Raw genomic sequence first — 110,868 nt, 5'->3', positions numbered from 1 at the left:
AGGCCGTTGGGCCAGCGACCGCTTCTCGTCAAGGGCCGGTGACATCTTGTGGATCAGCGGCGTGCTGCGACGCAGGAACTGGAGATAGGATCCGAAGCCGGCGAGGTAGGCCTTCGGAATCTCGTTCGCCAGCATCGAGGCATTGACCTCTGCGATGTCAGGCGCAGGCGTGGTTTCGATCCAGTCGATCATCTCCGGAATCTGCGCAAGCCATGCTGCACGGCCTTCGGCCACGGATTGGCGGCCGTTCATGCCGAGTTCGTAGGCGAGTTCGGGGCTCACATGGGGAGAGCCATCGATTCCCAATGTATAGAGAATACCGCTCTGCCAGTTCGCGATGTATTCGTTATGGGTGCTTGCATCGTGCGCGATCACCATCATTCCCGATGCCATGGCCTCGAGGAAGCCCATGCCGATACCTTCGCTGAGCCTTGGCGCGAAATAGACATTGGACTGGGACATGATGTCGTCCAGTTCAGAAACGTTCTCGAACCATTGCGATGTGGTGATCTCGGTGTTGCCGAACTGGGCCGGCAGCGCCGTCTCGGTCGTCCACGGGATATCCGGTGCCTGATGGATGTGCAGCTTGTCCAGCTGGCTGCCGATAACCCTGGCAATCATCTGCGTGTTGATCGGACTGTCGGGACGCCGTTCCCAGAAGAAGCCGTTGAGGCTGTTCATGCGCCGCACGGGGTTGGGCGAGACCTTCGGGAAATACTTTACCAGCAGCGAGGTGCCGCCGGCCCGCTGGATCTTCACATGCAGATGGCGCGAGAAGGCGACGAAACGCGCCTGGTTCGCCATCTGCCAATGCCCCTCGGGCATGTGTTCGGAACCGTCGAACATGGGGATGACAACGGTGGGCAACCCCTTGGCAAGGAAGATGGGAGCCAGGAAATCGAGCTGGTAAACGACCGCTATGTCGTAGTCGGCGGCCGAAACGTCAAAGTTGGTTTCGTGCAGCTTGTCTGGATCGACGTAGACGAGCGTGACGTCGAACGCCTTCTCGAGGATATCGAGCATGAACCGGTTCGACCGCGTCCTGAGATGGAATGCGTGTCCGATGTAAAGGATTCGACGTTTCATCACCCGCGCTCCGACCGGAACCAGTTTTCATAGGAGCAACGCACGTCCAGATAGAACCGCGCTCTCGCCTGTCGAATTCGCTCGGCCATTTCTTCGCGGCCGCCGTTCGCCAGCCGCCGGATCGCGGCCGGCATCTGGGAGGGCTCATCAACCAGATCGCCGAGGCCGTAGTACTCGACCTGTCGTGCAAAGGCCGTGCCTCTGAGGGTGATGCAAAGTCGGCCGACGCTGGCCGCTTCCATCATCACCGCAGACCCCCGAAGCCGGTACACGTCCCTCGCATAGGGCAAGAGCACGATGTCGCTGTCCCGGTAGAGATCATGCATCTTCTCGGACGTGATGACCGGGTCGAGCAGGGTCACGCCTCTCAGGGCGTACAGTTGGGACGTGTAGGAATCCCATTGCTCGTGCCCCTTGAGGGGCAGGGTCTGGGTCACGAACTTCAGGCCCAACTTCTTGGGCGGGTTCGCCAAGCTTTCACGCGCGATTCCGAAGAGATCAAGGAACCCCTTGTCGAGCCGTGCGGACCCGGCACAGAGGACGGTGAAGTCGTCACCATCCGGTAGCGGAACCTGTTCGGACGTCTCGGGATAGGGCGTTACAAAGGTCGTGAGGCCGGTCAGACCGCTGATCAGATCGGCATACTCCGGCGTCTCCGCCGAAAGGCGGATGTCCAGCCCCCCCTCCGAAGCCGCCCGGACCCGCTTGAAGAACTGCGCTGTACCGTCATCGTAGTACGGCGACGAGCCTTCGAGGACGCCGATCAGGCGAATGTAGACCGTGGGCCTCTCAGTCTGCGGGGCATCCGCCAGCGCATTCAGGAACCCGATCACGCCATAGAAGTCGGCACCCGGAAAGAAGATGACGTCGTCGCTTGTGATCTTGTAGTCCGCCAGCGTTCCCGCCGCGTCGTAAGTCGCCACGCGCTCGAAGGGATCGGCATAGTCGTCGTCAAAGGCCGGATGCTGGTTCACAATCTGGTTAGACTGCGCCGGCGACATGATCGGAATGTATCGATTGTACAGGAAGGTGAACCTGCGATCGAAGCCGAACTCGGCCGCGACCTCTTTCGGCAATCCGGTTGATGCCAGGCAATGAACGGCGTCGAAATCGCCGCCCAGATCCTTGCGGAAGTGATTCAGCGCCGGGACCGTGTGTCCATACGGCAGAACGCAGGTCGGATCGCAGATCAGCAGGGTTCGCCCCAACCCACCGGCCTTCTTCTTTTTCGTGCTCATGAGTTTACCGCACGCGCTCCAGTGGGTTCAAAGGTCGAAATACCGTCATTGATGGCGCGAACCTCACCGCGGGCCCCCTCGGCCAGGAAGGTTTGGTAGGCGAGACGCAGACCGTCCTCGAGACCATGCTTTCCCGACCATCCCATGTCGTGAAGCCTGGTGGAGTCCATCAGCTTGCGCGGCGTCCCATCCGGCTTGGACGCATCGAACACCAGATCCCCTTCGAACCCGACCACCTTGGCAGTCAGATGCGCCAGGTCCCGGATCGAAATCTCGTCACCGGACCCCACATTCACATGAGGCGCGTCGGAATAGGTCTTGGTCAGGAAAATGCAGGCGTCGGCGAGATCGTCGACGTACATGAATTCGCGCAACGGCGTGCCCGAACCCCACACCTCTACAGAAGGCGAGGACGCCAGCTTGGCCTCATGCATCTTTCGTATAAGGGCCGGCATGACGTGGCTGGAGTTCAGATCGTAGTTGTCTCCGGGTCCGAACAGGTTCGTCGGCATCGCCGAGATGAAATCCGCCCCGTACTGCTTGCGATAGGCCTGGCAGAGCTTGATGCCGGCAATCTTGGCGATCGCATACCATTCGTTGGTCGGCTCCAGCGGCCCGGTCAGAAGCGAGTCCTCGTGGATCGGCTGGGGAGCCAGGCGCGGATAGATGCAGGAGGACCCAAGATACAGCAGCTTCTCGACCCCGCCCCGATAGGAGGCGTGGATCACGTTCGCCGAGATCATCAGATTCTGGTACAGAAAGACGGCTGGCAGACTGTCATTCGCCATGATGCCGCCGACCTTGGCGGCAGCCACGATTGACACATCGGGCTTGTTGGTCTGAACCCAGGCATCAACGGCGGCGGAGTCGGTGAGGTCGAGGTCGTTCCGACCCGCCGTGAGGATCTCGCAATTTTCCTCTTGCAAGCGGCGGACAATGGCCGAGCCGACCATACCCCGGTGGCCCGAGACCCAGACGCGTTTCCCACTCAAAGACACCGTCATCACTGCACTCCCTCAGGGAAATTCGTTCCCGGCGTCCCGGTCGTAGAAAACTTCGGATGGCAGCCAAGCCCCCGATGCTGCGTCGCAATATATGCCACAATCAGGCATCTAGCTCCAGCAGGAGCGAACAATGTTTTCGACATCATGTCGCGACCCTGACCGGCGAACGTCCGCTCATGATGTCTGTTGCCGCCAATAATCGAGGATGCCCTTGATCGTCTCGTCGGTCAGACCTCCGGGCGACCAGCCGGTTGCCTTGCATAGAGACTTGATCGACCCCGCGGCACAAGGGGTCTCCACGGAACGAAGGCGATCATGGGAGACCACGACCTCGGGCCGGGCGGTGCTGCCGGCGATGAGCTTGTCGAGCAGATCGCGGACCGTCCGAACCTCGCCGGAGCAGACGTTGAATGTGTTCACCGCGGGCAGGGTCGCCCGCGCCTCTATCACCGCCAGAATAGCCGCGACGGCATCGCGTACGTCGCCGAAATCCCGTTTTGCCGTGAGATCCCCGACTTCGATCCGACCCACCCCGCCTTGACGCTCAATCCTGGCCAATTGCGCGGCGAACGACGCCGCGACGAACTGTTCTCCCTGGCCAGGGCCGACATGATTGAAGAAGCGCAGGATGATGAGCTGGGCATCGACACCCAATGTGTCACGCAGGACGAACTCGGCAGCCAGTTTGCTTCTGGCATAGGGGGTCATGGGCCGCGGACATGAATCCTCGTCCATGGGCAGTTGGGACTGGAACGAGTCGCCATAGACCTCGGCGCTGGATGCAAAGATGAAACATGCGTCCGGCTTCACCGCGCGCACGGCGGCCGCCAGTCGTCGGGTGCCGCCGACGTTGACCTCCCAGACGTCCGAACCGACTTCCAGAGACTTGCCGACGCTCGCCTGGGCCGCGAGATGGATCACTACATCCGGCCTGGATTGGTCGACAAGGCGGTCGATAGACGCGCCTTCGGCCATGTCGGCCTGGAGATGATGCGCATCGACATGATTTCGAGGCCCCTTGCGGCAACTCGAAAACACGACGAAGTCCGGAAACCGGCTCCTCAGTGCTCTGACCAGGTGAGCGCCGATAAAGCCATCAGCGCCCGTGACGAGGATGGAGGGATGCCGGATTTCCGAATTCACTAGGCCCGCCTGGCGCTATGCCGCTCCAGATCCGCCTCGACCATTTCCGCGATCAGTTGTTCGAACGTCACTTCCGGCGTCCAGCCCAGTTTGGCCTTGGCCTTGGCCGGGTCGCCCAGCAGAACATCGACTTCGGCAGGACGCAGGAATGCGGCGTCAAGCTTGACGTAGTCCTCGTAGTTGAGGCCCACCTGTTCGAAGGCGACGCGGCAAAGATCCCGCACCGACACGGTGCGTCCCGTCGCAACGACGTAATCATCGCCGCTTTCCTGCTGCAACATCAGCCACATCGCGCGAACGTAGTCGCGGGCGTGACCCCAGTCACGCGTCGCATCCAGATTGCCCATCGGCAACTCGGACGCCAGGCCCAGCTTGATGCGCGCCGCAGCGTCAGTGACCTTGCGCGTCACGAACTCAAGACCGCGCAGCGGCGATTCATGGTTGAACAGGATGCCACTGCTGGTGTGCATACCGAAGCTTTCGCGATAGTTCACCGTCATCCAGTGACCGAAAAGCTTGGCGACCGCGTAGGGGCTGCGAGGATAGAACGGCGTCGCCTCGCTCTGCTGCGGCTCCTGGATCAGGCCATACATCTCCGAAGAAGACGCCTGATAGAAGCGCGCTTCAGGAGCTTCCAGACGGACAGCCTCCAGAATGTTGTTAACGCCGATGGCAGTGACCTGACTGGTCAGCAGAGGCTGTTGCCAGGACGCCTTCACGAAGGACTGCGCCGCGAGGTTATAGACCTCGTCCGGCTTGATCTCCCGGATGATGCGGGACATCGCGGACACGTCGAGAATGTTGCCGTCCTCGTAGGTCACGTCATTCTGGATGCCGAGCCACTCAAGCCTCCGCAGATGGGCTTCTGCGTGGCTGCTGCGCCGGATCAGGCCGTGGACCTTATACCCCTTGTCGAGAAGGAGCTGCGACAGATAGGCGCCATCCTGGCCGGTGACGCCAGTAATCAAAGCGGTTTTCAATTCATGTCCTTCGCGTCGTTCGCGGTTTCGCTACCATCGGTCCTTTGAGGCCGCAACCGTCAAGTCGGGACCACCCTCCAGAAACACGATCTGGGTAGCCCCTCAGAGGGGCTAGGGCCTAGCACCTCGTGTCGCGTTTGCCACATCACATCGTACGGAACGCGGCAAGGCCGGAGAACCGATCCCTGGAATCACCGATGGTCGGGCGACGGATTGCGGCTCAACGATCAAGGCTTTAGTCGATAGGGCATGACCGCTGTCGCGGACCAAAGGGTTATCGATGAACGTCTACATCCATGGCAACTGCCAGGCCCTGGCCCTGGTCGAACTGATGCGGGAAGTCGCAAGCGAGACCCTGCAGATCGACGGACGCGCCTGCTACCAGACCGATCTGGACCAGGGGCTTCAGGACCACATCGCCGCCGTCCGCAGCGCGGATATCGTCGTCCACCAGCCGATTTCGGACGGCTATCGGGGTGTTCAGGAGCTTTCGCTCAGCTGGGCACGCGAGAACACCCGACCCGACGCAATACTCGTGGAGTTTCCGGTCATCCACCACAGCGGGCAGATGCCGCAGATATTCACCCTGGGAGAGTTTACGGGCGACCGGATGGAATATCACGACGCGCACGCGATCGATTATTTTCTGCGTCGACTGCCCGCCGAGGCATTTGTCGCCGATATGCTGAGCGCCGACTTTCTGCCCTTCGATTTTGCCCGATCCGAGGCCTTCGGTGCCACGCTCGACCTCATGCGTCGTGAGAGTATCAGTTCATCGGGCATTACCAGCGCAGATCTGATCGTGCCCCGTTTCCACCGCGAACAGCCCATGTTCACGGTCAACCACCCTGCCCGCAATGTTCTGGCGGAGGTCGCGAACAGGATCCTGGCCCATGCGCAACGGCCGGAACGGATCGCGATCGAAGGGCGCGAACCCCTGGATGCAATCATCCTCACGCCCTACCCTTCGGTCGCCACCGCGCTCGAATACTCCGGATCAGGCCTTCCCCTGGGCCAGGTGCGCTATGCGGGAGAGTGGGCCGACGCCGTTTCCTACTACGGGGCCGTATTCGAGACCTACCAGGATATCGGCTACGAGCGGGTCAAGGCGGCGGCGGCCGGTAGCCGAGGAATTTCCGAGTACCTGGATCGCTTCGCCAGAGCCAAGGGCACGGTCCACGACACGGACGGTGTCCTGGTCAGGCAGGCCTACAGTCTGTTTCTCTCACGCCACCCCAACAACGACGAACTGCGGGATGCGCGCACTTTCGTCGATGAACGCGGTCTTGCAGATTTTCTCGCGACCTTCCCCGCCTCGGAAGAGTTCGTGGACGCGGGGGGCTTTGACGGCCTGGGAAGACGCTACCAGGCGAATGGCGGCAGATTCGGGCCCGGATGAGACTGAACGCGTCCTACTGACCCTACGCCCCCATGTCAGCCTCAGACCTCGGCTATGACATTGAGCAGATAATTTCCGTAGGCAGAGCTTCCGTGTTCGCGCGCCAACCGACCCAGCGCATCGGCATCAATATAGCCCATCTGATAGGCGACCTCTTCGGGGCAGGCGATCCTGTAACCCTGGCGTCGTTCGACGGTTCGCACGAATTCGGACGCTTCCAGAAGACCGTCCGGCGTGCCTGCGTCCAGCCAGGCATACCCCCGCCCTATTCGTTTCAAGTTCAGCCGTCCGCGCTCCAGGTAAGCGCGGTTGATGTCGGTGACCTCCAGCTCGCCACGGTCCGACCGCTGAAGCCCTCGCACGATATCAACGACTTCGGCGTCGTAGACGTAAAGACCCGTCACCGCCCAGTTCGAGCGTGGGTTTGTCGGCTTTTCCTCGATCGACAGGATGTTCTTGTCGCTGTCGAACTCGACCACGCCGTAATCCTCGGGGCGATTGACGTGGTGGGCGAAGATCGTCGCCCCACGGTTCAGGCTGACCGCGTCGGCGAAAACGCTCCCGAGCCTGTCCCCATAGAAAATGTTGTCGCCCAGTATCAGAGCCGACGTCTCGTCACGAACGAACGCTTCGCCGATCCGATACGCTTCGGCGATCCCGCCTGCCCCGTCCTGAACAGCATAGCTGAACGCACAACCCCAGAGGGATCCGTCTCCCAGAAGCGCCTGATAGTCCGCCGTGTCACGGCTGTTGCAGATGATCAGGATCTCGCGCACGCCGCACAGCATCAGCGTGGTCAGCGGATAGTAGATCATCGGCTTGTCATAGACGGGCAGGAGGTGCTTGGAGACGACCTTCGTCATCGGGGCCAGCCGACTTCCGGTGCCCCCCGCCATCAACAGGCCCTTCACGGATTTCGCCCCACGCTGTCGAGCCCGAGCCGGCGGGTCCGCTGGGCCGCGTCACCCGTCAGATCGCCTTGCTCCAGAAACCAGGCCACGGTTCGTTCCAGTCCCTGGTCGAAGTCCACACTCGGCTCGAAGCCTATCTCCCGGCAGGTTTGTGTGAAATCGACAGCATAGCGGCGATCATGACCCGGCCGGTCCTGGGTCAGCGCGATCAGTCGGGCATGGGGAGCGCCCTGCGGTCTCAGTCGATCCAGAACGGCGCAGATCGTGGTCACCACCTGCAGATTGGTCCGCTCCGCTCCGCCTCCGAACATATAGGTAGCCTGCGACCTTCCCCTTTCGATCACGGCCAGCAGACCCGCCGCGTGATCCTCGACCGCAAGCCAGTCCCTGATGTTGCCGCCATCGCCGTAGACGGGCAGGCTCAAACCCGCGATCGCACGCCGGGTCGTCAAGGGAATGAGTTTCTCGGGATACTGGCGGGGCCCGTAATTGTTCGAGCAATGAGTGACGATGACCGGCAGGCCGTAGGTGTGCCCCCACGCCCGCACCAGGTGATCAGAGGCGGCCTTGCTCGCCGAATAGGGAGAGTGTGGATCGTAGCGGCTGATGGCGTCAAATCGGCCGGTCTCACCAAGACTGCCGAACACTTCGTCAGTGGAGACCTGAATGAACCGGAAAGCGTCCCGTCGAGCCTTCGTCAGCCGTGACCACCACATTCGAGTCTCTTCCAGCAGCCCGAAACCGCCGAGGATGTTGGTCGCGACAAACGGACCCGGCTCATCGATCGAGCGATCGACATGGGTTTCGGCGGCAAGGTTGATCACCACATCCGGCTCGAACTCGGCCAGCAGTCTCGCGACAAGCTCACGATCGCCGATATCCCCCTTGACCTTGGCCAGACGGTCGTTCCGCTCCATGCCGTGCAGGTTTCGCCAGGTCCCGGCATAGGTCAGGGCGTCGACCACCAGGACCTCGTGGTCCGTGTGCTGCATCAGCCGATCAACGAGAGCGCTTCCAACGAAGCCCGCACCGCCCGTCACGATAATGTTCATCCGGCCCCCGCCATTTTGCGACACCGGCGATCACTCCTCGAACTCGGTGGAGAGGGCAATCAGTTTCTCGCTGCGGATTCGTTATCCCCGCCACGCCCCGTGAAACCCGGCCGGCAGTGCCACATCCGCCGCCCATGTGACGAGCGGCCCGTCGGATACATTCCCTGCGTCGAACGCATGCAACTGGGTCACCCCTGCCCGCAGGTCGATCGAGGGGACGATCAGCCACGCGTCGCGTTCGCGCGTCCCGCCAGGCTTGGGCACGAACACCGCCTCCTCGACCACGTGGCCGGTGCCGAAGTGGAAGGCGTCGGCACGCCCTCTCGACCAGTCCTGGACCGCCAGCCCCGTCGGCAGGGGACGCCCCGTCGTCTCTCCGGCCGTATGGACCGTCAGGCTGCGCCGCAGGCCCGCGAATCGGGGATTGGCTTGCGGGAATTCGCCCGTCAGCCCGCTCGAGACCATCTCGGCCCGGCCGTCGGCGTGCAGGGTAATCAGGGCCAGCTTGGTCGGCTCGCCGGGCACCCGGCCGCGCCCCTCGACCAGAACCCGGGCCCCCTCGACCGCGAACTCGATGTCCTTGCCCGCCGCGACATCGAACCGGATCGTGCCGTCGCTGTCGGCCCAGGCGTCGCCGAGGTGGAAGAAGGAGAAGGTCGGCAGTTCATAGACACGGCCGCGCGTCAGGTCCGCCTTGTCCAGCACGACCACCTGCGTCCCCATATCGGCCCGCCAGCCGAACTGGGTCGTGAACGGCATCCCGTTGCGCTCATGGACCCAGGGCTGGAGCACGAAGATCAGGTGCCGGTCGGTCGCCGTGAAATCATGGAAATAGCTGGCGCGCGGCAGGGTCACGACCTGGGCCTCGATCAGGCCGCCCGCGCCGTTCAGATGCCAGACGATGACCTGGGCCCCGTTCGCCCCCACGTTCCAGATCGTGCCGTCGGGATCGAAGCGGGGATGGGCCTGGAACGGCATCCCCTTCAGATCGGGCTTGAGGGTGACGTAGTGTTCCGTGGCCAGGGTTTCTGCGTCCATCTGCAGTGGCGACCCGCCCTCCCACAGGGCCCAGACCTTGTCGCCGGCCACCATGACGGCGGTGTTGGCGCAGTTGGCGTCGTCGACGGAATCGATCCGGGCACCGGGGCGGCCGGGGGTGCCGAAGCCGGGGGTGACCACGGCATCGAGCTCGGTCTCGGTGCGACGCTTGTTGGTGTCGGCGAAGCGTGCCTGGAGGGTGACCTGGCCGCCGGCGATATCGAAGGACCGCAACAGACCGTCGCCATCGAACCAGTGGGTGGCCGATCCGCCTGCACGACGAAACTTGCCGGGGCCGTTGCGGAACAGCGTCCCCTCCAGCCCGGCCGGGGCACGTCCCCGGATACGGCGCATCGTCTGGGGCGCAACGTCCGCTTCGAGGTCCCGCGTCGCCAGGGCCCAGTCGGCGGCCCCCGCATCGTTGGCGACGTTCAGGGCGGCCGCCGCGCGCGCCATTTCGGGCGTGACAACGGCGGCGGAGAGGGCGGCTGCGCCCATCAGGATGTTGCGGCGGGTCGGGGTCATGGAGGGAATCCAAATCTTGAGGGTGTATCTCCCTCCCCCGCGGGAGAGGGTGGTCGAAGCGCAGCGAAGACCGGGTGGGAAGGGCAAGGCGACGCGGCGCTGATCTGCCTTGCCGCCCCCACCCGGCGGCTGCGCCGCCTGCCCTCCCCCGCAGGGGGAGGGAGAAGTCCGTGCTATCAGCGCAGGTTGATCGTCTGGGTCACCGGACCCGAGGCGGCAAAGCGGGCGGCGCTCCACGGGGCCGGGCCCATGTTGCCGCGGGCGTTGTTCGAGAAGGCAAAGGGTTCGGTCGGCATGCCGAACGGGTTGGTGTTCATTTTCCCGTCGCCATCGACGTCGTGAAAGCTCTTGGCCGCATAGTCGCCGGCGGGCAGGTCGGCGAAGGTCGCGCTGTGCTGGCCGGCCCCAACATCGACCATGGCCTGGGCCACCGGCGCTCCACCCGAGAAGGCGGCTTCGGAGTCATACAGCACCACCATCACCTTGCCGGTCGTGGCGGCGGTGTCGAAGTCCAGGGTGATGGTGGTGGGGGCGGACGTCTCTGCAAGAGCGGGGGCCGAAACCAGCAGGGCGGCGACGAGGGCGGCGGAAGCGAAACGGATCATGACGGGCATCCTTGTAAGGAGAGGGGTGAAGAGCGGTATGGAGGAACCCGACCACCGGGCTCCGATGTCCCGACCATCACCCCGGCCCCGACGCGCCGCCACCGGACTTGCGGCGATGACCGGCCCGGCTTCGTGAACGGCGGCGCCTGTGCGTTGGCGAAACGCCGATGAACACCTCCGATCGCGAACGGCGCGCCGTTGGACAGGCTGCGACGACCCTGCCCCCTCCCGCAGCACGCATCGGCGCCCTATCTGATCGTCATGACCGATCTGTCTCCCCGCGAAATCGTCTCCGAACTCGACCGCTTCATCGTCGGCCAGCACGACGCCAAGCGCGCCGTCGCCGTGGCCCTGCGCAACCGCTGGCGTCGCAAGCGCGTGCCCGCCGACCTGCGCGACGAGGTGACGCCCAAGAACATCCTGATGATCGGCCCCACCGGCGTCGGCAAGACCGAGATCGCCCGGCGTCTGGCCCGCCTGGCCGGTTCGCCCTTCCTCAAGGTCGAGGCCACCAAATTCACCGAGGTCGGCTATGTCGGCCGCGATGTGGATCAGATCATGCGCGACCTGGTCGAGGCCGCCCTGATCATGGTCCGCGACCTGAAGCGAACCGGCGTCCGCGCCAAGGCCGAGGCCGCCGCCGAAGAACGCATCCTCGACGCCCTGGTCGGTCCCGGCTCAGGCCCCGCCACCCGCGACAGCTTCCGAAAGAAGCTCCGCTCCGGCGAGATGGACGACAAGGAGATCGACATCGATCTCGCAGACACCTCATCTCCGCTCGGCGGTCTCGACATGGGTTCGGGCGGCGGCAATGTCGGCCTGATCAATCTGTCGGAGATGCTGGGCAAGATGGGCGGCGGGCGGACCCGCTCGGTCAAGACCACGGTCAAGGACGCCGTCGCCCCCCTGATCACCGAGGAGAGCGACAAGCTGCTGGATCAGGACAGCCTGACCCGCGAGGCCGTCACCTTGGCCGAACAGGAAGGCATCGTCTTCCTGGACGAGATCGACAAGGTCGCGGGTCGCCAGGATCGCGGGGGTGCCGACGTGTCGCGCGAAGGGGTCCAGCGCGACCTGCTGCCCCTGATCGAGGGCACGACCGTCTCGACGAAGTATGGACCGGTGATGACCGACCACGTCCTGTTCATCGCCTCGGGCGCCTTCCACGTCGCCAAGCCCAGCGACCTGTTGCCCGAGCTTCAGGGTCGGCTGCCGATTCGCGTCGAGCTCAAGGCCCTGACCCGCGACGACTTCGTGCGCATCCTCACCGAGCCCGAGGCCAATCTGATCCGCCAGAACCAGGCCCTGCTGTTGACCGAAGAGGTGACCCTGATCTTCACCCCCGACGCCGTCGAGGCCATGGCCGACGCCGCCGTCGCCGCCAACGGTGCGGTCGAGAACATCGGCGCGCGCCGCCTGGTCACCGTGATCGAGAAGGTGCTGGAGGAGACCTCGTTCAAGGCCTCGGACCTGTCGGGCCAGACCCTGACCTTCGACGGCGATCAGGTCCGCGAAAAGGTCGGCGACCTGGCCCGCAACGCCGACTTGAGCCGTTTCATCCTGTAGGGAACGACTTCGGCCGGTTCCAGGGTCACCGTCTCGGGCGTCCAGGGTTTCAGGCGGCCGGCCATGGCGGCCGCAACGACCTGATCGGCGAACAGGTCGGGGTCCGTCCGGCTCATGCCGTGAAACGCATGCCAAGGGTAGGTCCACCAGAGCGAGGCCCTCAGACGCGCGATCACGTCCGGTGCGAACCGCTTGCGGATCGGCTTGGCGGGAACGCCTCCGACAATGGTCCAGGGTTCGACATCGGTCGTCACGACCGCACCCGTGGCGATGATCGCGCCGTTTCCGATCGTGACGCCGAGGGCAATCGCGACCTGGTCACCAATCCAGACGTCATGACCGATGACGGGATAGGCCTGCCCCTGCCGTGATGCGTACGGCAGGGGACTGAACCGCGACCCGGCCTCCTCGGAGACCGCGTCCAGGGCGTCGCGCAACGGCGGCGTGAACGGGGTGTCGCTGGGCCTGAAAAAGGCGACTGAGGTCGAGGCCCATTCGGCCGGGTGGGCAAAATCGATGAACCTGAGACCTCGGCCGATCGAGCAATAGCGTCCGACGTTGAGGCCTGCGGGCAGCGGCGAGTGCGAATAGGATGCGGCACCCATGGTGCAAAGGCCTCCCGGCACGGCCCATCGGCTGGGCGCATAAGGGCCACCGTAGAATGCGCTGGGTCCTTCGATTCTGATCGATCCGGGGACCTGGATCGTCTCGTGATCCGACAGCCATCCCCGCCCCTCGGCGACCTCGCGTCGATCATAGGAGAACAGGATGCGCGCGCGCCGGAAGCGTTCGATCAGCGCCTCGTCCACCGGAATGTCTATGGCCGTGCTCATGCGAGCACCAATCGATCGACGTGCAGGGATGTCGCAACCGCGTCCGGCGCAGAGCCGCGCTGCCCTGCGAACAGGGTGATGGTCGTCTTGGGGAGCATGGAGTTGTCCAGGGCTTGCCTGGCCGTCCCGGAAACCGTCGATCGCGTGGAGCCTAGCGGGCTTCCAGACGGATGCGCCGGTCCGCCCAGACCTCGAAGGCCCCGACGAGGAACAGCAGGCTGATGAGAATATAGAGACCGTTCCGCAGCGCGATCCCCGACCACACGAAGGCGTTGTCGGACATCAGCGGCATGGCGTGCGTGGCCACGATGACGAACTGGGCGCTGGCCACGAAGACCAGCCACCATCGGTCGGCCCGCTCGGCCAGCCACCAGACGATCACGAACAGCGCCAGGTTCAGAACACTCGTGCCGGTCCGCCAGGAGCCGACCGTGAGAGCCCCGGCCAGGGGTTCCACCACGATCGCCAGAGCGAAGGCCGCGACCGCGATCCTGTCCGCCCACCGTCCGCGCCACAGGAGCAACGCGAAAGCGAACAGATTAAACGCATAGATGGCGGTCGCGAGCACAGGCTACTCTGCGGCGACGCGGGCCGGCGTCGGCAGAAGTTCCGCCTTGGGCCAGGGCGTCTCCGGGCCGTTCTCCGGCGGCTTCTCCTCGATCCCCAGGGTCGGGCTGACGCCCAGGGAATCGGCGCGACGCTGCATTCGCATATGCATGGCGACGACACTGCCGCGCAGGGAAGTCGCATCGGGAATGACCTTGGCCAGGTCGTCGAACATGGCCTGGCCGAAGGTCGCCGAAATACCGGCGGCCATGCGGCCCGACGACAGGGTCTGGCCGATGGCATGGGCCCGCATCAGGGCCTCGTCGACGTGGCGCTCGAGTGCGTTGAGGTCCGCCGCGATGGCGTTGGCGGCCGAGACGGCGGCCTGGGGGTTCTTCAGGATGACGGCGGATGGAGTCACGGAGGTCGGCCTTTCGAGGGAGGATCGGATCAGCCGAGGAAGTCGTTGATGCCCGCCATGATCTGACCCGTGATCGCAAGGACGATCACGATGGCCACCGCGCCGCCCAGGATCAGGACGATGCGGGGGTGACGCCGCGGCGGTGTCCGCCACGCCCCCAGTCCGCGATAGGCCCGCATCAGCGGCCCCTCCACGGACCTCAGATCACCAGCATCGATCAGAACCGCCCCGGTGTCCGTCCGTGATGCGGCCCGTCCGGTGAGGTGGTCTATGAGCAATGGATGCTCTGAGTAATCGCTACTCAGACGTCGTGCCGCCAGTTTGCGGTCCGAGACGCCGAGCTTGCGATAGGCGCGGTGCAGATTGTTGCCGACGGTCCGCGGCGCGATCCCCAGCGCGACCGCGACCTCCTTGTCGCTGAGACCGTCGCCGGCCAGCAGGACGCACCTCAGTTCCTGCGATGTCAGTCTGTCCGGCATGGCCCCTCGCCTCTGTCGCGCGACGATGATGCGTGATCGCCCGCAGGTCCAGTCCCGCAGGCCGGCTCAAGTCTTCGCGGACGGGCCACCCTGTCTTAACCGCCGGGCGTAGAAGAACTGCGCCATCTCGAATTCGTCCATCGTGTCGATGTCGATACCCTCCACCGTGTCGGTGATCAGGAACCCCGGCTTCTCGCCGATCAGATAGCGATTGCGCAGGATATCCGCCTTGCGCGCCAGAGAGATGGCGGTGTTGTGGATGTGCAGCGGCTTCAGATTCTGGCTGTAGGGATGCCACACACCCCACTGATAGTTGATGGGCTGAAACTCTGAGCTCAGGAAGAACCGTTGGTCGCGTGTCACCGAGATCACGCTGTCGATATCTCCCTGGCCCAGCATGTCGATCGCCTCGTCGTAGCGGGTGAACAGCGGACTCGTGATCGGGCACCAGGCGATGAAGGTTTCGGGCGACACCGGTATGTCTTGAAGGATGCCGTCGATGACGTCCCCCCACGGGGTCTCGAACCGTGTCAGGTGAGGGTCCCGCTCGACAAACCGGGCCCCTGCCGCCTCGGCAATTCGCCGGGCCTCCGGGGAGTCGCTCGACACATAGACCTCGCTGATGTGAGCTGCGGACAGCAACTGCTCGATCTTGATATCGAGCAGCGACCGTCCCCCGTGGAACTCCCGCAAATTCTTTCGCGGCACGCGGGTCGACACCGCCTTGGCTGCAACGACCGCGACGACCGTGGGGGCACTCTTCAACGTCATGGTCTTGCGGTCCCGCTTCAGAAATCAGGCGGCGCGATGTCGTGGGCCCTCAGCCACACCGCCGTCTTCTCAAGATCGTCGAGGGTATGGACATCCAGGCAGCCCGAGGTCTCGTACGGCGCGATGCGTCGTCCCATACAGGGCCAAGGAGCCTGACCCTCGGGGTCGAACACGGCGGATCGCCCTCTCAGAACCCAGAAGGAATGGTCGAAGAAAAGGCATTTGGGCAGGTCTTGCCGGTTCGCCGAAACGAATGTCGCGGCCGGGATGAACGGCGCCAGGGTGCCGTCTGCGTTCACGGCCTTGCCCCGCATCGGGTGGTACTCAGCCATCTCATGGCTGGGAATCACGGCGCTGAGGTCGCTACGAGCGATCAGGATATCGATACAGGCGTCGATCTGATCCTGATGGATCGTGCCGACATTGGCGTGCTGGACCACCAGGATATCGACCGGTCCGTCGGCCTCCATGATGGGCATCGCATGTCGCACCGCGTCCGAACTCTGCGCCGTATCTGACGCGAGTTCAGGGGGGCGAACGATCGGCGCGTAGCCGGCTTCTCCGGCGACGTCGAGGATTCGAGGGCAGTCGCTGCTGACATAGAAGCGAGACACATACCGGCTGCGCCTCGCCGCCGACGCCGTCCATTTCAGCAGCGGCACGCCAAGTACCGGCAGGATATTCTTGTCGGGCAAGGAGCTGCCGCCCCGCCCGATCATCAGAGCGGCGACGTTCATGGCCAGTATTTGTGATGTTCGCTGGGCATGATCGCCTTCCTGTCCTGTCCCACGATCCGTTCGGCCTGACGAACATGATCGACGTAGTCCTTGAAGTCCGGTGTGGTCAGGTCGACCGCCACGGCATCGAAATGGGCCCAGTCGGTGTTGCCCAGCTTGACGTGTTTCTCGACCATTCGCGCACCCGCCGCGACGGCCAGCGCCGAGGCCATCCAGCCGAAGTCGTGGCTGGAATAGCCGGGGACGATGCGGGAATCGGTCCGGGACAGTTCGTGATAGTGGCGCACGACCCCGATATTGCAGTCTTCGGCCCGGGTCGGATAGGCCGAGTTGGCCTGCATCAGCACCAGCCGCTCGCACCGGGTGAAGGTCTTCAGCACCCAGTCCTCATAGGCCTGATCGGTCATGCCGGTCGACAGCACGATCGTCCCCTCGTACGAGCCCGCCACCGCCGCCAGGAAATCCCGGTGTTCGGAGATGGTGGACGGCAGCTTGACCATCGCCGGCTCCAGCGCCGCGACCAGGTCGAACGACGGCCTGTCCAACACCGAGGCGAACCACCCCAGGCCCAGCTCCGCGCACATCGCCGCCACGAATCCGAAATCGTCCGGCGTCAGCTCCAGCTGCCGCCGATAGTCACCGAACGTCTTGCCGAACGGTGACGCATAGGGCGCCGCCAGTTGCTCGGCGCTGTAGAAGCTGTCGACGTCACGCTTCTGAAGCTTCACATAGTCCGCGCCCGCCGCCCGCGCCGCCCGGATCATCCGCTCGAGCCTCAGCCGATCGCCGAAATGGTTGGTCGTCAGTTCGGCCACCACAGCGACGCCGGACCCTGCAGGCCGGTCCTGATCGGCACCGCCGCCGAAGGCATGATTCAGCTCGGTCTGCGACAGGGCGCTGAAGCTCTTGGCCCCCACGTGCCGGACATCGAGCTCGGAGCCCTTCAGCACATAGAGGGCGTTCAGGAAGAAATACTCCTGCATCCCGAACACCAGCCGACGCTCCTCGTCGAGCGCGTGCGAGAAGTCCGCACCCACGCGCTCCGAATAGGCGTGGCCGCCGTCGTACTGGAAATCCAGACCGACCATATAGACCGTCTGGGGCCGACCCCGTTGCGCCGCGACCCGCCGCGCGATCTGCAGGGCGGTGATGAACAGAATGTCCTCGATCTGCAGCTGTCCGGCCTGGAACCGCTGCATCATCAGGTCGCTGGATTCCTGGCTCAGCGGCGCATGATCCAGCCGGATGACCGTGCGGTTCGGTGCCGTCATCGGGGTCGAGGTCACATAGGCCCGCGACTTGAATCCATTGTCGGCCACGCTCTCGGCGACCCAGCCGTCATGGAAGACACTGATATCGACCGGCGCGATCCGCTCTGCGTCGTTCAGGCCGATGACCAGGGCGCCGGAGAATATCCGGGGATCGATCTGATCGACCGACGGTCCCTTACCCAGGATGAAGATCGTATCGGTGGCGTATGTCGAAGCGATGTCGGCGATCAGGCTCGAGATAGGATCCGTCATAGGGTCGTCCCTCCACCGTCACGTCGCATCCATGCTCTCTGGCCAGCATCAGCCCGGCCATCAGGTCCCAGCTCTTGGCACCCTTGGGGTTGGCGAACCGCGCCAGCGACCCGCGCACCACATTATACAGATTGTAGACCGCGCACCCCAGGATTCGCGCCTCCCCCGCCCCGACCAGCTGTTGCGCCAGTTCCGGCGTGATCGAGGACGAGAAGCCAGTGATCCGCGACACGTGCCGCTCGATCGGTTCCCCGGTCATCATCCGCTCCCCCAGTTCGGGTAACAGCAACAGGCTCCCTTGGTGGCCCCCGTCGCGCCACAGCGACAGGGACACGCCCCATTCCTTGAGGCCTGAACAGAAATTCTCCGTGCCGTCGATCGGATCGAGCACAGCGGTCCAGGACGCCGCCCCGGTGCCGCCCGCAGGATCATAGCTCTCCTCGCCGACCAGATTGACCGACCCCAGCCGCCCCTCCAGCAGGGCGTGGACTTCACGCTCCAGCCGCACGTCGGCCTCGGTGACCGGACTGCCGTCCGGCTTCCACGTCACCGTCCGGCGCTGGGCCAGGATGGCGGGCAGGTCCGCCATCACGTGAGCGCAGACGGCCTCCAGCACGGGCCGGACGTCGCTCATCCGATCAGGCCGGCTTGCAGCAACGCCAGCCCGACCGCCCCGACCGCGATCCGCCACCAGGCGAACGGCGCGAACCCGTGTTTGGTCACGAAATCCAGCATGGTTTTCACGATGATCAGTCCACTGACGAAGGACACCACGAACCCGATGGCGATCAGGGTCAGGACGTCGCCGGTCAGCATCTCGCGGCTCTCCCAGAAATCGAGCCCGAACGCCCCGACCATGGTCGGGATGGCCAGGAAGAACGAGAACTCGGCCGCCGCCCGCTTGTCCACGCCCAGCAACAGGCCGCCGACGATGGTGGCCCCGCTGCGCGACACGCCCGGGATGATCGACAGACACTGGAACAGGCCGACGCCCAGCGCCGTCTTCGCCGAAAACTTCATGGCGTCATGCTCGCGCGGCTGCGGTGCCCAGCGCTCCAGGGCGATCAGGGCGATGCCGCCCAGGATCAGGCTGACGCAGACCACGGTGGGATTAAACAGCACCGTCTTGATGAAATCATGGAACAGCAGGCCGATCAGGGCCGACGGGAAGAAGGCCAGCAAGACCGAGATCGCGAACCGCCGCGCCGCCGGATCCTTGCCCGGCAGGCCGATCAGCACCTTCCACAGCCGCCCGAAATACAGGGCCACCACCGCCAGGATCGCGCCCAGCTGGATCATGACGATGAAGGTGTCCCAGGGCTCGTTCTCCAGCCCCATCAGGCTCTTGGCCAGCAACAGATGGCCCGTCGAGGACACCGGAATGAATTCCGTCAGCCCCTCGACCAGACCCAGGATGATCGCCGCCAGCCAGTCCGCCATGAACCCCTCAGATATGCCGGGGTCGCCTCACTGCGCCGTCGGTCTGGGGCCCACATAGCGCAGGCTAGCCTGAATAGGCGAGCCGTCGATGACCTGATCCAGTGCATGACCGAGCAAGCCGACCAGCCGCCCGATCAGCATCAGGTCCGCCGCCGCATCGCGGGGCAGGTCCAGTCGTCGCGCCAGCAGGGCCAGGGCCAGGTTCAGAGTCGGCGTACGACCGGACGCCGCCTCGCCTTCCCGCGCCACCGCCGCCAGATCGGCGGGCAGGGCCGAGGCCGCCAGCAGCGCCGGCCCGCGCGGATCGCCGTCTGGCCACAGCGGGTCGGAGAACCCGGGGAGTGTCCCCTCGGCCGCTCGACGCTTCGACACCCCGGCCGGATCGCGCCGGGCCTCGTGGACGTGGGCGATGGCGGCGATCAGATCAGCCTGTTCGGTCGACCCCGCCGTCGCCACCAGACCCGCCAGCGCCGCCCCCGCCAGGGACGCCCCACCCGCCGCGGACACCCGCGTGGCCACGGCCGAAGGACAGGACCCGATATCGGCGGCCAACACCACGGCCCGGCAGATCAGCGGACTGTCCCGCTCCAGCAGCTTCCAGCCTCGCCCGAGCTGCTGGTGAAAATACAGGCGCGGCCCCGGTCCGGCGACGGCGTCCATGACTTCGTTCAGCACCGAGGCCGCCTCGACTTTCAGCGACGTCGCATCGCGTCCGGCCGACGACCGGTCCTCATGCGCCCGTCGCCCCAGGGCTCCGAACAGGCGGGTGCGGGCGTTGACGCCTCCGGCCCCGTCCAGACGCGGCCCCAGTCCCGCAAACGGATTTTCGCTCCGGGCATCCCACAGCAGGCGGGCGACATCCTCGATCGTTTCGGTCTGGGCCAGGTCGACCGCATCCCGGCCCCGGTACAACAGCCGACCGCCCGCAATCACGCTGACGGACGAGGCGATCGTGACCACGCCACGCACGGCCGGTGTGGTCAGCAGTTGAAGGTCGGCGGGCATCCCGGCATCGGCTTCGGACCTCCGCGAGGTCAGCCGACCGATATCGTCGACGGCATAAAGGCTGCGGCGCGGATTGGCGGGATCGGGCCGGGCGGCGATCCGCCCACGGCTGACATAGGCGTACAGCGTCTGGGTCTTGATCCCCAGTCGCTCCAGGGCTTCGCCCCGTCCTATCCAGCGTGCGGCCGTATCCATGCCGATGCCTGCCCAACCTTCCTCATCATCGCGTCGTGGTAAGAGACGCTACAACCTTGCGGCGCTTTGGTGACCACCGTTTTAGGGGTTAAGCTTGACCATAAGCCTGTGACCGCCGCGCTTGGCAAGGCCCCGGCTTTCGGCGACAAGGCCGGGGATGACATCCCCCGCCGAAACGCCGCCTGACGCCGCCGCAAAGCCCGCGCTGACCGGACCCGACGCGGCGGCGATCACGCGTCGGATCACCCGCCTGTCGGTCGGGGTCGCCGTCGTCCTGATCGCGCTCAAGGCCTTTGCGCTGGGCGCGTCCGGTTCCGTCTCGGTGCTGGCGTCCCTGACCGATTCAGCGCTTGATCTGGCCGCGTCCCTGGCCACCTTCTTCGCCGTGCGCTGGGCCGCCGCGCCCGCCGACGCCGAGCATCGCCATGGCCACGGCAAGGGCGAGTCCATGGCCGGTCTGGTCCAGGCGGGACTGATCCTCGCCTCGGCCGTCTTCGTGGGCTGGGAGGCCATCCACCGGATGTTCGACCCCCGCCCCGTCGCCGCCGGCGGCTGGGCCGTCGGTGTCATCGTCCTGTCCATGATCCTGACGGCCGGTCTGGTCTGGTTCCAGACGCGCGCCCTGAAACAGGTCAAGTCCCTGGCCGTCGCCGGTGACCGCGCCCACTATGCCGCCGATCTGGCCGCCGCCGCCGTCGTCCTGATCGGGGTGATCTCGGGTTCCTGGCTGCGCGCGCCGGGTCTCGACGCCGCCGCCGGCCTGGTCGTCGCGGTCTGGCTGGCCTGGGGTGCGGTCGCCCTGCTGAAGACGGCTTCCGACGAACTGCTGGACCGGTCCGCCTCCAACGACGAGATTGCCGCCATCTCCCAGGCTGTCCTGTCGGATACCCGCATCCGGGGCTTGCACCGCCTGCGCACCCGCACATCGGGCGGGGCTGTGATGGTCCAGATGCACGTCGATCTGGACGGCGCATTGACCCTGACCCAGGCCCACCAGATCATCGACGACGCCGAAAACCGCATCCGTCAGGCCCTGCCCGGTGCCGACGTCCTGATCCATGCCGACCCGTCCGGCACGCCCCACGAACCGCCCTGGCCCGCCTCAGGCCCCTGGGGCTGAACCGAACGCAGTAAACGGCGATTTAACGGACAGGGGTTCAGAACCCCTCCATGTCGGCCCGCGTCCTCGTCCATTTCCCGTTCGACCCCGGCTCGCGCACCGTTCGCCTGGCGCTGGGCGAGGCGAAGATCGCTTTCGAGGAGACGGTCGTCCGCCCGTGGGAGCCCGACTGCCCGCTGGCCGACCTCAATCCGTCCGGGATGCCGCCGGTGCTTCAGGTCGCCGACAGCCGCCCTCTGACCCTGTGCGAGCCCGCCGCCATCCTGGGCTGGATCGAGGATCAGCAGAAGACGCCGCTGCTCCTGGCCTCGGATCCCGCCGAACGGGCCGAGGCGCGCCGCCTGACCGCCTGGTTCGACCGCCGCTTCACCGACGAGGTCAACGCCGTCCTGCTGCACGAGCGGATGGAAAAGCCCCTGCTCCGCCTCGGCCCGCCCGAGGCCCGCGCCCTGCGCGACGGCCGCGCCGCCCTGCGTGAGCACCTCGCCATGCTCGAAGAGCTCGCCGCCGCCCGCGACTGGCTGGCGGGGCGTCGCCTGTCCCAGGCCGACCTGGTCGCCGCCGCCCACCTGTCGGTGCTCGACTATTTCGGCGAACTGCCGTGGAAGGCCCAGCCGGCGCTCAAGCTCTGGTACATGAAGATCAAGTCGCGGCCCTGTTTCCGCCCCCTGCTGACCGACCGCTTCCAAGGCCTCGCCGCCGCCGCCCACTATGCGGACCTGGATTTCTAGCCGCAGACGAAAAAGCCCCGCCGCTCTCGCGACGGGGCTCGTGTCCTTCGACCCGCTGGGGTCCTAAAGGCGGCAGCGCGCCACCACATTGCGACGCACGACATAGGTGTCCGTACGCGGATTATAGCTGCGATAGCGCTGCGAACAGGCGCGAACGTGGCGGTACCAGTCGTTGGTCCGGGTCCAGCCACGCGGCGGACCGGCCGGCCTTGCGCCCCACCGGTCATCCCAGCGGCCATAGCGATCATTGTCATTGCGGCTGTCGTTGCCGCGTCCGTTGTTCCAGTCGTTGTCGTTCCGGCCGCGATTGTCCCGGTCCTGCGTATAGGGTCGTTCCTGCGGCGCGACGGCGGCGGCGACAGGCAGGGCGCTGAGGGTCATCAGACCGGCGGCGGCGGCGATCAATAGGGTACGCATGGAAATGCCTTCCTTCGATTAGCCCCCGCTGCCGCTTCAACGCCACCTCGCCCGCGACGTTGCATCCCGACACGGATTTCAGCCTCGCGTCTCCCACGCCATCCAGAGCGCCACCGCTACGATTCCCAGCGCCGACCCGGCCCGCAGCCACGGTCCCTTGGCGTCGGTCAGCAGACGCGCACCCGCCCCCGCCGCGCCCAGCACGATCAGGCCGTGGACCATCAAGGCGACTCCCAGATGCAGCGTCCCCAGCGTCAGCGCCTGGACCAGCGCCCCTGCATGATCGGGCCGGATGAAGGTCGGCAGCAGGGCCACATAGAAGACCGCCGCCTTGGGGTTCAGCAGATTGCCCGCCAGCCCCCTGACGAAGGCCTGCCCCAGGTCGCGCCCCGGGACGTCCTCCGACACCGCCTCGCCCGCCCCCGGAGATTTCCACGCATCCCACGCCAGCCAGAACAGGAAGGCCACCCCCGCCCAGCGGATCGTCTGGTACAGCCACGGCCAGGTCAGCAGCACCTGGGTCAGCCCGAACGCCGAGGCCAGCATCCACACCGCCAGACCCAGGGTCACCCCACCCACCGCCGCCGCCCCGGCCATCCGCCCGCGCGTCAGCGACACCATGGCCAGCCAGCCCATATTGGGCCCCGGCGTCAGTTCGATCAGGGCGACGGCGATCAGGAACGGCAGGATGACGCCGGGATCGACCGGCCAGGCGGAATGGGGCATCGGACCTTTCGGGACAGTGCCCTACCCTAGTCCCCGCACCATCTGACGCCACCCCTTGTGTGGCCCCATCGCCACACCCACCTTTGCCCCAGATCAAGGCGTCGCTTCTTGCAAGGGCGCTGACTGTCATCCGCCTTGTCAGGGGAAACGACCCAGAATGAACCTCGACCTCTATTCCGACCGCGCCAAACAGGCCGTCCAGTCGGCGCAATCGCTGGCGCTCGCCCGCCGTCACCAGCAGTTCGCGCCCGAACACCTGCTGAAGGTGTTGCTGGAGGAACGCGACGGCCTGGCCCGGAACCTGATCACCACCGCCGGCGGCGACCCCGCCAAGGCCGAGACCGCGACCGAGACGGCCCTGCAAAAGCGCGCCCAGGTCAGCGGCGGCAACGGCCAGCTCTATCTGGACGGCGACACCGCCCGCGTCTTCGCCGCCGCCGAGGCCGCGTCCAAGACCGCCGGCGATGCCTTCGTCACGACCGAACGGCTCCTCTCGGCCATTGCCCGCGAAGGCGGCGTCGCCAAAGAAATCCTGAAATCCGTCGGCGCCACCCCCGAGAAACTCGACGCCGCCATCGCGGATGTCCGCAAGGGCAAGACCGCCGACTCCGCCGGTGCCGAGGATGCCTATGACGCCCTCAAACGCTATGCTCGCGACCTGACCCAGGCGGCGCGGGATCAGAAGATCGACCCCGTCATCGGTCGCGACGAAGAGATCCGCCGCACCATCCAGGTCCTGGCCCGGCGCACCAAGAACAACCCCGTCCTGATCGGCGAACCCGGCGTCGGCAAGACCGCCATCGTCGAGGGCCTGGCCCTGCGCATCGTCAACGGCGACGTGCCTGAGTCCTTGAAGGACAAGGTCGTCATGGGCCTCGACATGGGCTCCCTGATCGCCGGTGCAAAATACCGCGGCGAGTTCGAGGAACGGCTCAAGGCCGTGCTGAACGAGGTCACCGCCGCCGAAGGCCAGATCATCCTCTTCATCGACGAGATGCACACCCTGGTCGGCGCAGGCAAAGGCGACGGCGCCATGGACGCGTCCAACCTGCTCAAACCCGCCCTGGCACGCGGCGAGCTCCACTGCGTCGGCGCCACGACCCTCGATGAGTACCGCAAATACATCGAGAAGGACCCGGCTCTCGCCCGCCGCTTCCAGTCGGTCTTCATCGACGAACCCTCGGTCGAGGACACGGTGTCGATCCTCCGTGGTCTGAAGGAGAAGTACGAGGTCCACCACGGCGTACGGATCAGCGACAGCGCCATCGTCGCCGCCGCCACCCTGTCCAACCGCTACATCACCGACCGCTTCCTGCCCGACAAGGCCATCGACCTGATCGACGAGGCCGGGTCGCGGGTCCGCATGGCCGTCGATTCCAAGCCGGAATCGCTGGACGAGATCGACCGCCGTCTGGTCCAGCTCAAGATCGAACGCGAGGCCCTGAAGAAGGAGACCGACGCGGCCTCCAGACAACGCCTCGAAAAGCTCGAGGACGAAATCAGCGATCTCGAAGTCGAGTCTGAAGACCTGACCCGGCGCTGGAAGGCCGAGAAGGACAAGGTGGGCCAGGGCGCCCAGCTGCGCGAAACGCTGGATCGCCTGCGCGCCGACCTGGCGCTCGCCCAGCGCAACGGCGACCTCGGCCGCGCGTCCGAGATCGCCTATGGCCAGATCCCGCAGATCGAGAAACAGCTCGCCGAGGCCGAGGCCAACGAAAATCCCGAAGGCGGCCCCCTGACCCCCGAGGTCGTCGATGCGGCCCAGATCGCCGCCGTCGTCTCCCGCTGGACCGGCATCCCGGTCGACAAGATGCTGGAGGGCGAGCGCGAGAAACTGCTGTCGATGGAGGACGCCCTGCGCGGCCGCGTCGTCGGCCAGGACGAGGCCCTCGAAGCCGTTGCCGATGCGGTCCGGAGAGCCCGCGCCGGCCTGAACGACCCCAACCGCCCGCTCGGCTCCTTCCTGTTCCTGGGTCCCACCGGCGTCGGCAAGACCGAACTGACCAAGGCGCTCGCCGCCTTCCTGTTCGACGACGACAGCGCCATCACCCGCATCGACATGAGCGAATATATGGAGAAGCACAGCGTCTCCCGCCTCATCGGCGCCCCTCCCGGCTATGTCGGCTATGACGAGGGCGGTGCCCTGACCGAGGCCGTGCGCCGCCGCCCCTATCAGGTCGTCCTGTTCGACGAGGTCGAAAAGGCCCACCCCGACGTCTTCAACGTCCTGCTGCAGGTGCTCGACGACGGCCGCCTGACCGACGGCCAGGGCCGCACGATCGACTTCAAGAACACCCTGCTGATCATGACCTCCAACCTCGGCTCCGACGCCCTCGCCAACCAGGGCGAAGGCGACGACGTCGAGGCGGTGCGCCCCTATGTCATGGAGGCCGTCCGCGCCCACTTCCGCCCCGAGTTCCTCAACCGCATCGACGAGATCATCCTCTTCCGCCGCCTCGGCCGCGACCAGATGGCCGGCATCGTCCGCATCCAGCTGGCGCGTCTGGAAAAGCTGATGGCCGACCGCAGACTGACCCTGTCCATCGACGACGGTGCGTTGGCCTGGCTGGCCGACAAGGGCTACGACCCCGCCTACGGCGCGAGGCCGCTCAAGCGCGTGATCCAGAAGGACCTAGTCGACCCGATGGCGAAGAAACTGCTGGCCGGCGAGCTGGCGGACGGCAGCGTGATCGCCGTGTCAGCGGGCGCGGACGGGCTGGAGATCGGGAAGGCGCGGGTGCATTAGGCGGCCCTAGAACAGCTCACCTTGGCTTGCTTCATCTACCCGAATGACACCGACCAGCAGCCATTGAGAGCTTCTTCTTGAGTGGGTCCCCAGTGCAAACCGCATTCCTTTTTGAGGGTACTCAACCTCGAACGTCTCTCTCAGAGATTCTAGAGCTCCCTGCCCGCCCTTAAAATCTCTGCGGACAGAGAATGCAGTTGACGTCTCCCAATCGTCGCAGATGTTGGAGCGACTTTTCCCCGCCGCGTCTTTCCACCGGAATGTGAATTCGAACGGACAAGGCTCAAGTGGCTTGGGTGCGTCGTGAAGGAAAGAAAGCTGACCAGCGAGCGCCGCGTGCTTGATACGCTCTACAGCGACCTCTTCGTCGGATTTTCTGCGCCACGAGAATCGTACATTGTCAGGGCGCAGCAAGGTCAGTGTTTCGCCCAAGGAGACGGCTTCGTCGGTACTCTCTCGCGTCATTCGTCGGGCAAAACCAAACCGCTCGCCAACTTTCATGCTTTTGGAAACGGAGATGGTCTCATGCACCACCTTCTGGCTCTCCGAGCGTTTGTCGTTCGAAGGCGTCGTGAAGCTATACGAAACCCAATCCCAACGAGAAAATTTCTGCCCCTTCTCTAGGGTTCGAAAAGCCACAGGGTACAATCGCCGCCATTTCATGTCGTGTCCGACACCGGCGCAACACACCGTCTCAAAGTAGTTGCTGCTTTTATGCGGGAGCGCCTTCACGAGCATCACGCACTCGTCCGTCGAGCTTTCGAACCGCGACATTGGCCTGCACTCCTAAGTGGCGCACTTTCGACCCAACAACCGATTCGAGACAATCCGCAACGATCTTGCGATGGCACTCGCGGTGATCGCGCTCGTAGCAAAGCAGACAGACGCTCATCTGTTCGCTCAGCGTGGCAATCTGATCGAGCGCTTCAGAGGCTTCGACGGTCTTGAGGACCGACGCATAGATCTGCCTGAACCGCGCAAAATCTCCAGAACGGGCCGCATCGCGACCTTCCTTTGGATCACCCAGCTCTTTGAGGTGAAGATATCCGATGCCTGCCGCGTCAAGGGAATCACGGAGAGCAGTTTTCGAGAAACCTGGCCGTCTCGATTGTGCCCGATCTCGAATATCGATGACCATCCGAACATCGACGAGTTGCAGCGTACGGACAAAATCGTCAGGCCTCGCCCCCTCATAGCCGATTGTCGAAATCATCAGACGCGCCTCCGTTAACCTTATCTGCCTAACCAGTGATTGAGACTTTCTGAAGAATCGATTTGCCCAACGCTTCTCCCCTTGCGGGTGGAGGACGAGCGCATCGCGATCCGACGACCGGTGGCAGCCGAAGCTGACGGATGCCTTGGAGAACGACAACCCTCCCTTTCGTCATTCCGGGCGCAGCGCAGCGGAGACCCGGAACCGGGCGGCGCGCGGGAGCGCGAACCTGTCACACACACAGCGCGCTGAACCATTTCGCCTGCGCTACGCTTCGGCGCCGCCTTGTTCCGGGTCTGCGGCGCAAGCGCGCCTTCGCCCGGAATCACGAAAGGGGAGGATTAGCATAGGTTGTGCGGATGCCGACCCATCGCACCTTTATCGCGACCTACATCATGGCCAACGGCCGCAACGGCGCGACCTATGTCGGGATGACCTCAAACCTGACGGCGCGGGTCTGGAAGCACAAGAACGGTGCCTTCGACGGCCATTCGAGAATCAAGGGCTGCACCCAACTGGTCTGGTTCGAGCGACAGGCCCTGGTCACCGAGGCGATCGTTCGCGAGAAGCGGATCAAGGGCTGGAAGCGCGACTGGAAGCTGAAGCTGATCGAGGATGCGAACCCCGACTGGCTGGACCTCGCGGCGGACTGGTATCCGGTCAACGATCCGGACTGGGTTCCACCCGCCGAGGACGACTGACCCTATCCCCCCAGCACCGGCATCACCTCCACCCCGTCGCAGACGAAGATCGACATGTGCGGGTGGCCGTCGAACAGCCGCACCGCCGCCTCGTGCGTCTCCGCGCGTACCACAATATAGACGGTCAGCAGGTTGACGACGTCGGTGACCTCGCCCGCATCGGTGATCCGTTTCGTCGGCCCCAGCGGGCCGCCCTGCCAGACGATGACGTCGCGGTGCGCCTCGTCCCAGGCGGCGATGGCGGCGATACCCGCCGTCTGCCGCGCCGTCTTCTCGGCCTCGGTAAGCCCGTACCATTCTCGCCACCGGGGCCCGGTCTTGTCCGAGGTGAAGACCGCCAGATAGTGATCCCGGGTGCTCATGCACTCCCTCCGCGTTTGCACCGACGATACCTCTGCCCATCGAACGAACAAAGGCCCCCGCGTCTCCACGGGGGCCTCCGGTCACGTCGCCGCCGGGCATCCTCGGCCTTAGGGGTTGATGACGACCTTGATGCAGCCGTCGTTCTTTTCCTGGAACATCTTGTAGGCGTCCGGGCCGTCTTCCAGCTTGATCTTGTGGGTGATCAGGAAGCTGGGGTCGATCTCGCCCTCCTCGATCCGCCGCATAAGGGGTTCGAGGTATTTCTGCACATGGGTCTGGCCGGTCCTGAGGGTCAGGCCCTTGCCGACGAAGGCCCCCATCATGGTCGGGACGGCACCGACGAAGACGCCGGGAAGGCTGATCGTGCCGCCGGGACGGCAGGCGATGATGGCCTCGTTCAGGGCATAGGGACGTTCCATCTTGCCGGCGACCGCCTCCTGGACCTTTTCCATCAGGCTGCCCGAGCCGTGGCTTTCCAGGCCGACCGCCTCGATCACCGCGTCGGGGCCGACGCCGTAGGTCATGGTCTTGATCCGCTCCTGCAGATCGCCTTCGGAAAAGTCGATGGTCTCGGCCCCCGCATCCCGCGCCATCTGCAGGCGCTCCGGCACCTGGTCGATGGCGATGACCCGCTCGGCGCCCATCATGAAGGCGGATCGGATGGCGAACTGGCCGACAGGGCCGCAGCCGAACACCAGCACGGTCTGGCCGGGCTGGATGTTGGCGTTCTCGGCGGCCATCCAGCCGGTCGGGAAGATGTCGGACAGGAATAGGACCTGATCGTCGCTCAGCCCTTCGGGCACCTTGATCGGCCCCACGTCGGCATAGGGAACGCGCAGGTATTCGGCCTGGCCGCCGGGAAAGCCGCCGTACATATGGGTGTATCCGAACAGGCCGGCGGTCGGATAGCCGATCTGCTTGGCCTGTTCCGCCCCGTTCGGATTGGAGCGTTCGCACACGGAATACAGACCACGCCGGCAATAGTCGCACTCGCCGCAGCTGATGGTGAATGGCACCACGACGCGGTCGCCGACCTTGAGCTTGTGGTTGTCCTTGCCGACGGCGACGACCTCGCCCATCGTCTCGTGGCCCATCACGTCGCCGGGCTTCATGCCCGGCACGAAGCCGCCGTACAGGTGCAGATCAGACCCGCAGATGGCGCAGGAGGTCACCCTGATGATCGCGTCGTGGCCGTCCTGGATCTCGGGATCCGGAACGGTTTCGCAACGCATGTCGCCCTTGCCGTGCCAGCACAACGCCTTCATGTCGATCTCCTCAGAATGAGGAGGGGAAAGGCGCGGGGAGTCCGGCGGTTCCTGTGTCGGCTTTGGGACAGACCCGCCCGGCGACAGGCCTCGGCGTCAGTCCTCGGCGACGACCTTGGGCTTGCGGGGCGCGCGCTTCTTCGGCGTCGGAGCTTCGTCGTCGGAAGCCACGGCCGCTTCGGCGGTCTCGACCGGCGCAGCGGCCGGAGCCGGGGCCGACGACCGGGTCAGGAAGCCGGGCAGGGTCGAGGGCGCATCGTCGCCGTCATTCTCGCGCGGCATCCGCGTCCGGCGCGGACGCTCGGCGCGGGCCGGACGTGCATCGTCGGCGGCGGGTTCATAGGGTGTGCCGGCCAGGGCTTCGGCCGGAGATTCGGCCACGATCGGCGCGGGCGTTTCGGCCGGGGTCGATCCGGCGTCGCGGTCACGATCACGGTCGCGCCCGCCTTCGCGGCTGTCGTCATAGGGGGCGTTGCCGGGAGCCTCGCCGACGCCACCTTCGGCCTCGAAGCGGCGGTTGCGTTCCTCACGGCGACGCTCCCAGCGTTCGCGGCGGGTCTCGCGGCGGGGACCCTGGCCAGTCTGGCCCTCTTCGCCGCCATCGCCCTCGGCGCGCGGCTGCTGGTCACGGTCGCGGTTGGAGTCGCGGTCACGGTTCTGGTCGCGGTCGCGATTCTGGTCGCGATCCCGGTTCTGGTCGCGGTCACGCCATTCGCGTTGCTGGCCACCTTCGTTGCGGGCCTGCTGGCCTTCGCCGTCGGTGCGGTCGTTGTTCTGATAGCCGCCCTGCTGCCCACCCTGGCCCTGTTGACTGTTTTGGGCGCGGTCGGCGGCCTGTTGCGCGGCGAGGAAGGCGGCGGCTTGGGCCCCGGACTCGTCCTCAAAATCGATGTCGTAACCCTGGTTCGACAGTTCGCGCGCGGCGATCTCCGACACCGGCCGCTGCGGCTGAAGCGCCCTCAGGACGCGGAAATAGTGCTCGGCATGCTGCAGATAGTTCTCGGCCAGGACCCGGTCGCCGCCCGCTGTCGCGTCGCGACCCAGCTGGAGATAGCGCTCATAGACCGTCTGGGCATTGCCCCGGACCTTGATGTTCTCGGGCCCTTGCGAGTCCCAGGACCGGTTCGGATTGGCGTTGTTGGCGTTGGACGGGCCATTGCCGCCGGGCTTCCTGTTGCGTCCGCGCTGACGCTTCATGCCCTTGAAATCTCTCATGAGACGATACCGTGCTTTCGAGGGAACGACCGGATCGCGTCTGCGTCCTGGTCCGTTCGTTTCGTCGTTCCGTCTCGTTCGGGGCCCATCCCCGCTGACGATGTGATCGGAAATCCGTCGCCGCCCCGTGGTCCGCCGGGCGACCGGCCCGACCATCACAGCCCTCGGCGCGCGTGACTGGAACCGGCGGTCGGTTCGAGGCGTGCGGTTTGGGTGGGAGACGACGCAAGACTTAGCGTGGCCCGGGCTGATTTCCAAGGGGTAATCGTGAGGGGCCGCGAGGGCATGGTCTCCTCCCCGTTCGCCGCCTGGCGAATGGGGAGGTGTCGCGGCGCGTCTTCAGCGCCGTGACGGAGGGGGCGACACGCTATCGACGGTGAGTCATTCAACAGCCCCAACTCTGGAGACCGAGTCGCCCCCTCCGTCTCGTCGGCCAAGCGGCCTCCGATCCACCTCCCCATCGCTGCGCGACGGGGAGGAGACTACATCTTCGGTATCGGATTCGTCCTCGGGTCCGGCCCGTTCGTCACCACCCGGTGCCGGTCGCCCAGATCCTTGACGACGATCACCCCCTCGAACCCGGCCGCCTCGAACAGGGCCTTGACCTGCGGGCCCTGATCGAAGCCGATCTCGACGGCAAAGGTCCCACCGGGCTTCAAGATACGCATGATCTCGGGGGCGAGGTCGCGGTAAGCCTGCAACCCGTCCGGCCCGCCGTCCAGGGCCAGGATCGGATCGTGCTCGCGCACCTCGGGGTCCAGGCCGGCGATGTCGTCGGTCGGGATATAGGGCGGGTTGGACGCCACGAAGTCGAAGCTGTGATCCCCGAATCCCGCCGCCCATTCGGTCCTCAGGAAGGCGGCGCGACCGTCGAGATCGAGATTGGCCGCATTCTCCTTCGCCACCGCCAGGGCCTCGGACGAGATGTCGGTGCCGACGCCGGACGCCGCCGGACGCTCCGCCAGCACGGCCAGCAGGATAGCCCCCGACCCGGTCCCCAGGTCGATCATGCTGAAGGCCTCATGCGGTGCAAACGCCAGCATGGCGATGTCGAGGATGGTCTCGGTGTCCGGTCGGGGGCTGAGCACGTCGGGGGTGACGTTCAGCATGATCTTCCAGAACCCCTTGCGGCCCAGGATGCGCGACACCGGCTCCCGCCTCAGCCGCCGCTCGACATAGCCGTCCATCACCTCCGCCTGTTCGGCCGTCACGGCGCGATAGGGATCGGTCAGGATGTCCATCCGGCTGGCCCCGGTCGCGGCCTCCAGCAACAGGCGGGCGTCGATGGAGGGGCTGTCGATACGGCCGGCCTTCAACCGGGCCTGCGCCGACTTCCATGCGGAAACGAGGGTGATCTGTTCGCTCATGCCGGGCTGATTACCGGATCACCGACCGCGATGCGACCACCCGTTTCGATCGAACAATACAGGCCCGTCAGCACATGGCCGTAGAGGTCATGCAGGCTCTTGACCACCGCCATGTCCCGCATCCCCGTCGCCGGATCGACCTCGGTGGCGGCACAGCGCACGATCGGCTTGTCGCCACGCAGGGTCACCGCACCGAGGCCCAGCACCGGCCCCGCCGCTTCGGCGTCCGGCCGTCCCCAACCGTTCTCGGCCCACGGCTGCCAGCCCTCGACCCAGACATTGGCCCGGAACCGCAAGGGGTCCACCGGCCGCCCCAGCCGTTGTTCCAGATCGCGGACACTGGCCAGGTTCAGCACCGACACCCGGCCCCGCATCGAATCCATGAACCGATGGCGCGGCCCGGCCTCGATCAGCCTGAGCGGCCCCGTCGCCTCGTCGCCCAGAAACGCCGCCAGCCTCTCGCAGAACTCGGCGCGGTCGCCGGCATCGTCCATCCGCACGGCCAGGGGCTCGCAATCCATCTCCGCGTGCAGCACATTCGCCGCCTCATCCCACCGCGTTCGCACCCGCGCCAGGATCGCCTGGCGCATCAGCACCGTGAACTTCTGCTTGGGCAGATGCGCAGGGACCGCCGGATCGAACCCCGACACCCCGTTCTCCACCGCCCAGATCCGGTCGCCCGGAAACCAGCCGTCGGCCTCCAGCACGGCGGCCTCCAGCGGCTCAGGCGTGAACCCCTTGACCGGGTGGCGATACAGGGCGGCGATGCGGGCGGTCATGGGGCGCACCTGACGACGGGTGGCGGAATGTTGGTGTCCTTCAGAATGTCCAGGTCCGGTTCCGCACCCAACAGCGGTTCCGCTTGACGGGTGTAGCCCGCATCCTGAAGTTTCTGACCGATCACTCGGCCAAGCCAGGGGCTTCCGGCTCGACCGGGACCGGACTGGAGACTGACCAGGGCCGCGCAGGCCAGATCAGGCCGCCGGTTCGCGATCAGCATGTCGATCCACTGATCTTGCAGACTTTCGGCCTCCCAAGGTTCCAGAAGCCGACCAGACGGTGACGCCAAGAGGGCCTCGTATCGCCGCGAGACGACCGCGAGCTTCTCCGCATTGCCCCTGATGCGAGACGGTAGCTCTTCGATCCTGCTCAAAGTTCCTCGCGATGACCGGGTCTCGTCATGATGCAAACCCAGGATTCGCATCCGGATACCATAGGCCTCCCGTGTCATTTGCTCTGCCTCAGGCGTGACGTCATCGCCCAGAACCTCGAATTCGACCGTCGCGTAGTCGGCGAGCGCCATCGCGAGCTGGCGGCTATTCGGCGTGAAGGCACTTCTGGCTTCGGTCGCCGCGCGCTTCAGATAGGGCAGGCTCGCAGCCTTCTCGTCCCGCGCGAATATTGCCATTCCATACGCGGTGAGCAGCCGGGTGCGCTCAGTGTGATCCTGCCCCACGGTTCCGAGAAGTGTTTCAAAACGCCTGTCTCCTTCAATCCGTCCCTGGCGCGCCCATGCGGAGACCGGTTTGGCGACCGCTCGATCAAAAGCCTCTTCCGACCAGGCTCCGGTCGTAGGATCTTGCAGGTCGAGTCCGGAAGGTGAGGTTCGGGGAACAGGGATCGCGGACATCATGAGGGCTGAAGCGATGATGATCGAGCGAAACACCGGGTCCTCCCCGTCACGTGCTGGAACGACAGCCAAGCTCGACCGTTAGCCGGGCATGATCAGACTTACGCCGCCGACCAGGAACCGCAAGGCATCGGTTGGCGTCACCACCCTCTGGCGCTTCGTCGGTGCCGCGGTCGCAGGGCTCGCCGCCGGGGCCGGGGCGGCGCATCTGCTGTATGCCAAGGGGCACAAGTTCGGGATCGAGCTCAGACCCCGACGCCCCGAAGCCCTGACACCGCCTGCGCCGACGCCCGAGGATCACGACCGCCGAGATCCGGGTCGAGGACGTCTGGCGGCGCGGCCGGAGCACATCCCGCACAAGGGCTGGGTCGATATCGGCTGGCGGGTCGGGGGGGCTTATTTCGGGGATCGGGTCGGGTTCGTGGCGGGGGGCGTGACCTTCTTCATGGTGCTGAGCCTGTTCCCGACCCTGGCGGCCTTCGTCACCCTGTATGGCTTGTTCGCCGATCCGGCCGACGCCTGGAGCCGGCTGCAATTCCTCTATTCGGTCCTGCCCGCCAATGTCGCCGGATTCCTGGGTGGGGAGATGCAGCGGCTGGCGTCCAACACCTCGTCCCAGCTGACCTTCACCCTGATCTGGACCTTCGGCCTGTCGCTGTGGACGGCCAACGGCGGGATCAAGACGCTCTTCTATGGGCTGAACGTCGCCTATCACGAGGTCGAGAAACGCAACATCGTCCGCTACAACCTGATCTGTCTGGCCTTCACCCTGACGGGTCTTGCGTCCGTGCTGCTGACCGCCGCCCTGGTCGTCGGGGTCCCCGTCGTCCTGTCGGTGTTCGGCCTGGAGGATGAGTTCGCCCATCTGGCCTGGCTGCGCTGGCCGGTGCTGTTCCTGGTCTATGTCACGGCCCTGACCGTCATCTATCGCTTCGGGCCCTGTCGCCAGAAGGCCCGGTGGCGCTGGCTGACGCCGGGGGCCCTGTTTGCAGCGGTCCTGAGCCTCAGCGTCTCCTTCCTGTTCAGCTGGTACCTGACCACCTTTGTCAGGACCGATTCCTACGGGCCCCTGGCGGCCTTCATGGGCTTTCTGCTGTGGATCTGGATCACGGTGCAGATCATCCTGATGGGGGCCGAGGTCAATGCCGAGATCGAGCATCAGACGGCCGTCGACACCACCACCGGCGCACCCAAACCCCTGGGCGAACGCGGTGCCCTGGTGGCCGACAGCGTCGGGGCCCGTCGCGGCAACCCGGCGGCCCTGGCCTTCACCCTGAAGCACACCGAGGCCGTCGCCGATCGCCTGACCAAGCGAAAGGTCAAGGCGTCAGGCGGCAAGACCACGACCTGACCTCCGGGGCCACTCAGAAGAACAGCGGGTCGCTGCGCTTCTCCGGCGGGGCATCCGGCTCCGGCCGCTGGTCCGGCGGGTCGATGCGGCGCGACGGCGGTGTGACCTCCAGCCTCGGCTGCGGCGCGGTCGGGTCGTCGAACACCCCGGCATTGGGATCGGCGGCCTCGCCGGTCGCGTAAGGGTCCTCGATATTGCCCATCAGGTCGCCGACCGGATCGGGCGCGATCCAGCCCTCGGGCATGGCCGGTCCGTTGGGGATGGCCGGGGCGTTCAGTCGCGGCAGGGCGGCCGTCATGAAGCCCTTCCAGATCGCGGCCGGGGCCCCGCCGCCGGTCACGCCGCGCATGGGGGTAGCGTCGTCCTTGCCGACCCAGACCGCCGCCACGAAGCCGCCGGTATAGCCGACGAACCAGGCGTCCTTGTAGTCCGAGGTGGTGCCCGTCTTGCCCGCCAGATCGCGCCCGGGAATGGCGGCCGAGGCCCCCGTCCCGCCCGCGATCACCCCGCGCAGCATCTGATTCATATAATACAGCGCCGGATTGTTGATCGCCTGGGCCCCAATGCCCTCGCGCGCCGAGCGGTTGTAGATCACCCGTCCAGAAGGCGTCCGGATGCGGTTGATGCCGTAGGCCTCGACCCGCCGCCCGCCGTTGGCGAAGGCGTCATAGGCCGTCGCCATCTCGATCGGCGACACGTCGGTGGTCCCCAGCGCCATGGCAGGCTCAAGCCCGATCCGTGAGGTGATCCCGAGCCGACGCGCTGCCCGGCTGACCGCGTCGCGCCCGATCTGGTCGGCGACATAGGCCGCCACCGTATTGGTCGAGTTCTGCAGCGCCGCGCCCAGGGTCGTCGGCCCACCGAAGTTTCCGGAATAGTTGCGGGGCGACCAGGTGCCGATCTGGATCGGCTCATCGACCACCGGCGTCTGGGGCGTATAGCCGGCCTCGACCGCCGCCAGATAGACGAAGGGCTTCCACGACGACCCCGCCTGACGCCGCGCATCGACGGCCCGGTTGAACTGGCTGTCGGCATAGGATTTGCCGCCGATCATGGCCCGCACCCGGCCGTCGCCGTCCAGCGCCACCAGGGCCGCCTGCTGCACGCCCTTGCCCGCATCCCGCTCCAGGATGCGGTTCACGGCCCGCTCCGCCGCCGTCTGGATAGTCAGGTCGAGCGTCGTCTCCACGACCATGTCCTCGGTCGGTTCGCCGACCAGGCCGCGGATTTCCTTGTCCAGCCAGTCGATGAAATACTGGGCGTGCTGGGTGGCCAGCGTCCGCGACACCCGCACCGGTTCCAGCACCGCCTGCTCGCGCTGGGCGGCGGTGATGACGCCGGTTTCCTGCATCTGGTTCAGCACCACGGTGGCCCGGGTCGCCGCCCGTTCACTCTCGGACACCGGCGAGTAGCGTGACGGAGCCTTGAGCAGCCCCGCCAGCAGCGCCGCCTCACCGACCGCCAGGTTTTTGGCCGGCTTGTCGAAATACCGCTGCGACGCCGCCTCGATCCCGTAAGCCCCGGCACCGAAATAGACGCGGTTCAGATAGAGGGCCAGGATCTCCTTCTTGGAGAACTTCATCTCCAGCCAGACGGCCAGCATCAGCTCCTGCACCTTGCGCCGCATGTTCTGGTCGGGCGTCAGGAACAGGTTCTTGGCCAGCTGCTGGGTCAGGGTCGAGCCGCCCTGGACGATCCGCCCGGCCCGCATGTTGGACACCATGGCCCGGCTCATGCCGATAGGATCGAACCCCGGATGCCACCAGAACCGCCGGTCCTCGATGGCGATAAAGGCGGCCGGCACATAGTCGGGCAGGCTCTCCAGATCGGCCGGCGGTGCCTGCTGCGTCCCCCGTGTCGCGATGAGGGCGCCGTTGCGATCCAGATAGGTGATCGAAGGCTGGCGATCGACGTTGTACAGGCTGGAGGTGTCAGGCAGTCCCCGCGCGAACACGGCAAAGAACACCACCAGGAAGATCACCCCCCAGACGGCCAGCACCGATCCCCAGTAGACGACCTGCTGCAGCCGGGTGCGCGCGGGCTTGGGTCCGCCCCCGCCGCCATTCGCAGTCTTGTTTCCGAACCCCGGACCGGCCATCGACATCCTCAGAAACCCCGGCCGTCATAGCCGTTCGCGCGTCTCACCAAAACGCCCATTGTGGTGAACGCCGCGTGAAGACCTCACGCCAGCGTGATGACCCAATCGGCCCAAACCATGGCGCGCGGGTTACCGATCGGTCAGCCGCGCGGCTTGCCGTCGTCATGGCTCACCGGACAGACTCGCCTGGACCCCGTCTGACGGAACGGCGACAGCCGCAGCTTGGACTCGTGATCCGCCGCGCCCGGCTGCCCCGCGGGATGCAGGCCGCGATAGTAGAGCTTCTGCCACTGGTCGGCGGGGGCCGAGGGTTTGGCCTTCTTGACCCATTCCTGAAAGGCCCGACGTGCGGCGCTCCAGGCGTCGAAGGTCCTGAGCAGTTCGGGCTCGTCCTCCATCGGACGCAGTTCGGGCTTGAGCCGATCGACCACCCCGCGCGGGGTCGGGAAGAAGAAGCAGAAGGGCTCGTTCTCCTCGAACCGGATCCACACGTCGGGCCGGGTGAAGCGCCAGTTCATGGTGAAGGTATAGGGCGACCAGTCGGTCTCGATCACACCACCGAGCGGCGCGATGCCATCCTTGATGGCGTTGGGCGGCCCCCCGACCCACAGGTTCCAGCCTTCGGACGTGCGCATGATCCCGTCGACGTGGAAGGTGATGGTCCCGCTGCCGAACAGGGAATGGGGTGCCGACTTGGGGTCCGCCCCCTTGTCGAGCACGATCTCGACCGAACTGGCGTCCACCCCGCCATGCCAGCGCGCGGAGAATCCGCAGGGGCTCAGCACCTCCCAGCCATGCGCATTGGCGATGGCCAGCGGCAGGCAGCGATAGGCAAAGCTTTCGGGTGTGTCATTCATCCAGTCGCGACGCGCCGACGCCGGGGCGATGCGCGGGGCCCAGCCCTGGCGGACATAGCAGATCAGATCGGTCTCGGCGGCCCGGACGGGGGTGCCCCGGGGACGCTCGGGCGCCGATCCCTTCAGCCGCTTCCTCATACCGCGCCCTCACTCGCTACCGACGCGGCCTTATGCCATGGGCCCAAGACACTCGTAAGAGCGACGCGGCGCAGGTCTATACCGAAGGGGCGTCAGTCCTCGTTCCACGGCGGCGGCAGCTGACCCGACTTGAACAGGATCGTCGGGTTCTCGTCATAGTCGCCCATCTCGGTGTCGGCCGAGGCCGAGAACGCCACGACCCCCAGCCGCAAGGGGGCCAGCCGCTCGGCCTTGCGCCGCGCCTCTTCCGCCGTCTTGCAACCCATCTGCTGCTCGGCCTTCAGGCCCTTGCCGCGGCCCTGAACATAGGCTTGGACGATGTGCACGGTTTCGATGGCCATGCGGGCTTGGAGGCGTATCCGGCGGCGGGGTCAAGGGCGAACGCCGCATTCACCTGCGCCCCTCGCAATCGGCGCAATCGTCACCATATGTAGCCCCGGCCGCCGAGAGCGAACCGCCCGTTCGAGGCGGTCGATCCGCTCCGGTTTGGCCGCCTGACCGAAACGACCCCATGATCGAAGAGAGCTACGTCCGGCTGTACGCCAACGATTTCGCCCGTCTGGCCGTCCGCGCCGAACTCCGCCCCGACGACGCCGACATGCTGCCCCGCCGCATCGCCGAGGCCCGGACCCACGCCGCCGTGATGGACGCGCGCAAGGGTGCCGGCCATCTGGAGGCCCTGGTCACCCGCCTGCGCGACGAGGCCCGCCGCCCGTCGACGCCGAACCGGGGCCGTCTGGTCGAGGAAGCCGACGTCCTGGCCAAGCGCCAGAGTTTCCTCAACGGCGTCGCCGACACCCTCAGCCAGCCGGCCTGATCGCGCTCAGACCCGCCGGGCCAGCCATACGAGACCCGGTGGCCGCTGATCCGTGGCGTCGCCAATCTCCACGAACCCGTTCCCGTTCAGGATCGCGCGGTACTCCTGCGCGCCCAGACTGCCGTGATACAGGGGCTCGCCGCGCCACTGCCCGATCTGCACGCCCTCGGCCGATCCAGTGGGGAACATGATCACACCACCCGGCACGACGTGAGCCAGGATGCGCGGCAGGGCGATCCTCTGGTCCTCGGGCGTCAGGTGGAACAGGCTGAACCAGGCCAGAACGCCGTCGAACGTCCGCCCCAACTCCAGCGTCCGCATATCGCCCACGATCCATTCTCCGGCCGGCAGAGTCTGCGCCGCATGATCAAGCAGGCCTGGTACGGGATCGACCCCCGTGACGCGAAACCCGTGCTCCAGCAGCGCAGCTGCCACCGGCCATCCCGACCCGCACCCGACGTCGAGTACCCTCGCCCCCGATGGCAGACACGCCATGAACTTCGCAAGCCACCCGGCCTCGTCCAGGCCGGTTCCGCCGCACTGGCCCAGGACAGGCGCGCGGTCTTCGATCCAGCCTGCGGCCTTCTCGGAATACAGGCCGATGATCCGGTCTGCGGCCGAGTGGCGCATCGCCTATTTTGCCAGGAAGGCGTCCAGTTCGGCGTTGAACCGGTCCGGCTGGTCCAGGAAGACGAAGTGGGCCGCGTCGTCGATCCGCTTCAGCGTCACGCCGGGCAGGCTCGCGAACGAGGCCTGATAGATGGCGTCGGTGATCTCGGGCGTCATGCGCGGATCGTTGAACTTCACATAGACCACCTCGGTCGGGGCCGTGATCTTCGACAGTTCGGACCGCAGGTCGGTCAGGATCAGTTCGCGGAAGGCCGAGGACGAGACCTGCTGGTCGCTGTTGATCGTGTCCTCGATCGGACCGGCGCGCTTGGATTCGGTCGCGATCATGCCGGTGACGGAAGCCACGGCCTGGGTGCGATAGGCGTCGGCCGGGCTGTTGGCCATGCCCTGATAGACCTGCTCGGCGATGGGCGCGACGCTTTCGGCCGTGGCACCGGGCGGGCCGAACATCGCCCCCATGAAGGGCACCATGTCCACGACCATCAGCTTGCCGACCAGGGCCGGATGGCGCGCCGCCAGCATCATCCCGATCGTCCCGCCCATCGAATGGCCGACGACGGCGGGCTTATCCAGCCCCTGTTCGGTGATATAGCGCGCAATCTCCTCAGCCACCGGCGCGGCGACCGGCCCGGTCGCATTGCCCTCGGCCGGAGCCCCGGCGAAGCCCTGGATGTGGATGCGGTGCACCCGCCAGCCGTTCCCGAGATGCTCGACCGTCCCGTCCCAGACCTCGGGCGAGGAACTCAGGCCGGGGATCAGGATGATGTCCTTGCCGCCCTCGGCGCCATCGACGCGGACGTGCATCCGGTCGGAGTCGAAATCGACGTGGTGGTGGCCGTGGTCGGCCGGTTCGGCATGGGCCGCATGCCCGTCCTGGGCGGCGACACCGCTACCCATGGCCAGGTTGGCCAGCAGGCCGACGGCGGCGATCAGGCCGGTAAGCAGTTGCGCATTCATGGTCGTTGTCCCTCGGATCGGCGACGATCGCGCCGTTTCCTCCTAGTCGTCGCAGTTAATGCGATTGGATGCGGGCGGAATAGGGACCGGTCAATTTTTCGTTGGTCCCGTCCGGATCGCGGGTCGGGCGTTGACCCCCGCCGGACCGGCGCACACACTCGACTTCTGGTGGAGTAACGTGTGTTCGAATGAGTCTTCTGTCCTGGCGAACCCTCACCCTGCCCCGGCGAAAGACCTCAACGGCTCAAGAGATTTCCCCGCCCCCGGCACCGCTTGACGGCCCCTGGAACTACAACCGCAAGCACACCGACCCCAGCTGCCTGATGACCGAGCCCGACGGCGGTCGCTATCGGCGTTCCTGGATCGAGGGCGGTCTGTCGATCCAGTCGGACGGCAACGTCACCTGCGGCCTCGACGATCCGCACAGCCGACGCAGCTTCGGCAACATCTATCGCCAGTCCCTGGCCGAGATCTGGGCCAATCCCGAATACGAAACCCTTCAGGCCCGCCTGTGGAAGGGGCGTCGCTGCACCGAATGCAACCTGTCACAGGCGGTCGCCGAGGACGCGCCCGACACCCTGCCCGAACGGCCCGCGCGCCCCACCACCCTGGTGGTCGAGACCACCGTCCGCTGCAACCTGCGTTGCGACCAGCCGGCCTGCAAGCCGAACAACGACCGGGACATCAAGACCCGCGATTCCGACTTCCTCGACCTGGACGCCTTCGCCTCGGTGATGGACGATCTGGAGGGCTCGCTCAGCCACGTCTTCTTCTTCAACTACGGCGACCCATTCGTGAACGTCCAGGCCGCCGACATGCTGGAACATATCCAGCGCACCAATCCCCAGGCGCGGGTCAACACCACGACCAACGGCATCCCCCTGTCGAACCTGGATCGCGCGCGAAAGGTCGTGGCGGCCGGCGCGCTAGACTTCATCCAGTTCACCATCAGCGGCGTGACCCAGGAGGCCTACGCCCGCTATCACGTGGGCGGCAGGCTCGACTTGGCGATGAAGGGCATGGCCAATCTGCTTCAGGCGCGACGCGAGCTCGGCGTGACCACGCCCCGGGTCCAGTGGCGCTATCTGGTCTTCGACTGGAACGATACCGAGGCCGAGGTCGAAGAGGCGCTGCGTCTGGCCGAGGACTACGGCGTCGACGAGTTCCGCCTTCACCTGACCCATGTGCCCCTGACCGCCATCTCGACGCGGTTCGCGCGCGGCGGCCCGATGTTCTCGCGCTACCGGGCCCACATCGACAACGCCTTCGGCTATACGCAGCACTGCCCGCCGGCACCCAACGACGACGGGGTCTATCACATTGAGGGCTCACCCGATGAGAGGTTGCGCTGGACCAGTTGGCAGGCGCGAAAGACCGTTCGCGTCCGCAACGGCACGGCGCGGATCGCCTTCATGACCAACCGACCCGGTTCCGACGTTCACACGACCCACGTCTTCGTCGTGACGCCCTGGCAAAGGCTCAAGGTCCCGGTCGCGCCCGACGGCTGGCACAGTATTTCCCTGATCGTGCCGGACGGCACGGCGGAGACGATCACGGTCGAACTGTTCACGCTCGACGACTGGAACCCGACGGAAATGACCGACGGCTGGGACACCCGCTGTCTCGGCGTCCTGATGCTCGAGGACGACGAACAGGCCGAGGGCCTGCCCATCTGGCAGACCTACGCCGAGGTCACGCCGGACGAGCAGCGCCGGCTTGACGCGTTCCGCTACGAAACGCGCGCGCCCCTGATCGACTGGTAGAGGCCGCCGGTCAGGCCGACCGCTGCTTCAGCGGCGCTGTCCCGTCCGACAGGCTTTCGTTCAGATAGACCTCGGCCTCCTGGGCCGGAAGCGCGGGTGCATAGCCGAAGCCCTGGCCATAGTGGCAGCTGGCGTCGAGCAGAAGCTTGGCCAGAGAGGCGTTCTCCACGCCCTCGGCGACGACTTCCAGGTTCAGGTCGCGACCCAGGTTGACGACCGACTTGACGATCTTGGCCGAGCCCTCGTCCTTGTCCATGGTCAGCACGAAATAGCGGTCGATCTTCAGCGTATCGAACGGCAGCCGCGCCAGATAGCTCAGCGACGAGAAGCCGGTCCCGAAATCGTCGAGCGCCAGCGACGCCCCGACGTCCTTGAGCTTTTGCAGGATCACCGCGGCCTTTTCGGTATCGCGCATGATGTCGCCCTCGGTGACCTCGAGCTTGAGGGCGCCGCGCGGCAGGCCGGTCTCCCTGATGACCCGGGCGACGTCCTCGATCAGGTTGGGCCGCTCGATCTCGCCGACCGACAGATTGACCGAACAGAACAGCTTGCCCGCGCGCGGATGCCGCCGCAGCCAGTCCGACAGCTGGCGCGCCGACTGGGTCATCATCATCAGGCCCAGATCGTTCATCAGGCCCATTTCCTCGGTCAGGCCCAGAAATTCGTCGGGCGGGACCAGGCCGCGCTTGGGATGCCGCCACCGCGCCAGGGCCTCGAACCCGGCCACCGCCCCGGTGTTCAGGTTCACGATCGGCTGGAAAAAGGGCTCGATCTCGCCGCGTACGAAGGCGTTCCTCAGGTCCGCCTCCAGTGCCAGCCGGCTGAGGGAATCGCTCTCAAGCGCCCGGCCATAGGCCGCCGCCCCCGACCGCCCCGCGCCCTTGGCCTGGCCCACCGCCAGTTCGACCCGGCGAAGCAGTTCGGCCGCATCCGCCGCATCGGCACCGCCTTCGCAGGACACGAAGCCGATCGAAACGGTCGGATAGATGTCGAATCCCGCAACCCTCAGCGGCTGCTCCAGCGCCTCGCGCACCCGTTCGGCCGCATTGCCCGTGGCGGGGCGCGGCAGCAGGATCGCGAACTCGTCCTCGCCGATCCGCGCCGGGGACGCCTGATCCGAAAACGCCGCCGCCAGGCGCGAGCCCAGGGCCGACAGCACCAGATCGGTCCGCTCATGGCCGAGCGCCTCGTTCAGCCGCCGCAAACGATCCACGTCGGCGACCACCAGCTCATAATCGCCGGGTACGGCCAGCACGTCGGCGGCCCGCGCCAGGAAGCCACGCCGGTCCAGCAGACCGGTCAGTTGATCCTTCTGCGCGCCCGCAAACTTGGTCTCCAGCGCCACCAGACCCGCGGCCCGCAAGCCGTCCTCCAGCCAGACACCCCGCCACAGACAGGTCTCGGATCCGCGCATCCGCAGGCGCACGGCGATCTCGGTCCCCTCCTCGCGCGGCGTCAGCAGGCCCTCGGCCAGCGACCGGTCCTGCGGCAGGGTTACGGCGACGAAGGCGGCGGCCGAGCATTCGGGGGCCAGCGGTCCCAGTCCCAGCGGCCGGGTCGATCCGGTGAACCGCATTTCGTCCAGCGCCGGCGTCCAGATCCACAGCGCCGAGTCGGCGGCGGCCAGGGCCTCGATCGCCGTCGTCGCGTCCCAAGCCAGGGTTCTGGAGCGCGTGGCGTTCACGACGGGGCGGTATCCTTTGCGACTGGCCTTAAGCGTCGGCCCGTTCGGCGTCTTCTGACAAGAGGCCGAACAGAAGATGATCTGCCCATCGCCCGTTAATTTTCAGATAAGCCCGCGCCTCGCCCTCCTTGCGGAACCCGGACTTCTCCAGCACCCGCCGCGACGCCGTATTGATCGGCAGGCAGGACGCCTCCAGCCGGTGCAGCCTCAGGTCGGCAAACGCATAGCGCGCCACGGCCCGCACCGCCGCCGTCGCATGGCCCGCCCCCGCATAGGGCTGGCCGATCCAGTAGCCCAGGGTCCCGGTCTCGGCGACGCCGCGCCGAACGTTCGACAGGGTCACCGCCCCCAGCAACACCCGCCCGGCCGTGTCGAAGATGAAGAAGGGCCAGGCGTTGCCCAGCTCGAGCTCGCGCGCATAGACCGTCAGCCGCCGACGATAGGCCGCCCGCGTCAGGTCATCCTCGGGCCAGGCCGGCTCCCACGGCTGCAGATAGTCCCGCGACGCCTCACGAAGATCGGCCCAGGCCTGATAGTCGCCCGCGCGCGGCGGCCGCAACATCACCCCATGCCCCCGCACATGGGGACCGGCAGCGTCCGTCATCCAGTCGAGCAGGGCCATGGGCGGGTACGATAGTCGACTCCCTCTCCCATGGGGAGAGGGCTTGAGCGCCCGAGAGCGTCAGCGATCGGACTTGCGCTACCCGTAGGGCGGCGCGGAGCAGTCAAAGGGTGAGGGGCACCGTGCCAACCGGTAAGGGCAGAACCCCTCACCCTTTCGGCTTGGCGCATCGCTGCGCTCTGCGAGCCTCAAGCCCTCTCCCTATGGGAGAGCGATACCGAGCCCCTTCACGAACGCTACCCCTGCCCCGTTCGCCCCCTTCGGCCCCAGTACCGCCGTAGCCGCCTTGCCCGAGGCCAGCACCCGCATCCCGACCCGCTTCAGATCGTCCGCCCTCACCGCCGTGATCTTCGCCACGCTGGCCTCGGACGACAACGGCGCGCCATAGACCAGCGTTTGCGCCGCATTGCGCCCCGCCCGGCTGGCCGGGCTCTCGTCCGACATCCACAGGCCCGCCGTCTGCACCGCCTTGGCCCGCGACAGCTCGGCGACGCTCGGCCCATCGGTCGCCAGCGACCGGATCTCGTCGGCGCAGACCTGGGCCAGTTCGACCGCCCGGTCCGCCGCCGCCCCGGCATAGATGCCCAGCACGCCCGTATCCTCATAGGCCTCGTGATAGGCGTCGACGGCATAGGCCAGGCCCCGTTCCTCGCGAGCGCTCTGGAACAGCCGCGACGCCATCCCGCCGCCCAGGATCTCGGTGAACAGCCGCATGGCCGGCAGGTCCGGATCGGTCGCCGACAGGGCCGGCAGTTGGAACACCAGATTGGCCTGTTCGATCTTGCGGCTCAGCGTCGCCGTCCCGCCCACGAAGCTCGCCGGTTCCGGCGCATCCGCCGCCCGCGCCACCGCATCCCCGAACCAGCGCTCGGCGAGGGCCAGAAGCTCGGCCGCGTCCACCGCGCCCGACACCGACACCACCATCCGGTCGGGCGAATACAGTCGCGCGCGCCAATCGCCGATCGACTCGCGCTTCACCGGCTTCAGGCTCTCGACCGAACCCAGGATCGGCCGCCCCATCGACTGGCCGGCAAAGGCCCTGGTCTGGGCCATCTCGAACACCTGGTCGTCAGGGGTGTCGAAGGCCTCGGCGATCTCCTGGGCCACCACGTCCTTCTCGCGCTCGATCTCGACGGGATCGAGGGTGGGGCGGAACACCAGGTCCGACACCACCTGCATGGCCAGGCCGAGTGACCCGTCCAGGGCCCGAACCTCGAAACTGGTCCGCTCGTAACCGGTGGCGGCGTTGATCGATCCGCCCTCGGCCTCGATCCGTTCGACGATGTCGCGCGCGGCCATCTCGCCTGCGCCCTTGAAGACCAGGTGTTCCAGCAGGTGCGACCAGCCGGACTGGGCCTCGGCCTCCCAGCGCGCGCCTCCGCGCACGGCGACGGACAGGGCCAGGGTGCGCAGGCCCGGCATCGGATCACAGACGACGCGAACGCCGTTGGACAGGGTATGAAGTGTGGTCAGGACGGGTCTTTCTCAGGCTCCCGGCGCATCCGGCGCCAGAGCATGGCCACATAGAAACCCACCAGGGCGATCGCCAGTCCGAACCAGGTCATCGCATAGCCGAGGTGGTTGTTGGAAAACGCCGCCGGGGGAGCCGAAGCGGTCAGGGCCCCGATCTCGGGATTGGGCGAGGTCAGGGCGAACAGGGTGAACTCCGACACGGCCGGAGCCCCCAGTGCCTGCGCCATCGCCGCGCTGTCCCGAGCATAGAAGCGGTTACCGGCGGGCGGCGGCGTCATCGCATTGCCCGCCCCCGGCGTCCGCCTGAGCTCGACCAGCAGCGACAGGGGCATGGTCGATTCGATCACCCGGGGCCGGGCCGAAACGCCTTCGGGCGCGAAGCCCCGGTCGATCAGCAGGGGTGTCTCAACGCCCGGCGCCCGGCACAGGGAGATCAGCCGTGACCCCGGCTCGCCGTCATGGATCGACTGAAGCTCCACGAACGGCGCGGTCGCCAGTCCCGGACAGACCACGAGCGCCCGCCGGAACTCCGGATCGGGTGCCGTCAGCACGTCGGAAAGCGCAGCGGGCGCGGCCTTTGCCGCCGCCTCGGACCGGGCGATCAGGCCCTCCTTCCACGCCAGCCGTTGCACCTGCCAGACCCCGAGTCCGATCAGCAGGGCCAGGGCGGGGGCCGTGAACAGGGTCAGCAGCCACGGAAAGCGGCTCACCGCGCGCCGTCCATCTTGCCCCGCATCTGCAGCGCGATCATCAGTCCCTTGCCCGGCCGCATCAGCCCGATCGACAGTCCCGCCACCAGCGGCAGCGACACCAGCAGCAACAGCCAGATCGGCGGATCGAAGGCGATCTGCACATAGAGGGCCGAGAACACCACCAGCCCGCCGGCGATCTGCATGATGAAGATCGCCGCCCCGTCGCCGGTGTTCATGCGGCTGTAGTCGAAGCCGCAGACGGCGCACCGATCCACGACCTTCAGGAAGCCGGCGAACAGCCTGCCCTTGCCGCAGTTCGGGCATCGACAAAGCAGTCCGGCCCGGATCGCATTGATCCGGGCCGGCTTTGCAGGTTCGAGAGGCAGGACTGGGTCCAACGCCGTCCTTAGCCGAACACGACGTAGACGAAGGCGAACAGGAACAGCCAGACCACGTCCACGAAATGCCAGTACCAGGCGGCCGCCTCGAACCCGAAATGCTGCTCGGGGGTGAAGGCACCGTTCAGCAGGCGGATCAGGCAGACGGCCAGGAAGATGGTGCCGACCAGGACGTGGAAGCCGTGGAAGCCCGTGGCCATGAAGAAGATCGACCCGTACAGGCCCGAGTTCACGGCCTCTTCGTTGAAGAACAGGTTTTCGTGGATGATCTCGAAATACTCATAGGCCTGAACCGCCGTGAATATCGCGCCCAGGGCGATGGTCAGGACCAGGGCCAGCTTGGCCCCGTTGCGGTCACCCTGTTGCAGTGCATGGTGCGCCCAGGTGACGGTGCAGCCACTCAGCAGCAGGGTCACGGTGTTCAGCAGCGGCAGTTGCCAGGCCGACAGGACCTCGACCCCCTTGGGCGGCCAGGTCGACCAGGCGGCGGCCGTATCGGCCCAGGCGCTGATCTCCGGGATGCCGGCGCGGGCCTCGTTGAACACGGCCATCTCGAAGAACATCCAGAAGAAGGCCGCGAAGAACATGATCTCCGATGCGATGAACAGCACCATGCCGTAGCGCAGGCCGATCGCGACGACGGGGGTGTGGTCGCCGGCGTTGGCTTCCTTGACCACGTCGGCCCACCACAGACCCATGCCGAGCACTGTCGTGGCCAGACCGAGGAAGAAGACCCAGCTGGTGCCCTCGGGCAGGCCGAACAGCCCCTTCATCCAGATCACGGCCCCGACCATCATCACCACGGCGGTCGCTGAACAGAACAGCGGCCACGGGCTGGGGTTGACCAGGTGGTAATCGTGATGCGGGGCGGCGTGGTTGTCGGCCATCTTGGGAGGTCTCGTCAGGCGAAGAGTCTAGGGACGGGCTATAGCCCATTTTTCAAAGTCGTCGAGGCCACCGCGGCGAAAAAGCGGCGGTCCCGTGCAGGCGATCGGTCTACCGCGCCCGGGCGGGCGCGATCAGGCCGTTGGCGGCCGCCGTCGGCGCGCCGTCCTTGGCCGGATAGAAGGTATAGCTGAGCGTGATCTCGCTGGCCCCGCGCGTCTCGCGGTCGGTGGCCAGTTCGGGGGCGACGAAATACTGGATCGGGAATTTGATCGTCTGGCCGGGCTGGATCGTCTGGGTCTCGAAACAGAAACACTGCAGCTTCTGGAAATAGGGACCGGTGCTCTCGGGCACGACATTGTAGGCGGCGCGGGCCTGGATCGGCTTGCCCGAGGTGTTGGTCACGTCGAAATAGGCCATGCCGGTCTCGCCGATCCGGACCTTCTGCAAGGTCTGCTCGGCCCGGAACCGCATCGGCAGGTCGCGCACATTGGTGTCGAACCGGACGGTGATCTGGCGGTCCAGCACGTCCTCGGCGGCCGGTGCGACCTCGGCCCGCCGGACCGTGCCGTCAAAGCCGGTCACCTGGCAGAACATCTTGTACAGCGGCACGGCGGCGAAGGCCGCACCGGTCATGAACACCACGCCCCCGGCGCAGATCGCCCCCATCAGATGATTGCGCTTCACCGGTCGATCGACCCGACGGGCACCATCTGAGCGCGAGCTTCAGACTGATTGTGCATCATGCGCAGGAAGGTGGTGGTGAACAGCAGCATCATGAAGGCCACCAGTCCCAATGCGAGCCAGACGTTGCGACGCTTGCGCGCGGCCATTTCGACCGGCGTCAGGGTCACATACTGGCGGGGAGCAGCAAGGGGAGGCGTGGACTGGGGTTCGGACATGGCAGGCTTCCTCAGCCGATCAGGCTGATCGACGCGGCCCCGGTCAGGGCCTCGATCAGCAGGGCGGCGAACAACGACATCAGATAGACGATCGAAAAGGCGAACAGGTTTCGCGCAGGTTTGGCCTCTGCCTTCACATCATACAATGCGGCCTCTCGCCCCACGGTGTCGGCCTTGTCCGGTCCCTCGGTCCCGACGGGATCGCCGGCCCGCGAGCGGAACAGCCGATAGGCCAGCCCCAGGAACCCCAGTCCGCCCAATACCGAGACCGCCAGATAGAGCCAGCCCCCCAGCCCGACCACGGCCGGGGCGATCGCCACCGGCACGAACACCAACGAGTAGATCAGGATCTGCAGCCGCGTGGATTTCGCGCCTCGCGCCACCGGCATCATCGGAATCCCCGCCTTGGCGTAGTCTCCGGCCGAATACAGGGCCAGGGCCCAGCTGTGCGGCGGGGTCCACAGGAAGATGATCAGGAACAGCAGCCAGGCCTGCCACGGGGCCGACCCGGTCGCCGCCGCCCAGCCGATCACGGGCGGAAGGGCCCCGGCCGCCCCGCCGATGACGATGTTCTGGGGCGTCCGCCGCTTCAGCATCACCGTATAGAAGCCGGCGTAATAGACGATGGTCAGGGCCAGCAGACCGGCCGCCAGCCAGTTGGTGTTCATCCCCAGCAGCATGACCGAAAACAGGCTCAGCACCGCGCCGAACGCCATGGCGTCGTTCTTGTTGACCCGTCCGGCCGCAACGGGCCGACCGCGCGTGCGCCGCATCAGGGCGTCGGTCTCGCCCTCGATGGCCATGTTCAGGGCCCCCGCCGCGCCCGCGCCGACAGCGATACACAGGATGGCGATGGCCGCCACGAACGGATTGATCGAACCGGGCGCCACGACCAGCCCGGTCGCGCCGGTGAATACCACCAGCGACATCACGCGCGGCTTCAACAGCTGGAAATAGTCTTCCGGCTGGGCGGTGGTCAGGGCGGGTGTGGCTTCGTTCTGAGTCATGGTCTTCGATTTTTGTCCCGTCACCCTCGGGCTTGACCCGAGGGCCGGACGTCGTGCGCGAAGGACGAAGCCCCGGACGCACGAACGTCCGGGGCCCCGACTTGCTTTTCTTATCGCTCCACGTCTGGCCCTCGGGTCAAGCCCGAGGGTGACGGGTGTGCGGTTAGTGTTCGTCCGACTTCACCACCGGCAGTTCGTTGAACTGGTGGTGCGGCGGAGGCGAGGACAGGGTCCATTCCAGGGTCGTGGCGCCTTCACCCCAGGGGTTGGCGACGCCCGGACGACGGCGGATGGCCGCCTCGGCCAGCATGACCAGGAACACCGCAACGCCGGCGATCGTGACCAGGTAACCGACCGACGACACGTGGTTCCACAGCGTATAGGCGTCCGGATAGTCGACGTAGCGACGCGGCATGCCTTGCAGGCCCAGGAAATGCTGCGGGAAGAACACCAGGTTCACCCCCACGAACATGATCCAGAAGTGGGCACAGCCGAGGAACTCGTTGTACTTCACGCCGAACATCTTCTCAAACCAGTAGTAGAAGCCGGCGAAGATCGCGAACACGGCGCCCAGCGACAGCACGTAGTGGAAGTGGGCCACCACGTAATAGGTGTCGTGCAGGCTGTAATCGATGCCCGCGTTGGACAGGACCACCCCGGTCACGCCGCCGACGGTGAACAGGAAGATGAAGCCGATGGCCCACAGCATGGGGGTCTTGAAGCTGATCGAGCCGCCCCACATCGTCGCGATCCAGCTGAAGATCTTCACGCCCGTGGGCACGGCGATGATCATGGTCGCAGCGACGAAATAGGCCCGCAGGTTCACCGTCATCCCGACCGTGTACATGTGGTGCGCCCACACGATGAAGCCGATGAAGCCGATCGCGACCATGGCGTAGGCCATCGCCAGATAGCCGAACACGGGCTTCTTCGAGAAGGTCGAGACGATGTGGCTGATGATGCCGAAGCCCGGCAGGATCAGGATGTAGACCTCGGGGTGACCGAAGAACCAGAACAGGTGCTGGAACATCACCGGATCACCACCGCCGGCGGGATCGAAGAAGGAGGTGCCGAAGTTGCGGTCGGCCAGCAGCATGGTGATGGCGCCGGCCAGGACGGGCAGGCTCAGCAGCAGCAGGAAGGCGGTGATCAGCACCGACCAGGCGAACAGCGGCATCCGGTGCAGGGTCATGCCCGGCGCACGCATGTTGAAGATGGTCGTGATGAAGTTGACGGCCCCCAGGATCGAGGAGGCGCCCGCGACGTGCAGGGCAAAGATCGCCAGATCCATGGCCGGGCCGGTATGGCCACTGGTCGAAAGGGGCGGATAGATGGTCCAGCCGCCGCCGAAGCCCTTGCCCGGTCCGCCGTCAACGAACATCGACATGACCAGCAGCACCCAGGCCGCGACCAGCAGCCAGAAGGACACGTTGTTCATGCGCGGGAAGGCCATGTCCGGCGCACCGATCATGATCGGCACGAACCAGTTGCCGAAGCCGCCGATCATGGCCGGCATGACCATGAAGAAGATCATGATCAGGGCGTGGCCGGTGACCACGACGTTATAGCCGTGCTTGGTCTGTTCGACGAGGCCCAGCAGCTGGACGCCCGAACCCTCGCGGAAGATCTGGATGCCCGGCTCGGCCAGTTCCCAGCGGATCAGGCCCGACAGGGCCCCGCCCACGATGCCCGCCATGATGGCGAACAGCAGGTACAGGGTGCCGATGTCCTTGTGGTTGGTCGACAGGAACCAGCGGACGAAGAAGCCCGGCTTGTGGTCATGCTCGGCATGGGCGTCGTGCCCCGGCTCGTGAGCGGCGTAGGTGTCGGCGGTGATGTCGGTGGCCATGTCTGAGCGGGCTCTTCGGTATCGTTACTGGGCCGGCGCGGCGGCGGGAGCCGCAGCGGGGGCCGTAGGTGTGGTTGCCGTCTGGGCGGTCGGGATCGAAGTCGCGGCGTCGGCCGTCGTGGTCACGGGGGCGTCGGACGTCCCGGCGGCGACTTGCGCGGCGGTGCCGCCCGGCGCTTCGGCGGCGGTCTTGGGCGTCATCGATCCACCCTTGGACACGACCCAGGCGGCGAACTCGGCCTCGGTCACGACGCGGATCTCGATCGGCATGAAGGCGTGGTCGACGCCGCACAGTTCCGAGCACTGGCCGTAGAAGACGCCCGTGCGCTCGGCGCGGAACCAGGTTTCGTTGACCCGGCCGGGGACGGCGTCGGTCTTGAGGCCGAAGGCCGGCAGGGCAAAGGCGTGGATCACGTCGGCACCGGTGACCAGCACCCGGACCACCTTGCCGACCGGCACGACGATCGGCTCGTCGGCGGCCAGGCGATAGGGCACGTTCCGGGCCCGGGCCTCGGCCTCGGGCAGCATGTTGGAGATGTATTCGGGCACGCCCTGGTCGGGGTACTCATAGGCCCAGTTCCACTGGTTGCCCGTGGCCTTCACCGTCAGGTCCGGCGTCGGCATGTCGTGATAGGCGAAAAGCAGCCGGAACGAGAAAAGCGAAATGAATACGAGAATCAGCACCGGAGCCACGGTCCAGATGATCTCGATCGTCGTGTTGTGGCTCCAGCGCGCGGGCACCGGATTGGCCTTCTTGTTGTAGCGGATGGCGATCCAGACGATCAGCGCCAGCACGAGCAGGCAGATGAACACGATGATCGGCATCAGGATGACGTCGTGGAAGAAGTGCGCGTCGTGCTTGAGCTGCGAGGCCGCAGGCTGAAGCGCGATCCCGCCCGGCGTGGGCTGACCCATCAGGGCCTTGGCGGTCGCGTCCGTGGCCATCAGCCCGTACGTCACCGCGGCCATCAGGCCCCCGGCGGCTGTCAGGGCTTTCGCGCCCATTCTGCCCATCCCCAGTCCCATTCGAAATCCTCTTAAACCCATCTGCAACAGGCATTTGCGACCCAGTCGCAACAGCCCGCCGGACTCACCAGCCACAGCGTTTGTGGGCGGTCCATATCGGCTCGTTTCGCGCTTGCCAAGGCGTCCAGCGAGCCATGACGACGCAGCAGGGTCGAGGCTGTCGATTAAATCGCTGTCATGTTTGAACAGCTACCTTGCGTCGATCAGTACCGTGCCGTAATCTCTTCTCATCACAAAGGGAGGCCACACGGTGCCTGAAACCATAGAGATACAGTTGAAGAAGGGGGTGCTGGGACTCTGCGTCCTGGCCCTGCTGTCGCGCTCCGACAGCTATGCCTACGAGATCGCCAGCCGGCTGTCGGACGCGATCGACATGGGCGAGGGGACCATCTACCCCCTGATGCGGCGGATGCAGTCCGAAGGCCTGGTCGAGACCTATCTGGTCGAATCCAGCGCCGGCCCGTCGCGCAAATACTATCGTCTGTCCGAGGCGGGACGTGCGGCGCTTGCCGTCCAGACCACCGACTGGAAGACCTTCACCGATGCGGTCGACGCGGTCCTCAACGCCCCCTCGCCCGCTCCCGAAACCACCCCAATCACGGAAGTCGCCCAATGACGCGCGCCGAATTCATGTCCCGCCTCAAGGCCGGTCTCGTCGGCCTGCCGACCACGGCCGCCGCGGACATCCTCAACGACTACCACGCCCATTTCGACGACGGCCGCGACGCCGGGCGTTCGGAAGCCGAGGTGGCTGCCGCGCTCGGTGATCCCGACCGGCTGGCGCGCGAGCTCAAGGCCGAGGCCGGCGTCCAGCGCTGGCGTCAGGAACAGACCCCGTCGGCCGCGGCCGGCGCCGTCTTCGCCGTCCTGGGCCTGGGTGCTATCGACATCCTGATCTTGCTGCCCCTGCTGATGGGCGTGATCGGGACCCTGTTCGGCTTCTTCGTCGCCGTCATCGCCGTCTTCGTCGCCGGCGGTGTGGTCATGGTCACCGGACCGTTCGCAGGCTTCCCCGGCGGAGGCGTCGCCGCCTTCCTGGCGGGCCTGGGTCTCATGGCCGGATCGGTCGCCGTCGGCGCCCTGCTGTCGGTCGCCACCATCTGGCTGGTCAACGGCCTCGTCTGGTTCGCCCGCCTTCACTACCGCCTGCTCAAGCCCGCCCTGGGCGATCAAACCGCCGCGCAAGGAGACCGCGCATGACCCGCACTCTTCTGATCATCGCCGGGGCCGCCTTCGTGCTGGCCCTGGCCACCCTGGGCGGTGCCGCCGCCATCGGCGGACGCGACCTGGCCGCCAACGGCTGGGAATGGACCTTCCCCGGCCACGGCGACGGCGGCGACGAGACCATCCGCTTCGAGCGCGTCGGCCGCGACAATGGCCCGCCGATCACCCGCACCCTGGCCTGGACCGGCGGCTCGACCCTGGCCGTCGACCTGTCGGCCGATGTCACCTACGTCCAGGGCGATCAGGCCGGAATCGTCGTGACAGGCCCCAAGAGCCTCGCCGACCGCGTCCGCCTGGACGGTAACCGCCTGACCATGTCGGACACCGACGATGAAACCCATGTCGTCTTCGGCTGGTCCAACGACGATCGCCTCAGCATCGTCGTCACCGCGCCTTCGGTGACCACCTTCGACCTGATGGGATCGCTCGACCTCGACATCCGCGACTATGATCAGGACACCCTGGACATCGACCTGTCGGGTTCGGGCGAGGTGACCGCGTCCGGCAAGACCCGCGCGCTCAGCGTGGACATCAACGGCTCGGGCGAGGCGGACCTCGGCGCGCTTCAGACCGTCGACGCCACGGTCGACATCTCCGGCTCCGGCGACGCCACCGTCGCCCCCACCGGCCGCGCCGACCTCAGCATCTCGGGTTCGGGTGACATCGACCTGACCACCCGTCCGACGACCCTGAACCAGACCATCACCGGCTCCGGCGACATCAGCCAGAGGTAGGCACCGCCAACGGCACACAGGCTCTCACCCCGTCGTCGAAGGACGACGGGGTGAAGGTCGATCCGGATCAGGCCTTGGGCCAACCCCCTGCCCGGCTGAGAGCACTCGGTGCCGGGCGGCCGATCTTGTCGCCGATCCAGCGGGCGGTCTCGATCAGCGCATCCAGATCGTAACCCGTCGAATACCCCGCCCGCTCCAGCATATAGACCAGGTCCTCGGTCGCCACATTGCCGGTCGCCCCGGGTGCAAACGGACAGCCGCCGATGCCGCCGACGGAGGCGTCCAGAACGTCGATCCCGGCCTCGACCCCCGCATAGGCATTAGCCAGGCCGGTGTTTCTCGTGTCGTGGAAATGCAGCCTCAAGGGCGTGTCGCGCGCTGCCTTGCGGGCCGCTTCGACGACGCGGGTCACGGCCCAGGGATCGGCGACACCGATCGTGTCGGCCAGGGCGATCTCGTCCACCCCCAGCTCGCCGATCCGGCCGACCAGATCGGCGACCTGTTCGACCGAGACCTCGCCGTCGAACGGACAGCCCCAGACGCAGCTGATCGTCGCCGACAGGGACGGCGTCGCATCGCGATCACCACCCGAATTGGCTCGTCCGGCGACGATCCCCGCCAGCATCTCGACCTGCCCGGCCACAGACAGGCCCGCATTCTTGAGCCCGAAGCCGTCGCTGGCGCTGAGCGACACATTGACCTCGTCCACCGCCGTGCCCAGGGCCCGATCATAGCCCTTGCCGTTCAGAACCAGGCCGATCCGGCTGCGCCCCGGCGTCTTCGGCAGGGCGGCCATGACCTCCTCGGCCCCGGCCATCTGGGGCACGTATTTCGGATGGACGAAGCTGACCGCCTCGATCCGTTTGGCTCCCGCCGCCTCCAGCCGCCGGACCAGTTCGACCCGGACGGCGGGTTCGAGGATCGCCTTCTCGTTCTGCAAGCCGTCGCGTGGCCCGACCTCGACGATCTGTATCGGACGCGGATTCACCGGCCAGGCTCCAGCACCGTCGTGGCGGGCGGACGTTGAGGGGCATAGATGGTCAGGGCCACGTCGTCGCCGGTCGAATAGTTGTGCCCCCGCACGGTCGAGACCGCCCGGCCGACCGCGCCCATGTCGGCCATCGCCACGCGGAAGGCCTCTGCATCCCGGGCCTCGACGACGGCAGGCCGGCCCTCCGACAGCGCCTTCGCCGCCCCGGCCGCGTCGGTCAGTTCGGTGTCGCGTCCGGTCAGGAAGACGAACGACGGCTCGTGGAAGGTGGTGATCGCCACCGGCCCGGGCGTCAGACCCTGGTCCGGAGCGAGCCCGGCCTTGTCCAGCGCCTTCTCGAGCTGGGGCGAGACGGACAGCGGCCGGAGTTGCCTCAGCGTCCCGGCCAGGGCCGCATGGGCCAGGACACCGAACACGATGGACACCAGCAGGGCCGAAACCGCCGCCCGGTTGATCAGCACGAAGGCACCCCCCGCCCCTGCCGCCACGGCGCAGAGGATGGTCAGGGCCGCCCAGGTCTGGGCCGTCGAGGTGCCATAGACGGTCAGGCCATAGACGGTGACACCGCAGATCAGGAAGGCCGCCCAGACGCCGAGCCCCGCCCCGATCCGTCGGCTGATCGTCCCGATCGGCCGGGTCAGGGCGGCCGCCATCAGCAGGGCGATCGCCCCGAAGGTCGGCAGCGTATAGTGCCACAGCTTGGTCGGGGCGATCTCGAAGATCAGCCAGGCCGGAACCAGCCAGCACACCATGAACCGCACCGCCGGCTCCGCCCGCCGATGCCAGCCGGTCGACAGGGCGGCCGGAAGCAGAAGCGTCGCGGGAAACAGCAGCAGCGGTGCCAGCACCACATACATGCCGGGGAAGCCGCCATGGCTCTCCTGGGCCCCTGTGATCTTGCCACCCAGATCGTGACCGACCGCCTCGCGCCAGAAGCCGCCATCCGTCGCGATGGTGATGGCGATGGCCCAGGGCCCCACGATCAGGGCCACCAGCGGCAGGCCCCAGCCCCAGCCCAGACGGCGCATCCACGTCACGTCGCGATCCCAGATCGACAGCATGGCCATGGCCGGGGCCACCACGATCAGCCCGATCGGTCCCTTGATCAGGATCGACAGACCCAGCCCGGCCCAGAACAGGAATTTGTGATGTCGCTTCGGCAGATCCCCGGCCCGCGTCGCCATATAGATCCGCGCCAGGGCCGCCATCGACAGGGTCACGGCCCCGCACAGCATGGCGTCGGTCTTGGCGATCCCGGCCTCGGACGACAGCAGGAAACAGGTCCCCAGGATCGCTCCGGCCAGGAATCCGGCCCTCTGGCCGAACAACGCCGCCCCGGCCCAGGCGCAGGCGAAGGCCGCAAGCATGGCCCCCAGCAGCGACGGCAAACGGTAGGGCGCGATCTGGCGCGCCTCCGGGTCCGAGGTCAGGGATACGGCGACCGCCTGCATCCAGTAGATCCCGACCGGCTTCTTCCAGCGCGGCTCGTCCTGGAAGCGGATGTCGACATAGTCGCCGCTCTCCAGCATCTGCGACGTCGCCTGGGCATAGCGGCTCTCGTCGCGATCCAGCGGCGGCAGCAGCAACAGGCTGGGCAACCCCGCGATCAGGGTCAGCAGCGCCGCCAGCAGGGGTCCGCGCCAGCCGGCGATATGGCGATCCAGGTTCGGGCGCGTCATGGGGCCATTCCTAACACGCGCCAATATCGTTTACACAGCCAACATGAACAGCGACGCCAACCCCCAGATTTCCGTGGTCGTGCCGGTCCACGACGAGGCCGGTGCCGCCGGGCCCCTGGCGCGCGAGATTGCCACGGCCTTCGCCGGCCGATCCTACGAGATGATCTTCGTCGACGACGCCAGCCGCGATTCGACCCTGGCCGAACTGCGCGCCCTTCAGGCCGAACTGCCGGCCCTTCGCGTCCTGGCCCACAGCACCAATGCGGGCCAGAGCCGGGCGGTGCGCACCGGCGTCCTGGCCGCGCGCGGCGACATCGTCGTCACCCTGGACGGCGACGGCCAGAACCCGCCCCATGACGCCCCGCGCCTGGTCGACGCCCTGCTGGCCGCCCCCGCCAATGTCTCCCTGGTCGGCGGCGTCCGCGCCAAGCGCCAGGACACGGGCGCCAAGCGCTGGGCCTCGCTGTGGGCCAACCGCATCCGCAAGAACCTACTGGGCGACGACGCCGACGACACCGGCTGCGGGCTCAAGGCCTTTCGCCGCGAGGTCTTCCTGCGCCTGCCCTATTTCGATCACGTCCACCGCTATCTGCCGGCCCTGATGATCCGCGAAGGCTTCGAGAACCGCTATCTCGACGTCGACCACCGTCACCGCGAGGTGGGCCGGTCGAAATACACCAACTGGGGACGGCTGATGGCGTCGTTCTCGGACCTGCTGGGCGTCATGTGGCTGAAGACGCGGTCGCGGCGGCCGGGGGCAGTCAGCGAGTTCTGAGGGCATTCCCCTCCCAGGCGACCAACCGTAGCGGTTCGGATGGAACCGGGTTATCGTCAATCGACCCTCTCGAAGGATGCCGCCATGCTGATCGCCCTGCCGCTGCTGCTGATCCCGGTGGTGCTCTACAATATCGTCATCCTGTTCGGCGCGACGGGCGGGGGCGGCATGGCCCAGGCCGATGCGATCCTGCGCGATCCGATCTTCTCGGTGCCGATGACCTCGGGTGCCAACTGGAACGTGGGGGTCGGCGACCTGATCCTGTTCCTGTCGCTGATCCTGCTGTTCTTCGAGCTGCTGAAATCGACGTCCAGCCAGAAGGTGGCGATCGTCAATCACGCCCTGTCGCTGATCGTCTTCGTGGTCTGTCTGGTCGAGTTCCTGCTGATCCGCGGATTCGCCACCTCGACCTTCTTCCTGATCGTGACCATGGTCATGCTGGACGTCCTGGCCGGCTTCATCGTGACCATCATCGCAGCGCGCAAGGATCTGGACTTCGGCGCGGGGGGCTGAATTCAGCCCCGGCGATGAGCTTCTTCGAGTTCGCGAAGGCGCGCACGTTGGGCGGGTGACCGGATCTCGGTGCGCTCGAGGAAATGGCCTTCGGGCCAGATCACGCCGGCGGCGACAGCGTGCCCCTTGAGCTCGTCGAGATTTTCAACCCGCTCATAGGCCCAAATCCGCCATCGGGGCGTCAGGATCGACCATGCAATCCAGGCACCGATCCATGAGGGGACAATGACAATCAGCGCGATCAAGCCACCGATGTCTTGCATTCCCAACAGCCAGAAGACGACACCGACGATCGCGGGCGGCCCGAACATCATCAACATCACGGTTCCATTCACGGTGAGAAGGCCGTGGCCCACTGCCCGTTTCGCCGAGATAGTCTGTGTCATTCGTCAACTCTGTAGGGTTTCGACCGTCAGATTCCCGTTCGTATAGACGCAGATACTCGCCGCGATCGCCATCGACTTCCGCGCGATCGCCTCGGCGTCGAGGTCCGAGTTCTGCAACAGCGCCAGGGCCGCCGACAGGGCATAGTTGCCGCCTGACCCCACCGCCGCCACGCCGTGCTCGGGCTCCAGCACATCGCCGACCCCGGTCACGGTGAAGATCGACGTCGAATCGGCGACCAGCAGCATCGCTTCGAGCCGCCGCAGATACCGATCCGTCCGCCAGTCCTTGGCCAGGTCGACGCAGGCCCGCGCCAACTGGTCCGGGTACTGCTCCAGCTTGGCCTCCAGCCGCTCGATCAGGGTGAAGGCGTCGGCCGTGGCTCCCGCGAACCCCGCCAGGACCTTGCCGCCCGCCAGGACGCGGACCTTGCGTGCCGCGCCCTTGACGATGGTCGGCCCCATCGAGACCTGGCCGTCGCCGGCGATGACCGTGCGGCCGTCCTTGCGCACCGCCAGGATAGTGGTGCCGTGCCATCCGGGGCCGGAGGGGGTTTCGTTCTGGGTCATGCTGCTCAGATGGCGACCGAAATGGGGCGGTGCAAGCGGGTTGCCGAGCAATTTCAACGACCGCTGGTAGGCTTAAAATAGCCCCATGTGAGCGCTACCTTAGCAATAACATCCACCAGACCATTCAGGCAGGAGAAACTATATGCTTACGCGCTTGATGCTGACCGCCGAAATGGTCGGCCTGGCGGGCCGGTCCAACTGGTCGATCGCCGAGATTCTCGGCGCGTCCGACGCCAACAATCGTCGCGACCACATCTGCAGCGCCATGCTCCTGTTTGAAGGCCGTATGGTTCAGGTCGTCGAAGGCAAGCGTCTCGACGTCGATCGCATGCTGCGCCGGATGCAGGCCGATCCCAGGATGAAGGACCTCCAGGTCCTGGCCGACACCCCGATCCACAGCCGTCTCCTGGCCGAGGCGGCGGGCTACTGCCACCAACCGGCCGAGACCTTGTCCAAGGTCGGCCTGGCCGATCTCGAACTGCTGACCGTGCGCGACGTCGAAGCCATGCTGGACTATCGTCAGGCGGCCTGAGCCACCCCTGTCGCAGCGGGGCCTGACATCGCGCCCGCCACGCCCTAGAAGCAGGCGTGCCCCAGTTCACCGATGACGACGTCGAACGCTATGCCCGCCATCTGGTGCTCGCCGAGATCGGCGGTCCGGGGCAGCAGAAGCTGGCCGCCGCCCGGGTGCTGATCGTCGGCGCTGGCGGGGTCGGAGGACCAGCGGCCCTGTATCTGGCTGCGGCCGGTGTCGGAACCCTGACCCTCGTCGATCCGGACACGGTCGCCCTCTCCAACCTGCAACGCCAGATCCTGTTCACCGGCGACGACTTAGGCCGCCCCAAGGTCGAGGCCGGGGCCGAGCGCCTGACCGCACTCAACCCCCGGGTCCATATCGAGACAGTCGCCGGGCCGCTAACCGCCGACAACGCCCGCACGCTGATCGCCGGTCACGACGTCGTTCTGGACGGCACCGACGATTTCCAGACCCGGTTCGCCGTCAACGCCGCCTGTGTCGCCGAAGGCGTGCCCCTGGTGTCCGGCGCCCTGGGCCGCTGGTCGGGTCAGGTCGGGGTCTTCGCCGGTCGCCCCTGCTATCAGTGCCTGGTCCCCGAGATTCCCCCCGACGCCGAGACCTGCGCGCGCGTCGGCGTCGTAGGTGCCCTGGCCGGGGTGGTCGGTGCGATGGCGGCGCTTGAGACGATCAAGCTCATCACCGGCGCCGGCGAGCCCCTGACCGGGCGGCTGCTGCTCTACGAAGGCCTGTCAGCGACCGCGCGCACCGTGCGGATCACCGCCGACCCGGACTGCCCGGTCTGTTCGGGATCGCGCTGATCAGGCGAAAGCCCGGGTCAGCAGAGCGACGTAGCGGCCCATCAGCTCCTGCTCCTTGTCGTCCTCCCAATCGGCGTGGCCGGCGTCGTTGACCTCGACGAACTCGACCCGCTTTCCTGCGTCGCGCAGGGCGGCGTTCAGGCGACGGGTCTGCGTCACCGGCACGATCGGATCGTCGGTGCCGTGAACCAGGAAGACGGGACAGGCGATCTCGGCAACGCGCCGACGCGGTGAGGCGGCCGACAGCCTGTCGTCATCGACGCCCAGCACGCCGATCCGCTTTGACCAGAAATCGAAGATCTCCTGGCCCGGCGAGTCGTCCTGTCGCTTCTCCCATTCGAGGATATCGGGAAGGTCCGAAACGCCGCAGATCGAGATGGCGGCCCTGTACAGGCCCGGCGTCTTCACCGCCCCCATCATGGCCGCGTAGCCGCCGTAGCTGGTTCCCATGATGGCGACCCTGCGGCCGTCCAGGCCGCGCGCCGAAATCGCATGAGCCACGGCGTCCTCGACATCCTCCTGCATCCGGTCGCCCCAGCGGCCCCAGCCCTGTTTGGCGAAGGCCAGGCCATAGCCGCCCGACCCCCGAAAGTTCGGCTGCAGCACCCACCAGCCCTGGGCGGCCAGGACCTGGGCCTGTCGATCCCAGTTTCTCATATCCCTCGCCTCGGGCCCGCCGTGGGCCAGGACGACGAGCGGCCCAGGTCGCCGGGACGGCGGGGCGGTCAGATAGGCCTCGATCTCGGCACCGTCCCGTGTGCGGACCTTGAGGACCTCACCCGGTCCCAGGCGCGCAGGGTCGAGATCCTGGCGCGCGCCGACATTGACGATCCTCTGCGCCGCTCGATCGTAGAAATACCAGGCACCCGGTTCCCGGGGGCCCGTGACACGGGCGATCAGGCGGTTGCGCGACACATCCACATCCGTGAAGTAGACGTCGCAGTCATCCTCGAAGAAGCGGTTCAGGGCGCGGTGATGGGCGGCCAGAGCCGGCTCGGCGAAGGCGTACTCCAGCCGGTCCCCGTAATAGGCCGCCCCCAGATAGCGCCCGGCCGAGTCCCTCAGTCCATAAAGAACATCGCGTCCGGCCTTGGCCGAGATGGGCGGCCCGAAGGCCAGGGTGGCCAGATCCAGTTCCCGGATGGTCTCCACATCCTCCTCGCCGGTCCGGGCGCTGACCAGGACGACGCCCGGCCGGTCAGTGCCCCCCACGAACGAGAAGTCGGGCGCGTCGATGAATCGGGTGCGTCGAACCAGGGTCCATTCGGTCTGGCCGGGGGCGCGGGCGTAGACGCTTTCCAGCGTGCCGCGCGCGTTGATGTCGTGGCGAAGCACCGCCTGACCGTTCAGGGTGTCCCAGCGGAAGGTGCCGGAATTGCCCCGCTCCAGCCGCTCGGCGGTTCCGTCGTTGATGTCGGCCCGATAGAGCGCCAGGAAGCCGCCGGGCTCATAGGCCAGCATCAGCACGTGGTCGGGATCACGCGGCAAAAGATCGACGATCTGACCCAGGTCGAGGTTGCCCCGCGCGCGGCTGCGCTCGCCTTCAAACAGGGTGACCCGGGCCCCGCTGTCGATGTCGATCGAGACGATGCGCCGGTTCCACAGCTCGCCGCCGCCGGTACGGATATTGGAACCCGCCGACGTGCGTCGCCCGATCTCCAGCTTGGTGACGACGCGGATCAGAAGGCGGCGGTCGTTGCCCCAGTAGACCCGCTCGACGTCGATCGGGCCCAGGTCGATACGGCGGGCCTGGCCTTCAGGATCGGCGGCATCGAGAACGTCGACGACCGCGTGCGGGGCCTCCGTCGTCCCGAGTTGTTCGACCACGGCGATGCGGGTGCCCGACGGCGACATGGCCACGCCGCGGGTCCGATCGGGCTTGAAGAAGTCCGCAAGGACGTAGGGCGCACCCCTCTGCATGGGCGCGGCCTCAACCCTACCGACCTGTGTGATCCCCACGCCGCCGACCGCGAGCGCCAGAACCATGTCGCGCCGGGACAGACCCGGCCTCGGTTTACGCAAGGACACCTGACACCCCCTCAACTCATGGATGCAACGAGCCGCAAGGCGGGCACCACGTCAAGCTCGAAAGCCCCGTCCTAGAGCATCGCCGGGATGACCCGATCTGGCGGCCTGTGCTGATTCTGGTAGGTCATGACGTTCAGGATCACCCGGTCGCCCATATCCTGGCGCGCCTCCAGCGTCGCCGAGCCGAGGTGGGGCAGGAGGACCACATTGGGATGGGCCAGCAGGCCGGGATGGATGGCCGGTTCGTTCTCGAACACGTCCAGGCCGACGCCATAGACCCCGCGCCGGGCCACCGCCTCGGAAAGGGCGGCCTCGTCGATCAGTTCGCCGCGCGCGGTGTTGATCAGGATGGCGTGGGGCTGAAGCCGGGCCAGGCGCTCAGCGTTCAGCAGGTGATGCGTCTCCTTCGTCGCCGGACAGTTCAGCGACACGACGTCCATCCGGGCCAGCATCTCGTCCAGATCGTCCCACCAGGTCGCGCCCAGCTCCTCCTCGATCCGGGGGCTGACGGGCTTTCGGTTATGATAGTGGACCTGCATGCCGAAGGCCTTGGCGCGCCGGGCCAGGGCCTGGCCGATCCGGCCCATGCCGACGATGCCCAGCCGCTTGCCCCACAGCTTGCGTCCGCACATCCAGGTCGGGGTCCAGCCCTCGAACTGACCGGCGGCGACGACCTGGGCCCCCTCGACGATCCGTCGGCTGACGGCCAGGATCAGGGCCATGCCCAGGTCGGCGGTGTCCTCGGTCAGGACGCCGGGGGTATTGGTGACGATGATGCCGCGCGCCACGGCCGCGTCGATGTCGATGTGATCCACCCCGGCCCCGAAATTGGCGATCATCTTCAGCTGTTCGCCGGCGCCGTTGATCAGGGCGGCGTCGATCTCGTCGGTGATGGTGGGGACCAGGACGTCAGCGCGTTGCACCGCCGCCTCCAGCGCGGCGCGGTCCATGGGCACGTCCTTGAGGTTCAGCTCGGCGTCGAACAGCTCGCGCATCCGCGTCTCGACCGCGTCGGGGAGCCGCCTGGTTAACACGACCTTAAGCTTGCGGGTGGACATGGATTCCCTAGGTTTCACGAGGCGAGGGTCGGCATCCGGCCCCGCCCGCCGCGACGGATCGACAAGGGTGTCTAGCAAAGCATCGCCACGGTTCCAAAGCGCCGATGAGGCCGACGCCTCCGAAACCGTCGATTCGGCGGCTCGTCGCCCCGCCCGGGCCGCCGTTCCGGCCGTGGTGGTGGGTGCCATGGCCCTGATGTGTCTGGCCGCCGCCCAAGCCGCCGCCGTCATGCCCGACGGCCGCCCGACCCCCAGCCGCCAGCCCGTGCCGCGCTGGCTGACCCTCAAGTCCGACGAGGTCCGTGCCCGCCAGGGGCCGGGCTCTGACTATCGCATCCTCTGGGAATATCGCGCCGCCGGCCTGCCCGTTCAGGTGGTCGCCGAGACCCGCGAGTGGCGCAAGGTCTGCGACCCGGACGGGGCCGTCGCCTGGATCCACCGCAGCGTCCTGTCGGGCCGCCGGGGCGCGTTCAACCTCTCCGCCGAGGAGACGCCGGTGCATGCCGGCCGATCCGAGACCTCGCCCGTCCGCGCCCGGCTCTCGCCCCGCTCCGTCGTTTCGCTGGACGACTGCGAGGGGGGCTGGTGCCATGTCGGCGGGCGCCAGGCCAGCGGCTGGGTGTCGGAAGCCCGCATCTTCGGCGGGGCCACCCGGGCGCTGTGCGACGCGAACCGGGCGGCGGGAGCGGCACCGGCTCGCTGATCGAGAAGGTTGAGCCGGTTCCCTTCGTCGTGTAGGCCCACGCGACGCAATCGGAGCCTTCCGCCTTGAGTCAGTCGCAATATCCGTCCTCGTTCGACCACGCGGCCCTTTTGGCCTCGGGCCGGGGCGAGCTGTTCGGTCCGGGCAACGCCCAGCTGCCGGCCCCGCCGATGCTGATGTTCGACCGGATCACCCAGATCAACGGCGACGGCGGCGAGCACGGCAAGGGCTATGTCGAGGCCGAGCTGGATATCCATCCCGACCTGTGGTTCTTCCAGTGCCACTTCATCAACGACCCGGTCATGCCCGGCTGCCTGGGCCTGGACGCCATGTGGCAGCTGGTCGGCTTCTATCTGGGCTGGATCGGCGGCCCTGGGCGCGGTCGTGCGCTGGGCGTCGGCGAGGTCAAGTTCACGGGCCAGGTCCAGCCGGACGTGAAGAAGGTCACCTACAAGATCACGCTCAAGCGGGTCATCAACCGTCGCCTGGTCATGGGCATCGCCGACGGGGTGATGGAAGCCGACGGCGTCCCCATCTATACCGCGACCGACATGCGGGTCGGCCTGTTCCAGGCGGATCAGTCCGCGTCGGAGCCGGTCGGCGGCTGATCCGTCGTAAACCATACCGCGGCCAACGCGGACCCTAGAGACTAAGCGAAGGAAACCTCCATGCGGCGTGTCGTCGTCACCGGGCTGGGTATCGTCTCCTCCATCGGAACCGGACAGGAAGAGGTCACGGCCTCCCTGCGGTCGGCGCGCTCCGGCGTCGTCGCCGCTCCCGACCACATCAAATACGGCTTCCGCTCCCAGGTCTGGGCCCCCCCGTCGCTGGGTGTCACGGCCGAGGACTGGGCACCCCTGGTCGATCGCCGCGCCGCGCGGTTCCTGGCCAACGGCACGGCCTGGGGTCACATCGCCTTCGAAGAGGCGCTGAAGGACTCCGGCATGACGGCCGAGGAAATCCGCGACGACCGGATCGGCCTGATCGTCGGCGAGGGCGGGCCCTCGACCCAGGTCATCCTGCAAGCCGCCCAGACCACGATCGAACGCGGCGCGCCCAAGCGGATCGGGCCGTTCGCCGTGCCCAAGGCCATGGCCTCGGGGCCGTCGGCCGTGCTGTCGACCTGGTTCCAGATGCGCGGCGTCAACTATTCGATCAGCTCCGCCTGCGCGACCAGCGCCCACTGCATCGGGGCGGCCGCCGAACAGATTCAACTGGGCAAGCAGGACGTGGTCTTCGCCGGCGGCGTCGAGGACATCGACTGGTCCATGTCCAACATGTTCGACGCGATGGGGGCCATGTCGTCCGACTTCAACGCGACCCCTTCCGTAGCCAGCCGGGCCTATGACGTCGCCCGCGACGGCTTTGTCATCGCCGGTGGGGCGGGGATCGTCGTGGTCGAGGAATATGAGCGGGCCGTGGCGCGCGGGGCGAAAATCTACGCCGAGATCGTCGGCTATGGGGCCAACTCGGACGGCTACGACATGGTCGCGCCGTCCGGCGAGGGTGCCCAACGGTGCATGAAGATCGCCATGGACCAGGCCGGCGGTCGCAAGATCGACTATCTGAATCCGCACGGCACCTCGACGCCGGTCGGCGACTCCAAGGAGATGGACGCCGTTCGCGCCGTGTTCGGCGACGCCATGCCCCTGATCTCCTCGACCAAGTCGCTGACGGGGCATTCGCTCGGCGCGGCGGGGGCCCAGGAGGCGATCTACAGCCTGCTGATGCTGGCCAACGGCTTTGCCGCCGAGAGCGCCCATATCGAGACCCTCGACCCCCAGTTCGAGGGCATGCCGATCCTGCGCGCGCGCAAGGACGTCGAGTTGACCACCGTCATGTCCAACAGCTTCGGCTTCGGCGGCACCAACGGGACGCTGATCCTGTCGAAGGTCTGATGCGCCGGGCTCTGCTGGCATGAAGGCGGAGCCGTATGACGTCCTGATCGTCGGCGCGGGCGCGGCCGGGATGATGTGTGCCATCGAGGCCGGCAGGCGCGGACGGCGGGTGCTGGTCGTGGATCATGCCGCCAAGCCCGGCGAGAAGATCCGCATCTCGGGCGGGGGGCGGTGCAACTTCACCAATACCGGCACGACCGCAGCGAACTTCCTGGGCGAGAACCCCCGCTTCGCGACCTCGGCGTTGAAGCGGTTCAGCCAGCGGGACTTCATCGCCATGGTCGATCGGGCGGGCATCGCCTGGCACGAGAAGACCCTGGGCCAGTTGTTCTGCGACGACAGCGCAAAGCAGATCGTGCGGATGCTGTCCGACGCCATGCGTGCGGCGGGGGTGACGCTGAAGCTCGGAACCGGCGTCGCCGAGGTCGATCGCGCGGGCGAGGGCTGGTCGGCGACCCTGTCGGACGGGGTGAGGGTGACGGCGGCGTCGCTGGTCGTCGCTTCGGGTGGCAAGTCGATTCCCAAGATGGGCGCGACGGGCTGGGGCTATGACCTGGCGCGGCGACATGGCCTGAGGGTCACCGAGACCCGGCCGGCCCTGGTGCCCCTGACCTTCGAGGCCGGGCTGCTGGAGCAGTTGTCGCCCCTGGCGGGGGTCGCGGTCGATGTGGCGGCGACCAATGTGACGACCGAGCGGGAGCGGGCGACCTTCCGCGAGGCCATGCTGTTCACCCACCGGGGCCTGTCGGGTCCGGCCATCCTGCAGATCAGCTCATACTGGCGCGAGGGGGAGGCGATCACCCTGGCCATGGCGCCCGACCGGGACGTCTATGGTGAGCTCAAGGTCGCCAAGGAGGCCAACGGCAAGCAGGCGGTGCATACGGCCCTGTCGCAGATCCTCCCGCGGCGGCTGGCCGAGTCGATCGCGGCGCGGCATGAGGTCGCGGGCAAGCTGGCCGAGATCGGCGACAAACGGCTGAAATCCCTGGCCGAGGCCGTCAACCGCTGGACGGTCAAGCCGGTGGGATCGGAGGGCTATCGTACCGCCGAGGTCACCCTGGGCGGAGTCGCGACTGAAGGCCTGGATCAACAGACAATGCAGGCGAATTCGGTACCGGGACTGTTTCTGATCGGCGAGGTCGTGGACATCACCGGCTGGCTGGGCGGCTACAACTTTCAGTGGGCCTGGTCGTCCGGATGGGCCGCCGGACAAGCCTGCTGACGATCTCAACGAAAGCCGAAGAGTAACCAAGAGTTAACTCAGCTGTGGTGCCCCGGCGGGTTGCGGCAACCCGGTTCTGCACATACCTTGGTTCAGCGGGACGGGCCCCTCTGGCGCCATTGTCCGGAACGCTTCCCCGGCGGCTTTCCCCCAAGTCCGCCGCGCGGAACCGGACGACAGCGTGATGTCGGACCGCAGCGGGTGCGCCCGGCGATAGGCTCGTCTTCGTGATGAGCCCGTCCCTGGGCGCGCCCGTTTCCCCACTGAAACGAGAGGACCGCGCCCCATGCCCCTTCTGATGTGCCCCAACGACGACGCCCCGATGCAGACGCTGGAACGGGGCGGCGTCCAGTTCGACATGTGCCCGACCTGCCGCGGCGTCTGGCTGGACCGGGGCGAGCTCGAAAAGCTGATGGAGGGTGCCACGGCAGAGGGCCGCGCCTCGGCCCCGCAGGTCGCGCCGCAGGCCTATGCTCCGCCGCCTCAGCAACCGTCGCCCTGGGGCGGAGGCGGCTATCGCGAGGAGCGGCCGCGCGACCCCTACCGCAGCGACGACCGCCACCGCGACGACGACTATCGGTACAAGAAGAAGAAGCGCGACAGCATCTTCGACATCTTCGACTGATTTCCTTCCCGCCGCGAAGCGACGGGGAGGAAACGAAGGTCAGGCGGCCAGACCGATCGCCTTCATCAGCGGCCTTAGGGTCGCCACGGCCTCGGGCGCGGCACCCAGGGCGGCGCGGGCCTCGGGGGCGCGGAGCAGGCGCAGGGTCTCGGCCTTGGCGCGGTCGGCGACCGGGCCGGTGGTGGATGTCTCCCCCGCCGCCATCCGCAACAGGGCGATCAGCTTCTGGGGCACGGGCGCGGCGGCGCGGCCCATCTGGGCGATGAGCCTGGCCTCGCCCTCCAGCGTACCGCCGACTGCGCCGATGGCACCGTTGATCTGGGCCTCATCAGTCTCCGACAGGGCCGAGGCACGCACCGAGCGTTGCAGCCCCGCCAGAATGTGCAGCTTCTGGGTAATGCGCTGGGGCGAGGTCCGCATCTCGGTCTCGAACCGCAACGAGGTGACGCAGGCGCTGAGCCAGCGGGAGGCGGCCCGCTTGTTCGCAGGTCCCATGACGTTCTCGCAAAGCCGGGTCAGGCTCTCGGCCTCGCACAGCACCGTGTCGCAGGGCACCACATAGGCCTGGACGAAGTCGGCGGTGACCAGGCTCTTGGACCGTTCGGTGAAGGCCGCCTGAACCTCCTCGAGGCTCAGCAGACGCCCTGCCGTCGCCGTCAGGGCCGTGGCGAGGACGCGCAGAATGTCGATCTCGCCGGCGGCGTCGCTGGGCCTGAGACGACGCGGGCCCATCAGTTCGCGCAGCACCATCCGGGCCAGGCTGTTGGCAAGCAGCGGGAACTCCCCGACCGCCAGATGCTCGGCCAGCCGGGCCGCCGGCCCCTCGACCGTCGGCATCAGCAGGGCGAAGCGCGGATCTCGCGCGATCAGGGCCTCGATCTCGCGCGGGGCCACCATCCGCACCACGGCCGCCAGACTGGCCCCCTGATCGAGAGACGGGCCCAGAACGTCGGCCAGACTGGTCCGGACGGCCAGCAGTTCGCACAGGAACTGTTCCATGGCGACCAGGATCAGGGCACGCCCGGGGCCGTCCTTCGGCGCGATATCCACCAGGTCCATGGCCAGGCCCAGTCGCGACCGGGCTCCCTTTCCGGCCGACAGGGCGACACAGAGGACCCCGCCCATGACGAAGGCGCGATCGGGGGTGCCTGCCAGCTTCTGGGCCACCTCGGCCAGGGGCTGCTCGGCCAGGTTGGCAAAGACACGGCGACGCCCGGCGGCGATGACCCGCTCCATCGCCTGCTCCGAGAGCTTCTGGTAGTGCCGGATCAGCTCGTGCGTGGCCTGGCCCGTGGCCTGGCTTTCCGGGATGGCGACTTTCTGGATGGCGTGCTGGACCTCGACGCCCGAGGCCTCCAGACGCTCGACTAGGTCGGGCCGGTGCAGCAGCTCCCAGGCCGTGGCATTGTTGCGCATCAGCCAGTCTTCCAGCACCCGGCCCACCAGGTCGCGGGCATGGGGGGCGTACAGATCCTGGGGGGCCAGGCAGTTCGACGCCTGTCGATCGGGATCGACCAGCCGCTTCTTGGGGCCTTCGGGCATGCCCCGGGTCAGGACCGTGACGCTGTTGAAGGCCATGGTCTCGGGATCGAGGGTTTCCTTGGTGACCCGGACGGCGACCGCACGCTTGTCGCGCAGCACGTCCTCGGCCGTTTCGGTCGCATTCGCCCGGTCCTCGGTGGCCATCAACAGGGTCCACGGCGAGGGTGCCGTCTTGCGTACATAGACTTCGTAATGAACGGGCCCGGCCATGACGACACTCTGCACGACAGGACTTAAGGCGAGGTTTGCGCGTTAATGCTGGCGGCCCGCGCACTGTGGCCGTAATGTCACCGCGATTGCGGGCGAACGGTTACGCTTGCCGTGCGTTGATCACGCCTGACCTGAACCTTCGAGGAGGCCCTGCTTGGCCAATATCACCCTGGTGGACGACGACGAGAACATCGTCGCCTCCGTGTCGCTGGCGCTCGAAAGCCATGGCCACACGGTGGTCGCCTATCACGACGGCGCGACGGGACTGGAGGCGCTGGAAGCCTCGCCGCCCGACCTCGCCATCCTCGACGTCAAGATGCCCCGGATGGACGGGATGGAGGTGTTGCGCCGCCTGCGTCAGACCAGCCAGATCCCGGTCATCATGCTGACCTCCAAGGACGAGGAGATCGACGAGATCCTGGGCTTCAACCTCGGCGCCGACGACTATATCCACAAACCCTTCAGCCAGCGGCTGCTGATCGAGCGGGTGAAGGCCCTGCTGCGACGGACCGGCGCCGACGGCGGCGAGCCCGAGCCCTCGGCCGAGGTGTCGGGCAAGGCGATCCGGCGCGGCAAGCTGGTCATGGACCCGGCCCGGCACGAGAGCACGTGGGACGGCAAGCCGGTCAAGCTGACGGTCACCGAGTTCCTGCTGCTTCAGGCTCTGGCCCAGCGGCCCGGCTTCGTGAAGAGCCGCGACAACCTGATGGACGCCGCCTACGACGATCAGGTCTATGTCGACGACCGCACCATCGACAGCCACGTCAAGCGGATGCGCAAGAAGTTCCGCGTGGTCGACGGCGAATTCGACGCCATCGAAACCCTGTACGGCGTCGGATACCGCTATCGCGAAAGCTGATCGCGTGAGCGATGCGGAGGACGGCCAGCGCCCCGAGGAGCCCGACACCCGCAGAGTGAAGCGGTTCGGTTTTTCGCGTCTGGGCGGGCTGATCCTGGCGTTGAACCTGGTCAGCCTGTTCATCCTGTTCGGCGGGGCCCTGGCCCTGAACGAACTGCGTCAGGGTCTGGTCGAGGCACGGCAGGAAGCCCTGACGTCCCAGGCCGAGCTGCTGGTGCGGGTCCTGGGAGAGCCGCGCGTGGGGGTGACCCAGGGCGTGCCGACCCCCTACCTCGATCCGATCGAGGCGCCGCGCTGGCTGACCGACAACTTCATCCCCGCCGGCCAGAGGGCGCGACTGTTCGATGTGGACGGACTGGCCGTCGCCGACAGCGCGCCGGGCCTGCCGCTTCAGCCGATCGCCGATTCCTATGTGCTGACCGAGGCCATCCCCGGCGAGGCCCTGCCGCCCGCCCGCCCGGCCGGTACACCGGTCGAGGACGACAGCAAGGCGATCGCGCGCGAAAGCAGCGACCTGGCCCGCGCCAACGCCGAACTGTCGGCCGAGGTTGCCGGGGCCCTGGAAGGCCAGCCCCAGGCCAATGTCCGCATGGCCGAGGATGGCCGACGCGTGATCTCGGTCTCCCTGCCCGTCCGCCACGTCCGGCAGGTGCTGGGCGTGCTGACGCTGGAGGCCGGCGACGTCGACCAGATCCTGGATGCCCAGCGGCGCGCGTTGCTGCCCTTCGCGGTGGTGGCCCTGGCGGTGAATCTGCTGGCCAGTCTGTTGCTGCACCTGTTCGTGGCCCGGCCGGTCATGCGGCTGTCGGCAGCGGCCGAAGAAGTGCGACAGGGCCGGGCCCGCGCCATCTCCCTGCCTGACCTCGAGCACCGCAAGGACGAGATCGGCGACCTGGCGCGGTCGCTGGAGACCATGACCGAGACCCTGTCGGACCGGATGGACGCTATCGAGGCCTTCGCCGCCGACGTGTCGCACGAGATCAAGAATCCCCTGACCTCGATCCGGTCAGCGCTGGAGACGCTGGATCTGGTCAAGGAGAAGTCCCAGCGGGATCGGCTGACGGCCCTGTTGCAGGCCGACGTACGCAGGCTGGACCGGCTGATCACCGACATTTCCAATGCCTCGCGGCTGGATGCCGAACTGTCGCGCGACCGGCCGCGACCGGTCGATCTGAACGCGCTGCTGGGCGACATCGTCCAGGTCTATGAGACGACGTCCAAGCCTGGCGAGGCCTCGGTCGTGCTGACGCCCGGCGGCGATGCGCGGGTGCTGGGGCGCGACGGGCCGCTGGGTCAGGTGTTCCGGAACCTGATCGACAACGCCCGCTCCTTCAGCCCGACGGGCGGCGAGGTCCGGGTCACGATCGGGCGCGACGAGACCGATACAGGCCGCATCGTCACCGTGTCGGTGGAGGACGACGGCCCCGGCATCCCGCCCGACAATCTGGAGACGGTGTTCGAGCGGTTCTATACCTCGCGGCCTAGAGGCACGGCCTTCGGGGCCAACTCGGGCCTGGGCCTGTCGATCGTGCGCCAGATCGTCGAGGCCCACGGAGGACGGGTCCGCGCCGAGAACCGCACCGATCCATCGGGCACCGTCGTCGGCGCGCGCTTCCAGGTCGATCTGCCCGCCACCCATCTGGCGGTGGTGCGTCGCCCGTGACCGGCGCAGACGCCGGAGCGATCCATGGCACCGCCGTCGCGACGCAGATCGCCGGGGACTGGCGGGGCGTCCTGCTGACCGGCGCGTCCGGCTCAGGAAAGAGCGATCTGGCGCTGAGGTTGATCGGCGAGGGCTGGCGGCTGATCGGCGACGACTATGTCCATGTCTGGCGCTCCGGTGGGGCGGTGTTCGCCACGGTGCCGGAGCGGATCGCGGGCCGGATCGAGGCGCGGGGCCTGGGCATCGTGGCCACGCCATCGCGCTGGATCAGCCGTATCTCCCTGGTCGTCGCCTGCGGCAGGACGCCGGTGGAGCGCCTGCCCGAGGCCGATGATGTCGAGATCGCGGGGGTTCGCCTGCCCCGTCTGGCGCTCGATATCCGGCCCGCTTCGGCGACGCGGACGCTCGCCCTGGCGCTGTCCTCGGGCGTGCGACAAGTTTGACGTCGGTGCCGCTTTAAACCCCGTGCGGTTTCCTCTATCTAGGCCGGCTTGCGGCCCATCCGGTGCTCCCCTCCGGTCAGGGCGCAGACGCGGGGGCGTTGAGCGGTGAAGCCTTCATGATCGGGCTGGTGATCGTCACCCACGGAGGCCTGGCCTCTGAATTCCTGGCGGCGATGGAGCACGTCGTCGGTCCGCAGAGCGCGGTCGCGGCCATCTGCATCGGCCCCGAGGACGACATGGAACGTCGCCGTCGCGACATCCTGGACGCCGCCGCTGCCGTCGACGACGGCTCGGGCGTGATCCTGCTGACCGACATGTTCGGCGGCACACCGTCGAACCTGGCCATCTCGGTAATGGAACAGACCCATGCCGAGGTCATCGCCGGGCTGAACCTGCCGATGCTGATCAAGCTGGGCTCGGTGCGCGGCCGCGAGAGCCTCGAGGCCTGCGTCGCCCATGCCCAGGATGCGGGGCGCAAATATATCTCGGTCGCGTCCTGGGTTCTGGCGGGCGAGAAATGAGCACGACCACGGCCCCGGTCACGGCGACCGCAAACATCTGCAACACCCGCGGCCTGCACGCTCGCGCCTCGGCCAAGTTCGTGAAGCTGGCCTCGGGCTTCGAAGCCGAAATCCAGGTCACCCGCGACGGCCAGACGGTTGATGCCCGCTCGATCATGGGCCTGCTGATGCTGGGTGCCGGCAACGGCTGCACAATCGACATCTCGGCCGAGGGCTCCGACGCCCCAGAGGCAGTCGAGGCTCTGCTCGATCTGGTCGCGCGGAAGTTCGACGAGGACGCCTGAGGCGTCAGCCGGCGTAACCTTTTCCCCGCCGCCAGCGTATCTCTCCCGCAAGCCCACATTGCGCGGCCCACTTCGACGTGGGAGCGTCGGCGGGGCAAGGGAGCGGGCGATGACGGATCAGACGGCCGATGCGGCTGCGGGACCAGAGGCCTCCGGCCGCCACGCCGACCGGCCCCTGCCCGGCGGGCGGGTCGATACCTGGCGGCATCCCGTGCTCGTGCGAATCACCCACTGGCTGAACGTCATCGCAGTAATCGTGCTCATCATGAGCGGGCTGAATATCCTGATGGCGCATCCGGCCCTGTACTGGGGCCTGCGTTCGACCTTCGAGGACCCCTGGGTGCGGATCGCGACGGTGCCGGACTGGCTGATGCTCCCGCAGGGGCGGAACCTGGCCGAGGCCCGAACCTGGCATTTCGCCTTCGCCTGGGTGTTTGTGCTGAACGGGCTGATCTACCTGATCTACGGATTTATCTCGGGCCGGTTCGGACGGCGACTGTGGCCGACCGTCGCCGACCTGAAGGGGTTCTGGCCCTCGGTGGTCGAACATGCCCGGTTCCACTTCCCCAAGGACGACCACGCGCGAGTCTATAACGTCATCCAGAAGCTGACCTATCTGGCCATGGTTCTGATCGTCCTGCCGATGATGCTGATCACCGGCCTGTCGATGTCGCCGGGGTTCAATGCGATCGGCGGGCTGCTGCTGGACCTTATGGGCGGCCGTCAGTCGGCGCGGACCCTGCATTTCATCTCGGCCGGGCTGATCGTCGCCTTCATCGTCATTCATGTCGGGCTGGTGATCTGGACGGGCCTGTTCAACAACATGCGGGCGATGATCACCGGCTGGTTCGTGATCGAGCCGACCCCCAGGCCTAAGGGAGACGACCGATGAACCGCCGTCGCTGGCTGGCCGGTGCGCTCGCCACTCTGGGAGCCGCCGCCCTGTCCGCCTGCAGCCCGACCACCCCGCCGGTGGTTCTTCAGGCCCTGCGGATGGCTGAGGGTCTGACCCGACGCGCGCAGCGGCTGCTGGTTCCGCGCGAGGCTCTCGCGCCCGAATACGCCGTTGCCGACATCTCGCCCGACTTCCGCGCCAACGGCTCGGTCGATCCGGCGGCGGCCGACTATGTGGCGCTGAGGGACGGTGGATTTTCCGACTATCGGCTGGTCATCGACGGTCTGGTTGAGCGGCCGCTAAATCTGTCCCTGGACGACCTGCGCGCCCGGCCCAGCCGCACCCAGATCACCAAACACGACTGCGTAGAGGGCTGGACCTCGATCGGTCAATGGACCGGGGTGCGGCTTGAAACCCTGATCGACGAGGCCGGCCTGAAGCCGGAGGCCCGCTACCTCGTCTTTCACTGTTTCGACGCCCTGACCCAGACCGAGGACGGACCTCGGTATTACGAGAGCATCGACCTGATCGATGCCCGCCATCCCCAGACCATCCTGGCCTATGACATGAACGGCGAGGTCCTGACCGTGCCCCATGGCGCGCCGCTCAGGCTGCGGGTCGAGCGCCAGCTGGGCTACAAGCACGCAAAATACATTCGCCGCATCGAGGCCGTCGAAAGCTTCGATCACATCCAGGGTGGCCGGGGCGGATACTGGGAAGACCAGGGCTATGAGTGGTATGCGGGGATCTAGTTTTCGGGCTCTGCGTCACGCGCCTCAGTGATGCGGTGGTGGGCGCGGACGATCGAGCCGGCCACCTCGTTCCGGTGCGCGCCCGGATTCTGATAGTTCCGCTGGGCGTCATAAAGACCCTGCAGATAGGCCATGTCCCAGTCGGTCAGGCCGTCGGTCTGGCCGGGGTCCTTGAACACGTTCAGCACGGTCGCATAGGCGCTGGTGTCCGCATCGGGGTCGACCTGGGCCAGGACGACCATGGACAGATAGTCGCCGAGCTGTTGCAGCGACACGCCTGAGATCTTGTCCACGTCGACGATCACGAAGGCCCGTTTGGTGTCGTCGACGAGGTTGGTGGTGATCCGCGATCCCGTGCTGCGGACATACGGGGCCTCTTCGCCCGGTAACCTCACCGCGATGGCGCCTGTGTCGCTGTCCACCGGGATGCTGACGTTCCACCACCGGACGGGCTGGTCGTTGGTCTTGAAGCGCTGCAGACCGGTCCGGCCCAGATCCATACCGCCTCCGCCGACGATGAACAGGCGCGGCCGCATCGCGACGAACTGTTCGGTGAAGGCATTCGCGTCGGTGACGGCGATGATCAGGACGCTGGGCTCGCACCCGGGTGCGCCGGCGCGCAGGCCCAGGTCCTGGGCCACGGTGGACACCCGGTCGACGATATACTGGGCCGTTTCGTTGCGCAGGTTGGCGGCGCCGACGCAGACACCGTCGCGCCAGCGGGCCAGGCCGCGTCCCCGCGCCGGCGCCCCGACCTCGCGGACGAAGGCCTGGGTCGCCTCGTCCAGTCGTCCGCCCTCGACGACGATGTCACCCAGATCGACTGCGCCGGGATCAGAGGTCGCGGCTGGTGGCGCGGGCATGGGCTGGGGTTGGACCTGAACTTGCGCGGGTTGCGCCATCAGGAGGGCGGCGGACAGGGCGAGAGAAAGCATTTTACTGGCCTGACGAATGCGATCGCGGCGCGATCCTTCGGATGATCAGACTACTCTGCCGCGATCAGGGCGGCAATCAGATCGGGTCAGGCGGCGCGAAGCCGGCGCTCGCGCACCGTGGTCTCGACCTGGCCGAAATGCTGGAGGATCTGGGCGCGGGCCATCGGTGGGGCGACGAAATAGCCCTGGGCCTGGTTGCAACCCTCGGCGCGCAGCATGTCGAGCTGGGCGCGGGTCTCGACCCCTTCGGCCAGCACCTTGACCCCGATGGCGCCCGACAGGTCGCTGATCGCGCGGATGATGGAGGCGGCGTCCTCTCGCACCCCCAGGGGCGTCACGAACGACCGGTCGATCTTGATCTTGTCGATCGGGAACTGACCCAGGTAGCTGAGGCTGGAATAGCCGGTGCCGAAGTCGTCGAGCGCGATCTGGAAGCCCAGCTTGCGCAGTTGCTCCAGGTTGCCCAGCACCGTGGTTCCCGCCTCAAGCAACAGCCCCTCGGTGATCTCGAACTCGAAGCCCTGCGGCTTGACGTCATGCTTCTTCAGCAGGTCGCGCACCGTGGTGATGAAACCGGGCGACTGCAGCTGGATCGGCGAGACGTTGATGGCGACCTTGAGATTGGGCCACAGGACGGAATCGGCGAACGCATGGTCCATGGCGTAGCGGCCCAGCGCCTCGCCCAGGCCCGCCGCCTCGGCCAGAGGCACGAACAGGCTGGGCGGGATGGCGCCCCGGGTCGAGTGGGGCCAGCGCATCAGGGCCTCGACCCCGATGGTCACGCCGCGCTCGTCGATCTGGGGCTGGTAGACCATGCGCAGCACACCGTCGGCCAGGGCCTGACGCAGTTCGATCTCCAGGTCGAGCTTCAGCCGTTGGGCTTCGTCCAGAGAGGCGTCGAAGAAGGCCAGGTCCCCACCGGCGGTCCGGGCCGCCGAACAGGCCAGCCGGGCCTGACGCAGAGCCTCGCGCGGGTCCGTGACCGACAGGTCGGCGAAGTTGACCCCGATCGTGGCACCGACCGCGACCTCTCCCGCCGGAGTCGCGACCGGCAGGGCCATCAGCTTGCCGATCTGACCGCCCACCAGGGCGAGCTTGATCTCGCTCGACGAAGGATGGAACAGGGCCAGGGTGTTGTCGCCGATGCGCGCGACAGTCCCGGTATGCCCGAGGGCCGAGCACAGTCGCAGACTGAGCTCCCTCAGGACCTCGTCGCCACAGCCCGCGCCCAGCCGGTCATAGACATCGCGCAGACGTTCCAGGCTGATGCAGACGACGGCGACCCTGGGCTGGGTCGAGGCCTGATGGCCCAGCGCTTCGACGAACCCTTCGGTATTGGGAAGCTGGGTCACCGGATCGCGTCGGCGCAGGTGCGAAGCCCCCGCACGCGCCGCCAGTTCGGCATCGCGGCCCTTTTTCCACTGCCGCAGCAGGAGCAGGGTCGAGGCGATCAGGCCAGCGTTGATCGTCGGCATCGAGGGGGCCAGCGTCGGGATGGCCGAGGCCTGGAGCACCAGGAAGATCACCAGCGACGCCAGGGTGACCAGGGCGGCAAGCGTCAGCACGTCCATCGTGTGGCCGGCGACATTGCGCAGAAGCGCATCGGGAGATCTGGTCGTCATGCGGTGTCCCGCGGTGTCACTGGACGACATCCCTAGATCACAGCCTCTAAAGAACCCCTGAACTTCCGATAAAATTCAACAGGGCAGCGTTGACCGCATCCGGCCGCTCCTGCTGGATCCAGTGGCCGGCACCCGGCAGGACGATCTGGCCGCGCAGGTCGGTCAGCCACAGGGGCTGTTCCGCCTCATGCTTTCCGGAATAGTTCCGCACCGGGTCGCGTTCGCCGACGATGAACAGTGACGGCTGGTCGATCCGGAGGTCCTGCACGAAGGCCGTCAGCGACCAGTTCAGATCCAGGCAGCGATACCAGTCGATCGGTGCCTTGAACCCGGACGTCGAGAAGGCCGCGACATACTCCGCGAAATGCGTCTCGCTCATCCACGGCGGCAGGGTCGCGTCCTCGGGGACGACCGACAGCATGTCTTCGCCCGGCGGGATGAACCCCGTCGACTGGCGCTCTGTCGGCGTCGCGCCGTCATAGCCATAGAAGCATTTGCGCAGGGCGGCTGCCGGATCCGCGTCGAAGATGGCGTGGGCATCATCGGCCTGGAACCGCGAGATATAGAGGTCGCCCAGTCCCGCCCGCGTCGAGATCGCGGCCATGGCGGGGATCGGCGGGCCGCTCGCTCTGCGCGGCTGGAACGGCACCGACAGGCCGGCGACGGCGCGAAACATGTCGGGTCGCATCAGGGCGCAGTGCCAGGCCACCGCCGCACCCCAGTCATGACCGATGACGATGCACCGCGTCTCGCCGAGCGCCCGGACCAGATCGACCATGTCGCCGACCAGGTGCAGGATGGAATAGCCGTCCGGCCGGTCCGGTCCGGCACTGTCACCATAGCCGCGCATGTCGGGGGCGACCGTGCGATAGCCCGCCTGGGCAAGGGCGGCGATCTGGTCGCGCCAGCTCAGGGCAAGTTCGGGGAAACCGTGGATCAGCAGCACGAGAGGGCCCTGGCCGGCCTCCAGAACGGCCTGGCGTCTGCCGTCGGTCTCGACCTTTCGCGTCTGCACGGTGTGGGATCCTGTGGCCGGTTGATGTCGTCTGACCCCTGATAGGGCGGCCGCGCGCGGTGCGCCACGTCCAGGACCGGCTCGATCCCGGCGAAATGCTCCGGAATGTGATCTCAGCGCGCGTCCCTGCTGGACGGCAGTGCGCCAATCGCACTAAGGCATGGAGTCTTGTCCCGGAGCGTATGATGCCCCCCCGACTGAGCGCACGTCAGGACCAGTGCATCCGCTTGACCGCCTTTCGGACGGACAAGGAGATCGCCGCCCATCTCGGCATCTCAGAGGCGACGGTCAAGAAACACGTCCATGAGGCCTGCCAGCGCCTGGGCGTGAACCGGCGCAAGGCGGCCCTGGCGATCCTGGACCAAATGGGACCAGGGCCGAATGACCCCATAGCCGAAACGGTCCCCCCGCGCTCCGATGAGGCTGTCGAGGGGAAATCGAACAATGGCCAAGTCGGTGGGCCCGCTGCCGCAGTGGAGCTGGGACGAACTGGAGATCGCACTGGATCGGCTGGGAACGGCGGATCGGGACCATCCGGTGCGCCTGCACCTGATGCGCGCCCTGAAGGCCGAGGCAGCCGTAGCGACATCGTCGACGGACCTTCTTACGTCGGTCCTGTCGATGGCGGCGCTGCTGGCGCAAACGCCCGGTTCGGTTACCGCGCTCCACCGCGAGGATCGCTCCTTCGGCTGATCCTGATCGGCGTCACCGCTATCATTCTGGTCGCCATGCTGATCACCGTCGGCGGACTTGTCAGCGAGTTCCACCATGTGGTCGAGAGGTTCGACCCCGAGGCCAAGTGATCAGGAGCCGCCGACTTGCCCCCCGTACAGCTCTTCTTCCTGTGTTCGGCGCTGCTGATCCTGCCGCTTGCATGGGTCAAAGGCGGGCATCCGGAGCGGGCGGGGGTGGCGCTGTTCATCGGTGCCTATGTGTCCGGGCCCTTCCTGCAAGGCTACCAGGTCGGTGACGTGATGGTGGCGGTCGCGCTTTGCGACCTGGTCGTCTGGTCGGTCTTCGTCGGATTGGCGCTCCGATACGACCGGTGGTGGCTGCTCCTGGCCTCGGGAGCCCAGAGCCTGAACGTGCTGTCGCACGCGGCCATCCTGCTGACCCCGGACCTGAGCACCCGTGAAGCGGTCGCGGCCCAGTGGGTGTTCGGCCTCGTCTCCCTCTATGCCCTGTTCAGCGGCATCCTCGAGCGTCATCTGTCCGGGGAGCGTGCGGCTAGCCCCGCGCTGTTCCGGACACCCGCGCCGCAAACCTGACTTGAACATATAAGGACATCCTTATATGTCTCGCTCCAACTCGCGGACCGCGAAGCCATCCAGGAGCCTGCCTTGTCCCGTTCGTCCTTCCTCTTTACTTCGGAAAGCGTGTCCGAGGGCCATCCCGACAAGGTCGCCGACCGCATCTCGGACACCGTGGTCGATCTGTTCCTGGCCAAGGACCCCTATGCGCGTATCGCCTGCGAAACCCTGACCACGACCAACCTGGTGGTCCTGGCCGGCGAGATCCGCGGCGAAGGCATCATGGACACGGCCGGCAACTGGGCCCCCGGGGTCCAGGACGAGATCGAGGCCGCCGTGCGCGCGGCCGTCAAGGACATCGGCTACGAGCAGACCGGCTTCCACTGGGAAACCTTCGAGTTCATCAACCGCCTGCACACCCAGTCGGCCGACATCGCCGTGGGCGTGGACGCCGCCGGCAACAAGGACGAGGGCGCGGGCGACCAGGGCATCATGTTCGGCTATGCCTCGAACGAGACGCCCGAGCTGATGCCGGCGACCCTGCAATACAGCCACAACATCCTCAAGAAACTGGCCGAGGTCCGTCACGCCGGCGGCTCCAAGCTGGAGCCTGATGCCAAGTCGCAGGTGACGATCCAGTATGTGGACGGCAAGCCGGTCCGCGCCACCTCGATCGTGCTCTCGACCCAGCACGCACCGGGCCTGTCGTCGGCCGACGTCGCCGACATCGTCAAGCCGCACATCCTCTCGGTCCTGCCCGAGGGCTTCACCGACGAGAACACCGTCTGGCACATCAACCCGACCGGCATCTTCGAGATCGGCGGACCGGATGGTGACGCGGGCGTGACCGGCCGCAAGATCATCGTTGACACCTACGGCGGCGCGGCCCCCCACGGCGGCGGTGCCTTCAGCGGCAAGGATCCGACCAAGGTCGATCGCTCGGCCGCCTATGCCTGCCGCTACCTGGCCAAGAACGTGGTCGCCGCCGGCATCGCCGACCGCTGCACCATCCAGATCTCCTACGCCATCGGCGTGGCCAAACCCCAGTCGATCCACGTCGACCTGCACGGTACGGCCACGGGCGCGATCACCGAGGCGGTCCTGGAAGACAAGATTCTGGGCCTGATCGGCGGCGCCACGCCGCGCGCGATCCGCGAGCACCTGGGTCTGAACAAGCCGATCTACGCCCGCACCTCCGCCTATGGTCATTTCGGCCGGACCCCGGACGCCGACGGCGGCTTCAGCTGGGAGAAGACCGACCTGGTCGATCAGCTCAAGGCCCTGGCGTAATCGGGCCGTAAAGCCTGATTTTCGTTGACGGAACACAGGGTTCGTCGGCTTAATCCCCTCGCTATCAATCGGTGATCGTCACCGGCGTAGCGGGGGACTACCTTATGAGAACCATGATCGGCGCCCTTGCGGGCGCGGCCCTTCTGGCATGCGTCGGCGGCGCGGCGTCGGCCGAGCCGGACGGCGACGACTACACCTTTACCCTGTACAACGCCTCCAGCCAGACGGTCCTGACCTTCCAGACCGCCCGGACCAACGGGTCGTGGAGCAACGACTGGATCCCGACGCGGGTGCTGGAGGAGGGCGACGACGTCGATATGCGGTTCTTCGATTCCGAAGACGAATGCGAATACAATACCAAGGTCACCATGGCCGACGGGACCGAATATTACGAGACCATCGACTACTGCGAGATCGAGGACGTCTACGTCACGGACGAGGGCTTCTACGCCGAATAGGCGAGGCCAATGCTTTCAGGATCGCCGGTCGTCGCCGAGGGGCGCGGCCGGCGATTTTGCGTTATAGGGCCGCCCATGCCCGCCTCCCGACCCCGCAATCCCGGCGATCCCGCCCATCCCCGTGCCTCAGGCCCCTTGCGGTCCTTCGGCCGGATCAAGTCACGCGTCATCAAGCCCTTGCAGGCGGCGCTGTTCGACAGCCTGCTGCCGTCCATCGCCGTGCCCGATCCGGCGGCAGGGCCGATCGACCCACGTGCCCTGATGCCCGAGGCCACCGAGGTCTGGCTCGAGATCGGCTTCGGCGGCGGTGAGCACCTGGCGGCGCAGGCGGCGCGTCGGCCCGACGTTCTGATCCTGGGGTGCGAGCCGTTTCTGAACGGGGTGGCGTCCCTGTTGCGCCATGTCGATGACGGCGATCTGAAGAACGTCCGCATCCACGGCGACGACGCCCGGGCGGTGGTCGAGGCCCTGCCCGACGCCTCGCTGGACCGGATCCTGATCCTGTTCCCCGATCCCTGGCACAAGGTGCGCCACAACAAGCGGCGGCTCATCCAGCCCGAGTTCGTGGCCGAGCTGACGCGGGTGCTGAAGCCCGGCGGGCGGCTGCGGTTCGTGACCGACTGGAAGGACTATGCCTCCTGGGCGCTGGAGCGTTTGCAGGCTTCGCCGCACCTGACCTGGCTGGCCGAGGAGGCCGACGACTGGCGTACCGCGCCCGCCGACCACGTCGTCACGCGATACGAGGAGAAGGCGCTCGGCGACACCGCGCCGCTGTTTCTGGAATTCGAGCGGATCTAGGGTCGGGGTCGCAGACGCCGCAATAGCCACAGGGTGGCCAGCACCAGGACGGCCTTGACCAGGGCCCCGATCAGGAAGGGCGTCGCCCCTACCTGTACCGCCCGACCGGGGTCCAGCCCGATGCTGAGGATCAGCCAGCCGGTCCCGCACGCCAGGATCAGGGCGTGGGCCAGCAGCAGGATGGCGAAGCCGGGCAGAGGCCGTTCCAGCCCGCCCTGCTCCCTGGCCCAGCCGATCAGGAAGGCCGCCGCAGGAAAGCCCATCAGATAGCCCGCGCTGCCTCCGGTCGCCGCGATCATGCCGCCCGCCCCGTTGGCCAGTACGGGCAAACCCGCCATCGCCAGGGCCAGGTACAGGACCACGCTCGCCACCCCCCAGCGCGGTCCCAGCACGGCTCCGGCCAGCAGCACGGCCCAGGTCTGCATCGTCATCGGGACGGGGTAGAGCGGGATCGCGATCTGGGCGGCGACCGCGATCAGCAGGGCGAACCCGACCGTCCCTGACATCATCAGCCAGACGCTGCGAGGGGCGTTGAAGGAGCGGCTTGTCGTCATGACCGAGGCGAACCATGTTCGGGCCGTCGGCCGCAAGGCCTGTTCGACATCTCCGCTGGATTTCCTGACGGAATGACGTCAAAGACTAAGTTCTCAAACGAAACTGACCTTGGAAACGCTCATGGCCTTCGATCTCTACGACGCCTCCGTCCCCGCCTTCTTGCGTGGCCTCAAGGCCCTGTCCGCCCTGCTCGACAAGGCGCTGGCCCAGGATTTTGACGAGGCAGCGCTGATGGAGGCGCGCCTGGCCCCCGACATGAACCCCTTCCCGGCCCAGATCCGCACCGCCGCCTTTTCCGCGCGCGGCTGTGTCGCCCGCCTGACCGGCCAGGACTGGCCGAAGACCGAGGACGACGAGGCCACTTTCGCCGAGCTTCAGGCGACGATCGCCCTGTCGATTGCCTTCATCGAATCCGTGCCGCGCGAGGCCTTCGCCGGTGCCGAGGATCGCGACGTCGTGCTGAAATTCCCTAACGGCCAGTTCGATTTCAAAGGCGCGGGATACCTGACCGGCTTCGCCCTGCCGAACTTCTATTTCCATGTCACGACGGCCTATGCGCTGCTGCGCGCGGCGGGCGTCGAGATCGGCAAGCGCGACTATATGGGCGTGCCGGCTTAGCCGCTAACATCATGCCCGTGACTGTGGTAGGATAAAATCCTACTACAGGAGTCCGACATGGCCGCCGCCGAAAAGCTCAGCGTCACCCTCACCGCCGCCATGGTGCGCGACCTGGAGGCCAGCGTCGCCGCCGGGGAGTTCGCCTCCACCAGCGAGGCACTGCGCGACGCCGTACGGATGTGGCGCGACGCCCGCGAGGAACGCGCCGAGCGACTGGCGGCGATCAGGGCGCGGCTGAAGGCCTCGGCAGAGGACACGAGGCCTCGGCTGACGGCCGGAGAATTCCGTCGCAGTATGGAAGAGTTCCACGCCGATCAAATGACGGAGGCGGCTCGACTTGCGGCGGCTTGAGGTCGTCTTCAGCCGCGATTCATTGACGGACCTAAAAGACATCTATGCCTGGATCGCGTCAAACGGTGCCGGCCCAATCACCGCTGAACGATACACCCGTCGAATAGAAGACCGGTGCAATGACATCGGAAGCGCGCCGAGCACTGGGCGAGCAAGAAATGATCTGCTGCCGGGTTTGCGCCTGATCACTTTCGAACGCAGCGCAACGATCGCCTATCGCGAGATCGAAGACGTGGTCGAGATCCTCAATATCTTCGGTGCCGGACGCGACTACGAGGCCTTCTACCTCGACGACGACAAACAGGGCTGACAACGCCGTCCGGCGGGTCTATAGGGCGTCCCACATCGTTAGACACCGGCGTCCGACGGCGCCGCGTTTCCAAGCGGCGGCCGATGGGCCCGCCGCTTTTTTGTTGAGTTGACCCCGCCCTTGCGCGCCAAGACCGTCCAGGACCGCCAGCTGATCGAACTGATCGACCCCATCGCGGAGTCGCTCGGGCTCGCGGTCGTGCGGGTGCGGCTGATGGGCGGGACCCTGCGTCAGCGACTTCAGATCATGGCCGAGCGGCCCAGCGATCACGACATCTCGGTCGAGGAATGCGCGCGCCTGAGCCGCGCCGTGTCGGAGGTGTTCGACGCCGCCGATCCGATCCCCGGCGAATATCTGCTGGAAGTGTCGTCGCCCGGCATAGACCGCCCCCTGACCCGCCTCATCGACTTCGACCTGTTCGAGGGGTTCGAGGCGCGAATGGAAGCCGATCGGATGATCGAGGGGCGCAAGCGCTTCAAGGGCGTCCTGGCCGGGTTGGACAAGGACGAGGCGGGGACCGACATGGTCGCCATCGACCTGGACGGCGAGGCCGACACCGCCCTGATCCCCTTCGACTGGATCGTGGACGCCAAGCTCGTGATGAGCGACGCCCTGATCAAGCGCGGGGCCGAGCTGCGCGCCCAGCGCGGCGAACCTGAAGACGACGGACTGCCGGAAGCGGCGCCCGAAGACAAAGACACTGACACGACCACCACTCCTGAGGACAAAGCCTGATGGCCGTCACCGGTATTTCCGCCAATCGCCTGGAACTTCTGCAGATCGCCAATGCGGTCGCCCAGGAGAAGAACATCGACCGCGAGATCGTGGTCGAGGCCCTGGAAGAAGCCATCCAGAAGGGCGCCAAGTCGCGTTACGGCGCGCACCACGACATCCGCGCCAAGATCGACCCCAAGACCGGCGAGCTCGCCCTGACCCGTCACGTCACTATCGTCGAGGACGACTGGATGCCGGAAGACGAACTGGAAGAGTTCAACGACTCGGCCATGGTCCGTCTGACCGACGCGTCCAAGCGCGATCCGGAAGCCGTGGTCGGCAAGGAATATGTCGAGGACCTGCCGCCGTTCGAGTTCGGCCGCGTCCAGACCCAGATGGCCCGTCAGGTCATCACCGGAAAGGTCCGCGACGCCGAGCGCGCCAACCAGTACGAAGAGTTCAAGGACCGCGTCGGCGAGATCGTCAACGGCACCGTCAAGCGCGTCGAATACGGCAACACCATCGTCGACCTGGGCCGGGGCGAGGGCATCATGCGCCGCGACCAGTCGATCCCGCGCGAAATCTTCAACATCGGCGACCGGATCCGCACCTACATCTACGACGTCCGGCCCGAGGCCAAGGGCCCGCAGATCATGCTGTCGCGGGCGCACCCCGGCTTCATGGCCAAGCTGTTCGCCCAGGAAGTGCCCGAGGTCTATGACGGCGTGATCGAGATCCGCGCCGCCGCCCGTGACGCCGGTTCGCGCGCCAAGATGGCCGTGCTGTCGAACGATTCCTCCATCGACCCCGTGGGCGCCTGCGTCGGCATGCGTGGCTCGCGGGTTCAGGCGGTCGTCGCCGAGTTGCAGGGCGAGAAGATCGATATCATCCAGTGGAACCCGGACGAGCCGACCTTCATCGTGAATGCGCTGGCTCCCGCCGAAGTCTCCAAGGTCGTGCTCGACGAAGAAGCCGACCGGGTCGAGGTGGTCGTGCCCGACGAGCAGCTGTCGCTCGCCATCGGCCGTCGTGGCCAGAACGTCCGCCTGGCATCCCAGCTGACCGGCTGGCAGATCGACATCATCACGGAATCCCAGGACTCCGAGCGTCGCCAGCGCGAGTTCACCGAGCGTACCCAGCTGTTCCAGGAAGCCCTGGACGTCGACGAAGTCATCGCCCAGCTGCTGGTCACCGAAGGCTTCGCGACCGTCGAGGATCTGGCCTTCGTCGACAACTATGAAGTCGCCGAGATCGAAGGCTTCGACGAAGACACCGCCGAGGAACTCCAGGCCCGCGCCCGCGACTATCTCGACCGTCAGGCTGCCATTCTGGACGCCAAGCGCGTCGAGCTGGGCGTGCTGGACGAGGTTCTGGCCGTGCCCGGCGTGACCGGCGCCATCGCCGTCGCGCTCGGCGAAGGCGGGGTGAAGACGGTCGAGGACCTGGCCGACCTGGCCACCGACGAAATCCGTGGCGGCTACGAGATGAAGAACGGCGAGCGGGTCAAGGTCCCCGGCGTGCTGGAAAGCTTCAACTTGGCCCAGGAAGACGCCGAGATGCTGATCCTCCAGGCCCGTGTCGCGGCCGGCTGGATCGACGCCTCGGAACTGCCGCAGCCCGAGCCGGAATACGAGGAAGAGTACGCCGAGGGTGAATACGACCCCGAAGCCGTCTTCGGTGAAGCGCCCGAAACGGAGGCCGACGGTGACGTCGAGGCCGCCGACGACGACGCCGACCAGCCCCAGAACGCGTGATGGAGACCCGGACCGTCCATGAGCCTGCGAGACGCGACATCGGATAGAGAGCGCCGCGACCTGGTCACGCACCAGGTCATGGAGGAATCTCGTCTGATCCGCTTCGTCGCCGCTCCGGACGGTTCGGTCGCTCCCGACCTGGGCAGGAAACTGCCCGGGCGCGGAATGTGGGTCGCCGCCGACCGCGTCTCGATCGAGACAGCGTCGAAGAAGAACCTGTTCTCGCGCTCGGCCAAGACCAAGCTCAACGCCTCGGCCGACCTGGCCGCGACGGTCGAAACCCTGCTGTTCCGGCGCTGTCTGGACCAGCTGGGCCTTGCCCGACGCGAAGGCGTGCTTATCTCCGGCTTCGAGAAATCGGCCGCCGCGATCCGCGCCGGCAAGGCCGCCTGGGTCATCGAGGCGTCCGATGGATCTTCGGACGGACGCGGAAAACTCCTGGCCCTGGCCCGCCACCAGACCGCGAAAGTCTGCGGGATGTTCAGCGCGGACGATTTGAGTTTGGCCCTTGGGCTGGAAAATGCGATACACGCCGTCCTGCTGCATGGCGGCAGGGCCGATCGCTGGACCGTCGAGGTCGAGCGGCTGGCGGGTTTCAAACCGCTCCGACCATCGGAGTGGGACCAGGACGGACCGCAGCGCGGCGCCGAAACCGGTCACGGCTCCCTTTCTCCGGAAAGTGGCGGAGCCGCTGCGAGCGGGTCAGACGAAGACCCTGGACATGAGCCCCCCGGGGCTTTTGGCGGGCGAGGTTCCGGGTCCTGAAAAGGGCGCGGAGCAGCGCACGGCTTTTTGTGTTTGGCGTGACGATTTCAAGATTGGGCGGACTTCCCCGCCACGAGTAAAAGCGACCGGATGAGCGACGAGAACGACAAGACCAACGACGGCCAGCAGCCGACGGCCCCGACCGGAACCCCTTCGGCGACGGGACCGCGCGCGCCGCTGAGCCTGAAGCCGCGCGCCGTGGGATCGGTTTCGACCGGCACCGTGCGCCAGAGCTTCAGCCACGGCCGGACCAAGACGGTGGTGGTCGAGACCAAGCGCCGCCCCGGTGCTCCCGTCGGTGGTCGCGCCCAGGGCTTCGACGTCGCGCGCCCGCGCACCGATGGCCCGGCCCCACAGGCCCAGGCTCCGCGTCCGATGGCCCCTCGCCCTCAACCCGCCGGCGGTTCGCTGTCGGGTGAGGAACAGGAGGCCCGTCGCCGCGCCATCGAACTGGCCACCCAGGCCCAGGCCGAACGCGCCGCCGCCGCCGCCGCCGAACAGGCGCGCCGCGACGCCGCCGCTCGCGAGCAGGCCGCAGCCGCCGCCGCCGCCGCCAACGCCGCCCAGGCCGAGGCCGCCGCTGCCCGCGCCGCCGCCGAGGCCGCTCGCGCCGAGGCCTCCAAGCTGTCGGCCGCCGCGCCCCTGCCCCCCGGCAAGCCCGCCGCTCGCGCACCGCTGCCGCCCAAGCCTGTGGCGCCTGTCGCTACGGCTCCGGCCCCCGCGCCGGTTGCTTCGGCTCCCATTGCCGCTGCGCCGGCTCCGACCCCCGCTGCTGCGGCCCCGGCCTCCGCACCCCGTCCGGCCCCGCCGGCTCGCCCGGTCGTGAACTTCGGCCAGCGCGTGCCCAAGGCCCCGAATCCGGCCCGTGCGCCGATCGACCGTCCCGCCTTCGGTGCCCGTTCGGCGCGTGAAGAGGCGATGGGCGGCGGCGACAAGGCCTATGCCGATCGTCCGGCCCCGACGTCGCGCGCCCCGGTCAAGCCGGCCGAGCCTGTCCGCTATTCGGCCCTGAACCCGCGTCCGGCCCCTGGCGCGGCGCGTCCGGGCGGTGCCCGCACGGGCCCCGGCGGTCGTCCGACCCCCAACACGCCTCCCGTGGCCTCCGAGGTCTCGCGCCCCAGCCGTACGGCCGGCGGCGGCTTCGCCCGCCCGCTCAAGCCCGAGGACGATCGCGACAAGCGCTTCAGTGACGCCGGCAAGGCCGTCAGCCGCACCCGCGGCGAGCCCAAGCGCCGCGAAGGCCGCCTGACCATCCAGTCCGTGGCCGGTGACGGCGACACGGCCGAGCGGATGCGTTCGCTCGCCTCCGTGCGCCGCGCTCGCGAACGCGAGAAGGAAAAGCGCAAGGGCGGTTCGACCGACGCGCCCAAGACCGCGCGTGAAGTCGTCATTCCCGACGTCATCACCGTACAGGAACTGTCCAACCGGATGGCCGTGCGCGGCGTCGACATCGTCAAGTTCCTGATGAAGCAGGGCCTCATGATGAAGATCAACGACGTCATCGACACCGATACCGCCGAGCTGGTGGCCGACGAGTTCGGCATGACCGTGCGTCGCGTCTCCGAATCCGACGTCGAGACCGGCTTCCTGTCCGACGACATCGACGACGAGGCGACCACGCCGCGTGCGCCGGTCGTGGCCATCATGGGCCACGTCGACCACGGCAAGACCTCCCTGCTCGACGCTCTGCGCACCACCGACGTGGCGGCGGGCGAGGCCGGCGGCATCACCCAGCACATCGGCGCCTATCAGGTGCGGACGCCGGGCGGTGAGACCGTCACCTTCCTCGACACCCCCGGCCACGCGGCCTTCAGCGCCATGCGGACGCGCGGCGCCAATGTCACCGACATCGTCATCCTGGTGGTGGCGGCCGACGACGGCGTGATGCCCCAGACGATCGAGAGCATCCAGCACGCCAAGGCCGCCGGTGCCCCGATCATCGTGGCCATCAACAAGGTCGACAAGCCGGACGCCGATCCACAGAAGGTCATCAACGAGCTTCTGCAATACGAAATCATCGGCGAGGCCCTGGGTGGCGACACCCAGATCGTCGAGGTCTCGGCCAAGGCCAAGATCAACCTGGACGGTCTGATCGAGGCCATCCTGCTGCAGGCCGAGGTCATGGACCTCAAGGCCGATCCGGAACGCTCGGCCGAAGGCGTGGTCATCGAGGCCAAGCTGGACAAGGGTCGCGGCCCCGTCGCCACCGTCCTGGTCAAGCGCGGCACGCTGAAGCGCGGCGACATCGTCGTGGCCGGCTCCGCCTGGGGCAAGGTTCGCGCCCTGCTCAACGAGCGCAACGAACAGCTCAAGGAAGCCGGGCCTTCGGTCCCGGTCGAGATCCTGGGTCTGGACGAGGCACCGTCGCCCGGCGAACCGCTGGCCGTCGTGGAATCCGAGGCCCGCGCACGCGAGCTGACCGAATACCGCGCCCGCACCAAGCGCGAGAAGGCCACCGGCGGCATCAACCAGGTCAGCCTGGTCGACATGATGGCCAAGCTGGGCTCCAAGAAGATCTCGGAACTGCCCGTCCTCATCAAGTCGGACGTCCAGGGCTCGGGCGAGGCCATTCAGGGCTCGCTGGAGAAGATGGGCAACGACGAGGTCCGCGCCCGCGTGGTCTATTCCGGCGCCGGCGGTATCACCGAGTCGGACGTCCAGCTGGCCAAGTCGGCCGGTGCCCCGATCCTGGGCTTCAACGTCCGTGCCTCGAAACAGGCGCGCGACATGGCCGAGCGTGAAGGCGTGGAGATCCGCTACTATTCGATCATCTACGACCTGCTCGACGACATGAAGGGCGTGCTTTCGGGCATGCTGGCCCCGCTGCAACGCGAAACCTTCCTCGGCAACGCGGCGGTTCTCCAGGTGTTCGACATCTCCAAGACCGGCAAGATCGCCGGTTGCCGGGTGTCGGAAGGCGTGGTCCGCAAGGGTGCCAAGGTCCGGATCATCCGCGACGACATCGTCGTGCTGGAACTGGGTACGCTGGCGACGCTCAAGCGCTTCAAGGACGAGGTCAACGAGGTGCCGTCGGGCCAGGAGTGCGGCATGCATTTCCAGGGCTTCCACGACATCAAGGTCGGCGACTACGTCGAGTGCTTCACCGTCGAAGAGATCCAGCGGACGCTGTAGTCTGGGGCGGCTTCGCCGCCGCGCTAACGCTCGGCTCGCGGAGCCTCGCTGCTTGAGCGCGAGACGTTGTTTCTCCTCCCCGTTCGCCGCTTGGCGAATGGGGAGGTGGCGCGGCCCGGCTTCGGGCCGTGACGGAGGGGGCGACTGGGTCTCGAAAGTGAGGGCGAGCGGTGCCTCACCGTCGATAGCGTGTCGCCCCCTCCGTCACGGCGCTGAAGAAGCGCCGCGCCACCTCCCCATCGCTGCGCGACGGGGAGGAGACCAATGCGCCACGCTTCCGCCGCACAGGTCGTCGATCAAACCGTCATGTTCCGCCGCCTGATCCCCGCCGTCCTCGCCGCCACCACGATCGCCACCCCGGCCTTCGCGGGGACCAGCTATCTCGCCTACAATCCGTCCGACCGGATCACGACGGCCCTGACGCGCGGCCTGACGCTCGAGGTCAACAAGGGGCTGTTCGGGGCGGTGTCGATCCGGCGGATCATCTCGACGTCCTCGCGCGGTTCGGCCGACATCCGGCGCGGCGGGCCCTATGAGGCGCGCGACGCCCTGCCCGAGGGTGCCGGCGAAAGCACCGTCTACACCATCCCCACCGAGGGTGACGGCCGCCCCCTCGCCCGCGCCCTGTGCCCCGGCGCCGACCAGACCTATCTGGTCGTAGGCCTGGTGCGCGCCGTGCGCCCCCTGACCATGCACGCGGTGGGCCGCTGGCCCGACGGGCGCTATCGCCACTGCGTCGAGCTCAACTACAGCTATCGCGGCGAATGGGCCCTTCCGCCGCGCGCCGCGCCGGGCGAGGGCGACGGCCTGCCCGCACGGCCCTGACGATCGTGTTGCGCGGCCTGATCCTTGCCGGCGTCCTCGGCAGCCTCGCCGCCCTGTGGACCTGGACCACCCCCGGCGATCCTGCGCTCTGGCCCGCAGACGAGACAGACAGGCAGGTGCCCGTCACCCTGCTCGACAACGGCTTCCACACCGACATGGTCGTACCGCGCGCGGCGCTGGCATCGCGGCCCGGCCCCCTGGCCGACGCCGTCGCCACCCTTGAACCCGGCGACTGGATCCTGATCGGCTGGGGCGATGCCAGATTCTACGTCGATCAGAGCCCGATCGCCGATCGCCTGCCCGACGGTGCCCGTGCCTTCTTCCGGCCCGGCAATCCCTCCGTCCTGATGCTGCGCCCCGAGACCATTGCCCCGGAACAGGCCTTCGTCGCCGAGGGCCGTCGCCGACTGGTGCTCTCCGACGCGGCCTTCGACGGCATGGCCCGACGCATCGAGGCCAGTCTCGACCTGTCGACCGGCACCCCGCGCGTGGCGGCGACCCGCCCCGGCGATCCCGTCCGCTTCTTCGCCAGCCGCGAGACCTTCTCGGTCCTGCACCTGTGCAATCACTGGGTCGGCGAGGTTCTGGACGCCGCCGGCCTGCCGATCCGGCCGGTCCAGACCATACTGTCGTCGGAGATCGGCCGCACCATCGACCGCGCGCAATTGGACAGGGCGGCCCCACAGGCCTAGACCGCCTCCCTTTTCCAGTTCAGCCCCCTCTATTTCAGCCCTGCGCCGGGTCCGATCCCCGGCAAGCGCCGGAGACCACCTCATGAGCAACCGCAAACCCAAGACGAAGGCCACCGCCGGCCTGGTCAGCCAGCGCCAGCTGCGCGCCTCCGAAATGATCCGCCACGCCCTGGTCGAGGTCATGCGCGAGAATGAGATCCGCGACCCGGCCCTGGTCGGGGTCTCGATCACGGTCAGCGAGGTGCGGCTGTCGCCCGACCTGAAACACGCGACCTGTTTCGTCGAGCCGCTTGGGGCCGGCGTCGAGACCTCGGACACCGCCGGCCATATCGACGAGATCATCAAGGCACTGAACGCCCACGCCAAATTCCTGCGCGGCGCCCTGGGCCGTCACATCGACATGCGCTTCACCCCCGACCTGCGCTTCCGCCACGACGAGAGCTTCGAGGCCGCCGAGCGGCTGAACCGTCTGCTGGACGATCCGCGCGTGCGCGCGGACGTGTTCGTGCCGCCGGTCGAGGATGAGGAATAGGCGTGCGTATCTCGCTTTCATGCCTCGCCTTAGCAGCCGTGATCCTTCTTACGGGCTGCACAATCAAACAGGACACGCAGCTGAACCTGACCCCGGTCAACGCCGAGCCTAGAAACGGCAACGAGGCTTATGGCGCGCTTTCCGTGAATGGCAGGCAAGCGGGTGAGGACGGAACGCTGACCGTAGACAATGGCGTCATGACTGCAGTGTTGCGCTGCTATCGAGTACGAGCGCCCGTAGTCCAACCCGAAGTCGTGAGTGTCGCAACGAGTCTCCGAACTGGCTTTCATAATCTGGTCTATCGGTTCCCAAGCGCACAGGTCACCGGCGTGCGAGCTGAAGGCTGCCCGGCTCCTCCTTCAGGTCGCATGGCGGTTGTTGCGAGCAGCATTGGCTATGACGACGGTAGAACGCGCATCGACTTTAGCGAGATGACGCCGGACGGTAGATTCCTCGGAACCTTGACCTTGGTGACACATGGGCCGTCGTAAGAAGGGAGATCCGGTCAACGGCTGGGTCTGTCTCGATAAGCCGTTCGAGCTGGGCTCGACCGACGCCGTGTCCAGGGTCCGCCGCCTGTTCAACGCCCAGAAGGCGGGACACGCGGGCACGCTCGACCCTCTGGCCAGCGGCATTCTGCCCATCGCCCTGGGCGAGGCGACCAAGACGGTGCCCTTCATGATGGAGGCGCAGAAGGTCTATCGCTTCACCATCCACTGGGGCATCTCGACCGCCAGTGTCGATCGCGAGGGCGAGATCATCGGCCGCTCCGACGTCCGGCCGAGCGTGGAGGCCGTGCGCGCCGCCCTGCCGTCCTTCGTCGGCGAGATCGACCAGACCCCGCCCCAGTTCAGCGCCATCAAGGTGGACGGCCAGCGTGCGTATGACCTGGCCCGCGACGGCGTGGAGTTCGAACTGGCCAGCCGCAAGGTGACGATCCACGAGGCCGAGGTCACCGATGCACCCGACCCGGATCACGTCGAGCTGACCATTCGCACCGGAAAGGGCGTCTATGTCCGGTCGCTGGCGCGCGATCTGGCGGTCATGCTGGGGGCCGAGGGGCATGTTTCGGCGTTGCGCCGCGAGCGGGTGGGTCCATTTTCCGTCGAGAACGCGGTCACTCTGGATTTCCTGACCGATCTGGTGCATAGGGACGCCGCCTTTGAAGGCCTGCTGCCCGTAGCGACCGCCCTGGACGACATCCCGGAGCTGGCCATTACGGACCAGGACGCCTTCTCGCTTCGTCAGGGACGACCGATCGTTCTGCTCCCCCGACAGGTCGAGACGCTAAAGAGCCTCCTCACGGATGGCTCTCGTACCGTTTCCGCCTTTCACGGACAGACCCTCGTCGCTCTCGGTCAGTTGCGGGCCGGCCGGCTAGAACCCGACCGCGTTTTCAATCTTTCCTGACCCCCCATCAAAAGGGGTTGGTCAGGGGACTCCAACTGGAGAATACCGATGTCGATTACTGCTGAACGCAAGAACGAAGTCATCGCCGAGAACGCCCGGTCCGCCGGCGACACCGGCTCGGCCGAGGTCCAGGTCGCGATCCTGTCGGAACGCATCGCCAACCTCACCGAACACTTCAAGACCCACAAGAAGGACAACCACTCGCGCCGCGGCCTGCTCAAGATGGTCTCGCAGCGTCGTCGTCTTCTGGATCACCTGACCAAGGTCGACAAGGAGCGTTACACCGCTCTGATCACCAAGCTGGGCCTGCGCCGCTAAGCGCATCCCACGACAACGGTTTCGAGGCGCGGGCCATGTCCGCGCCTCTTTCCGTACCTAGAGACCGGCGCGCCGCCGGACGAAACGGCGCAGGGATCCTGATCGGTCGAGGCTCTTCGCCGAGGCCGCGAGTCAGGTCCCAAAGAATGACGCGAGGGCTCGAGAACAGTCCTCTCCACTTCCGGATCGATCGCCATGGGGCGGCCGGTCCATTGGATCGAAGGACTGAACGCCCGACGCATCCGCACCCACTGATGGGACTCCGCCGGGAATACGCCCGCCGGAACACGAAAGACGAAACATGTTCGATATCAAACGCAAGACGATCGACTGGGCCGGCCGCCCGCTGACCCTGGAAACGGGCCGCATCGCCCGCCAGGCCGACGGCGCCGTTCTGGCCACCTACGGCGAGACCGTCGTCCTCGCCACCGTCGTCTACGGTCGCGCGCCCAAGCCGGGCCTGGATTTCTTCCCGCTGACCGTCAACTACCAGGAAAAGACCTTCGCCGCCGGCAAGATCCCGGGTGGCTATTTCAAGCGTGAAGGCCGTCCGACCGAGAAGGAAACCCTCGTCAGCCGCCTGATCGACCGTCCGATCCGCCCCCTGTTCGTCAAGGGCTTCAAGAACGAGACCCAGGTCGTCATCACCGTGCTGCAGCACGACCTGGAAAACGATCCCGACATCGTCGGCATGGTCGCCACCTCCGCCGCCCTAACCATCTCGGGCGTGCCGTTCCAGGGGCCGATCGGTGCCGCGCGCGTCGGCTATATCGACGGCGAGTTCGTGCTGAACCCGACGCTGGACCAACTGCCTGACAGCCAGCTCGATCTGGTCGTCGCCGGCACCCAGGACGCCCTGATGATGGTCGAATCCGAAGCCAAGGAGCTGTCGGAAGAGGTCATGCTGAACGCCCTGATGTTCGCACATCGCGGCATGCAGCCGGTGATCGACGCGATCATCGAACTGGCCGAACACGCTGCGAAAGAGCCCTTCGACTTCCAGGCCGAGGATCACTCCGACGTCGTCACCGCCATCCAGTCGCTGGTCGGCGAGGACATCAAGGCCGCCTATACCCACGTCGGCAAGCATGCTCGCCACGAAGCCGTCGGCGCCGCCAAGAAGAAGGCCTCGGCCGCCCTGGTGAAGACCGACGAAAATCCGGACGGCGTCGATTCCGCCAAGTTCGGCACGGCCTTCAAGGAATGCGAAGCCCACGTCCTGCGTCGCGACATCATCGACAACGGCCACCGCGTCGACGGCCGCGCTCTCGACAAGGTCCGCGACATCGTCTCGGAAGTCGGCGTCTTCCCGCGCACCCACGGTTCGGCCCTGTTCACCCGCGGTGAAACCCAGGCCATCGTCGTCGCCACCCTGGGCACCGGCGAAGACGAGCAATACGTCGACTCGCTGGCCGGGACCTACAAAGAGAAGTTCCTGCTGCACTACAACTTCCCTCCCTATTCGGTCGGTGAAACCGGCCGCATGGGCGGCGCGGGCCGTCGCGAAATCGGCCACGGCAAGCTGGCCTGGCGCGCGATCCGTCCGATGCTGCCCAAGGCGGAAGACTTCCCCTACACGATCCGCATCGTGTCGGAGATCACCGAGTCCAACGGCTCCTCCTCCATGGCCTCGGTCTGCGGTGCCTCGCTGGCGCTGATGGACGCGGGCGTGCCGCTGACCCGTCCGGTCTCGGGCATCGCCATGGGCCTGATTCTCGAGCCGTCCGGCGAGTTCGCCATCCTGTCCGACATCCTGGGTGACGAAGATCACCTGGGCGACATGGACTTCAAGGTGGCCGGCACGCGCGAGGGCATCACGTCCCTGCAGATGGACATCAAGGTCACGGGCATAACCGAAGAGATCATGCGCAAGGCGATCGCCCAGGCCTCGGCCGGCCGCCTGCACATCCTCGACGAGATGGACAAGGCCATCGACGGCGCCCGCACCGAGCTCGGTGAGTTCGCGCCCAAGATCGAATCCATCAAGGTCCCGGTCGACAAGATCCGCGACATCATCGGCACTGGCGGCAAGATCATCCGCGAGATCGTCGAAAAGACCGGCGCCAAGGTCAACATCGAGGACGACGGCACCGTCAAGATCGCCGCTTCGGACCAGGAAAAGATCGACGCCGCCAAGAACTGGATCTCGTCGATCGTGTCCGAGCCCGAGCCCGGCATGATCTACTCCGGCAAGGTCGTGAAGGTCGTGGACTTCGGCGCCTTCGTGAACTTCTTCGGTGCCAAGGACGGTCTGGTCCACGTGTCACAGATCGCCCTGGAACGCGTCGCCAACCCGGCCGACGTCCTGTCCGAGGGTCAAGAGGTCAAGGTCAAATTCCTGGGCTTCGACGATCGCGGCAAGACCAAGCTGTCGATGAAGGTCGTCGATCAGTCGACGGGTGAAGACCTGACCGACAAGATCAACGCGGAACGCGCCGAACGCGGTGAGGCCCCCCTGACCGAAGACACCGGCGGCGGCGGCAAGAAGCGTGAAGGCGGCGGCGGCGACCGTGGTCGTCGTCCCCGTCGCGACTAGGACTCGGCATCATCGCTGAAATGACGAAGGCCCCGCTGGAAACAGCGGGGCCTTTTTCATGCGCGGCCTTCCCGGCCACGAAAAAGGGCGGTGGCCGAAGCCACCGCCCTCCTGACGCTTCACAACGGTGAAGCGTGAGCTCAGACGAGTTCGTCCTCGTCGTCCTCGCACTCGTCGTCTTCCTCGTCCTCGTCGTCTTCTTCGTCGTCCTCTTCGTCTTCGTCGTCTTCTTCCTCGTCGTCTTCTTCGTCGTCTTCCTCGTCATCCTCTTCGTCGTCGCACTCGTCGTCGTCTTCAGCGTCCTGGAAGGCCGGAGCGGAGCCGTCGGCGATGTCAGCCATGCCGGCGACCCAGGCGGGTGCGTCGTCGTTGACGATGACCACGTCGGCGTCGGCCGCCGAGGTCCAGGCGCCCAGCAGCATCACGACTGCCAGGGCGGATGAGGTCTTCAAGAGCTTCATTAGGTAGTCCCCCATTCAAGGTTGCGAGAACGCAACTACGTCAGACTACTCAAGCTTCGCGGCATGTCACGAAATTTGTTTGCACTGTGGCGGGGCGAAATTCAGCGACCGTTCATCTTGCCGGTGTGTCGGATGGCGTACACTCCGCAGGGCGCGTCTCACCCGCTTCGTACATGGCGCAGGAGCGGTCGATCTCGTCCCGGATCAGTGCACAGGGGTTGGCGGCGTTGCACGGCGGCCGCGTCGCCGGGCTGACCGCGATGCAGCGCTCGACGAGGCGGGCGGCGGCATCCGCGCCGATCTCGGCCTCGCATTCCGCCTTCTCGCCCGAACCGATGGCGGAATCGGGCAGGGGCTCTTCCTGCGGCGGGGCGTCGAGCGGCATGAGGATGGGCGGCGCAGCGGACGGTTGCGAGTCCGCCGCTACGGCGACGAAGGGTCGGGCGGGCCGTCGCATGCCGTGAGCGTCAGGGCGGCCAGCAGCAAGGCAAGAGAGGTTGAGACGGCACGCATGGACATCTCCGATCCGGATCAGACCGTGACGATGCGCCGATCCGCAGCCTCGGGAAAGGGCCCACGGCGTCGAGGTCAGCCCTTCAGCGCGGCCTCCAGCGCCGCGCGTTGCAGCACGAACAGGTCGTCACAGCCGCCCTGGGCCAGTTCGAACAGCCGGTCGAATTCAGCACGAGAGAAGCCGCGCTTCTCGCCGGTCGCCTGGATCTCGACGATGGTGCCCGATCCGGTCAGGACAAAATTGCTGTCGGCCTCGGCATTCGAATCCTCTTCGTAGTCGAGGTCGAGCACCGGCTGGTCGCTGCATACGCCGCACGACACCGCCGCGACCTGGTCCAGGATCGGGTCCGCCTTCAGCACGCCCTCGGCCTTCAGATATCCCAGCGCCGCCGCCATCGCGACCCAGGCCCCGGTGATCGAGGCGGTGCGGGTGCCGCCGTCGGCCTGGATCACGTCGCAGTCGATCAGGACCTGCCGCTCGCCCAGGGCCTTCAGATCGACCACGGCCCGCAGGGACCGCCCGATCAGCCGCTGGATCTCCTGGGTCCGCCCCGACTGTTTGCCCGCCGCAGCCTCGCGACGGCCGCGCGTATGGGTGGCGCGAGGCAGCATCCCGTATTCGGCGGTGACCCAGCCCTGACCCGAGTTGCGCATCCAGCCGGGCACCTTGTCCTCGATCGAGGCGGTGCAGAGGACCTTGGTATGGCCGAACGAGACCAGGCACGACCCCTCGGCATAGCGGTTCACCCCGGTCTCCAGCGTCACGGTACGGAGCTGTTCGGGGGTGCGGCCGGAGTGGCGGGGGGTGGCGGTCATGTCGGTGGCCTTCAAGGAACGGCTTGGAGAGTGGGGCCGCGCTGCTTATCGTGAAACCGTGAGCCTGTATGCCCCCAACCCGCTTCCGTTCGGAACAGGAACCGCCTCGTCCGGCGGAGGCCTGACTGCGCTGGACGCCCGGGCGCGCGACATCTTCCGCCGCATCGTCGAGACCTATCTGGAAACCGGAGAGCCCGTCGGGTCGCGGACCATCTCGCGCGGCGGGGTCCAGCTGTCGCCCGCCTCGATCCGCAACACCATGCAGGACCTGACCCTGGCCGGCCTGCTGGCCGCGCCCCACACCTCGGCCGGGCGGATCCCGACCCATGCGGGCCTGCGCCTGTTCGTCGACGGCTTCCTCGAGATCGGCGACATCGGGGCCGACGAACGCCGCGAGATCGACGCGCGGCTGGCAGGCAAGGGTCGCGGCTTCGACGAGGCGCTGGATGCGGCATCGTCCCTGCTGTCCGGCCTGGCAGGCGGTGCCGGCATCGTGGCCAGCCCGGTGCGCGACGCCGGGGTCAAACACGTCGAGTTCGTCGCCCTGGGCCACGATCAGGCCCTGGCGGTGCTGGTCGGGGACGACGGCACGGTCGAGAACCGGCTGATGCCCCTGTCGGCGGGGGTCACCCCCTCCACGCTTCAGGAGGCGTCGAACTTCCTCAACGCCCGGCTCAAGGGCCGTCCCCTGGCCGAGGCGCGCACCGAGATGCGGGCTGAGCTCGATGCCGCCCGGCAACAGCTCGACGCAGCCGCCGCCCGTCTGGTCGAGGACGGTCTGGCCGCCTGGTCCGGCGGCCCGGACCGCGAGCGCAGCCTGATCGTCCGCGGCCGCGCCAACCTGTTGCAGAACAATGAGACCGCCGCTGATCTGGAGATGGTGCGCGTCCTGTTCGACGACCTGGAGCAGAAGGAACAGCTGATCGGCTTGCTCGACGGGGTCAATGCGGCGCAAGGGGTGCGCATCTTTATCGGGGCGGAAACGCGGTTGTTTTCGCTTTCGGGTTCCGCTGTCATCGCGGCGCCCTATATGAACGGCCGACAGCGGGTCCTGGGCGCCATCGGCGTGATCGGACCCGCGCGGTTGAACTACGCCCGCATCATTCCGTTGGTGGATTACACCGCCCGGGTGCTGGGGCGAATGCTGGACGGACAGGACACTTGAGCGACAATCATCCCACACAGGCCGAACTCGACGCGATCGAGGCCGAAGCCGACGCCATCCTCGACGCTGACGCAGCCAATGCCGAAAGCCTCGCGCCGCTCGATCAGGTCATCGCCGAGCGCGACGAATGGAAGGACCGCGCCCTGCGCGTGGCCGCCGAGATGGAAAACCTCAAGCGCCGTTCGGAGACGCAACAGAACGACGCCCGCGCCTTTGCGATCCAGCGCTTCGCCAAGGACCTGCTGCCCGTCGCCGACAGCCTGCAACGCGCGCTGCAGGCTGCGCCCAAGGATTCCGAAGGCCCCGCCGCCGCCCTGGTGACCGGGCTGGAACTGGTCGAGAAGGCGCTTCAAGGCGCGTTCGCCACCAACAACTTGAAACAGGTCGCGCCGGGCCCCGGCGATGTCTTCGATCCCCACCTGCACCAGGCCATGATGGAACAGCCGTCCGAGACGGTCGCCGGCGGTGCCGTGCTCCAGACCATGCAGGCCGGCTACGAACTGTTCGGCCGCACCATCCGCCCGGCCATGGTCGTCGTCGCCGCCAAGGGCTCGGGTGCCAAGGCTGCGGCCTCCACCGCCTACGCCCCCGCCGATGCGGCCAACGGCGGGTCGTACGACTCGAAGGCGTAAGGGCCGACGCGGCCTCTCGTCGATCTGGCTGAGCCGTGTATTTGGCGAGGGACAGGTTCGTCACAACGAACACAACGAAGACACAAGGGACACGACGAGACCGATGGGACTTCACGAGGCCCACCGGAAATCCGCCATTCCACTAAAGACGGCGGCTTCGCCGCGAAGCGGCCTTTTCTGCCTCCGCCTCTGACGAAATGACCGGCAGCCCCCGCGAACTCGGTCCCGTCGTGTCCTTTGTGACCTCGTTGTGCTCGTTGTGATGAACCTCCATCACCTAAGGGGGCCTCACAGCGAGCGACGCGCTTCAGGCGTCCTCGACCAACGCCCCGCCCTCGACCCGCACGAACCGCGCCCGACCCTTCAGCTCCTCGAACAGCACCGCCTCCGTGCCCGTCATGAAGGCCTGCAACCCCAGGGCCTCGATCTCGTCGAACAGGGCGGCTCTACGGCGCGTATCGAGGTGGGCGGGTGCCTCATCCAATAACAATACCGGCGGGGCACCCCCGGCTGCCTTGAGCCGCGTCACCTGGGCCAGGATCAGGTTCAGCACCAGGGCCTTCTGTTCGCCCGACGACCCCTCGGCGGCCGGGCGGCGTTTCTCGCGGTGCAGGGCGGTCAGGTCCGAGCGGTGCGGCCCGAACAGGGACCGGCCGGACGCCGCGTCCCGGCCCCGCGACCGCGCCATGCCGTCCCGGATGGCGGCGGCGATCGCGTCCTCGCCCACCCCGTCCAGCGCCGCCTGTTCGGCCTCGCCGGCCAGGCCCAGATCGGCCTGAGGAAACGGCCGGTCGCCCCGGTCGTTGATCCCGGCCTGAAGCGCGCCCAGCGCCCCGGCCCGCGCCACGACCGCCCGCGCGCCTGTCTCGCCCAGTCGCGCCTCCAGCGCATCCAGCCACAACGGGTCCGCCGCGCGCCCGTGCTCGACCCCGTCGGTCAGCAGCCGCAACCGCTCGCGCAGCGCCTTCTCGTATCCCGACACCACCCCGGCATGATCGGGGTCGGCGGCGAACACCAGCCGGTCGAAGAATTTCAGCCGATCCGCCCGCGCGTCCGAGAACAGCCGGTCCTGCTCCGGCGTCGCCCACACCGGCCGCAGATAATCCAGGAACCGCCCCGGCTGGGCCGTCTCCCCGTCGATCCGCACGATCCGCCGGGATGCCCCCGCCGCCTGGGTTCCCGTGCCGAGCCTGATCTCCTCGCCGTCTCCGCCATCCAGCGTCAGCGCCACCGCCCAGGCCCGCCCGACCGCTTCACCGGGCTCTCTGCGCCCCATCTCCTGCGCCGTCGCCGACCGCAGTCCCCGACCCGGCGTGAACAGGCTCATTGCCTCCAGCAGATTGGTCTTCCCCGCCCCGTTCGGCCCATGCAGCACCACAGGCCCGCTGCCGACGGGCAGGGTCGCGGAGGCATAGGACCGGAAGTCGGTGAGGGCGAGGGTAGTGATCAAGGCATCGACATAGCCCAGTTTCCCGTGCCGATCCCAGACCCCAAGCCCCTTCGGCAGCTTACTGGCGAGTTGGTCGTCTTCATCAGGATATGGTTGTGGACCCTCAGCCCATCTCGCGGCAGAAAAGCTTCCATTTATTTGGACGGGTGGGTCATGAAAAAGTTCGCGGCTGTGATTTTGGGCTGCATGATGACGGCGGGCTGTGTGACCGTCGTCGATCCTGTGACGCGCAATCTGCCCCTCAAAATGGCTATGACCGAGCCTGTCGATGCGCTGGAGACGCGGGCCGCCACGGGCGATCGCCAGGCACAGTACGCCGTGTCGTTTCTCGCCGCACACGGCTTGCGCGGTGTCACCCGCGACCCGATCCGCGCCGAAGGCTTGAGGGCTCAGGCCGGGCAAATGAAGACCACGACCCAGCCCATCTATGTGCCGGGGGTCAATGGCGGGCCCGGGTCGTTGATCTACGCCCAGCACGCCGATCCCGGCGTCAGCGATACCGAGGCCCGTCGACTGGATCTGTGCGCCTTCACCGTGATCCTCGGCCAGCCCGCGATGGGTGGCCAGGTCTGCGGGTCGCCGGCCGCCTATATCGACCTGCTGCCCAGCGCCGTCGCGTTGAGGGCGCAGATGGCGGAATCCGCTCAGGCCGGCCCGCCTCCAGTCGATCCCCAGTCGATCAGCGAATGTGCGGCGGTCGAGTCCCTCTGGTCCGACGCGGCTCGCCGCATGGGCCGGAACGACAGGGTGGGTGCGGCCCTGGCGGCCGATCGCATTATCGCCCTGTGTGGACAGGACGAACGCGCATGGCACGCCCGTGTGATGCGCGCGACCCTGGCACTCGCAGACGGTGACGGTGGCCTGGCCCTGGCCCTGATGGAACCGGTGCCAAGCCCTCCGCCCTATCCAATCGGTGCCTACGGCGAACTGGTGCGGATCGCCGCTCTGAACGCTTTGAGCCGTCCCGATGAAGCTGCTATGGCGCGCACCGCCCTAGCGGCGGCGTCACTGGCCGCGCTGAAGACCAAGGCAAACTTTGAAACGCGAAATATCGAGACCCGCCCTTTGGACACTGCGACCTTGGTGATTATTGATCGACCAAGACAGAGTTTTCCGAACATCTATAGCTTGAAGACGTTGGTGATCGACGGCGAGCCGGCACGACTTGAAGCTTATCAACTGACCCGGCACGGCACGGCTGGCAGCTTGGAAGGAAGTTGGTTTCTCGACGCGTTCAACTGCGCAGAGCGAGCAACGATTGAGATATTCGAGCACGAACCGACAAACGACCAGATAACCGCCCGTCTAAAGGTCTACCGGGCCAACCGGGCGAACGCGATTTCCCGCACGGTCATAAATGGGGCGACCGCCTCCGCAGTTTGCCAATGGCCTGCCCAGGTAGCGCCCGGGCTCGGGGACGATGGCGAAATCCGACTTGAGTACCGCCCGGTGCTCTAAACCCGCAACGGCATCAGCACGTACTGCACCCCCGGATCCCCCGGATCCAGCACCAGCGTCGGCGAAGCCGGGTCGGCGAACATGAAGGTGGCGTTGTCGCCGGTGATCTGGCCGGCGACATCCAGCAGATACCGCGCGTTGAAGCCGATCTCGAAGGGGTCGTCGGAATAGCCGATCTCGACCTCCTCCACACCCTGGCCGGCCTCCATGTTGCGCACCGTCAGGGTGACGCGGTCCAGCTCGAAGGCCAGCTTCACCGACCGGCTCTTCTCGGCCGAGATGGTGGCGACGCGGTCGACGGCGGAGGCGAAGATGGCCTTGTCGATGTCGGCCTGTTTGTCGTTCCCCTTGGGTATCACCCGCATATAGTCGGGGAAGGCGCCGTCGATCACCTTGGAGGTCAGGGACGCGGCCCCGAACTGGAAGCGGATCTTCTGGGGGCTGACCTGGACCTCGACGGGGCCGGCACCGTCATCCAGCAGGCGGCGGACCTGGTCGATGGTCTTGCGCGGCACGATCACGCCCGGACCGCCCGCCGCCCCTTCCGGAGCCGGCGTCTCGGCCAGGGCCAGGCGGTGACCGTCGGTGGCCACGGCGCGCAGCAGGGGGATGCCCTGTTCGGCCACCGTGTGCAGATACAGGCCGTTCAGATAGTACCGCGTCTCCTCGGTCGAGACCGCGAACCGGGTCTTGTCGATCAGCCGCGCCAGATCATCCTTCATCAGGGTGAAACGCACGCCCGACGTATCCGTCGACATGACCGGGAAATCCCCGGCCGGCAGGACCGGCAGGTTGAACCGCGACCGCCCCGCCGCCACCGTCAGGCGCGGATCGTCGCCGTTGTAGGTCAGCGACACCTCGGCCCCGTCCGGCAGTTTGCGCACGATCTCGTACAGGGTGTGGGCCGGTGCCGTGATCGATCCCTCGACCTGGACCGTCGCATCGGCCTGATCGACGATCTCCATGTCCAGGTCAGTCGCGGCGAACGACAGGCTGTCGCGCCCGGCGCTCAGCAGGACGTTGGACAGGATCGGAATGGTGTTCCTGCGCTCGACCACGCTCTGGACGTGCCCGAGGGCCTTCAGAAGCGCGGAACGTTCGATGGTCAGCTGCATGGTGTCTCAAGGCCCAGCGCGGAATCGAAGCCGCGCGATACAATGGCTGTGGACACTAGCGTATTGGCGCGAGGGGGCAACCGGCGAGGGCGTGATGCTCCACAACTGCCGCAGCGGTCACTCCTCCTCGGCCCAGGCCTTGAGCAGGGTGTGGGCGATGGCGAAGGGCGGCGGGGCCTTGATGGGGTGTTCGCCCGCCAGAACCGCCCGCGCCTCGCCCCGCGTCAGCCAGGCGACGGCTTCCAGCTCGGTCTGGTCCGGCGTGGCCTGATCGTCGGTCACCTCGGCGAACAGACCGATCATCAGCTGCGACGGAAACGGCCAGGGCTGGCTGGAGTGATAGCGGACGCTGGTCACGGTCAGGCCGCTCTCCTCCTTGATCTCGCGGGCGCAGGCCTCCTCGATCGTCTCGCCGGGCTCCAGGAACCCGGCCAGGGCCGACATCCGCCCCGCTGGCCAGGCCGCCTGACGCCCCAGCAGGCAGATGGGCTCAGGCCCGCCCGAATAGATCGGCAGCATGATCGTCACCGGATCGACGCGCGGGAAATGCTCGGTGCCACAGGCCGGGCAGATCCGCTTCCAGCCTCCGTTGGCGTTCTCGCTCTGCTGACCGCAGGCGGCGCAGAACCCGTGCCGCCTGCGCCAGTCGAACAGGGACTTGGCGGTCCCCGCCATCGCCGCCTCGACCCCGGACAGCACCGCCGCCGCCTCGCGCATCCCGGAGAATGCCCCAAGCCCCCGCACGGGCCCGTCGGCGGGGTCATTGGGCCCCTGGATCTCGACCGCAAAAACCGGCGCATCCTTCCACAGACCCAGGAACAGCTCGTGCGTCGGCGCGACATCGCGCGCCTGTTCCATGCCCAGCCAGACCAGACGCGGCCCCTCGGCATGATCCTCCAGCAGGGGCTGGCCCTCCCACAGCACCAGAGCCAGCGCATCCGCGCTCGCCGCCTGTTCCTCCAACCACGTCGGATCGGCGCGCAGGTCCCCACCCCGGTCGAGCGGGTTGCCGGCGAAGGTGTTGAGCGGGGCGAGGGTCATGAGCCGTTCTTAGCGGGTGCGGCGCACAACGGGGAGAGGCCTTGATCTCGCCGCCGGGATTCGCGATATGGACCTCGGAGATCGCGGGCGAAGGCTTCGCCAACCTGGTCAGGGCCGGAAGGCAGCAGCCACAACGAATTCCCCTTCGGGTCGCGGTCTCTACTTTTCCTTCCTTGTTGCGCTATCGCTCGCCGCGCGGCGGCTTGCTGCTTGAGCGCGGGCTTGGTGCGCTAACGCTTGCGACGCGGTCGCTCGCTGCTTGAGCGCGTCCAACGTCGCGTCACCAAGAAATCAGCCCCGCCGCTGGTTAGCGACGGGGCCGAGACTTTTACATCGGGCGGGTGACGCGGCCGCCGAGGTTGTCGATCACTTCGCGGGCGTCGAAAGCGTTGGGGTCGTTGGCGGGCTTGGGGCCCTTGCCCATGACGATCTCGGACGTGGCTTCGTAACGGTCGATCTGGCGGACGTCGAAGTCGTCGCGACCCCAGAACGGGTCGTTCCACGAACTCCAAGACCCGCGACCGTACCAGCGCCACGACGGGCCCCAGAACGGGCTGTAGCGGCCGTAATAGGGGCTGTAGCCGAACCCGGGTCGGGGCGATCCGAAACTGGAATAACGGGTGTCGCGATCGGTGGCGCGGTTGACGGTGGCGAACCAGTCGAAGCCGTTCTGGGTCGTCAGTTCGGCCGAGCGCAGCAGCAGCCCCATCTCGACGTCCTCGCGCGAGGTCACGGAGTTGCCGGCGAAGGTGACGCGGAAACGGTCGCTCTCCAGCCGCTGCTCGGCATAGCCGCCGCGCACGCCGCCGGTGCCGGCCGGCTGATACGGGGTCGCCGTGGCGCAGGCCGACAGGGCCAGGGCCGCTGTGGCCGCCAGCAATATGGGTCTAAGGGACAGGGTTCTCACGGGAAAATCTCCTTTGGCCCGGTCACGGGCCTTTTCGTCGTAACGGGCCGTGCGTACGGTCGTTCCGTATGGCCAAGAACGCCTATAATCGCGACACAATCAAGACCGAGGCCGCAAGCAGCAGCAGTCCGACGAAGACGCCGAACCCGCGCCGGAACCGGGGCTCGCTCATCCGCCGCGCCAAGGCCGCGCCACCGAGGCCATAGGCGCTCATCGCCAGCACATCCATGCCGATGGTGGCGGCCGCGAACAGGGCCAGTTGCGGGGCCACCGGTCGCTGAACGTCCAGGAAGGGCGGCAGGACGGCGGTGAAGAACAATATGGCCTTGGGGTTGGCGATCTGGACCATGAAGCCGTTCACGAAGGCCCCGCGATCGCGACGCACGGCGACGGCGTGGGCCGCATGAGCGGGCTTCAGCGCCGCGCGGATCGCCTGCACGCCCAGCCAGGCGACATAGAGGGCCCCGCCGACCGCGACGGCCTTGAACGCCAGCGGAAAGGCCGCGACCAGAACCCCCAGCCCCAGGGCCGCCGCCCCGAACCAGACCAGGGTCGCCGCATTCATCCCCAGCACCCCGACCAGGGCCGCCCGACGGCCGCGCTCGGCCCCGGTGGCGACCGCGAACAGATTCGCCGGTCCCGGCGTCACGGCCATGACGGCCATCACGCCCAGGAAGGCGACATAGAGGTGGGGATCGACCGGTAGCATGGAAGCCGCTTTCGACGGCGGCCGAGGTCAGGTCAAGCTTGAAGGGCCAAGGACGTCTCCCTCCCCCGCGGGGGAGGGCAGATCGCGAAGCGATCGGATGGGGGCGTTAGGCAAAACAGCATTGCATCGCCTTTCCCGCCCCACCCGGTCTCCGCTGCGCTACGACCACCCTCCCCCGAGAGGGAGGGAGAGGGTCAGCGGGTCTCTGGCGCTTCAGCTTCAGCTTCAGCCTCAGCCGCCGCCGCATCCGCGTCCTCAACGGCGTCGGCGGCCTGATCGAGCGCATACTGGGCGATCAGCCCATAGGTGCGGATCTGTTCGGGGTCGGGGTTGGTCCAGGCGCTGTTGCGGGCGATGCCCATGCCGCCGGCGATGCCGGACTGGACCGCCGCCTGGACTTCCGGGTCGCTGAGCGCGTCCTGGACCAGGGCGTCGACGTCGATGTCGGCCAGCGCCGCCTGGGCGATGGCGCCGGCGTGCTGGCTGACCGTGGCGGTAAAGGCGGCGATCTCGGGCTGGTATTCGGACCACAGGGCCGCGATACGCGCCTCGCGCTGGCCCTCGGTCAGGCTTTCATCCTCGGCGATGACCTCGGCACGGTCGCCGAAGGTCTCCATCCGCGCCTCGAAGGCCTCGGCCGCCGCCTCGATGGCGGCTTCGGCGGGGCTGTCGGCCTGAACGTACGGACCTTCCGCGGCGAGGGCGGCCGACAGCGGCAGGACGGCGAGGGCGGCGGCGAGGCTGAGGATGCGGATCATGGCGCGGCTCCTGGGGGGGATCTGATGCCCCCAAGGTCTGCCGAACGCCGCTCGACCTCAAGTTACTTCGCGTTAAGGCGAGCGGCGCGGCCTATGTAGATCAGAACTGACGCTCGACCGCGGGCACGGGGTTCGACGGCGCACCGGGGAAGGGCCGGACGCCTGGACCGCGAAGAGCGGCCAGACGCTCGCGGTCGACCTGACGGCGGATGTCGTCGGGGAATTCGCGCACCTTACCGGCATCGCGATAGCGGCCGCCGACATCGCCCTCGGCGGCCAGACGGGCGTCGATCAGATTGGCCAGGGCGTCGGCCTCGGGCTGGTATTTGGCGGCGATGGCGCGGGTTTCGTTGACGCTGCGGGCATGGCTCATTTCCAGACCCATACGCGCCATCTCGCGCTCGAACCGGGACGTGGCGTCGCGGAAGGTCAGCACTGCGGGCTGAACCCGACTTGCGCCCGGCTGTGAGGGCGCGGCGTGTACGGACAGGGCCGGGGCGGCGAGCGCCAGGGCAAGGGTGGCGGCGATGAGCAGGCGCATACGATCCTCCGGGTTGAACTACCGCAGGATGCGCCGCGAACAGCGGTTCGCCAAGAGAGGTTGTCTCACGTGCGCGTGAAGCTGAGCAGCGGCCGGAAGCGCACGAAACGCTCCCGGCACAGGCTCGGACCCTAGTTGGCGGGGGCCGGGGTCGCGGCGGCCGGGGCGGACATCACGCCCTGACGGACCTTGTTCGGCGTGTCGCGAATGGTGGCCAGCCCAGCGTCGATCTGGGCCTGGGCTTCGGGCGGCAGCGGTTGGGTCGCCATGAAGGCCGAAATGAGGGTCGCGAAGGCGTCGGCCTTGGGCTGGTATTTGGCGACGATGGCGTCTGCGTCGGCGTTCGCCTTGGCCGTATCGGCCCCGGCGGCGGTCTTTGCGGCCGTCAGTTCCGAGCTCATGGCCTGCATGTCCGTGCCGAAGGCCTCGCCCGCCGCTTCGAGATCGGCTTCGGTCGGGGCGGCGGCAGGAGCGGCGGGGGCGGTCGGGGCGGGAGCGGTCTGGGCAAAGGCGGGAGCAGCCACGGCCAGGACGGCGACGGCTGCGAGAATACGGGCGGACATGGACGAACTCCGGAGGGACAGACTGAAGAGGGAAGCCCGGCTCCCCACGGAGACAAGGTGGCGGATAATTCCAGCCGCGGCGAGACCCTTTCCGGCGAACCGGCGTCTGATAGGGTCGCGGCATGATCCGGTCGCTCGTCTCCGTCGCCGCGCTCGCCCTGGCCTGTTGCCCGGCGGCGACCACCCAGGCCCAGGCCCCGGGCCGGCCCTATGCGGTTCAGGGCGTGTGCGGCGGCTTACCCGCCACCACCGTGCGGATGGCCGAGAGCTATTGCCTGGGCCGGGTCTGGCAAAGGACGGGCGGGGACGGGCCCCGGATGCCGCGCGGCCTGTTGCAGCTGTCGGAGACCGATTGGCTGGTCACCGACCTGGGCACCTGGGACGCCGGGCGAGGCGCGCTATGGCGGATGCGGGTTCAGGGCGAAACGGTCGTCTGGACCCGGCTGATGCGCGGCCTGTCGATGCCGCATACGATCGCGCGCGGTCCCGACGGCCGGGTCTATCTGGCCGAGATGAGCCGGATTATCGCCTTCGATCCGGCCCGGCCCGAGGCGGCGGTCGCGGTGGTCGAGGGCCTGCCCGACAACCGGCTGCACGAGAACCGCCATCCGCTGTCCAGCTTCATCTTCGACGGAGACGGGGCCCTGCTGGTCAATGTCGGGGCACCCTCCGACCGCTGCCTGACCCCGGCCGGACGGCCCATCGCCGATGCGTCGGGCCAGTGCGCGCAAGGCGCGGAACAGGCCATGGTGCGGCGCTATGCCATGACCGGGCCCGGCCGATGGAGCCCGACCTGGACCGCCTATGCGACG

The 110,868-nt window shown here is 67.0% G+C and carries 117 protein-coding genes, 1 other RNA gene and 1 pseudogene (2 of these 119 cut by a window edge); 52 read left to right on the top strand and 67 right to left on the bottom strand.

The window, feature by feature from the left end:
• The 5 genes from O5K39_RS06560 to gmd form a co-directional block, all read right to left on the bottom strand.
• Window positions 1-1,023: the 5' portion of a glycosyltransferase gene (locus O5K39_RS06560; protein ID WP_271146473.1), read on the bottom strand. It extends 435 nt beyond the left edge of the window; only the first 1,023 of its 1,458 coding nucleotides appear in the window; the start codon lies at window positions 1,021-1,023; its stop codon lies off the left edge, out of view.
• A 62-nt stretch (window positions 1,024-1,085) separates the two neighbouring features.
• Window positions 1,086-2,324, bottom strand: coding sequence for a glycosyltransferase (locus O5K39_RS06555; protein ID WP_271146472.1), 1,239 nt, complete (start codon window positions 2,322-2,324; stop codon window positions 1,086-1,088).
• A complete protein-coding gene (locus tag O5K39_RS06550) occupies window positions 2,321-3,328 on the bottom strand; it encodes a GDP-L-fucose synthase (RefSeq protein ID WP_271146471.1) in 1,008 nt (335 codons plus the stop codon). The genes O5K39_RS06555 and O5K39_RS06550 overlap by 4 nt, the downstream gene beginning before the upstream one ends.
• A 174-nt stretch (window positions 3,329-3,502) precedes the next feature.
• The gene (locus O5K39_RS06545) at window positions 3,503-4,471 is read right to left on the bottom strand and encodes an NAD-dependent epimerase/dehydratase family protein (RefSeq protein ID WP_271146470.1); all 969 of its coding nucleotides are present in this window, start codon (window positions 4,469-4,471) and stop codon (window positions 3,503-3,505) included.
• Entirely contained in the window at window positions 4,471-5,451 is a 981-nt protein-coding gene (gene gmd / locus O5K39_RS06540; protein WP_271146469.1) for a GDP-mannose 4,6-dehydratase, read from the bottom strand. The genes O5K39_RS06545 and gmd overlap by 1 nt, the downstream gene beginning before the upstream one ends.
• Window positions 5,452-5,731: 280 nt before the next feature.
• Here gmd and O5K39_RS06535 point away from each other — a divergent pair, with 280 nt between their 5' ends.
• Window positions 5,732-6,850, top strand: a complete 1,119-nt coding sequence (locus tag O5K39_RS06535) for a WcbI family polysaccharide biosynthesis putative acetyltransferase (RefSeq protein WP_271146468.1) — start codon at window positions 5,732-5,734, stop codon at window positions 6,848-6,850.
• Between the two features lie 41 nt (window positions 6,851-6,891).
• Here O5K39_RS06535 and rfbA read toward each other — a convergent pair whose 3' ends face one another.
• From rfbA to O5K39_RS06515, 4 genes are all read right to left on the bottom strand, one after another.
• On the bottom strand, window positions 6,892-7,761 hold the full coding sequence (rfbA, locus tag O5K39_RS06530) for a glucose-1-phosphate thymidylyltransferase RfbA (RefSeq protein ID WP_271146467.1): 870 nt from the start codon (window positions 7,759-7,761) through the stop codon (window positions 6,892-6,894).
• Window positions 7,758-8,813: a dTDP-glucose 4,6-dehydratase gene (gene rfbB / locus O5K39_RS06525; RefSeq protein WP_271146466.1), complete on the bottom strand. Its 1,056-nt coding sequence runs from the start codon at window positions 8,811-8,813 to the stop codon at window positions 7,758-7,760. The genes rfbA and rfbB overlap by 4 nt, the downstream gene beginning before the upstream one ends.
• 81 nt (window positions 8,814-8,894) lie before the next feature.
• A complete protein-coding gene (locus O5K39_RS06520) occupies window positions 8,895-10,376 on the bottom strand; it encodes a carotenoid oxygenase family protein (protein WP_271146465.1) in 1,482 nt (493 codons plus the stop codon).
• Between the two features lie 176 nt (window positions 10,377-10,552).
• Complete coding sequence (locus O5K39_RS06515; RefSeq protein WP_271146464.1) at window positions 10,553-10,981, bottom strand: DUF2141 domain-containing protein; 429 nt, start codon at window positions 10,979-10,981, stop codon at window positions 10,553-10,555.
• A 261-nt stretch (window positions 10,982-11,242) separates the two neighbouring features.
• On the opposite strand from O5K39_RS06515, the gene hslU reads away from it, so the two are divergent.
• On the top strand, window positions 11,243-12,547 hold the full coding sequence (hslU, locus tag O5K39_RS06510) for an ATP-dependent protease ATPase subunit HslU (protein ID WP_271146463.1): 1,305 nt from the start codon (window positions 11,243-11,245) through the stop codon (window positions 12,545-12,547).
• Here the strand turns inward: hslU and O5K39_RS19550 are convergent.
• The 10 genes from O5K39_RS19550 to O5K39_RS06460 all read right to left on the bottom strand — a co-directional run bounded on the left by O5K39_RS19550 (window position 12,484) and on the right by O5K39_RS06460 (window position 20,497).
• Window positions 12,484-13,380, bottom strand: coding sequence for a CatB-related O-acetyltransferase (locus O5K39_RS19550; protein ID WP_348637127.1), 897 nt, complete (start codon window positions 13,378-13,380; stop codon window positions 12,484-12,486). The genes hslU and O5K39_RS19550 overlap by 64 nt on opposite strands.
• Before the next feature lie 151 nt (window positions 13,381-13,531).
• Window positions 13,532-13,948, bottom strand: a complete 417-nt coding sequence (locus O5K39_RS06500) for a hypothetical protein (RefSeq protein WP_271146462.1) — start codon at window positions 13,946-13,948, stop codon at window positions 13,532-13,534.
• A gap of 3 nt (window positions 13,949-13,951) precedes the next feature.
• Window positions 13,952-14,347, bottom strand: coding sequence for a hypothetical protein (locus O5K39_RS06495; protein ID WP_271146461.1), 396 nt, complete (start codon window positions 14,345-14,347; stop codon window positions 13,952-13,954).
• Between the two features lie 29 nt (window positions 14,348-14,376).
• A complete protein-coding gene (locus tag O5K39_RS06490) occupies window positions 14,377-14,826 on the bottom strand; it encodes a helix-turn-helix transcriptional regulator (protein ID WP_271146460.1) in 450 nt (149 codons plus the stop codon).
• Between the two features lie 66 nt (window positions 14,827-14,892).
• Window positions 14,893-15,597 (bottom strand): hypothetical protein, encoded by a 705-nt coding sequence (locus tag O5K39_RS06485; RefSeq protein WP_271146459.1) that lies wholly within the window; start codon window positions 15,595-15,597, stop codon window positions 14,893-14,895.
• A 17-nt stretch (window positions 15,598-15,614) separates the two neighbouring features.
• Window positions 15,615-16,334: a hypothetical protein gene (locus O5K39_RS06480; RefSeq protein WP_271146458.1), complete on the bottom strand. Its 720-nt coding sequence runs from the start codon at window positions 16,332-16,334 to the stop codon at window positions 15,615-15,617.
• On the bottom strand, window positions 16,331-17,857 hold the full coding sequence (locus tag O5K39_RS06475) for an N-acetylneuraminate synthase family protein (RefSeq protein WP_271146457.1): 1,527 nt from the start codon (window positions 17,855-17,857) through the stop codon (window positions 16,331-16,333). The genes O5K39_RS06480 and O5K39_RS06475 overlap by 4 nt, the downstream gene beginning before the upstream one ends.
• The gene (locus O5K39_RS06470) at window positions 17,781-18,491 is read right to left on the bottom strand and encodes an inositol monophosphatase family protein (protein ID WP_271146456.1); all 711 of its coding nucleotides are present in this window, start codon (window positions 18,489-18,491) and stop codon (window positions 17,781-17,783) included. Before O5K39_RS06470 ends, O5K39_RS06475 begins: the two co-directional genes overlap by 77 nt.
• On the bottom strand, window positions 18,488-19,297 hold the full coding sequence (locus tag O5K39_RS06465) for an undecaprenyl-diphosphate phosphatase (protein ID WP_271146455.1): 810 nt from the start codon (window positions 19,295-19,297) through the stop codon (window positions 18,488-18,490). The genes O5K39_RS06470 and O5K39_RS06465 overlap by 4 nt, the downstream gene beginning before the upstream one ends.
• Before the next feature lie 27 nt (window positions 19,298-19,324).
• Window positions 19,325-20,497 carry a citrate/2-methylcitrate synthase gene (locus O5K39_RS06460; protein ID WP_271146454.1) on the bottom strand — a complete coding sequence of 391 codons (1,173 nt, stop codon included), beginning with the start codon at window positions 20,495-20,497 and terminating at the stop codon, window positions 19,325-19,327.
• A gap of 157 nt (window positions 20,498-20,654) precedes the next feature.
• Between O5K39_RS06460 and O5K39_RS06455 the strand changes: the two genes are divergently transcribed.
• Together O5K39_RS06455 and O5K39_RS06450 are read left to right on the top strand one after the other, a co-directional pair.
• Window positions 20,655-21,617 carry a cation diffusion facilitator family transporter gene (locus O5K39_RS06455; protein WP_271146453.1) on the top strand — a complete coding sequence of 321 codons (963 nt, stop codon included), beginning with the start codon at window positions 20,655-20,657 and terminating at the stop codon, window positions 21,615-21,617.
• 50 nt (window positions 21,618-21,667) lie between these two features.
• Window positions 21,668-22,348, top strand: coding sequence for a glutathione S-transferase family protein (locus O5K39_RS06450; RefSeq protein ID WP_271146452.1), 681 nt, complete (start codon window positions 21,668-21,670; stop codon window positions 22,346-22,348).
• A gap of 63 nt (window positions 22,349-22,411) precedes the next feature.
• Here O5K39_RS06450 and O5K39_RS06445 read toward each other — a convergent pair whose 3' ends face one another.
• Together O5K39_RS06445 and O5K39_RS06440 are read right to left on the bottom strand one after the other, a co-directional pair.
• Window positions 22,412-22,765 carry a BA14K family protein gene (locus tag O5K39_RS06445; RefSeq protein ID WP_271146451.1) on the bottom strand — a complete coding sequence of 118 codons (354 nt, stop codon included), beginning with the start codon at window positions 22,763-22,765 and terminating at the stop codon, window positions 22,412-22,414.
• A gap of 78 nt (window positions 22,766-22,843) precedes the next feature.
• The gene (locus O5K39_RS06440) at window positions 22,844-23,491 is read right to left on the bottom strand and encodes a LysE family translocator (protein ID WP_271146450.1); all 648 of its coding nucleotides are present in this window, start codon (window positions 23,489-23,491) and stop codon (window positions 22,844-22,846) included.
• Between the two features lie 157 nt (window positions 23,492-23,648).
• On the opposite strand from O5K39_RS06440, the gene clpB reads away from it, so the two are divergent.
• Window positions 23,649-26,237, top strand: coding sequence for an ATP-dependent chaperone ClpB (gene clpB / locus O5K39_RS06435; RefSeq protein WP_271146449.1), 2,589 nt, complete (start codon window positions 23,649-23,651; stop codon window positions 26,235-26,237).
• A gap of 6 nt (window positions 26,238-26,243) precedes the next feature.
• Here the strand turns inward: clpB and O5K39_RS06430 are convergent, their stop codons facing one another.
• The gene (locus O5K39_RS06430) at window positions 26,244-26,978 is read right to left on the bottom strand and encodes a hypothetical protein (protein ID WP_271146448.1); all 735 of its coding nucleotides are present in this window, start codon (window positions 26,976-26,978) and stop codon (window positions 26,244-26,246) included.
• A complete protein-coding gene (locus O5K39_RS06425; protein WP_271146447.1) occupies window positions 26,950-27,609 on the bottom strand; it encodes a DUF488 domain-containing protein in 660 nt (219 codons plus the stop codon). Before O5K39_RS06425 ends, O5K39_RS06430 begins: the two co-directional genes overlap by 29 nt.
• A 200-nt stretch (window positions 27,610-27,809) precedes the next feature.
• On the opposite strand from O5K39_RS06425, the gene O5K39_RS06420 reads away from it, so the two are divergent.
• Window positions 27,810-28,151: a GIY-YIG nuclease family protein gene (locus O5K39_RS06420; RefSeq protein ID WP_271146446.1), complete on the top strand. Its 342-nt coding sequence runs from the start codon at window positions 27,810-27,812 to the stop codon at window positions 28,149-28,151.
• Window positions 28,152-28,153: 2 nt separating this feature from the next.
• Here the strand turns inward: O5K39_RS06420 and O5K39_RS06415 are convergent, their stop codons facing one another.
• The 6 genes from O5K39_RS06415 to O5K39_RS06390 all read right to left on the bottom strand — a co-directional run bounded on the left by O5K39_RS06415 (window position 28,154) and on the right by O5K39_RS06390 (window position 34,027).
• Window positions 28,154-28,513 carry a hypothetical protein gene (locus tag O5K39_RS06415; protein WP_271146445.1) on the bottom strand — a complete coding sequence of 120 codons (360 nt, stop codon included), beginning with the start codon at window positions 28,511-28,513 and terminating at the stop codon, window positions 28,154-28,156.
• 108 nt (window positions 28,514-28,621) lie between these two features.
• The gene (locus O5K39_RS06410) at window positions 28,622-29,779 is read right to left on the bottom strand and encodes a zinc-dependent alcohol dehydrogenase (protein ID WP_271146444.1); all 1,158 of its coding nucleotides are present in this window, start codon (window positions 29,777-29,779) and stop codon (window positions 28,622-28,624) included.
• 96 nt (window positions 29,780-29,875) lie between these two features.
• Entirely contained in the window at window positions 29,876-30,994 is a 1,119-nt protein-coding gene (locus tag O5K39_RS06405) for a DUF4167 domain-containing protein (protein ID WP_271146443.1), read from the bottom strand.
• Between the two features lie 482 nt (window positions 30,995-31,476).
• A complete protein-coding gene (gene prmC, locus O5K39_RS06400; protein ID WP_271146442.1) occupies window positions 31,477-32,361 on the bottom strand; it encodes a peptide chain release factor N(5)-glutamine methyltransferase in 885 nt (294 codons plus the stop codon).
• Entirely contained in the window at window positions 32,358-33,140 is a 783-nt protein-coding gene (locus O5K39_RS06395) for an MOSC N-terminal beta barrel domain-containing protein (RefSeq protein ID WP_271146441.1), read from the bottom strand. Before O5K39_RS06395 ends, prmC begins: the two co-directional genes overlap by 4 nt.
• Window positions 33,137-34,027, bottom strand: coding sequence for a hypothetical protein (locus tag O5K39_RS06390; RefSeq protein WP_271146440.1), 891 nt, complete (start codon window positions 34,025-34,027; stop codon window positions 33,137-33,139). The genes O5K39_RS06395 and O5K39_RS06390 overlap by 4 nt, the downstream gene beginning before the upstream one ends.
• 55 nt (window positions 34,028-34,082) lie before the next feature.
• Here O5K39_RS06390 and O5K39_RS06385 point away from each other — a divergent pair, with 55 nt between their 5' ends.
• Window positions 34,083-35,342: a YihY/virulence factor BrkB family protein gene (locus O5K39_RS06385; RefSeq protein ID WP_271146439.1), complete on the top strand. Its 1,260-nt coding sequence runs from the start codon at window positions 34,083-34,085 to the stop codon at window positions 35,340-35,342.
• A 13-nt stretch (window positions 35,343-35,355) separates the two neighbouring features.
• Here O5K39_RS06385 and O5K39_RS06380 read toward each other — a convergent pair whose 3' ends face one another.
• From O5K39_RS06380 to O5K39_RS06370, 3 genes are all read right to left on the bottom strand, one after another.
• Window positions 35,356-37,440 (bottom strand): PBP1A family penicillin-binding protein, encoded by a 2,085-nt coding sequence (locus tag O5K39_RS06380; protein WP_271146438.1) that lies wholly within the window; start codon window positions 37,438-37,440, stop codon window positions 35,356-35,358.
• A gap of 140 nt (window positions 37,441-37,580) precedes the next feature.
• A complete protein-coding gene (locus O5K39_RS06375) occupies window positions 37,581-38,435 on the bottom strand; it encodes a DUF6065 family protein (RefSeq protein ID WP_271146437.1) in 855 nt (284 codons plus the stop codon).
• A 92-nt stretch (window positions 38,436-38,527) separates the two neighbouring features.
• The gene (locus O5K39_RS06370; protein ID WP_271146436.1) at window positions 38,528-38,776 is read right to left on the bottom strand and encodes a hypothetical protein; all 249 of its coding nucleotides are present in this window, start codon (window positions 38,774-38,776) and stop codon (window positions 38,528-38,530) included.
• A 170-nt stretch (window positions 38,777-38,946) separates the two neighbouring features.
• Here O5K39_RS06370 and O5K39_RS06365 point away from each other — a divergent pair, with 170 nt between their 5' ends.
• Entirely contained in the window at window positions 38,947-39,252 is a 306-nt protein-coding gene (locus O5K39_RS06365) for a hypothetical protein (RefSeq protein WP_271146435.1), read from the top strand.
• 6 nt (window positions 39,253-39,258) lie between these two features.
• On the opposite strand, the gene O5K39_RS06360 is transcribed toward O5K39_RS06365, so the two are convergent.
• Both O5K39_RS06360 and O5K39_RS06355 read right to left on the bottom strand, forming a co-directional pair.
• Window positions 39,259-39,882, bottom strand: a complete 624-nt coding sequence (locus tag O5K39_RS06360; RefSeq protein WP_271146434.1) for a class I SAM-dependent methyltransferase — start codon at window positions 39,880-39,882, stop codon at window positions 39,259-39,261.
• 3 nt (window positions 39,883-39,885) lie between these two features.
• Complete coding sequence (locus O5K39_RS06355) at window positions 39,886-40,839, bottom strand: alpha/beta hydrolase (protein WP_271146433.1); 954 nt, start codon at window positions 40,837-40,839, stop codon at window positions 39,886-39,888.
• Between the two features lie 188 nt (window positions 40,840-41,027).
• On the opposite strand from O5K39_RS06355, the gene O5K39_RS06350 reads away from it, so the two are divergent.
• Window positions 41,028-42,602 carry an SPASM domain-containing protein gene (locus O5K39_RS06350; protein WP_271146432.1) on the top strand — a complete coding sequence of 525 codons (1,575 nt, stop codon included), beginning with the start codon at window positions 41,028-41,030 and terminating at the stop codon, window positions 42,600-42,602.
• 10 nt (window positions 42,603-42,612) lie between these two features.
• Here the strand turns inward: O5K39_RS06350 and O5K39_RS06345 are convergent, their stop codons facing one another.
• The 11 genes from O5K39_RS06345 to coxB form a co-directional block, all read right to left on the bottom strand.
• On the bottom strand, window positions 42,613-44,286 hold the full coding sequence (locus tag O5K39_RS06345) for a bifunctional diguanylate cyclase/phosphodiesterase (protein WP_271146431.1): 1,674 nt from the start codon (window positions 44,284-44,286) through the stop codon (window positions 42,613-42,615).
• 28 nt (window positions 44,287-44,314) lie between these two features.
• Entirely contained in the window at window positions 44,315-44,908 is a 594-nt protein-coding gene (locus O5K39_RS06340; RefSeq protein WP_271146430.1) for a GNAT family protein, read from the bottom strand.
• A gap of 201 nt (window positions 44,909-45,109) precedes the next feature.
• Entirely contained in the window at window positions 45,110-46,330 is a 1,221-nt protein-coding gene (locus O5K39_RS06335) for a pitrilysin family protein (RefSeq protein WP_271146429.1), read from the bottom strand.
• A gap of 47 nt (window positions 46,331-46,377) precedes the next feature.
• Window positions 46,378-47,091, bottom strand: a complete 714-nt coding sequence (locus tag O5K39_RS06330) for an SURF1 family protein (protein ID WP_271146428.1) — start codon at window positions 47,089-47,091, stop codon at window positions 46,378-46,380.
• Complete coding sequence (locus O5K39_RS06325) at window positions 47,088-47,471, bottom strand: DUF983 domain-containing protein (RefSeq protein WP_271146427.1); 384 nt, start codon at window positions 47,469-47,471, stop codon at window positions 47,088-47,090. Before O5K39_RS06325 ends, O5K39_RS06330 begins: the two co-directional genes overlap by 4 nt.
• Before the next feature lie 8 nt (window positions 47,472-47,479).
• Window positions 47,480-48,358 (bottom strand): cytochrome c oxidase subunit 3, encoded by an 879-nt coding sequence (locus tag O5K39_RS06320; protein WP_271146426.1) that lies wholly within the window; start codon window positions 48,356-48,358, stop codon window positions 47,480-47,482.
• A gap of 109 nt (window positions 48,359-48,467) precedes the next feature.
• Window positions 48,468-49,025: a cytochrome c oxidase assembly protein gene (locus tag O5K39_RS06315; protein WP_271147117.1), complete on the bottom strand. Its 558-nt coding sequence runs from the start codon at window positions 49,023-49,025 to the stop codon at window positions 48,468-48,470.
• Window positions 49,026-49,039: 14 nt separating this feature from the next.
• On the bottom strand, window positions 49,040-49,258 hold the full coding sequence (locus O5K39_RS06310; RefSeq protein ID WP_271146425.1) for a hypothetical protein: 219 nt from the start codon (window positions 49,256-49,258) through the stop codon (window positions 49,040-49,042).
• An 11-nt stretch (window positions 49,259-49,269) separates the two neighbouring features.
• Complete coding sequence (cyoE, locus tag O5K39_RS06305) at window positions 49,270-50,265, bottom strand: heme o synthase (protein WP_271146424.1); 996 nt, start codon at window positions 50,263-50,265, stop codon at window positions 49,270-49,272.
• 163 nt (window positions 50,266-50,428) lie between these two features.
• Window positions 50,429-52,114, bottom strand: a complete 1,686-nt coding sequence (gene ctaD, locus O5K39_RS06300) for a cytochrome c oxidase subunit I (protein ID WP_271146423.1) — start codon at window positions 52,112-52,114, stop codon at window positions 50,429-50,431.
• Window positions 52,115-52,138: 24 nt separating this feature from the next.
• Window positions 52,139-53,083 carry a cytochrome c oxidase subunit II gene (gene coxB, locus O5K39_RS06295; protein ID WP_271147116.1) on the bottom strand — a complete coding sequence of 315 codons (945 nt, stop codon included), beginning with the start codon at window positions 53,081-53,083 and terminating at the stop codon, window positions 52,139-52,141.
• A gap of 307 nt (window positions 53,084-53,390) precedes the next feature.
• On the opposite strand from coxB, the gene O5K39_RS06290 reads away from it, so the two are divergent.
• The 3 genes from O5K39_RS06290 to O5K39_RS06280 are packed head-to-tail and all read left to right on the top strand — an operon-like array spanning window position 53,391 to window position 55,098.
• Window positions 53,391-53,756: a PadR family transcriptional regulator gene (locus tag O5K39_RS06290; RefSeq protein WP_271146422.1), complete on the top strand. Its 366-nt coding sequence runs from the start codon at window positions 53,391-53,393 to the stop codon at window positions 53,754-53,756.
• The gene (locus tag O5K39_RS06285) at window positions 53,753-54,340 is read left to right on the top strand and encodes a DUF1700 domain-containing protein (RefSeq protein WP_271146421.1); all 588 of its coding nucleotides are present in this window, start codon (window positions 53,753-53,755) and stop codon (window positions 54,338-54,340) included. The genes O5K39_RS06290 and O5K39_RS06285 overlap by 4 nt, the downstream gene beginning before the upstream one ends.
• Window positions 54,337-55,098, top strand: a complete 762-nt coding sequence (locus tag O5K39_RS06280; RefSeq protein WP_271146420.1) for a DUF2807 domain-containing protein — start codon at window positions 54,337-54,339, stop codon at window positions 55,096-55,098. The genes O5K39_RS06285 and O5K39_RS06280 overlap by 4 nt, the downstream gene beginning before the upstream one ends.
• A 67-nt stretch (window positions 55,099-55,165) precedes the next feature.
• On the opposite strand, the gene O5K39_RS06275 is transcribed toward O5K39_RS06280, so the two are convergent.
• Both O5K39_RS06275 and O5K39_RS06270 read right to left on the bottom strand, forming a co-directional pair.
• The gene (locus tag O5K39_RS06275; protein ID WP_271146419.1) at window positions 55,166-56,086 is read right to left on the bottom strand and encodes a hydroxymethylglutaryl-CoA lyase; all 921 of its coding nucleotides are present in this window, start codon (window positions 56,084-56,086) and stop codon (window positions 55,166-55,168) included.
• Window positions 56,083-57,768, bottom strand: a complete 1,686-nt coding sequence (locus O5K39_RS06270; RefSeq protein WP_271146418.1) for a glycosyltransferase family 39 protein — start codon at window positions 57,766-57,768, stop codon at window positions 56,083-56,085. The genes O5K39_RS06275 and O5K39_RS06270 overlap by 4 nt, the downstream gene beginning before the upstream one ends.
• A gap of 43 nt (window positions 57,769-57,811) precedes the next feature.
• Between O5K39_RS06270 and O5K39_RS06265 the strand changes: the two genes are divergently transcribed.
• Together O5K39_RS06265 and O5K39_RS06260 are read left to right on the top strand one after the other, a co-directional pair.
• Entirely contained in the window at window positions 57,812-58,543 is a 732-nt protein-coding gene (locus tag O5K39_RS06265; protein WP_271147115.1) for a glycosyltransferase family 2 protein, read from the top strand.
• An 84-nt stretch (window positions 58,544-58,627) separates the two neighbouring features.
• Window positions 58,628-59,056: a hypothetical protein gene (locus O5K39_RS06260; RefSeq protein WP_271146417.1), complete on the top strand. Its 429-nt coding sequence runs from the start codon at window positions 58,628-58,630 to the stop codon at window positions 59,054-59,056.
• A gap of 2 nt (window positions 59,057-59,058) precedes the next feature.
• Here O5K39_RS06260 and O5K39_RS06255 read toward each other — a convergent pair whose 3' ends face one another.
• Window positions 59,059-59,442, bottom strand: a complete 384-nt coding sequence (locus O5K39_RS06255; RefSeq protein ID WP_271146416.1) for a hypothetical protein — start codon at window positions 59,440-59,442, stop codon at window positions 59,059-59,061.
• A 3-nt stretch (window positions 59,443-59,445) separates the two neighbouring features.
• On the bottom strand, window positions 59,446-60,009 hold the full coding sequence (gene hslV, locus O5K39_RS06250) for an ATP-dependent protease subunit HslV (RefSeq protein ID WP_271146415.1): 564 nt from the start codon (window positions 60,007-60,009) through the stop codon (window positions 59,446-59,448).
• Window positions 60,010-60,151: 142 nt separating this feature from the next.
• Between hslV and O5K39_RS06245 the strand changes: the two genes are divergently transcribed.
• Both O5K39_RS06245 and moeB read left to right on the top strand, forming a co-directional pair.
• Window positions 60,152-60,541 carry a BLUF domain-containing protein gene (locus O5K39_RS06245; protein WP_271146414.1) on the top strand — a complete coding sequence of 130 codons (390 nt, stop codon included), beginning with the start codon at window positions 60,152-60,154 and terminating at the stop codon, window positions 60,539-60,541.
• A gap of 56 nt (window positions 60,542-60,597) precedes the next feature.
• Window positions 60,598-61,344 carry a molybdopterin-synthase adenylyltransferase MoeB gene (gene moeB / locus O5K39_RS06240; protein WP_271146413.1) on the top strand — a complete coding sequence of 249 codons (747 nt, stop codon included), beginning with the start codon at window positions 60,598-60,600 and terminating at the stop codon, window positions 61,342-61,344.
• Here moeB and O5K39_RS06235 read toward each other — a convergent pair whose 3' ends face one another.
• Together O5K39_RS06235 and O5K39_RS06230 are read right to left on the bottom strand one after the other, a co-directional pair.
• Window positions 61,345-63,372 carry an alpha/beta fold hydrolase gene (locus O5K39_RS06235; protein WP_271146412.1) on the bottom strand — a complete coding sequence of 676 codons (2,028 nt, stop codon included), beginning with the start codon at window positions 63,370-63,372 and terminating at the stop codon, window positions 61,345-61,347. It abuts the gene before it with no gap.
• A 71-nt stretch (window positions 63,373-63,443) separates the two neighbouring features.
• Window positions 63,444-64,430 (bottom strand): D-glycerate dehydrogenase, encoded by a 987-nt coding sequence (locus O5K39_RS06230; RefSeq protein WP_271146411.1) that lies wholly within the window; start codon window positions 64,428-64,430, stop codon window positions 63,444-63,446.
• A gap of 67 nt (window positions 64,431-64,497) precedes the next feature.
• Here O5K39_RS06230 and O5K39_RS06225 point away from each other — a divergent pair, with 67 nt between their 5' ends.
• The 5 genes from O5K39_RS06225 to O5K39_RS06205 all read left to right on the top strand — a co-directional run bounded on the left by O5K39_RS06225 (window position 64,498) and on the right by O5K39_RS06205 (window position 68,878).
• Window positions 64,498-65,133 carry an SH3 domain-containing protein gene (locus O5K39_RS06225; protein WP_271146410.1) on the top strand — a complete coding sequence of 212 codons (636 nt, stop codon included), beginning with the start codon at window positions 64,498-64,500 and terminating at the stop codon, window positions 65,131-65,133.
• A 65-nt stretch (window positions 65,134-65,198) separates the two neighbouring features.
• A complete protein-coding gene (gene fabA / locus O5K39_RS06220) occupies window positions 65,199-65,741 on the top strand; it encodes a 3-hydroxyacyl-[acyl-carrier-protein] dehydratase FabA (RefSeq protein ID WP_271146409.1) in 543 nt (180 codons plus the stop codon).
• 60 nt (window positions 65,742-65,801) lie between these two features.
• Window positions 65,802-67,031: a beta-ketoacyl-ACP synthase I gene (gene fabB, locus O5K39_RS06215; protein ID WP_271146408.1), complete on the top strand. Its 1,230-nt coding sequence runs from the start codon at window positions 65,802-65,804 to the stop codon at window positions 67,029-67,031.
• A 19-nt stretch (window positions 67,032-67,050) separates the two neighbouring features.
• Complete coding sequence (locus tag O5K39_RS06210; protein WP_271146407.1) at window positions 67,051-68,253, top strand: NAD(P)/FAD-dependent oxidoreductase; 1,203 nt, start codon at window positions 67,051-67,053, stop codon at window positions 68,251-68,253.
• A gap of 286 nt (window positions 68,254-68,539) precedes the next feature.
• Entirely contained in the window at window positions 68,540-68,878 is a 339-nt protein-coding gene (locus tag O5K39_RS06205) for a zf-TFIIB domain-containing protein (RefSeq protein ID WP_271146406.1), read from the top strand.
• A gap of 39 nt (window positions 68,879-68,917) precedes the next feature.
• Here the strand turns inward: O5K39_RS06205 and O5K39_RS06200 are convergent, their stop codons facing one another.
• On the bottom strand, window positions 68,918-70,630 hold the full coding sequence (locus O5K39_RS06200) for a hypothetical protein (RefSeq protein ID WP_271146405.1): 1,713 nt from the start codon (window positions 70,628-70,630) through the stop codon (window positions 68,918-68,920).
• Window positions 70,631-70,784: 154 nt separating this feature from the next.
• On the opposite strand from O5K39_RS06200, the gene O5K39_RS06195 reads away from it, so the two are divergent.
• From O5K39_RS06195 to O5K39_RS06165, 7 genes are all read left to right on the top strand, one after another.
• The gene (locus O5K39_RS06195) at window positions 70,785-71,489 is read left to right on the top strand and encodes a response regulator transcription factor (RefSeq protein WP_271146404.1); all 705 of its coding nucleotides are present in this window, start codon (window positions 70,785-70,787) and stop codon (window positions 71,487-71,489) included.
• 4 nt (window positions 71,490-71,493) lie between these two features.
• Window positions 71,494-73,152, top strand: a complete 1,659-nt coding sequence (locus O5K39_RS06190) for an ATP-binding protein (protein WP_271146403.1) — start codon at window positions 71,494-71,496, stop codon at window positions 73,150-73,152.
• Entirely contained in the window at window positions 73,149-73,595 is a 447-nt protein-coding gene (locus O5K39_RS06185; protein ID WP_271146402.1) for a serine kinase, read from the top strand. The genes O5K39_RS06190 and O5K39_RS06185 overlap by 4 nt, the downstream gene beginning before the upstream one ends.
• A 116-nt stretch (window positions 73,596-73,711) precedes the next feature.
• On the top strand, window positions 73,712-74,116 hold the full coding sequence (locus O5K39_RS06180; RefSeq protein ID WP_271147114.1) for a PTS sugar transporter subunit IIA: 405 nt from the start codon (window positions 73,712-73,714) through the stop codon (window positions 74,114-74,116).
• Window positions 74,113-74,400, top strand: a complete 288-nt coding sequence (locus O5K39_RS06175; RefSeq protein ID WP_271146401.1) for an HPr family phosphocarrier protein — start codon at window positions 74,113-74,115, stop codon at window positions 74,398-74,400. The genes O5K39_RS06180 and O5K39_RS06175 overlap by 4 nt, the downstream gene beginning before the upstream one ends.
• Before the next feature lie 109 nt (window positions 74,401-74,509).
• Window positions 74,510-75,292, top strand: coding sequence for a cytochrome b/b6 domain-containing protein (locus O5K39_RS06170; RefSeq protein WP_271146400.1), 783 nt, complete (start codon window positions 74,510-74,512; stop codon window positions 75,290-75,292).
• Window positions 75,289-76,047 carry a molybdopterin-dependent oxidoreductase gene (locus tag O5K39_RS06165; RefSeq protein WP_271146399.1) on the top strand — a complete coding sequence of 253 codons (759 nt, stop codon included), beginning with the start codon at window positions 75,289-75,291 and terminating at the stop codon, window positions 76,045-76,047. Before O5K39_RS06170 ends, O5K39_RS06165 begins: the two co-directional genes overlap by 4 nt.
• Here O5K39_RS06165 and O5K39_RS06160 read toward each other — a convergent pair.
• From O5K39_RS06160 to O5K39_RS06150, 3 genes are all read right to left on the bottom strand, one after another.
• Window positions 76,044-76,982 carry a hypothetical protein gene (locus O5K39_RS06160; protein WP_271146398.1) on the bottom strand — a complete coding sequence of 313 codons (939 nt, stop codon included), beginning with the start codon at window positions 76,980-76,982 and terminating at the stop codon, window positions 76,044-76,046. The genes O5K39_RS06165 and O5K39_RS06160 overlap by 4 nt on opposite strands.
• Before the next feature lie 86 nt (window positions 76,983-77,068).
• Window positions 77,069-78,604: a GGDEF domain-containing phosphodiesterase gene (locus O5K39_RS06155; protein WP_271146397.1), complete on the bottom strand. Its 1,536-nt coding sequence runs from the start codon at window positions 78,602-78,604 to the stop codon at window positions 77,069-77,071.
• Between the two features lie 46 nt (window positions 78,605-78,650).
• Window positions 78,651-79,619, bottom strand: coding sequence for an alpha/beta hydrolase (locus tag O5K39_RS06150; RefSeq protein WP_271146396.1), 969 nt, complete (start codon window positions 79,617-79,619; stop codon window positions 78,651-78,653).
• A 444-nt stretch (window positions 79,620-80,063) separates the two neighbouring features.
• On the opposite strand from O5K39_RS06150, the gene O5K39_RS06145 reads away from it, so the two are divergent.
• The 5 genes from O5K39_RS06145 (at window position 80,064) to trmB (ending at window position 83,415) form a co-directional block, all read left to right on the top strand.
• Window positions 80,064-80,312 (top strand): hypothetical protein, encoded by a 249-nt coding sequence (locus O5K39_RS06145; protein ID WP_271146395.1) that lies wholly within the window; start codon window positions 80,064-80,066, stop codon window positions 80,310-80,312.
• Window positions 80,313-80,437: 125 nt separating this feature from the next.
• Window positions 80,438-80,887, top strand: coding sequence for a hypothetical protein (locus O5K39_RS06140; protein ID WP_271146394.1), 450 nt, complete (start codon window positions 80,438-80,440; stop codon window positions 80,885-80,887).
• 72 nt (window positions 80,888-80,959) lie between these two features.
• Window positions 80,960-82,159 (top strand): methionine adenosyltransferase, encoded by a 1,200-nt coding sequence (gene metK, locus O5K39_RS06135; RefSeq protein ID WP_271146393.1) that lies wholly within the window; start codon window positions 80,960-80,962, stop codon window positions 82,157-82,159.
• Window positions 82,160-82,272: 113 nt separating this feature from the next.
• A complete protein-coding gene (locus O5K39_RS06130; RefSeq protein WP_271146392.1) occupies window positions 82,273-82,617 on the top strand; it encodes a hypothetical protein in 345 nt (114 codons plus the stop codon).
• 75 nt (window positions 82,618-82,692) lie between these two features.
• A complete protein-coding gene (gene trmB, locus O5K39_RS06125; protein ID WP_271146391.1) occupies window positions 82,693-83,415 on the top strand; it encodes a tRNA (guanosine(46)-N7)-methyltransferase TrmB in 723 nt (240 codons plus the stop codon).
• On the opposite strand, the gene O5K39_RS06120 is transcribed toward trmB, so the two are convergent.
• Window positions 83,412-83,969 carry a biotin transporter BioY gene (locus O5K39_RS06120; RefSeq protein ID WP_271146390.1) on the bottom strand — a complete coding sequence of 186 codons (558 nt, stop codon included), beginning with the start codon at window positions 83,967-83,969 and terminating at the stop codon, window positions 83,412-83,414. The genes trmB and O5K39_RS06120 overlap by 4 nt on opposite strands.
• Window positions 83,970-84,090: 121 nt before the next feature.
• Between O5K39_RS06120 and O5K39_RS06115 the strand changes: the two genes are divergently transcribed.
• From O5K39_RS06115 to pnp, 14 genes and pseudogenes are all read left to right on the top strand, one after another.
• Window positions 84,091-84,588, top strand: coding sequence for a DUF1993 domain-containing protein (locus O5K39_RS06115; RefSeq protein WP_271146389.1), 498 nt, complete (start codon window positions 84,091-84,093; stop codon window positions 84,586-84,588).
• A 57-nt stretch (window positions 84,589-84,645) separates the two neighbouring features.
• Complete coding sequence (locus tag O5K39_RS06110; RefSeq protein ID WP_271146388.1) at window positions 84,646-84,939, top strand: ribbon-helix-helix protein, CopG family; 294 nt, start codon at window positions 84,646-84,648, stop codon at window positions 84,937-84,939.
• Window positions 84,926-85,249, top strand: coding sequence for a type II toxin-antitoxin system RelE/ParE family toxin (locus O5K39_RS06105; protein ID WP_271146387.1), 324 nt, complete (start codon window positions 84,926-84,928; stop codon window positions 85,247-85,249). Before O5K39_RS06110 ends, O5K39_RS06105 begins: the two co-directional genes overlap by 14 nt.
• 120 nt (window positions 85,250-85,369) lie before the next feature.
• Window positions 85,370-85,984, top strand: a complete 615-nt coding sequence (gene rimP / locus O5K39_RS06100; protein ID WP_271146386.1) for a ribosome maturation factor RimP — start codon at window positions 85,370-85,372, stop codon at window positions 85,982-85,984.
• Complete coding sequence (gene nusA, locus O5K39_RS06095) at window positions 85,984-87,717, top strand: transcription termination factor NusA (protein WP_271146385.1); 1,734 nt, start codon at window positions 85,984-85,986, stop codon at window positions 87,715-87,717. The genes rimP and nusA overlap by 1 nt, the downstream gene beginning before the upstream one ends.
• An 18-nt stretch (window positions 87,718-87,735) precedes the next feature.
• A pseudogene (locus tag O5K39_RS06090) lies at window positions 87,736-88,350 on the top strand (RNA-binding protein); the annotation flags it as partial.
• A gap of 222 nt (window positions 88,351-88,572) precedes the next feature.
• The gene (gene infB, locus O5K39_RS06085; protein WP_271146384.1) at window positions 88,573-91,614 is read left to right on the top strand and encodes a translation initiation factor IF-2; all 3,042 of its coding nucleotides are present in this window, start codon (window positions 88,573-88,575) and stop codon (window positions 91,612-91,614) included.
• Window positions 91,615-91,878: 264 nt separating this feature from the next.
• A complete protein-coding gene (locus tag O5K39_RS06080; protein ID WP_271146383.1) occupies window positions 91,879-92,439 on the top strand; it encodes a hypothetical protein in 561 nt (186 codons plus the stop codon).
• Complete coding sequence (locus tag O5K39_RS06075; protein WP_271146382.1) at window positions 92,379-93,131, top strand: DUF2459 domain-containing protein; 753 nt, start codon at window positions 92,379-92,381, stop codon at window positions 93,129-93,131. The genes O5K39_RS06080 and O5K39_RS06075 overlap by 61 nt, the downstream gene beginning before the upstream one ends.
• Before the next feature lie 82 nt (window positions 93,132-93,213).
• A complete protein-coding gene (rbfA, locus tag O5K39_RS06070; protein WP_271146381.1) occupies window positions 93,214-93,663 on the top strand; it encodes a 30S ribosome-binding factor RbfA in 450 nt (149 codons plus the stop codon).
• A gap of 2 nt (window positions 93,664-93,665) precedes the next feature.
• Window positions 93,666-94,154 (top strand): hypothetical protein, encoded by a 489-nt coding sequence (locus O5K39_RS06065; RefSeq protein ID WP_271146380.1) that lies wholly within the window; start codon window positions 93,666-93,668, stop codon window positions 94,152-94,154.
• Window positions 94,141-95,073: a tRNA pseudouridine(55) synthase TruB gene (truB, locus tag O5K39_RS06060; protein WP_271146379.1), complete on the top strand. Its 933-nt coding sequence runs from the start codon at window positions 94,141-94,143 to the stop codon at window positions 95,071-95,073. The genes O5K39_RS06065 and truB overlap by 14 nt, the downstream gene beginning before the upstream one ends.
• Window positions 95,074-95,121: 48 nt before the next feature.
• The gene (gene rpsO / locus O5K39_RS06055) at window positions 95,122-95,391 is read left to right on the top strand and encodes a 30S ribosomal protein S15 (protein WP_271146378.1); all 270 of its coding nucleotides are present in this window, start codon (window positions 95,122-95,124) and stop codon (window positions 95,389-95,391) included.
• Window positions 95,392-95,692: 301 nt separating this feature from the next.
• Entirely contained in the window at window positions 95,693-97,927 is a 2,235-nt protein-coding gene (pnp, locus tag O5K39_RS06050; RefSeq protein ID WP_271146377.1) for a polyribonucleotide nucleotidyltransferase, read from the top strand.
• A 140-nt stretch (window positions 97,928-98,067) separates the two neighbouring features.
• Here pnp and O5K39_RS06045 read toward each other — a convergent pair whose 3' ends face one another.
• The 3 genes from O5K39_RS06045 to rph form a co-directional block, all read right to left on the bottom strand.
• On the bottom strand, window positions 98,068-98,388 hold the full coding sequence (locus O5K39_RS06045) for a hypothetical protein (protein WP_271146376.1): 321 nt from the start codon (window positions 98,386-98,388) through the stop codon (window positions 98,068-98,070).
• 112 nt (window positions 98,389-98,500) lie between these two features.
• On the bottom strand, window positions 98,501-98,845 hold the full coding sequence (locus tag O5K39_RS06040) for a hypothetical protein (protein ID WP_271146375.1): 345 nt from the start codon (window positions 98,843-98,845) through the stop codon (window positions 98,501-98,503).
• A gap of 131 nt (window positions 98,846-98,976) precedes the next feature.
• On the bottom strand, window positions 98,977-99,717 hold the full coding sequence (gene rph / locus O5K39_RS06035) for a ribonuclease PH (protein WP_271146374.1): 741 nt from the start codon (window positions 99,715-99,717) through the stop codon (window positions 98,977-98,979).
• 58 nt (window positions 99,718-99,775) lie between these two features.
• Between rph and hrcA the strand changes: the two genes are divergently transcribed.
• Window positions 99,776-100,882: a heat-inducible transcriptional repressor HrcA gene (gene hrcA / locus O5K39_RS06030; protein WP_271147113.1), complete on the top strand. Its 1,107-nt coding sequence runs from the start codon at window positions 99,776-99,778 to the stop codon at window positions 100,880-100,882.
• A gap of 56 nt (window positions 100,883-100,938) precedes the next feature.
• Window positions 100,939-101,514 (top strand): nucleotide exchange factor GrpE, encoded by a 576-nt coding sequence (grpE, locus tag O5K39_RS06025; RefSeq protein WP_271147112.1) that lies wholly within the window; start codon window positions 100,939-100,941, stop codon window positions 101,512-101,514.
• 307 nt (window positions 101,515-101,821) lie between these two features.
• On the opposite strand, the gene recF is transcribed toward grpE, so the two are convergent.
• Window positions 101,822-102,964, bottom strand: a complete 1,143-nt coding sequence (gene recF, locus O5K39_RS06020; protein WP_271146373.1) for a DNA replication/repair protein RecF — start codon at window positions 102,962-102,964, stop codon at window positions 101,822-101,824.
• Between the two features lie 153 nt (window positions 102,965-103,117).
• Between recF and O5K39_RS06015 the strand changes: the two genes are divergently transcribed.
• A complete protein-coding gene (locus tag O5K39_RS06015; protein WP_271146372.1) occupies window positions 103,118-104,422 on the top strand; it encodes a hypothetical protein in 1,305 nt (434 codons plus the stop codon).
• Here O5K39_RS06015 and dnaN read toward each other — a convergent pair.
• Both dnaN and nudC read right to left on the bottom strand, forming a co-directional pair.
• Window positions 104,419-105,537, bottom strand: a complete 1,119-nt coding sequence (gene dnaN / locus O5K39_RS06010) for a DNA polymerase III subunit beta (protein ID WP_271146371.1) — start codon at window positions 105,535-105,537, stop codon at window positions 104,419-104,421. The two genes, O5K39_RS06015 and dnaN, sit on opposite strands and share 4 nt — an antisense overlap.
• A 117-nt stretch (window positions 105,538-105,654) precedes the next feature.
• Complete coding sequence (gene nudC, locus O5K39_RS06005) at window positions 105,655-106,578, bottom strand: NAD(+) diphosphatase (protein ID WP_271146370.1); 924 nt, start codon at window positions 106,576-106,578, stop codon at window positions 105,655-105,657.
• Between the two features lie 73 nt (window positions 106,579-106,651).
• On the opposite strand from nudC, the gene ffs reads away from it, so the two are divergent.
• Window positions 106,652-106,745: signal recognition particle sRNA small type (ffs, locus tag O5K39_RS06000), an RNA gene on the top strand.
• A gap of 161 nt (window positions 106,746-106,906) precedes the next feature.
• Here ffs and O5K39_RS05995 read toward each other — a convergent pair.
• The 5 genes from O5K39_RS05995 to O5K39_RS05975 all read right to left on the bottom strand — a co-directional run bounded on the left by O5K39_RS05995 (window position 106,907) and on the right by O5K39_RS05975 (window position 110,056).
• Entirely contained in the window at window positions 106,907-107,476 is a 570-nt protein-coding gene (locus O5K39_RS05995; RefSeq protein ID WP_271147111.1) for a hypothetical protein, read from the bottom strand.
• A gap of 91 nt (window positions 107,477-107,567) precedes the next feature.
• Window positions 107,568-108,194, bottom strand: coding sequence for a LysE family translocator (locus O5K39_RS05990; protein ID WP_271146369.1), 627 nt, complete (start codon window positions 108,192-108,194; stop codon window positions 107,568-107,570).
• A gap of 194 nt (window positions 108,195-108,388) precedes the next feature.
• Window positions 108,389-108,952 carry a hypothetical protein gene (locus O5K39_RS05985; RefSeq protein WP_271146368.1) on the bottom strand — a complete coding sequence of 188 codons (564 nt, stop codon included), beginning with the start codon at window positions 108,950-108,952 and terminating at the stop codon, window positions 108,389-108,391.
• A 100-nt stretch (window positions 108,953-109,052) separates the two neighbouring features.
• The gene (locus O5K39_RS05980; protein WP_271146367.1) at window positions 109,053-109,493 is read right to left on the bottom strand and encodes a hypothetical protein; all 441 of its coding nucleotides are present in this window, start codon (window positions 109,491-109,493) and stop codon (window positions 109,053-109,055) included.
• Window positions 109,494-109,624: 131 nt separating this feature from the next.
• Window positions 109,625-110,056, bottom strand: a complete 432-nt coding sequence (locus tag O5K39_RS05975) for a hypothetical protein (RefSeq protein WP_271146366.1) — start codon at window positions 110,054-110,056, stop codon at window positions 109,625-109,627.
• 122 nt (window positions 110,057-110,178) lie between these two features.
• Between O5K39_RS05975 and O5K39_RS05970 the strand changes: the two genes are divergently transcribed.
• Window positions 110,179-110,868: the 5' portion of a PQQ-dependent sugar dehydrogenase gene (locus O5K39_RS05970; RefSeq protein ID WP_271146365.1), read on the top strand. 597 nt of this gene lie beyond the right edge of the window; only the first 690 of its 1,287 coding nucleotides appear in the window; it begins with the start codon at window positions 110,179-110,181; the stop codon falls past the right edge of the window.

The organism is Brevundimonas sp. NIBR10 (assembly GCF_027912515.1).
GTDB lineage: Bacteria > Pseudomonadota > Alphaproteobacteria > Caulobacterales > Caulobacteraceae > Brevundimonas.
This window is presented reverse-complemented; position numbering and strand designations above follow the sequence as displayed.

What these genes read in the sequence shown, in the direction of transcription:
- hslV (WP_271146415.1), bottom strand. Translation starts at nt 60,009, where the DNA reads ATGACCCAGAACGAAACCCCCTCCGGCCCCGGATGGCACGGCACCACT.
- fabB (WP_271146408.1), top strand. Translation starts at nt 65,802, where the DNA reads ATGCGGCGTGTCGTCGTCACCGGGCTGGGTATCGTCTCCTCCATCGGA.
- clpB (WP_271146449.1), top strand. Translation starts at nt 23,649, where the DNA reads ATGAACCTCGACCTCTATTCCGACCGCGCCAAACAGGCCGTCCAGTCG.
- O5K39_RS06455 (WP_271146453.1), top strand. Translation starts at nt 20,655, where the DNA reads ATGACATCCCCCGCCGAAACGCCGCCTGACGCCGCCGCAAAGCCCGCG.
- O5K39_RS06130 (WP_271146392.1), top strand. Translation starts at nt 82,273, where the DNA reads ATGATCGGCGCCCTTGCGGGCGCGGCCCTTCTGGCATGCGTCGGCGGC.
- O5K39_RS06310 (WP_271146425.1), bottom strand. Translation starts at nt 49,258, where the DNA reads ATGTCCGAACCCCAGTCCACGCCTCCCCTTGCTGCTCCCCGCCAGTAT.
- O5K39_RS06270 (WP_271146418.1), bottom strand. Translation starts at nt 57,768, where the DNA reads ATGACGCGCCCGAACCTGGATCGCCATATCGCCGGCTGGCGCGGACCC.
- O5K39_RS06175 (WP_271146401.1), top strand. Translation starts at nt 74,113, where the DNA reads ATGAGCACGACCACGGCCCCGGTCACGGCGACCGCAAACATCTGCAAC.
- rbfA (WP_271146381.1), top strand. Translation starts at nt 93,214, where the DNA reads ATGAGCAACCGCAAACCCAAGACGAAGGCCACCGCCGGCCTGGTCAGC.
- hslU (WP_271146463.1), top strand. Translation starts at nt 11,243, where the DNA reads ATGACCGATCTGTCTCCCCGCGAAATCGTCTCCGAACTCGACCGCTTC.
- O5K39_RS06255 (WP_271146416.1), bottom strand. Translation starts at nt 59,442, where the DNA reads ATGACACAGACTATCTCGGCGAAACGGGCAGTGGGCCACGGCCTTCTC.
- pnp (WP_271146377.1), top strand. Translation starts at nt 95,693, where the DNA reads ATGTTCGATATCAAACGCAAGACGATCGACTGGGCCGGCCGCCCGCTG.
- O5K39_RS06040 (WP_271146375.1), bottom strand. Translation starts at nt 98,845, where the DNA reads ATGCGACGGCCCGCCCGACCCTTCGTCGCCGTAGCGGCGGACTCGCAA.
- O5K39_RS06160 (WP_271146398.1), bottom strand. Translation starts at nt 76,982, where the DNA reads ATGCTTTCTCTCGCCCTGTCCGCCGCCCTCCTGATGGCGCAACCCGCG.
- O5K39_RS06415 (WP_271146445.1), bottom strand. Translation starts at nt 28,513, where the DNA reads ATGAGCACCCGGGATCACTATCTGGCGGTCTTCACCTCGGACAAGACC.
- truB (WP_271146379.1), top strand. Translation starts at nt 94,141, where the DNA reads ATGGGCCGTCGTAAGAAGGGAGATCCGGTCAACGGCTGGGTCTGTCTC.
- O5K39_RS06515 (WP_271146464.1), bottom strand. Translation starts at nt 10,981, where the DNA reads ATGATCCGTTTCGCTTCCGCCGCCCTCGTCGCCGCCCTGCTGGTTTCG.
- rpsO (WP_271146378.1), top strand. Translation starts at nt 95,122, where the DNA reads ATGTCGATTACTGCTGAACGCAAGAACGAAGTCATCGCCGAGAACGCC.
- ctaD (WP_271146423.1), bottom strand. Translation starts at nt 52,114, where the DNA reads ATGGCCACCGACATCACCGCCGACACCTACGCCGCTCACGAGCCGGGG.
- rfbB (WP_271146466.1), bottom strand. Translation starts at nt 8,813, where the DNA reads ATGAACATTATCGTGACGGGCGGTGCGGGCTTCGTTGGAAGCGCTCTC.
- prmC (WP_271146442.1), bottom strand. Translation starts at nt 32,361, where the DNA reads ATGAGCGAACAGATCACCCTCGTTTCCGCATGGAAGTCGGCGCAGGCC.
- O5K39_RS06470 (WP_271146456.1), bottom strand. Translation starts at nt 18,491, where the DNA reads ATGAGCGACGTCCGGCCCGTGCTGGAGGCCGTCTGCGCTCACGTGATG.
- O5K39_RS06110 (WP_271146388.1), top strand. Translation starts at nt 84,646, where the DNA reads ATGGCCGCCGCCGAAAAGCTCAGCGTCACCCTCACCGCCGCCATGGTG.
- coxB (WP_271147116.1), bottom strand. Translation starts at nt 53,083, where the DNA reads ATGGCCGCGGTGACGTACGGGCTGATGGCCACGGACGCGACCGCCAAG.
- O5K39_RS06280 (WP_271146420.1), top strand. Translation starts at nt 54,337, where the DNA reads ATGACCCGCACTCTTCTGATCATCGCCGGGGCCGCCTTCGTGCTGGCC.
- O5K39_RS06350 (WP_271146432.1), top strand. Translation starts at nt 41,028, where the DNA reads ATGAGTCTTCTGTCCTGGCGAACCCTCACCCTGCCCCGGCGAAAGACC.
- O5K39_RS06200 (WP_271146405.1), bottom strand. Translation starts at nt 70,630, where the DNA reads ATGGCCGGGCCCGTTCATTACGAAGTCTATGTACGCAAGACGGCACCC.
- O5K39_RS06340 (WP_271146430.1), bottom strand. Translation starts at nt 44,908, where the DNA reads ATGGCCCTGCTCGACTGGATGACGGACGCTGCCGGTCCCCATGTGCGG.
- infB (WP_271146384.1), top strand. Translation starts at nt 88,573, where the DNA reads ATGAGCGACGAGAACGACAAGACCAACGACGGCCAGCAGCCGACGGCC.
- O5K39_RS06360 (WP_271146434.1), bottom strand. Translation starts at nt 39,882, where the DNA reads ATGCGCCACTCGGCCGCAGACCGGATCATCGGCCTGTATTCCGAGAAG.
- O5K39_RS06450 (WP_271146452.1), top strand. Translation starts at nt 21,668, where the DNA reads ATGTCGGCCCGCGTCCTCGTCCATTTCCCGTTCGACCCCGGCTCGCGC.
- O5K39_RS06180 (WP_271147114.1), top strand. Translation starts at nt 73,712, where the DNA reads ATGATCGGGCTGGTGATCGTCACCCACGGAGGCCTGGCCTCTGAATTC.
- O5K39_RS06120 (WP_271146390.1), bottom strand. Translation starts at nt 83,969, where the DNA reads ATGACGACAAGCCGCTCCTTCAACGCCCCTCGCAGCGTCTGGCTGATG.
- O5K39_RS06535 (WP_271146468.1), top strand. Translation starts at nt 5,732, where the DNA reads ATGAACGTCTACATCCATGGCAACTGCCAGGCCCTGGCCCTGGTCGAA.
- O5K39_RS06355 (WP_271146433.1), bottom strand. Translation starts at nt 40,839, where the DNA reads ATGAATGCGCAACTGCTTACCGGCCTGATCGCCGCCGTCGGCCTGCTG.
- O5K39_RS06385 (WP_271146439.1), top strand. Translation starts at nt 34,083, where the DNA reads ATGATCAGACTTACGCCGCCGACCAGGAACCGCAAGGCATCGGTTGGC.
- O5K39_RS06115 (WP_271146389.1), top strand. Translation starts at nt 84,091, where the DNA reads ATGGCCTTCGATCTCTACGACGCCTCCGTCCCCGCCTTCTTGCGTGGC.
- cyoE (WP_271146424.1), bottom strand. Translation starts at nt 50,265, where the DNA reads ATGACTCAGAACGAAGCCACACCCGCCCTGACCACCGCCCAGCCGGAA.
- O5K39_RS06170 (WP_271146400.1), top strand. Translation starts at nt 74,510, where the DNA reads ATGACGGATCAGACGGCCGATGCGGCTGCGGGACCAGAGGCCTCCGGC.
- O5K39_RS06420 (WP_271146446.1), top strand. Translation starts at nt 27,810, where the DNA reads ATGCCGACCCATCGCACCTTTATCGCGACCTACATCATGGCCAACGGC.
- O5K39_RS19550 (WP_348637127.1), bottom strand. Translation starts at nt 13,380, where the DNA reads ATGAGCACGGCCATAGACATTCCGGTGGACGAGGCGCTGATCGAACGC.
- O5K39_RS06550 (WP_271146471.1), bottom strand. Translation starts at nt 3,328, where the DNA reads ATGACGGTGTCTTTGAGTGGGAAACGCGTCTGGGTCTCGGGCCACCGG.
- nusA (WP_271146385.1), top strand. Translation starts at nt 85,984, where the DNA reads ATGGCCGTCACCGGTATTTCCGCCAATCGCCTGGAACTTCTGCAGATC.
- O5K39_RS06165 (WP_271146399.1), top strand. Translation starts at nt 75,289, where the DNA reads ATGAACCGCCGTCGCTGGCTGGCCGGTGCGCTCGCCACTCTGGGAGCC.
- O5K39_RS06080 (WP_271146383.1), top strand. Translation starts at nt 91,879, where the DNA reads ATGCGCCACGCTTCCGCCGCACAGGTCGTCGATCAAACCGTCATGTTC.
- O5K39_RS06380 (WP_271146438.1), bottom strand. Translation starts at nt 37,440, where the DNA reads ATGGCCGGTCCGGGGTTCGGAAACAAGACTGCGAATGGCGGCGGGGGC.
- O5K39_RS06320 (WP_271146426.1), bottom strand. Translation starts at nt 48,358, where the DNA reads ATGGCCGACAACCACGCCGCCCCGCATCACGATTACCACCTGGTCAAC.
- O5K39_RS05990 (WP_271146369.1), bottom strand. Translation starts at nt 108,194, where the DNA reads ATGCTACCGGTCGATCCCCACCTCTATGTCGCCTTCCTGGGCGTGATG.
- O5K39_RS06265 (WP_271147115.1), top strand. Translation starts at nt 57,812, where the DNA reads ATGAACAGCGACGCCAACCCCCAGATTTCCGTGGTCGTGCCGGTCCAC.
- O5K39_RS06045 (WP_271146376.1), bottom strand. Translation starts at nt 98,388, where the DNA reads ATGAAGCTCTTGAAGACCTCATCCGCCCTGGCAGTCGTGATGCTGCTG.
- O5K39_RS05980 (WP_271146367.1), bottom strand. Translation starts at nt 109,493, where the DNA reads ATGCGCCTGCTCATCGCCGCCACCCTTGCCCTGGCGCTCGCCGCCCCG.
- trmB (WP_271146391.1), top strand. Translation starts at nt 82,693, where the DNA reads ATGCCCGCCTCCCGACCCCGCAATCCCGGCGATCCCGCCCATCCCCGT.
- O5K39_RS06155 (WP_271146397.1), bottom strand. Translation starts at nt 78,604, where the DNA reads ATGACGACCAGATCTCCCGATGCGCTTCTGCGCAATGTCGCCGGCCAC.
- dnaN (WP_271146371.1), bottom strand. Translation starts at nt 105,537, where the DNA reads ATGCAGCTGACCATCGAACGTTCCGCGCTTCTGAAGGCCCTCGGGCAC.
- O5K39_RS06475 (WP_271146457.1), bottom strand. Translation starts at nt 17,857, where the DNA reads ATGACGGATCCTATCTCGAGCCTGATCGCCGACATCGCTTCGACATAC.
- O5K39_RS06145 (WP_271146395.1), top strand. Translation starts at nt 80,064, where the DNA reads ATGGCCAAGTCGGTGGGCCCGCTGCCGCAGTGGAGCTGGGACGAACTG.
- O5K39_RS06245 (WP_271146414.1), top strand. Translation starts at nt 60,152, where the DNA reads ATGCTTACGCGCTTGATGCTGACCGCCGAAATGGTCGGCCTGGCGGGC.
- O5K39_RS06260 (WP_271146417.1), top strand. Translation starts at nt 58,628, where the DNA reads ATGCTGATCGCCCTGCCGCTGCTGCTGATCCCGGTGGTGCTCTACAAT.
- O5K39_RS06285 (WP_271146421.1), top strand. Translation starts at nt 53,753, where the DNA reads ATGACGCGCGCCGAATTCATGTCCCGCCTCAAGGCCGGTCTCGTCGGC.
- O5K39_RS06460 (WP_271146454.1), bottom strand. Translation starts at nt 20,497, where the DNA reads ATGGATACGGCCGCACGCTGGATAGGACGGGGCGAAGCCCTGGAGCGA.
- O5K39_RS06375 (WP_271146437.1), bottom strand. Translation starts at nt 38,435, where the DNA reads ATGAGGAAGCGGCTGAAGGGATCGGCGCCCGAGCGTCCCCGGGGCACC.
- O5K39_RS05985 (WP_271146368.1), bottom strand. Translation starts at nt 108,952, where the DNA reads ATGATCCGCATCCTCAGCCTCGCCGCCGCCCTCGCCGTCCTGCCGCTG.
- O5K39_RS06315 (WP_271147117.1), bottom strand. Translation starts at nt 49,025, where the DNA reads ATGGGGGCGATCTGCGCCGGGGGCGTGGTGTTCATGACCGGTGCGGCC.
- O5K39_RS06445 (WP_271146451.1), bottom strand. Translation starts at nt 22,765, where the DNA reads ATGCGTACCCTATTGATCGCCGCCGCCGCCGGTCTGATGACCCTCAGC.
- O5K39_RS06555 (WP_271146472.1), bottom strand. Translation starts at nt 2,324, where the DNA reads ATGAGCACGAAAAAGAAGAAGGCCGGTGGGTTGGGGCGAACCCTGCTG.
- O5K39_RS06440 (WP_271146450.1), bottom strand. Translation starts at nt 23,491, where the DNA reads ATGCCCCATTCCGCCTGGCCGGTCGATCCCGGCGTCATCCTGCCGTTC.
- O5K39_RS06210 (WP_271146407.1), top strand. Translation starts at nt 67,051, where the DNA reads ATGAAGGCGGAGCCGTATGACGTCCTGATCGTCGGCGCGGGCGCGGCC.
- O5K39_RS06405 (WP_271146443.1), bottom strand. Translation starts at nt 30,994, where the DNA reads ATGAGAGATTTCAAGGGCATGAAGCGTCAGCGCGGACGCAACAGGAAG.
- O5K39_RS06490 (WP_271146460.1), bottom strand. Translation starts at nt 14,826, where the DNA reads ATGCCGGACAGACTGACATCGCAGGAACTGAGGTGCGTCCTGCTGGCC.
- O5K39_RS06485 (WP_271146459.1), bottom strand. Translation starts at nt 15,597, where the DNA reads ATGACGTTGAAGAGTGCCCCCACGGTCGTCGCGGTCGTTGCAGCCAAG.
- rph (WP_271146374.1), bottom strand. Translation starts at nt 99,717, where the DNA reads ATGACCGCCACCCCCCGCCACTCCGGCCGCACCCCCGAACAGCTCCGT.
- O5K39_RS06520 (WP_271146465.1), bottom strand. Translation starts at nt 10,376, where the DNA reads ATGACCCCGACCCGCCGCAACATCCTGATGGGCGCAGCCGCCCTCTCC.
- O5K39_RS06370 (WP_271146436.1), bottom strand. Translation starts at nt 38,776, where the DNA reads ATGGCCATCGAAACCGTGCACATCGTCCAAGCCTATGTTCAGGGCCGC.
- O5K39_RS06075 (WP_271146382.1), top strand. Translation starts at nt 92,379, where the DNA reads ATGGGCCCTTCCGCCGCGCGCCGCGCCGGGCGAGGGCGACGGCCTGCC.
- O5K39_RS06335 (WP_271146429.1), bottom strand. Translation starts at nt 46,330, where the DNA reads ATGCCGGGCCTGCGCACCCTGGCCCTGTCCGTCGCCGTGCGCGGAGGC.
- O5K39_RS05975 (WP_271146366.1), bottom strand. Translation starts at nt 110,056, where the DNA reads ATGTCCGCCCGTATTCTCGCAGCCGTCGCCGTCCTGGCCGTGGCTGCT.
- O5K39_RS06480 (WP_271146458.1), bottom strand. Translation starts at nt 16,334, where the DNA reads ATGAACGTCGCCGCTCTGATGATCGGGCGGGGCGGCAGCTCCTTGCCC.
- O5K39_RS06205 (WP_271146406.1), top strand. Translation starts at nt 68,540, where the DNA reads ATGCCCCTTCTGATGTGCCCCAACGACGACGCCCCGATGCAGACGCTG.
- O5K39_RS06465 (WP_271146455.1), bottom strand. Translation starts at nt 19,297, where the DNA reads ATGGCGGACTGGCTGGCGGCGATCATCCTGGGTCTGGTCGAGGGGCTG.
- nudC (WP_271146370.1), bottom strand. Translation starts at nt 106,578, where the DNA reads ATGACCCTCGCCCCGCTCAACACCTTCGCCGGCAACCCGCTCGACCGG.
- O5K39_RS06365 (WP_271146435.1), top strand. Translation starts at nt 38,947, where the DNA reads ATGATCGAAGAGAGCTACGTCCGGCTGTACGCCAACGATTTCGCCCGT.
- O5K39_RS06395 (WP_271146441.1), bottom strand. Translation starts at nt 33,140, where the DNA reads ATGACCGCCCGCATCGCCGCCCTGTATCGCCACCCGGTCAAGGGGTTC.
- O5K39_RS06015 (WP_271146372.1), top strand. Translation starts at nt 103,118, where the DNA reads ATGAAAAAGTTCGCGGCTGTGATTTTGGGCTGCATGATGACGGCGGGC.
- O5K39_RS06410 (WP_271146444.1), bottom strand. Translation starts at nt 29,779, where the DNA reads ATGAAGGCGTTGTGCTGGCACGGCAAGGGCGACATGCGTTGCGAAACC.
- O5K39_RS06230 (WP_271146411.1), bottom strand. Translation starts at nt 64,430, where the DNA reads ATGTCCACCCGCAAGCTTAAGGTCGTGTTAACCAGGCGGCTCCCCGAC.